Annotated in this window: 108 protein-coding genes and 2 pseudogenes (1 of these 110 running past the window's edge); 58 read left to right on the top strand and 52 right to left on the bottom strand. The window is 41.2% G+C overall.

The genetic code is table 11. The features are described from left to right. Nucleotides 1–10: the end of a 2-phosphosulfolactate phosphatase gene (locus tag H6G92_RS16130; protein ID WP_242059158.1), read on the top strand. It extends 761 nt beyond the left edge of the window; the window shows 10 of its 771 coding nt (coding positions 762–771); its start codon lies off the left edge, out of view; it ends in the stop codon at nucleotides 8–10. Nucleotides 11–34: 24 nt separating this feature from the next. Here the strand turns inward: H6G92_RS16130 and galE are convergent, their stop codons facing one another. Further along, a complete protein-coding gene (gene galE / locus H6G92_RS16125; RefSeq protein WP_190894663.1) occupies nucleotides 35–1,048 on the bottom strand; it encodes a UDP-glucose 4-epimerase GalE in 1,014 nt (337 codons plus the stop codon). A 10-nt stretch (nucleotides 1,049–1,058) separates the two neighbouring features. Beyond that, nucleotides 1,059–2,471 carry a sugar transferase gene (locus H6G92_RS16120; protein ID WP_190894662.1) on the bottom strand — a complete coding sequence of 471 codons (1,413 nt, stop codon included), beginning with the start codon at nucleotides 2,469–2,471 and terminating at the stop codon, nucleotides 1,059–1,061. Between the two features lie 890 nt (nucleotides 2,472–3,361). Between H6G92_RS16120 and H6G92_RS16115 the strand changes: the two genes are divergently transcribed. The 7 genes from H6G92_RS16115 (at nucleotide 3,362) to H6G92_RS16085 (ending at nucleotide 12,576) form a co-directional block, all read left to right on the top strand. After that, a complete protein-coding gene (locus H6G92_RS16115; RefSeq protein WP_190894661.1) occupies nucleotides 3,362–5,572 on the top strand; it encodes a GumC family protein in 2,211 nt (736 codons plus the stop codon). Nucleotides 5,573–5,646: 74 nt separating this feature from the next. Continuing rightward, complete coding sequence (locus H6G92_RS16110; protein WP_190894660.1) at nucleotides 5,647–7,125, top strand: lipopolysaccharide biosynthesis protein; 1,479 nt, start codon at nucleotides 5,647–5,649, stop codon at nucleotides 7,123–7,125. A gap of 231 nt (nucleotides 7,126–7,356) precedes the next feature. Next, nucleotides 7,357–8,091 carry an FkbM family methyltransferase gene (locus H6G92_RS16105; protein ID WP_190894659.1) on the top strand — a complete coding sequence of 245 codons (735 nt, stop codon included), beginning with the start codon at nucleotides 7,357–7,359 and terminating at the stop codon, nucleotides 8,089–8,091. 57 nt (nucleotides 8,092–8,148) lie between these two features. After that, entirely contained in the window at nucleotides 8,149–9,252 is a 1,104-nt protein-coding gene (locus H6G92_RS16100; RefSeq protein ID WP_242059157.1) for a glycosyltransferase, read from the top strand. Nucleotides 9,253–9,273: 21 nt separating this feature from the next. Then, entirely contained in the window at nucleotides 9,274–10,590 is a 1,317-nt protein-coding gene (locus H6G92_RS16095) for an EpsG family protein (protein ID WP_190894658.1), read from the top strand. Nucleotides 10,591–10,616: 26 nt separating this feature from the next. Further along, the gene (locus tag H6G92_RS16090) at nucleotides 10,617–11,390 is read left to right on the top strand and encodes a glycosyltransferase (RefSeq protein WP_190894657.1); all 774 of its coding nucleotides are present in this window, start codon (nucleotides 10,617–10,619) and stop codon (nucleotides 11,388–11,390) included. Nucleotides 11,391–11,442: 52 nt separating this feature from the next. Beyond that, on the top strand, nucleotides 11,443–12,576 hold the full coding sequence (locus H6G92_RS16085; protein WP_190894656.1) for a glycosyltransferase family 2 protein: 1,134 nt from the start codon (nucleotides 11,443–11,445) through the stop codon (nucleotides 12,574–12,576). A gap of 159 nt (nucleotides 12,577–12,735) precedes the next feature. On the opposite strand, the gene H6G92_RS16080 is transcribed toward H6G92_RS16085, so the two are convergent. The 3 genes from H6G92_RS16080 to H6G92_RS16070 form a co-directional block, all read right to left on the bottom strand. Further along, nucleotides 12,736–13,797, bottom strand: a complete 1,062-nt coding sequence (locus tag H6G92_RS16080) for a glycoside hydrolase family 2 TIM barrel-domain containing protein (protein WP_190894655.1) — start codon at nucleotides 13,795–13,797, stop codon at nucleotides 12,736–12,738. Nucleotides 13,798–13,904: 107 nt separating this feature from the next. Further along, nucleotides 13,905–14,048 (bottom strand): hypothetical protein, encoded by a 144-nt coding sequence (locus H6G92_RS16075; RefSeq protein WP_190894654.1) that lies wholly within the window; start codon nucleotides 14,046–14,048, stop codon nucleotides 13,905–13,907. 255 nt (nucleotides 14,049–14,303) lie between these two features. After that, the gene (locus H6G92_RS16070; RefSeq protein WP_190894653.1) at nucleotides 14,304–14,834 is read right to left on the bottom strand and encodes a hypothetical protein; all 531 of its coding nucleotides are present in this window, start codon (nucleotides 14,832–14,834) and stop codon (nucleotides 14,304–14,306) included. Between the two features lie 538 nt (nucleotides 14,835–15,372). Between H6G92_RS16070 and H6G92_RS16065 the strand changes: the two are divergent. From H6G92_RS16065 to H6G92_RS16050, 4 genes and pseudogenes are all read left to right on the top strand, one after another. After that, nucleotides 15,373–18,663 (top strand): annotated as a pseudogene (locus H6G92_RS16065) (phycobilisome rod-core linker polypeptide); the annotation flags it as partial. Nucleotides 18,664–19,050: 387 nt separating this feature from the next. Continuing rightward, nucleotides 19,051–19,539, top strand: coding sequence for an allophycocyanin subunit alpha (gene apcA / locus H6G92_RS16060; RefSeq protein ID WP_094341663.1), 489 nt, complete (start codon nucleotides 19,051–19,053; stop codon nucleotides 19,537–19,539). A 65-nt stretch (nucleotides 19,540–19,604) separates the two neighbouring features. Then, on the top strand, nucleotides 19,605–20,093 hold the full coding sequence (gene apcB, locus H6G92_RS16055) for an allophycocyanin subunit beta (RefSeq protein WP_069068902.1): 489 nt from the start codon (nucleotides 19,605–19,607) through the stop codon (nucleotides 20,091–20,093). Between the two features lie 223 nt (nucleotides 20,094–20,316). Then, entirely contained in the window at nucleotides 20,317–20,523 is a 207-nt protein-coding gene (locus H6G92_RS16050; protein ID WP_190894651.1) for a phycobilisome linker polypeptide, read from the top strand. Between the two features lie 485 nt (nucleotides 20,524–21,008). Here the strand turns inward: H6G92_RS16050 and H6G92_RS16045 are convergent, their stop codons facing one another. After that, nucleotides 21,009–22,010, bottom strand: a complete 1,002-nt coding sequence (locus tag H6G92_RS16045; protein ID WP_190894650.1) for a hypothetical protein — start codon at nucleotides 22,008–22,010, stop codon at nucleotides 21,009–21,011. A 505-nt stretch (nucleotides 22,011–22,515) separates the two neighbouring features. Between H6G92_RS16045 and H6G92_RS16040 the strand changes: the two genes are divergently transcribed. From H6G92_RS16040 to H6G92_RS16020, 5 genes are all read left to right on the top strand, one after another. Then, entirely contained in the window at nucleotides 22,516–23,280 is a 765-nt protein-coding gene (locus tag H6G92_RS16040; protein WP_190894649.1) for a class I SAM-dependent methyltransferase, read from the top strand. Then, nucleotides 23,277–24,005: a TenA family transcriptional regulator gene (locus H6G92_RS16035; protein WP_190894648.1), complete on the top strand. Its 729-nt coding sequence runs from the start codon at nucleotides 23,277–23,279 to the stop codon at nucleotides 24,003–24,005. Before H6G92_RS16040 ends, H6G92_RS16035 begins: the two co-directional genes overlap by 4 nt. A 435-nt stretch (nucleotides 24,006–24,440) precedes the next feature. Further along, nucleotides 24,441–24,992: a heme NO-binding domain-containing protein gene (locus tag H6G92_RS16030; RefSeq protein ID WP_190894647.1), complete on the top strand. Its 552-nt coding sequence runs from the start codon at nucleotides 24,441–24,443 to the stop codon at nucleotides 24,990–24,992. Between the two features lie 10 nt (nucleotides 24,993–25,002). Further along, nucleotides 25,003–26,508 (top strand): sensor histidine kinase, encoded by a 1,506-nt coding sequence (locus tag H6G92_RS16025; RefSeq protein WP_190894646.1) that lies wholly within the window; start codon nucleotides 25,003–25,005, stop codon nucleotides 26,506–26,508. 348 nt (nucleotides 26,509–26,856) lie between these two features. After that, a complete protein-coding gene (locus H6G92_RS16020) occupies nucleotides 26,857–28,059 on the top strand; it encodes an FtsW/RodA/SpoVE family cell cycle protein (RefSeq protein ID WP_190894645.1) in 1,203 nt (400 codons plus the stop codon). A gap of 183 nt (nucleotides 28,060–28,242) precedes the next feature. On the opposite strand, the gene H6G92_RS16015 is transcribed toward H6G92_RS16020, so the two are convergent. Together H6G92_RS16015 and H6G92_RS16010 are read right to left on the bottom strand one after the other, a co-directional pair. Beyond that, nucleotides 28,243–30,552, bottom strand: a complete 2,310-nt coding sequence (locus H6G92_RS16015) for a COG1470 family protein (protein ID WP_190894644.1) — start codon at nucleotides 30,550–30,552, stop codon at nucleotides 28,243–28,245. A 13-nt stretch (nucleotides 30,553–30,565) separates the two neighbouring features. Continuing rightward, a complete protein-coding gene (locus H6G92_RS16010) occupies nucleotides 30,566–32,800 on the bottom strand; it encodes a hypothetical protein (protein WP_190894643.1) in 2,235 nt (744 codons plus the stop codon). A gap of 506 nt (nucleotides 32,801–33,306) precedes the next feature. On the opposite strand from H6G92_RS16010, the gene H6G92_RS16005 reads away from it, so the two are divergent. Next, complete coding sequence (locus H6G92_RS16005) at nucleotides 33,307–37,515, top strand: DUF4347 domain-containing protein (RefSeq protein ID WP_190894642.1); 4,209 nt, start codon at nucleotides 33,307–33,309, stop codon at nucleotides 37,513–37,515. 117 nt (nucleotides 37,516–37,632) lie between these two features. Here the strand turns inward: H6G92_RS16005 and rpiA are convergent, their stop codons facing one another. Next, nucleotides 37,633–38,343 (bottom strand): ribose-5-phosphate isomerase RpiA, encoded by a 711-nt coding sequence (gene rpiA / locus H6G92_RS16000; RefSeq protein ID WP_190894641.1) that lies wholly within the window; start codon nucleotides 38,341–38,343, stop codon nucleotides 37,633–37,635. A 261-nt stretch (nucleotides 38,344–38,604) separates the two neighbouring features. Between rpiA and H6G92_RS15995 the strand changes: the two genes are divergently transcribed. After that, nucleotides 38,605–39,285 (top strand): S-layer homology domain-containing protein, encoded by a 681-nt coding sequence (locus tag H6G92_RS15995; RefSeq protein WP_190894640.1) that lies wholly within the window; start codon nucleotides 38,605–38,607, stop codon nucleotides 39,283–39,285. 30 nt (nucleotides 39,286–39,315) lie between these two features. Here the strand turns inward: H6G92_RS15995 and H6G92_RS15990 are convergent, their stop codons facing one another. Then, entirely contained in the window at nucleotides 39,316–40,566 is a 1,251-nt protein-coding gene (locus tag H6G92_RS15990) for a hypothetical protein (RefSeq protein WP_190894639.1), read from the bottom strand. Between the two features lie 11 nt (nucleotides 40,567–40,577). On the opposite strand from H6G92_RS15990, the gene H6G92_RS39095 reads away from it, so the two are divergent. Both H6G92_RS39095 and H6G92_RS15985 read left to right on the top strand, forming a co-directional pair. Further along, the gene (locus H6G92_RS39095) at nucleotides 40,578–40,715 is read left to right on the top strand and encodes a hypothetical protein (protein WP_206758841.1); all 138 of its coding nucleotides are present in this window, start codon (nucleotides 40,578–40,580) and stop codon (nucleotides 40,713–40,715) included. A gap of 283 nt (nucleotides 40,716–40,998) precedes the next feature. Continuing rightward, the gene (locus tag H6G92_RS15985) at nucleotides 40,999–41,619 is read left to right on the top strand and encodes a CBS domain-containing protein (protein ID WP_190894638.1); all 621 of its coding nucleotides are present in this window, start codon (nucleotides 40,999–41,001) and stop codon (nucleotides 41,617–41,619) included. 83 nt (nucleotides 41,620–41,702) lie between these two features. Here the strand turns inward: H6G92_RS15985 and H6G92_RS15980 are convergent, their stop codons facing one another. The 7 genes from H6G92_RS15980 to H6G92_RS15950 all read right to left on the bottom strand — a co-directional run bounded on the left by H6G92_RS15980 (nucleotide 41,703) and on the right by H6G92_RS15950 (nucleotide 47,338). After that, the gene (locus H6G92_RS15980; RefSeq protein ID WP_190894637.1) at nucleotides 41,703–42,818 is read right to left on the bottom strand and encodes an LptF/LptG family permease; all 1,116 of its coding nucleotides are present in this window, start codon (nucleotides 42,816–42,818) and stop codon (nucleotides 41,703–41,705) included. A gap of 221 nt (nucleotides 42,819–43,039) precedes the next feature. Further along, nucleotides 43,040–43,768, bottom strand: coding sequence for an LPS export ABC transporter ATP-binding protein (lptB, locus tag H6G92_RS15975; RefSeq protein WP_190894636.1), 729 nt, complete (start codon nucleotides 43,766–43,768; stop codon nucleotides 43,040–43,042). A gap of 30 nt (nucleotides 43,769–43,798) precedes the next feature. Further along, a complete protein-coding gene (locus H6G92_RS15970; RefSeq protein ID WP_190894635.1) occupies nucleotides 43,799–44,296 on the bottom strand; it encodes an LptA/OstA family protein in 498 nt (165 codons plus the stop codon). Nucleotides 44,297–44,529: 233 nt separating this feature from the next. After that, on the bottom strand, nucleotides 44,530–44,922 hold the full coding sequence (locus H6G92_RS15965) for a DUF309 domain-containing protein (RefSeq protein ID WP_190894634.1): 393 nt from the start codon (nucleotides 44,920–44,922) through the stop codon (nucleotides 44,530–44,532). Further along, nucleotides 44,919–45,284: a ferredoxin thioredoxin reductase catalytic beta subunit gene (locus tag H6G92_RS15960; RefSeq protein WP_190894689.1), complete on the bottom strand. Its 366-nt coding sequence runs from the start codon at nucleotides 45,282–45,284 to the stop codon at nucleotides 44,919–44,921. The genes H6G92_RS15965 and H6G92_RS15960 overlap by 4 nt, the downstream gene beginning before the upstream one ends. 207 nt (nucleotides 45,285–45,491) lie before the next feature. After that, the gene (locus H6G92_RS15955) at nucleotides 45,492–46,673 is read right to left on the bottom strand and encodes a DUF58 domain-containing protein (protein WP_190894633.1); all 1,182 of its coding nucleotides are present in this window, start codon (nucleotides 46,671–46,673) and stop codon (nucleotides 45,492–45,494) included. 77 nt (nucleotides 46,674–46,750) lie between these two features. Beyond that, nucleotides 46,751–47,338 carry a Uma2 family endonuclease gene (locus H6G92_RS15950; protein ID WP_190894632.1) on the bottom strand — a complete coding sequence of 196 codons (588 nt, stop codon included), beginning with the start codon at nucleotides 47,336–47,338 and terminating at the stop codon, nucleotides 46,751–46,753. Between the two features lie 123 nt (nucleotides 47,339–47,461). Between H6G92_RS15950 and H6G92_RS40315 the strand changes: the two genes are divergently transcribed. Genes H6G92_RS40315 through H6G92_RS15935 form a run of 4 tightly spaced genes read left to right on the top strand, consistent with a single transcriptional unit; the run spans nucleotide 47,462 to nucleotide 48,635 of the window. Further along, entirely contained in the window at nucleotides 47,462–47,740 is a 279-nt protein-coding gene (locus H6G92_RS40315) for a DUF29 domain-containing protein (protein ID WP_277926747.1), read from the top strand. Beyond that, nucleotides 47,716–47,922 (top strand): DUF29 family protein, encoded by a 207-nt coding sequence (locus H6G92_RS40310; RefSeq protein ID WP_313889972.1) that lies wholly within the window; start codon nucleotides 47,716–47,718, stop codon nucleotides 47,920–47,922. Before H6G92_RS40315 ends, H6G92_RS40310 begins: the two co-directional genes overlap by 25 nt. A gap of 51 nt (nucleotides 47,923–47,973) precedes the next feature. Then, nucleotides 47,974–48,267 carry a DUF433 domain-containing protein gene (locus H6G92_RS15940; RefSeq protein WP_190894631.1) on the top strand — a complete coding sequence of 98 codons (294 nt, stop codon included), beginning with the start codon at nucleotides 47,974–47,976 and terminating at the stop codon, nucleotides 48,265–48,267. Then, the gene (locus H6G92_RS15935) at nucleotides 48,264–48,635 is read left to right on the top strand and encodes a DUF5615 family PIN-like protein (RefSeq protein WP_190894630.1); all 372 of its coding nucleotides are present in this window, start codon (nucleotides 48,264–48,266) and stop codon (nucleotides 48,633–48,635) included. The genes H6G92_RS15940 and H6G92_RS15935 overlap by 4 nt, the downstream gene beginning before the upstream one ends. Nucleotides 48,636–48,946: 311 nt before the next feature. Here H6G92_RS15935 and H6G92_RS15930 read toward each other — a convergent pair whose 3' ends face one another. The 9 genes and pseudogenes from H6G92_RS15930 to typA all read right to left on the bottom strand — a co-directional run bounded on the left by H6G92_RS15930 (nucleotide 48,947) and on the right by typA (nucleotide 54,600). After that, nucleotides 48,947–49,231, bottom strand: a complete 285-nt coding sequence (locus H6G92_RS15930) for a hypothetical protein (protein WP_190894629.1) — start codon at nucleotides 49,229–49,231, stop codon at nucleotides 48,947–48,949. Between the two features lie 84 nt (nucleotides 49,232–49,315). Next, nucleotides 49,316–49,390: pseudogene (locus H6G92_RS40860) on the bottom strand (BrnT family toxin); the annotation flags it as partial. A gap of 298 nt (nucleotides 49,391–49,688) precedes the next feature. Beyond that, a complete protein-coding gene (locus H6G92_RS15920; protein ID WP_190894628.1) occupies nucleotides 49,689–50,099 on the bottom strand; it encodes a type II toxin-antitoxin system VapC family toxin in 411 nt (136 codons plus the stop codon). After that, nucleotides 50,096–50,356 carry a DUF2281 domain-containing protein gene (locus tag H6G92_RS15915; RefSeq protein ID WP_190894627.1) on the bottom strand — a complete coding sequence of 87 codons (261 nt, stop codon included), beginning with the start codon at nucleotides 50,354–50,356 and terminating at the stop codon, nucleotides 50,096–50,098. Before H6G92_RS15915 ends, H6G92_RS15920 begins: the two co-directional genes overlap by 4 nt. Before the next feature lie 272 nt (nucleotides 50,357–50,628). Then, on the bottom strand, nucleotides 50,629–51,138 hold the full coding sequence (locus H6G92_RS15910) for a hypothetical protein (RefSeq protein WP_190894626.1): 510 nt from the start codon (nucleotides 51,136–51,138) through the stop codon (nucleotides 50,629–50,631). A gap of 39 nt (nucleotides 51,139–51,177) precedes the next feature. After that, complete coding sequence (locus H6G92_RS15905; RefSeq protein WP_190894625.1) at nucleotides 51,178–51,681, bottom strand: hypothetical protein; 504 nt, start codon at nucleotides 51,679–51,681, stop codon at nucleotides 51,178–51,180. A 36-nt stretch (nucleotides 51,682–51,717) separates the two neighbouring features. Continuing rightward, nucleotides 51,718–52,152 carry a hypothetical protein gene (locus tag H6G92_RS15900; protein WP_190894624.1) on the bottom strand — a complete coding sequence of 145 codons (435 nt, stop codon included), beginning with the start codon at nucleotides 52,150–52,152 and terminating at the stop codon, nucleotides 51,718–51,720. 29 nt (nucleotides 52,153–52,181) lie between these two features. Continuing rightward, complete coding sequence (locus H6G92_RS15895) at nucleotides 52,182–52,544, bottom strand: hypothetical protein (RefSeq protein ID WP_190894623.1); 363 nt, start codon at nucleotides 52,542–52,544, stop codon at nucleotides 52,182–52,184. 265 nt (nucleotides 52,545–52,809) lie between these two features. Next, nucleotides 52,810–54,600 carry a translational GTPase TypA gene (gene typA / locus H6G92_RS15890; RefSeq protein ID WP_190894622.1) on the bottom strand — a complete coding sequence of 597 codons (1,791 nt, stop codon included), beginning with the start codon at nucleotides 54,598–54,600 and terminating at the stop codon, nucleotides 52,810–52,812. A gap of 659 nt (nucleotides 54,601–55,259) precedes the next feature. Between typA and H6G92_RS15885 the strand changes: the two genes are divergently transcribed. The 3 genes from H6G92_RS15885 to H6G92_RS15875 all read left to right on the top strand — a co-directional run bounded on the left by H6G92_RS15885 (nucleotide 55,260) and on the right by H6G92_RS15875 (nucleotide 59,492). Further along, complete coding sequence (locus tag H6G92_RS15885) at nucleotides 55,260–56,633, top strand: serine/threonine-protein kinase (RefSeq protein WP_190894621.1); 1,374 nt, start codon at nucleotides 55,260–55,262, stop codon at nucleotides 56,631–56,633. A 72-nt stretch (nucleotides 56,634–56,705) separates the two neighbouring features. Further along, nucleotides 56,706–58,166 (top strand): ABC transporter substrate-binding protein, encoded by a 1,461-nt coding sequence (locus tag H6G92_RS15880; protein ID WP_190894620.1) that lies wholly within the window; start codon nucleotides 56,706–56,708, stop codon nucleotides 58,164–58,166. A 273-nt stretch (nucleotides 58,167–58,439) separates the two neighbouring features. Then, the gene (locus tag H6G92_RS15875; RefSeq protein WP_190894619.1) at nucleotides 58,440–59,492 is read left to right on the top strand and encodes a hemerythrin domain-containing protein; all 1,053 of its coding nucleotides are present in this window, start codon (nucleotides 58,440–58,442) and stop codon (nucleotides 59,490–59,492) included. A gap of 81 nt (nucleotides 59,493–59,573) precedes the next feature. Here the strand turns inward: H6G92_RS15875 and H6G92_RS15870 are convergent, their stop codons facing one another. The 8 genes from H6G92_RS15870 to H6G92_RS15835 all read right to left on the bottom strand — a co-directional run bounded on the left by H6G92_RS15870 (nucleotide 59,574) and on the right by H6G92_RS15835 (nucleotide 67,153). After that, on the bottom strand, nucleotides 59,574–60,758 hold the full coding sequence (locus H6G92_RS15870) for a M20 family metallopeptidase (protein WP_190894618.1): 1,185 nt from the start codon (nucleotides 60,756–60,758) through the stop codon (nucleotides 59,574–59,576). 175 nt (nucleotides 60,759–60,933) lie between these two features. After that, complete coding sequence (locus tag H6G92_RS15865; protein WP_190894688.1) at nucleotides 60,934–61,497, bottom strand: pentapeptide repeat-containing protein; 564 nt, start codon at nucleotides 61,495–61,497, stop codon at nucleotides 60,934–60,936. 310 nt (nucleotides 61,498–61,807) lie between these two features. Continuing rightward, a complete protein-coding gene (locus H6G92_RS15860; protein ID WP_190894617.1) occupies nucleotides 61,808–63,568 on the bottom strand; it encodes a protein kinase domain-containing protein in 1,761 nt (586 codons plus the stop codon). A 125-nt stretch (nucleotides 63,569–63,693) separates the two neighbouring features. Beyond that, entirely contained in the window at nucleotides 63,694–63,882 is a 189-nt protein-coding gene (rpsU, locus tag H6G92_RS15855; protein ID WP_012407716.1) for a 30S ribosomal protein S21, read from the bottom strand. A gap of 238 nt (nucleotides 63,883–64,120) precedes the next feature. Further along, a complete protein-coding gene (locus tag H6G92_RS15850; RefSeq protein ID WP_190894616.1) occupies nucleotides 64,121–64,441 on the bottom strand; it encodes an RNA recognition motif domain-containing protein in 321 nt (106 codons plus the stop codon). Between the two features lie 635 nt (nucleotides 64,442–65,076). Beyond that, nucleotides 65,077–66,702 carry a tetratricopeptide repeat protein gene (locus H6G92_RS15845; protein WP_190894615.1) on the bottom strand — a complete coding sequence of 542 codons (1,626 nt, stop codon included), beginning with the start codon at nucleotides 66,700–66,702 and terminating at the stop codon, nucleotides 65,077–65,079. Nucleotides 66,703–66,708: 6 nt separating this feature from the next. Then, the gene (locus tag H6G92_RS15840; protein WP_190894687.1) at nucleotides 66,709–66,933 is read right to left on the bottom strand and encodes a hypothetical protein; all 225 of its coding nucleotides are present in this window, start codon (nucleotides 66,931–66,933) and stop codon (nucleotides 66,709–66,711) included. 70 nt (nucleotides 66,934–67,003) lie between these two features. Continuing rightward, entirely contained in the window at nucleotides 67,004–67,153 is a 150-nt protein-coding gene (locus H6G92_RS15835; RefSeq protein WP_190894614.1) for a hypothetical protein, read from the bottom strand. Nucleotides 67,154–67,877: 724 nt separating this feature from the next. Between H6G92_RS15835 and H6G92_RS15830 the strand changes: the two genes are divergently transcribed. Together H6G92_RS15830 and psb35 are read left to right on the top strand one after the other, a co-directional pair. After that, complete coding sequence (locus H6G92_RS15830; RefSeq protein ID WP_190894613.1) at nucleotides 67,878–68,060, top strand: CsbD family protein; 183 nt, start codon at nucleotides 67,878–67,880, stop codon at nucleotides 68,058–68,060. A gap of 170 nt (nucleotides 68,061–68,230) precedes the next feature. Next, on the top strand, nucleotides 68,231–68,440 hold the full coding sequence (psb35, locus tag H6G92_RS15825; RefSeq protein ID WP_190894612.1) for a photosystem II assembly protein Psb35: 210 nt from the start codon (nucleotides 68,231–68,233) through the stop codon (nucleotides 68,438–68,440). Between the two features lie 98 nt (nucleotides 68,441–68,538). Here the strand turns inward: psb35 and H6G92_RS15820 are convergent, their stop codons facing one another. Further along, nucleotides 68,539–69,627, bottom strand: a complete 1,089-nt coding sequence (locus H6G92_RS15820) for a hybrid sensor histidine kinase/response regulator (protein WP_190894611.1) — start codon at nucleotides 69,625–69,627, stop codon at nucleotides 68,539–68,541. A 583-nt stretch (nucleotides 69,628–70,210) separates the two neighbouring features. Here H6G92_RS15820 and H6G92_RS15815 point away from each other — a divergent pair. The 5 genes from H6G92_RS15815 (at nucleotide 70,211) to H6G92_RS15795 (ending at nucleotide 76,810) form a co-directional block, all read left to right on the top strand. After that, nucleotides 70,211–70,930: a response regulator gene (locus H6G92_RS15815; protein ID WP_190894610.1), complete on the top strand. Its 720-nt coding sequence runs from the start codon at nucleotides 70,211–70,213 to the stop codon at nucleotides 70,928–70,930. 179 nt (nucleotides 70,931–71,109) lie between these two features. Next, nucleotides 71,110–72,798: an NAD(P)H-quinone oxidoreductase subunit 4 gene (locus tag H6G92_RS15810; RefSeq protein ID WP_190894609.1), complete on the top strand. Its 1,689-nt coding sequence runs from the start codon at nucleotides 71,110–71,112 to the stop codon at nucleotides 72,796–72,798. 299 nt (nucleotides 72,799–73,097) lie between these two features. Continuing rightward, nucleotides 73,098–74,012, top strand: a complete 915-nt coding sequence (gene thrB / locus H6G92_RS15805; protein ID WP_190894608.1) for a homoserine kinase — start codon at nucleotides 73,098–73,100, stop codon at nucleotides 74,010–74,012. 42 nt (nucleotides 74,013–74,054) lie between these two features. After that, nucleotides 74,055–74,564 carry a hypothetical protein gene (locus H6G92_RS15800; protein WP_190894607.1) on the top strand — a complete coding sequence of 170 codons (510 nt, stop codon included), beginning with the start codon at nucleotides 74,055–74,057 and terminating at the stop codon, nucleotides 74,562–74,564. Between the two features lie 632 nt (nucleotides 74,565–75,196). After that, entirely contained in the window at nucleotides 75,197–76,810 is a 1,614-nt protein-coding gene (locus tag H6G92_RS15795) for an NAD(P)H-quinone oxidoreductase subunit 4 (protein ID WP_190894606.1), read from the top strand. Nucleotides 76,811–76,921: 111 nt separating this feature from the next. On the opposite strand, the gene H6G92_RS15790 is transcribed toward H6G92_RS15795, so the two are convergent. The 3 genes from H6G92_RS15790 to H6G92_RS15780 form a co-directional block, all read right to left on the bottom strand. Next, complete coding sequence (locus H6G92_RS15790) at nucleotides 76,922–77,482, bottom strand: antibiotic biosynthesis monooxygenase (protein WP_190894686.1); 561 nt, start codon at nucleotides 77,480–77,482, stop codon at nucleotides 76,922–76,924. A gap of 70 nt (nucleotides 77,483–77,552) precedes the next feature. Next, on the bottom strand, nucleotides 77,553–78,491 hold the full coding sequence (locus tag H6G92_RS15785) for an SMP-30/gluconolactonase/LRE family protein (protein WP_190894605.1): 939 nt from the start codon (nucleotides 78,489–78,491) through the stop codon (nucleotides 77,553–77,555). A gap of 6 nt (nucleotides 78,492–78,497) precedes the next feature. Then, nucleotides 78,498–79,244 carry an SDR family oxidoreductase gene (locus H6G92_RS15780; RefSeq protein ID WP_190894604.1) on the bottom strand — a complete coding sequence of 249 codons (747 nt, stop codon included), beginning with the start codon at nucleotides 79,242–79,244 and terminating at the stop codon, nucleotides 78,498–78,500. A 262-nt stretch (nucleotides 79,245–79,506) separates the two neighbouring features. On the opposite strand from H6G92_RS15780, the gene H6G92_RS15775 reads away from it, so the two are divergent. The 3 genes from H6G92_RS15775 to H6G92_RS15765 are packed head-to-tail and all read left to right on the top strand — an operon-like array spanning nucleotide 79,507 to nucleotide 80,898. Next, the gene (locus H6G92_RS15775) at nucleotides 79,507–80,112 is read left to right on the top strand and encodes a Uma2 family endonuclease (RefSeq protein ID WP_190894603.1); all 606 of its coding nucleotides are present in this window, start codon (nucleotides 79,507–79,509) and stop codon (nucleotides 80,110–80,112) included. A gap of 46 nt (nucleotides 80,113–80,158) precedes the next feature. After that, complete coding sequence (locus H6G92_RS15770) at nucleotides 80,159–80,575, top strand: XisH family protein (protein WP_190894602.1); 417 nt, start codon at nucleotides 80,159–80,161, stop codon at nucleotides 80,573–80,575. Next, entirely contained in the window at nucleotides 80,563–80,898 is a 336-nt protein-coding gene (locus H6G92_RS15765; RefSeq protein ID WP_190894601.1) for a XisI protein, read from the top strand. The genes H6G92_RS15770 and H6G92_RS15765 overlap by 13 nt, the downstream gene beginning before the upstream one ends. Before the next feature lie 311 nt (nucleotides 80,899–81,209). Here the strand turns inward: H6G92_RS15765 and H6G92_RS39485 are convergent, their stop codons facing one another. Together H6G92_RS39485 and H6G92_RS15755 are read right to left on the bottom strand one after the other, a co-directional pair. Beyond that, nucleotides 81,210–81,473: an HNH endonuclease gene (locus tag H6G92_RS39485; RefSeq protein WP_313889970.1), complete on the bottom strand. Its 264-nt coding sequence runs from the start codon at nucleotides 81,471–81,473 to the stop codon at nucleotides 81,210–81,212. Between the two features lie 20 nt (nucleotides 81,474–81,493). Then, nucleotides 81,494–81,880: a hypothetical protein gene (locus H6G92_RS15755; RefSeq protein ID WP_190894600.1), complete on the bottom strand. Its 387-nt coding sequence runs from the start codon at nucleotides 81,878–81,880 to the stop codon at nucleotides 81,494–81,496. Between the two features lie 240 nt (nucleotides 81,881–82,120). On the opposite strand from H6G92_RS15755, the gene H6G92_RS15750 reads away from it, so the two are divergent. Further along, nucleotides 82,121–84,664 carry a DEAD/DEAH box helicase family protein gene (locus H6G92_RS15750; protein WP_199344842.1) on the top strand — a complete coding sequence of 848 codons (2,544 nt, stop codon included), beginning with the start codon at nucleotides 82,121–82,123 and terminating at the stop codon, nucleotides 84,662–84,664. Between the two features lie 151 nt (nucleotides 84,665–84,815). On the opposite strand, the gene H6G92_RS15745 is transcribed toward H6G92_RS15750, so the two are convergent. From H6G92_RS15745 to H6G92_RS15735, 3 genes are all read right to left on the bottom strand, one after another. Continuing rightward, complete coding sequence (locus tag H6G92_RS15745) at nucleotides 84,816–85,166, bottom strand: DUF1257 domain-containing protein (protein ID WP_012407317.1); 351 nt, start codon at nucleotides 85,164–85,166, stop codon at nucleotides 84,816–84,818. Between the two features lie 139 nt (nucleotides 85,167–85,305). Next, nucleotides 85,306–86,817, bottom strand: coding sequence for a stress-responsive protein Ycf46 (gene ycf46, locus H6G92_RS15740; RefSeq protein WP_190894599.1), 1,512 nt, complete (start codon nucleotides 86,815–86,817; stop codon nucleotides 85,306–85,308). A 96-nt stretch (nucleotides 86,818–86,913) separates the two neighbouring features. Continuing rightward, nucleotides 86,914–87,267 carry a hypothetical protein gene (locus H6G92_RS15735; RefSeq protein WP_190894598.1) on the bottom strand — a complete coding sequence of 118 codons (354 nt, stop codon included), beginning with the start codon at nucleotides 87,265–87,267 and terminating at the stop codon, nucleotides 86,914–86,916. Nucleotides 87,268–87,746: 479 nt separating this feature from the next. Between H6G92_RS15735 and H6G92_RS15730 the strand changes: the two genes are divergently transcribed. The 5 genes from H6G92_RS15730 to H6G92_RS15710 all read left to right on the top strand — a co-directional run bounded on the left by H6G92_RS15730 (nucleotide 87,747) and on the right by H6G92_RS15710 (nucleotide 93,804). Beyond that, nucleotides 87,747–88,277, top strand: a complete 531-nt coding sequence (locus H6G92_RS15730) for a hypothetical protein (RefSeq protein WP_190894597.1) — start codon at nucleotides 87,747–87,749, stop codon at nucleotides 88,275–88,277. Nucleotides 88,278–88,447: 170 nt separating this feature from the next. Beyond that, nucleotides 88,448–89,602, top strand: a complete 1,155-nt coding sequence (locus tag H6G92_RS15725) for an NAD-dependent epimerase/dehydratase family protein (protein ID WP_190894684.1) — start codon at nucleotides 88,448–88,450, stop codon at nucleotides 89,600–89,602. A gap of 67 nt (nucleotides 89,603–89,669) precedes the next feature. After that, the gene (locus H6G92_RS15720) at nucleotides 89,670–89,843 is read left to right on the top strand and encodes a hypothetical protein (RefSeq protein WP_190894596.1); all 174 of its coding nucleotides are present in this window, start codon (nucleotides 89,670–89,672) and stop codon (nucleotides 89,841–89,843) included. Nucleotides 89,844–89,877: 34 nt separating this feature from the next. Continuing rightward, nucleotides 89,878–91,008 (top strand): glycosyltransferase family 4 protein, encoded by a 1,131-nt coding sequence (locus H6G92_RS15715; protein WP_190894595.1) that lies wholly within the window; start codon nucleotides 89,878–89,880, stop codon nucleotides 91,006–91,008. Nucleotides 91,009–91,206: 198 nt separating this feature from the next. Further along, nucleotides 91,207–93,804 carry a GAF domain-containing protein gene (locus H6G92_RS15710; protein ID WP_190894594.1) on the top strand — a complete coding sequence of 866 codons (2,598 nt, stop codon included), beginning with the start codon at nucleotides 91,207–91,209 and terminating at the stop codon, nucleotides 93,802–93,804. A 53-nt stretch (nucleotides 93,805–93,857) separates the two neighbouring features. Here H6G92_RS15710 and H6G92_RS15705 read toward each other — a convergent pair whose 3' ends face one another. Further along, the gene (locus H6G92_RS15705) at nucleotides 93,858–94,133 is read right to left on the bottom strand and encodes a DUF7219 family protein (protein WP_190894593.1); all 276 of its coding nucleotides are present in this window, start codon (nucleotides 94,131–94,133) and stop codon (nucleotides 93,858–93,860) included. 670 nt (nucleotides 94,134–94,803) lie between these two features. Between H6G92_RS15705 and purC the strand changes: the two genes are divergently transcribed. From purC to H6G92_RS15670, 7 genes are all read left to right on the top strand, one after another. Beyond that, entirely contained in the window at nucleotides 94,804–95,541 is a 738-nt protein-coding gene (purC, locus tag H6G92_RS15700) for a phosphoribosylaminoimidazolesuccinocarboxamide synthase (RefSeq protein WP_190894592.1), read from the top strand. A 176-nt stretch (nucleotides 95,542–95,717) separates the two neighbouring features. Next, on the top strand, nucleotides 95,718–98,201 hold the full coding sequence (locus H6G92_RS15695) for a BamA/TamA family outer membrane protein (protein WP_190894591.1): 2,484 nt from the start codon (nucleotides 95,718–95,720) through the stop codon (nucleotides 98,199–98,201). A gap of 204 nt (nucleotides 98,202–98,405) precedes the next feature. Beyond that, on the top strand, nucleotides 98,406–99,254 hold the full coding sequence (lpxC, locus tag H6G92_RS15690) for a UDP-3-O-acyl-N-acetylglucosamine deacetylase (protein WP_190894590.1): 849 nt from the start codon (nucleotides 98,406–98,408) through the stop codon (nucleotides 99,252–99,254). A 99-nt stretch (nucleotides 99,255–99,353) separates the two neighbouring features. Further along, complete coding sequence (gene fabZ, locus H6G92_RS15685) at nucleotides 99,354–99,878, top strand: 3-hydroxyacyl-ACP dehydratase FabZ (protein WP_190894589.1); 525 nt, start codon at nucleotides 99,354–99,356, stop codon at nucleotides 99,876–99,878. Nucleotides 99,879–100,181: 303 nt separating this feature from the next. Further along, nucleotides 100,182–101,000 carry an acyl-ACP--UDP-N-acetylglucosamine O-acyltransferase gene (gene lpxA, locus H6G92_RS15680; RefSeq protein WP_190894588.1) on the top strand — a complete coding sequence of 273 codons (819 nt, stop codon included), beginning with the start codon at nucleotides 100,182–100,184 and terminating at the stop codon, nucleotides 100,998–101,000. Between the two features lie 135 nt (nucleotides 101,001–101,135). Then, entirely contained in the window at nucleotides 101,136–102,302 is a 1,167-nt protein-coding gene (gene lpxB, locus H6G92_RS15675; RefSeq protein WP_190894587.1) for a lipid-A-disaccharide synthase, read from the top strand. Between the two features lie 147 nt (nucleotides 102,303–102,449). Next, nucleotides 102,450–103,703, top strand: a complete 1,254-nt coding sequence (locus tag H6G92_RS15670; RefSeq protein WP_242059156.1) for a DNA cytosine methyltransferase — start codon at nucleotides 102,450–102,452, stop codon at nucleotides 103,701–103,703. A gap of 34 nt (nucleotides 103,704–103,737) precedes the next feature. Here H6G92_RS15670 and H6G92_RS15665 read toward each other — a convergent pair whose 3' ends face one another. The 7 genes from H6G92_RS15665 to H6G92_RS15640 all read right to left on the bottom strand — a co-directional run bounded on the left by H6G92_RS15665 (nucleotide 103,738) and on the right by H6G92_RS15640 (nucleotide 107,449). Further along, entirely contained in the window at nucleotides 103,738–104,703 is a 966-nt protein-coding gene (locus tag H6G92_RS15665; RefSeq protein ID WP_190894585.1) for an aldo/keto reductase, read from the bottom strand. Nucleotides 104,704–104,745: 42 nt separating this feature from the next. Continuing rightward, on the bottom strand, nucleotides 104,746–105,192 hold the full coding sequence (locus H6G92_RS15660) for a type II toxin-antitoxin system VapC family toxin (protein WP_190894584.1): 447 nt from the start codon (nucleotides 105,190–105,192) through the stop codon (nucleotides 104,746–104,748). Next, complete coding sequence (locus tag H6G92_RS15655) at nucleotides 105,180–105,413, bottom strand: hypothetical protein (protein ID WP_190894583.1); 234 nt, start codon at nucleotides 105,411–105,413, stop codon at nucleotides 105,180–105,182. The genes H6G92_RS15660 and H6G92_RS15655 overlap by 13 nt, the downstream gene beginning before the upstream one ends. Further along, on the bottom strand, nucleotides 105,406–105,627 hold the full coding sequence (locus H6G92_RS15650; protein WP_190894582.1) for a type II toxin-antitoxin system HicB family antitoxin: 222 nt from the start codon (nucleotides 105,625–105,627) through the stop codon (nucleotides 105,406–105,408). Before H6G92_RS15650 ends, H6G92_RS15655 begins: the two co-directional genes overlap by 8 nt. Nucleotides 105,628–105,727: 100 nt before the next feature. Further along, nucleotides 105,728–106,615: a DUF4429 domain-containing protein gene (locus H6G92_RS15645; RefSeq protein ID WP_190894581.1), complete on the bottom strand. Its 888-nt coding sequence runs from the start codon at nucleotides 106,613–106,615 to the stop codon at nucleotides 105,728–105,730. Then, nucleotides 106,615–106,743, bottom strand: a complete 129-nt coding sequence (locus H6G92_RS40305) for a hypothetical protein (RefSeq protein WP_277926746.1) — start codon at nucleotides 106,741–106,743, stop codon at nucleotides 106,615–106,617. The genes H6G92_RS15645 and H6G92_RS40305 overlap by 1 nt, the downstream gene beginning before the upstream one ends. 184 nt (nucleotides 106,744–106,927) lie before the next feature. Continuing rightward, on the bottom strand, nucleotides 106,928–107,449 hold the full coding sequence (locus tag H6G92_RS15640) for a hypothetical protein (protein WP_190894580.1): 522 nt from the start codon (nucleotides 107,447–107,449) through the stop codon (nucleotides 106,928–106,930). A 243-nt stretch (nucleotides 107,450–107,692) separates the two neighbouring features. Here H6G92_RS15640 and nfi point away from each other — a divergent pair, with 243 nt between their 5' ends. The 3 genes from nfi to H6G92_RS15625 all read left to right on the top strand — a co-directional run bounded on the left by nfi (nucleotide 107,693) and on the right by H6G92_RS15625 (nucleotide 111,057). Next, nucleotides 107,693–108,358, top strand: coding sequence for a deoxyribonuclease V (gene nfi / locus H6G92_RS15635; protein WP_190894579.1), 666 nt, complete (start codon nucleotides 107,693–107,695; stop codon nucleotides 108,356–108,358). 107 nt (nucleotides 108,359–108,465) lie between these two features. Then, nucleotides 108,466–109,017: an FHA domain-containing protein gene (locus H6G92_RS15630; protein WP_190894578.1), complete on the top strand. Its 552-nt coding sequence runs from the start codon at nucleotides 108,466–108,468 to the stop codon at nucleotides 109,015–109,017. Nucleotides 109,018–109,098: 81 nt separating this feature from the next. Beyond that, entirely contained in the window at nucleotides 109,099–111,057 is a 1,959-nt protein-coding gene (locus H6G92_RS15625) for an FHA domain-containing protein (protein ID WP_190894577.1), read from the top strand. Here H6G92_RS15625 and H6G92_RS15620 read toward each other — a convergent pair. Beyond that, nucleotides 111,017–111,268 carry a hypothetical protein gene (locus H6G92_RS15620; RefSeq protein WP_190894576.1) on the bottom strand — a complete coding sequence of 84 codons (252 nt, stop codon included), beginning with the start codon at nucleotides 111,266–111,268 and terminating at the stop codon, nucleotides 111,017–111,019. The genes H6G92_RS15625 and H6G92_RS15620 overlap by 41 nt on opposite strands. Nucleotides 111,269–111,322: 54 nt before the next feature. Between H6G92_RS15620 and H6G92_RS15615 the strand changes: the two genes are divergently transcribed. The 4 genes from H6G92_RS15615 to H6G92_RS15600 all read left to right on the top strand — a co-directional run. Then, the gene (locus H6G92_RS15615) at nucleotides 111,323–111,577 is read left to right on the top strand and encodes a UPF0175 family protein (protein WP_190894575.1); all 255 of its coding nucleotides are present in this window, start codon (nucleotides 111,323–111,325) and stop codon (nucleotides 111,575–111,577) included. Next, the gene (locus H6G92_RS15610) at nucleotides 111,555–112,001 is read left to right on the top strand and encodes a DUF3368 domain-containing protein (RefSeq protein WP_242059155.1); all 447 of its coding nucleotides are present in this window, start codon (nucleotides 111,555–111,557) and stop codon (nucleotides 111,999–112,001) included. Before H6G92_RS15615 ends, H6G92_RS15610 begins: the two co-directional genes overlap by 23 nt. 367 nt (nucleotides 112,002–112,368) lie before the next feature. Continuing rightward, on the top strand, nucleotides 112,369–114,261 hold the full coding sequence (locus H6G92_RS15605) for a tetratricopeptide repeat protein (protein WP_190894574.1): 1,893 nt from the start codon (nucleotides 112,369–112,371) through the stop codon (nucleotides 114,259–114,261). Nucleotides 114,262–114,663: 402 nt separating this feature from the next. Further along, the coding region (locus tag H6G92_RS15600) for an RNA-guided endonuclease InsQ/TnpB family protein (RefSeq protein ID WP_190894573.1) at nucleotides 114,664–115,343 on the top strand (680 nt) is incomplete at its 3' end.

Below are 115,343 nucleotides of genomic sequence, written 5' to 3'. Positions count from 1 at the left end.
ACAAGGTTAATTAGCTGTCAGAGTTTTAATTTAATTATGCATACGCCATAAGATGCCTTTGCTTTGCCAAGTTACTCTTCTGTTTTTCCCAAGTAATAGTTGTGTCAATAATCTCGTCTAAATCATTGTGTTTTGGTTGCCAACCCAAAACCCTACGGATTTTATCAGCACAAGCTGCAACACAGGCAGGATCGCCCGGACGACGTGGTGCGGCAATAACGGGAAAATCTACACCAGAAATAGCCTTGACTCTTTCAATAACTTGCCGCACGCTGTATCCTTGCCCATAACCGCAATTGAAAATTTGGCTTTCACCTCTTTTTTCTAAATAATCCAAAGCATCTAAATGAGCAGTCGCCAAATCCTCGACGTGGATATAGTCTCGGATTGCAGTTCCATCGGGGGTAGGAAAATCAGTACCAAAAATTCGTACTTCTGGCTTGCGCTTGAGTGCCGCATCACAAGCAGCCCGAATTAAGTGAGTGGCATTCGGAGACATTTGCCCCAATAGTCCACGTGGTTCGGAACCTGCTACATTAAAGTAACGTAGAATTACGTAGCGCATTGAAGATGCTGCTGCATAGTCCTGAATCAGCCATTCACTCATCAACTTGGAACGTCCGTAAGGATTAATCGGCTGTGTAGGGTTCAACTCAGTAACAGGATTTTCTTCTACTTCCCCATAGACTGCGGCTGTGCTGGAAAAAATGAACTTGTTAACACCCATAACGCTACAGCAACGCAGCAAATTTAAAGTGTTGCGGGTGTTGTTTGCGTAGTAATCGAGGGGATGAGCTACTGATTCTGGAACAATCAGACTAGCGGCAAAGTGTAAGACTGCGCTGAATTCATGCTGGGCAAAAATTTGATAAAGATGCCCGGTGTCTACTAAATCGCCAATAATTAGTTTCCCGTGTAGTACGGATGCTGGTGAACTTGTAGAGCAGTTGTCATAGACTACGACATCATAACCAGCTTCCCCTAGTTGACGAACTACATGGGAACCAATGTAACCAGCACCGCCAGTTACCAATATTTTCTTCTTCATTTCTTTTTCCTTATCTACCTTTACCTAACAAAACAACTCGAATGGTTTTGAAGGCGATCGCTAAATCCAACCAAATGGAATAATTTTTGATGTAATACAGATCATAAGAAAGCTTTTCGTAAGCATCTTCGATAGATGCTCCATAGGGATACATAACCTGTGCCCAGCCTGTAATTCCTGGTTTTACCAGATAGCGTATTTCATAGTAGGGAATCGCTTCTTTAAGTTTGACATCAAATTCTGGCCGTTCTGGACGCGGGCCAATCAGACTCATTTCACCCTGTAAGACGTTCCAGATTTGGGGTAATTCATCAATACGCAACAAACGTAGCCAGTATCCGATTCTGGTGATCCGTGGATCGCGTTGACTTGCCCATTGCGCCCCCGACTTTTCTGCATCTTGATACATGGAGCGAAATTTATAAACTCTAAATGCTTTACCGTACAACCCACTTCGCTGCTGACTGTACAATACTGGACCAGGGCTATCTAATCTAATTAGTAATGCAACCAACAACAGAAGTGGTGCAACTAATACTAGTAAAAAGAGAATCAATATGAGATCGATAACTCGCTTCAGTTTCATACTGAAGTAACCAGGCATTAGGTTAAAACCATCGCTAAAAGCCAACCATTTATCTTGTAGCAGCGATGAAGGAAGTTTATACCAAAATGTTTGGTAAACATCCGGCAATGTGTAAACCGGAATGCCTCGCAACCGCATTTGCATTAACTGTTGTGCTTGAGATTTGGAAAAATTTATCTGGGCTGTAACTATAACCCCAGACCAGGATTTTTGACTCCATTGCGACAAATCGCTCAGATTTCCCTGATAACTCAGATTGCTTTTAGGTAAGTCTATGGTTGTTTGATTTTCTTCTGCTAGAACAGTCAACTTTCCTAAAGGATTAAGTACCAGCAATTTCTGTGCAAATTTAATGGCATTATCCTCTGCTCCTAGTATCAACCAACGACTTTTCAGGGCGTGCGATCGCACCCATTTCACTGCTACCACGCGCAATATTACTGACCAGATAGTAAAAATTCCCAAGCTAGGTAAGAAGACACTCCGCCACGATACCGGGTTATGTTGGGCAATACCTGACAAGTAAATTAGGGCAGAAACGAAAAATGCGATCGCAATGTTACAAACAATAATTCGAGCAGGCGCTCTTAAACCTGCAATTTGCCGATCTGGATGGTACGCATCTGCTAAATAAAACGTTGCAAGTGTCATGCACACAAATCCGTAAGGCAATGGATTAAGCCAATTTAGGGGTTGATCTAAACGCAACCATTGTGCGATCGCTAAACAAATGAGCAACCCAAAAATATCCCCTAACAAGAGCAATATTGGTAGGCTGCGGACTATGTTTGGCAACCTAGTATTGGCAGGAGAACTGACATAACTTGTAAGAGTCATTGATTTTTCTGATTCTTCAGTATCCTGGTATTTATTTGTTTGTTAAAGTCAGCAAAAGACTTAATGATGTTAGTATAAAAATTAGCTCTTTTATTTAAAAACTTACATAGGTAAAAAACTTTTGTAATGCTCTGTTTTTCAAAAGAATTGGGTATTGAATATTATGGACTTGAAGTGCAGTTGTCAGTGGGCTTACGTGGCATGTATGTAATACATACATCTTACTAAGGTTATCTGTCCAAGTTTTATATTTGCATGATGCTATGAATATAGTCAATATAAACTTGAAATTTAATTAACATAATTTTACTTAATAATACCTATTGACATATAGATGTAATTTTGGTAGAAACTGTTCAGTATAGTAAAATACTGTTAATAAAGCAGTATAAAATATTGTAAATATTAAAGATATAGTAATCTAATATTCCCTTTTTGCAAGAGTTTACGTTTTTATCAAGGCGTGATTACTAGTTAAGTCAATAACAGCAGAGCAAGCAAAATCCTTACGTAGTAATACTCGATCAATGAAAATTTTTAAACCATATATAATAACATAGTGATTGCTTAATTTAGTTTATGTAGTTTTATATACTAGTACTAAGGTTATATAAAGGTTAAAGTTTTATTTAATTTAAATACTTGTCAAAGTAATATAAAATCTCAGAGAAATGTGGATAAAAAATACCTTGACATTTCGATAATATTTCTGGGATAAAAGTAAAAAGATGTATAGAAAGGAAAGTAATCCAAAAATTACAGAAATACAGACACTTTCTATACAAACATTTTCTAAGTAATTATATTTAAGTATATCCAAACAACTATTTTGGGCTACCAAAATTTTGAAGCAAAATTAGTAAGTATTTCAGATATTCGCAATATATTCCATGCCCTCTAACCAAGAAGACCAATCCCTAGATTTGCAACAATACTCGCTGATTCTGAAAAGGCGTTGGCTAGTCATAGCTGCGGTGACTGCCTCTGTTTTTGGACTGTCAGCTTTAATTGCCATCAGACAAAAACCAATCTATGAAGCAGAAGGTAAGTTGCTCTTCAGTAAAACTGACCGCGTTTCTTCGCTAACCAGTCCCTCGGCACAAGTTGGAGAGTTGAGCAGTGTGACTCAACTCAGCAGCCCTTTGGATACAGAAGCAGAGGTAATTCGTTCTAACCCGATAGTTGAAAAAACTATCACTAGTCTCAACTTGGTAGGTAAGCAAGGAATACCCTTAGAAATAGATGAGTTTCTCAAAAAAATCAAAATTAAGAGTGTCCGGGGTACAGATATTTTGGCGATTTCCTACAGCAGTAGCAATCCCAAAGAAGCCGCAGATGTTGTGAATTTGCTGATGAGATATTACCTGGAGAACAATATTCGCATTAACCAAACCCAAGCGACAGTGGCACAGAAGTTTTTGACTAAGCAATTGCCTGAAGTTGAAGCAAGGGTAGTCAAATCAGAGGCAGCTTTGCGTCGGTTTAAAGAAGAAAATCGGGTAATTGCCTTAGACCAAGAAGCAACAAAAGGAGTGGACAGACTCGCGGATTTATCAGACCAGATTACCCAAGCTCAGGCAAATTTAACGGATGCTGAGACTCGCTCACAACTTCTGCAACGTCAATTGAGATTGAATTCCCAGCAGGCTGTGGATATGGGGAATTTAAGTCAATCAAAAGCTGTGCAGGAGGTATTAACAGAATATCAGCAGGTGCAAAATCAGTTAGCAGTAGAACAGACTCGCTATACAGACAAACATCCTGCGATCGCTAATTTATTAGCAAAAGAAGCAGCCCTGAAAAAGCAGCTAGAGATTCGAATTGTTGAGAATGCAGGCAGAGAAAAATCTGTACCAGCGCAGAATTTAGGGATGGGAGAACTCAAGCAGACCCTACTGGCCCAACTGGTACAGTCGGATGTAGAACGGTCAGCATTAGCTAACCGAGTTACAGTTTTGCAGAATGCATACGCACTTTCCCAAAGACGATTGAGTGTCTTACCCCAACTGCAAGAAAAACAGCAGCAGCTAGAGCGACAGTTGCAAGTAGCGAGGTCTACCTATGAAGAACTGCTGAAGCGATCGCAAGAAGTCGAAGTAGTAGTAAATCAGAATGTCGGTAATGCCAGGGTAGTATCTGCGGCTTTACTTCCTAAAAAAGCTATTTCTCCCAAAATTGCTCTTTACCTGGCGCTGGGTGGATTTGTGGGAATTTTGCTGGGTGTAGGGTTAGCTCTGATGTTAGAAGCTATGGATCAATCTCTCAAAACTCTTGAGCAAGCCCAGCAGTTATTAGGTTATCCTTTACTCGGTACGATTCCTCACTTGGGTCAAAAAGCTAAAAATGGTGGAGAAGCTTTAGTAGAACTGCCAGTGAGAGATAATCCATATTCGGGAGCAAGTTCAGCCTTTGAGATGCTTCAGACAAACCTGGATTTTACCATCTCTGATAAACCACTAAAAGTAATTGCCGTAGTTAGTTCAACTCCAGGTGAAGGTAGATCATTTGTGGCTGCAAATTTGGCAGTAGCTAAAGCACACATGGGACGCAGAATCCTATTAGTAGATGCGGATATGCGTCACTCCTGCCAACAGGAAATCTGGAAATTATCTAACCCAGTCGGACTAAGTAATGTTTTAGTTGGTCAAGCGGAGTTTCGCAACACCGCCCAAGAAGTATTAGTTAACTTGGATCTATTAACGGCTGGGACAATTCCGCCCAACCCCGCAGCATTGCTAGATTCACAGCGCATGGCTTTGTTAATTCAAGAGGCAGCCAAAGACTATGATTGTGTCATTATTGATACTCCTGCCTTGAGTTTGTTTGGTGATGCACTGATGCTGGGCAAGATGGCAGATGGGATATTGCTGGTTGTACGTCCTGGAGTGCTTGATTGTGCTGTTGCTAAGAGTACGAAGATGATGCTTGAGCAAGCGCGATCGCGTGTTTTGGGAATGGTGATGAATGGAGTTACTGCTGATAACGGTTTTATTTACTACAACCAGAAGAGTTATTACGACAAAAATAGCAGCGATGCCTACGGCGGCAAGCTACGGAATGGTAAGGGTGAACTGAAGTTTCCCAATATACGCATTTCCTAATCCCTTGATAGCGATTTAACTTAACTATTTTAGTATTTTTGCGGTAATGCTTGTATTAAAAGAGAATATTTTTGGTGAAAAATAGCTTACTTAAGAACGGTTTTTACAACTCAATAACAGGATTAATCAAAATAGGGCTAGGCATACTAATTATTCCTATACTAATTCGCCTGTTGGGAATTGAAGAGTATGGACTATGGACTCTAGCTTCTGCTGTGGTGGTAATGGTTACTTTAGCTGAAGCGGGTCTTTCTACAGCCACAACTGTATTTGTTTCTCAAGACTTAGGAAAGAAAGATATTGATGGACTATCGCAAACCTTGACTGTCACTATTGGGGCAATGCTAATATTGGCAACTTTAGCAGTAGTTGCTCTTTGGATGGGTGCTGAACCGATTATGAATTTATTTCCTAAATTGGGTCAGTTACAACAGTTAAAAGTTATACAGGCTATCAAAATTGGTGGGTTAGTAGTAGCGGCGCGATTGTTGCAACAAATTTTGATTGGTGTCGAACAAGCCCATCAGCGCTATGACTTAATGAATGTGCTGAATACAATACAGTCTGTGCTACTAAATGTCGGAATGTTGATTGTAGTTTGGCTAGGAGGTCGCACAGTTGAGTTAATGCAGTGGCAGGCTGGAGTCGGTGTAGTGACTTTGGTCAGTCATATCTGGGTAGTGCGATCGTTACTCCAAAATATGAACCTGCGTCTGAGTTGGAATCAAAACAAAGCAGTAGCAGTAGGAGGCTACAGCTTAATGATGTGGTTAAACACATTGGGAAGTATGCTTTTTAGTCGAGGCGATCGGCTGATTGTCGGTAGCTTGTTAGGTACGCAGGCGCTTGGAGTTTATGCAAGTATTACTGATATCACCGCACAAATCAATTCATTTTCTGCATTACCTGTACAGCCTTTGCTTCCCACTTTAAGCAATCTAATTGGACAGCAAAACATTAATCAGCGTCAACTAGAACAGCAACTTAAACAAGCTACACAAATCAATGGATTAGTTGCTTTGGGAATGGGAGCAACTCTCATAACACTTTCTCCATTAATTCTCAAACTATTATTTTCTGAGCAAACTGCAAGTCAATGCTTAATGATCTTCTGTATTGCAACAGCAATTTACGCACTTTATTCATGTCATGCAGTCGGCTACTATTCTTTGTTAGGGACAAATGCAGTTAAGACTTGTGCATTAATTCAGCTACTAAGCAGTTTTTCATCACTAGGATTAATTGCCATTGGCGCTTATAATTTTGGCTTAACAGGAGCAATTATAGGTAATCTTGGATATCTTACAACCTCTATAGTAACTGTATTTGGAATGAAACGTTTATCTGTTTCTTATACTCTCTGGTTCAAATGGTTATGTTTTCCATTGATTTGGTTTTTTATAGTTGTGCTGTTGAATTTTAAGCTTCAAGATGACTATATAATAAGGTGTATTATATTTTCGATACAAACAACTATTCTATTGATATGGTTCGCTATAAGTAATGACTACAATTTTTCAGTCATCAAAAAATATATTGCTGCTAAAAAATAAGTTTGAAGGCTATAGCTTTCAAATAATTGTTAAGTTAAAATGAATTAATTGTTGTATTTATTTATATACTAATTCGTAGATACAACAATACTAATCTACAAGAGTATGTTCTTAGAAAATCTTTCATTATCAAAAGTAATTTCTAGCTATCAATGGACAGTTTTAGTTGTAGATAATAACTCTATAAATGTTTAAATACTACACATTTTAATAAGGGATAGGTAAATTTGGATGGTATCTGTTATTAAAGAAAATATACAACTTCTAGCAAATAAAGTTTTAAAACCTTTTAACTTACGACTTGCTAGACTTGCTCAGGGAGTAGGTATGGACTTATGTCTGAAGGGTCTTGCTCAACGTGGCTATAGCCCTCAAGTAGTCCTAGATATTGGAGCGGCACAAGGTTCTTGGACAAAGTTAGCAATGCAAAGTTGGCCAGATGCTGGATATTTTATGATCGAGCCTCTTGAAGAGCGATTACCACCTTTAAAGGTCTTGACCAATCAACATAGTAATACCAAGTTTATTTTGGCTGCAGCTGGTTCCGAGCCTGGTACGTTACAGATAGGTGTGACTCAAGATTTGGATAGTAGTAGTTTGATGTATTCTGGTACTGCCTCTCGTGAAGTACCAATTGTATCTATAGATAATCTGTTTGAGCAAGGAGTTATTAAACAACCACATTTTATAAAAATTGACGTTCAAGGTTATGAATTAAATGTTTTATCAGGAGCGAAAAAAGTCCTAAAATCTTCAGACTTTATTTTACTAGAACTGCAATTTTTTCGATTTTCATCAGAGATGATTCTATTGCATGAATCAATAGCATGGATGAATGAACAAAATTTTCAACCCTATGAAATTGTCAATGTTCTGCGTAGACCATTGGATAATGCAATGGGACAATGTGATATTTTATTCATTCGTAAAGATAACTGGCTTTTAAAAAGCCAGAACTGGTCTTGATACTTATTTGAAAATGCTTATTTTATAATTATAGGAATCCTAAATCATACTTGAATCTTGCTAGTTATACTGAAAAAGAAACCTTTGTATGACAAGTTATTATGCAATTATGTTTTTCAAAAATCAAATATGATCCCTATATCTTGTTCAGTTCCTTGCTTGTGGAGTATTTTACTTATGGATATTGTAATTTGTACTTATAACAACGCAGCTTTACTAGATCGTGTTCTCACAGCAATTTCATTACAGAAAGGTTCTAAAATTTATAATTCGTCAGTTTTAGTTGTAGATAATAACTGTACAGACGAAACTGCCGATATTGTTAACAAGCACATTAATTCACGATTAATCCCTAACTTGCGTAGGATAGTAGAGCAAAAACAAGGATTAACTCACGCCCGTTTATGTGGAATTAAAAATACAACTAGTGAATGGCTCGCTTTTGTTGATGATGATTGCCTTTTATCAGAAAACTGGATAGATAAAGCAATACAATTTGCTGCATCTCATCCAAATTGTGGTGCTTTTGGTGGCAAAGTAGTTCTCAATTGGGAAATAACTCCTTCCCCCATCCTTGTCAAACATTCAGGTAAATATGCTGCCTATGAGCGCGGCGAAACTTCAAAACAATTAAATCGGAGTAATTACCAGATTCCAGGTGCAGGTTTAGTTCTTCGTAGAACTGCCCTTGAGAAAAGTGGCTGGTTAGATAAACAATTACTCAACGATAGAGAAGGAAAAAAGCTAAGTGCAGGAGGAGATTCTGAGATAGTTTTACGAATTCTGAACGCAGGTTATCAACTTTGGTATACGCCTGATTGTGTGCTGCATCATTTTATCCCCACAAAGCGCATATCGGAAACTTATCTTTTTAACTTAATGTATGGTTTTGGTGCCGCAGCTCCTTACATTGCTGCTATGCGTTGGAACCGTTCTTATTATATTTGGTTGCTTGTATCTATTCTCAGAATTTTCAAAGGATTTTTGCAAGTAATTGCTTGCTACGTTAAAGCTTCAATTAATCCGAATAATAAAGCAGAAGCATTGATCATGTGGAATTGGACTAAAGGTCAAATTCATAGTTTATTTACTATTATCAGGATGGGTAGAGAAGAACATATAATCTGGTTAAGTTTATTTCAAAAAACTTTGATTACCTAAATATATAATTAGAGTTAGAGAATGAATTTTAATTTATCAAATGTCCAAACCAACTATCAAAAGTATATTTTGCTATTTTTTGGAATAATTATATGGCTAAACATTCCGATAATTGGAGTTTTACCACTAGTTTTATTTGTATTTCTCAATAGAAACTCAAAATCTTATAGCCTAGACAGCTTACTCAATAATTCTATACTTCTGCTAGTTGCAGTTACCGTCACTCTTTTCTGTTGTCTTATAGATATTCAAGCTGATACTGAGCAATATTTAATAGCATATCGAGATTGTAATGGTGATAATCCTATAGAATGTTTTCAATCAGACATTTTTCCATTTGAACCAGGTTTTTATTTCCTCGCTTCTATATTATTTATTATTTGTAATGGTTCGGATCTTGGCTTTCTATTATTTTGGTCTTTTATTATTAATTTTCTGACATTTTTTGTAATCTGTAAGGGGTTTTCAAAAAAATATTATGCTTTACTGATATTTTTTGTTTTACTAAATCCGGCATTTTATCTTCAAGCATTTATAATGCGCCAATTCATGTCAAGTGCTTTTTTTTTGTGTGCATTAGTTTCTAAAAAAAATAAGGTAACTTGTATATTATTCCTGCTTTTAAGTATTTTAAATCATTACTCTATACTCCTTTATTTACCTATAATAATCATGCAATTCGTTGATGTAAATAGCTTATTAAAATATAAATATTTTAATAAAATCATTACTTTACTTAAATATACCAGTATTAGTTTATTTGTATTTGGATTAATATATTCTGTGAATCAAGCTACTATCGCATCTCTCTTTGATAGAATTAGTAGTATTCCCCAACTTAGTTTCTTAGCTGCTAAAAGTTCATTTTTTGTAAAAAATCAATTGGCGAGTATAGGTTTCCTGGCTCATTTAGTGCTTGTAGCCTTTCTTGGTTATTTTTATATAAATTTATCACGAGATAATTACATTGAGACAAGTTTAAATTCTTGCCTTACTTCAGAAGAAGAACATTTAGACCGAAGTATGTTATGTCTTTATGTATTGCAGTCAATTTTATTTTTATTTACGCGCAATCTTGATTACCTCCCTTTGAGATTGAGTCTTATACTTCTATCATTTTTAGGAATTTTCTTCTATTTGCCTTTAGAAAGAAGGAGTAACCTTAAACCACCAATAAAATTTTGGTCTATGGTTATTTTAGTTACCTTATTGTTTAGTTACTTTATTTATTTTTTACAAGCTAATTCTGGTAAAAATGTTACATTTAATTATTTAGAAGGCCGTCTGTTTACATCATCTATTGTAGATTATATTGATTTGGCTATTTCTCGGTGGTAAATAAATCCCTACAAGTTTAAAAATTCATGAATAACCTAATTCAAGTTGATGTAATTACTCTGACAAAAAATTCTTCCAATTGTATACTTAAAACTTTAGATAGTGTTAGTATGCAAGATTATAAATATATAAATCACATTATTATTGATGGACATTCAACAGACGGAACAGTTTCTTTTATCAATCAATATAATCATAAAAAAATAATAACTATATTTCAGCAAAATGGTACTGGAATTGCTAATGCTTTTAATGCAGGATTAACGAAGTCATCAGGTAATTTATTGATTTTTTTAAATTCTGGAGATACTTTAGTTAATGAAGCAGTAATTACTAAAATTGTAGATTCTTATATAAAACAAAAGTGGCTTTGGGCATTTGGAGAAACTATATCTTTGAGCCGGAAGCAATACTTAAAAAGACATATTAAGCAGTACAGTCAGTGGAATCAAAACTTATTCTTGTCTCGCAATCCTATCTGTCATCAGTCTACTATTTTCTCACAAAAACTTCTCCAGAAAGTCGGCTTATATGATGAGCGGCTAACTTTAGAAATGGATTATGATTTTAATATTAGAGCCTCCTTGATTGCTCAACCACACCTGCTCTATTTTCCAATTTCTTACTATGATACGACAGGTGTATCTTCTATAAAAGTCTTTAAACATTATAAGATACATAGAGAGTTACGTAAGAAATACTTTACACTATCTCCTATTAATAGCTTCAAAACTGATAGTTTGTGCTTTTTAAAAGCATGTATGCGCTTTCTGATGATCCCGATTAAAATATTCTTGTAACTTAAATTGTTATTCCTCCAAAATAAATTCAATATCATAGCTAAATGTAAATATGTTAGTCGAACCCAAAGTCAAGACTTTTCCTTCTGTAACTGTAGCCATACCTACCTATAACGAGGTAAATTATATAGAAAACTTGGTTTTAGGGTTTTTAGGAACAAATTATCCTAACCTAATTGAGATATTTGTAGCTGATGGTGGCAGCAATGATGGCACTCAAGAAATAGTCAAAAAACTCTCAGATAAAGACGCACGAGTTAAATTAATACACAATCCTGATAAAATTCAATCGGCTGGTCTTAATTTAATTTTGTCTGAATGTATAGGTGATATTTTTATTAGAATTGATGCTCATTCAGATTATGCACCTGACTATATTGAAAGATGTATAGAGGCTTTGCTAGAATCAAAAGCTAGCAATGTTGGTGGAGCGCAGCGTTTTGTTGCACGAACTTCCTTCCAAGCTGGTGTTTCCCTTGCATCCAAAAGTTTTCTTGGTAATGGTGGAGCTAAATATAGAAATCCGAACTATACAGGCTATGCGGATACAGTTTATTTAGGGTGTTTCTGGAAAAAGAGTTTGCTAGAGATACAAAGCTATAATATTAAAGTAAATTCTAATGAAGATGCTGAATTTAACTTGAGATTAATAAAGGTATTTGACACAACACAAATTACTAATCAAGATGCTGAATTAAATCAAAGATTAATTTCTCAAAATAAACAAGCAATATATATTAACTCCAAAATTCGTGCCTGGTACTATCCTCGAAAAAACTGGAAGTCTTTGTTTATTCAATATTTTAAATATGGCAGAGGTCGCTATTTAACGAGTACAAAACACCAAATCCAATCACAGTTGAGGGGTTTGATACCTTTTGTATTTATATCTACTGTCATTTTACTGCTGATTGTTGATTTACTATTTCCCAAGCTAGGTTTACCTGTAGAAATATTAATTACAATAAGTTTATTTTTGCCTTTTTTAGAGAGTTTACGAGTTAATTTGGTATATTGGAAAAGCTTTCCTTCGGAAATTTGGAGAGGTGATGAAGATAAAATACCATCATTTTTTAGTCGTTGGTTTTTTTGTGGTACTACTTTATTAAGTATGCCGATTGCTCATTTTACTGGATATGCATATCAATTATTTCGGCACAGAATTATGAGAGTAAAAGCTTGGTAAATTAATATATTTATCGATTAATTAATATGCAAAACAAGTAAGCGTAGCGTAAGTAAGTTGGCACAATAAAACCAAACTATAGGAAGAAAGCTAAACAGAACTAAAACAGCTTTTTCTCATACCTTATCCCAACTATAATTATTTTTATCAAATCATGTTTTACATTCCAATTTGATATAACCCAACTTCGTAAGCTTTTAAAAGAGTACTAAAACCTCCCTCAGCAATTAGTTTTGTAATAGGCTTTTGATTAAAAGTAACTACTTTGCCAGCTAATTTTTGAGGAAGTTTTACAGTGAAATTGCTCTGAGTATTATTGTGATTAACGACTATCATCACAAAATTTTTAGTATTAGGAATAGAGAATAATTTAACTTCTATGTTTGAGTGATTTACTTGTACTGGATTATTTGAATCTTCCCCTCTAACGATTGCAGGAATGTAATTTCGAAATTCCTGAATAGTAGGATACAAAACTGACTTATTCCAGAAATGTGAAGAACGGTAGTGCGTCCAAAATAGCAGTCCGTCAGCCCCTGCAAGGACTGATAAATAAAACATATAGCGAAATTCTGCCTTTGTTGGTAGTCGTTTTTTGAACTGATTACTGCTATAAGCCTGTAGTACGTTCCAAAATTTTTTATTTTTAACATCAGCTAGAGAAATGACTTTATAGATTGCCTTGCGGTAAGATAATACCCATTCAAATTCTGGAACTCCCTCCTCGCAAGGATAACGATCCCACATCAGTATATCCATTGCATCGGCGTAAGATTCAATTTTTTTTATGCCAGCAAAAACTAAAGCAACTGGCTTAGTTTTATCTTCTTCTTTAATAGCTTGGTATACCTTTTTTAATAAATCTGGAGAGAGTGGTGTAGGTTTTTTAATCTCTGGTTCATCATAAAGATACCAACCATAAACGGAAGGATGGTTTTTATAAGTACGAATAAAATTTTTTACTCCTAAGATATTTTCTGATTCAACTAGGGGACGATAAATCTCTAATAAAACTTTTACTCCTGCTTTCTTAGAAGTATCCAGAAATGCTTGAATTTTTCCCTTGTTTGCTTCTCCTACATAAGGTATTAATAGATCAATTCCTTTAGAAGATACTTGAGTTGAAACATCAATATTGTAAACGTGGTCATACCAGCCTAAGAAGAAGGGTAAATTTCGTTTCCGATGAACTGTTAAATATTTGGTAGTATTGAAACTCAAAAGTATGCTGCTAGTACTAGCTACTATGAAGCTAGGAATCAAGGCTATAAATTTACGTCGCGTTATGATCATCAAATATCAAGTTTTCGAAAAATTTAGGAACAAAGCTAGAGACATTGCGCCAAAGCATCAAAATGCTTTGGCGTTGGAGATTCAGCAAAAAGTCGAGCTTCTGCTTCTGGTGATAGTTTCTCTACGCGCGGCGTATCGTAGAGAGCGCTTGGGGCGTTACCAAGTTTCCTTTGTGGCATGAAAATCCCCTATCGTGCGTGCTGGCTCACTAGTTCCACAGAATTTATGGCTTTATTCTGGCGACTAACGCCTTTGTTCTTTGTTCATAAAATCAAAAAAAATGGAAAAGTCCTGTCAGCAAAAACCACCTTAAGCCAACAGAAGGTATTAATATTTTATATATGGAATGGTGAGCAAGATTGCGGCAATTGTGAGTTTAACCAATGGGCTACAGTTTTGAACTGGCAATCATCAATTCAAAGCTCTGAGGTTAATCAAATGTCACATTCATGGGTTTGGCAATATTTGGTTTTATTGATTGTATCTTGTAAATTTCTCAAGGGAATTATCTGAAAATTAGTTCCATCTTGAACCACCGCAGTTATGTAGGCAAACTTTTTTCCACGGTAAAATTGGTCGCGACCAATTTTTGTAACATACTGGGACTGCTTGAAGTCATTGGCAATGTTTAAATTGTAAATATTTTCTAGTAGTTTGACTCCTTTGGTATTTTTTGTGGTGAATTTGATGCTTGAGTCACCACTCACAGTTATTCCTTCTTTGATCACTGTTCCATTTTCTTGCGTGACCTCAGCATAAAAGTATAAATTTCTTTTTGTACCCTCATAGCCGTGGGCTTCGCTGTTGTATCTCAAAGTTGGTAGTTGTGATCGCGTTTTTGCCCACTTAACAACGGTGCTAATGTTTTGCTCTGGAAGCGCATTTGCAGGAGTGATAGCTAAAAGAACTGCGATCGCAGACAGAGTAGCATTGAATAAATAGTTAAATTTAGAACTTTTCTGCATAGTATTTTCCGGTTAAAGATACTGGTAGCGAATACCTAAAACACCACAATTTAAAAACTATTTCCAGCGTGGCGTTATTTGTCAATACCCATTTGGTGGTAGCAAAAACAACTTAACATTGACTAATGACTACTGTCCACTGAGATTGCTAAAGGCAATTTGGTTTCAACTAAAATTTTGTATAAGTTGTAATAATCGTAGAGTGGACACTGCCACAAACATCACAATAAGGGTTTTCAGCATCAGTAGACCATGCTTACCCTATTACTTAGTTACAAAACTTAGATTTTGTCTCAGCCAAACAAGAGTATGTACTTTTAAGACTGGATGTATCTAAGCTACAGGTTCTACACACTTCTTAATAAACCAGCCTTGAGAACGCAAAACGTTCTAATCTAAAAGCTAACTGGGTTAATTTACTGGCAGTTTTGCAGGCAGTACTCTCAAGCTCATAAAGCACAGACGCACCGATGTGTCAAGCCTCAAAGCGACCCAGACTTAACACATAAATGATTATGATGGGAGTTTTACAAATCCGATGAGTGTTAAGGCAAGTGGTGGAAGCTCAGTTGCGCGTCCGCAACTATATCAAACCCTAGCTGTAGCGACAATTACCCAAGCCGAGCAGCAAGACCGCTTTTTGGGAAGTGGTGAGTTAAATGAACTGGCAAGCTATTTTGCATCTGGTGCAAAGCGTCTAGAAATTTCCCAGACGCTGACGGATAATGCCGAGATTATTGTATCTCGCGCTGCCAACCGGATTTTTGTCGGTGGTTCGCCAATGGCTTTTTTAGAAAAGCCCAGAGAAGCAGAACTAGTAACTGCTGGTGGTGGTGGTGCTAATGTTCAACAAGGGATGCAACTGGGAACTGTAACCTACGTTGAAAGTCGTGGTGGGTTCCTAGAAAATTTACGCTCAATATTTAACTCATCCCCCAGTGGCCCGACACCTCCAGGTTTCAGACCAATTAATATTGCTCGATATGGCCCAAGCAACATGGCCAAGAGCTTGCGGGATTTATCCTGGTTCTTGCGCTACGCTACTTATGCGATCGTTGCTGGCGACCCCAACATCATAGCGGTGAACACACGGGGTCTGCGGGAAATAATTGAAAATGCCTGCTCTGGTGAAGCAACGCTAGTAGCTTTGCAAGAAATCAAAGCCGGGTCGCTTTCCTTTTTCCGCAAGGATGCTGAGGCTACAGAAATTGTGTCTCAGTACATGGATGTTTTGCTAACAGAATTCAAAGCAGCCACACCTTCAAATAAAGTCCGCCAACGCCCCTCAAGCGACCAGCAAGGGTTGCAACTGCCACAAATTTACTTTAATGCGGCAGAACGGCGTCCCAAGTTTGTGATGAAAACTGGGTTGTCAAGTAGCGAAAAAAATGAGGTAATCAAGGCTGCATATCGGCAAATTTTTGAGCGCGACATTACCCGTGCTTATAGCTTGTCCATATCTGACCTAGAATCCAAGGTGAAAAATGGCGACATCTCCGTGAAAGAGTTTGTCCGTCGTCTAGCTAAATCTCCCCTTTACCAAAAACAGTTTTACCAGCCTTTTATTAACAGCCGAGTCATTGAACTGGCTTTCCGTCACATTCTAGGACGAGGCCCAAGTAGCCGTGAAGAAGTACAAAAATACTTCTCAATTATTTCTAACGGTGGTCTGCCAGCCTTAGTAGATGCCTTAGTAGATTCTGCTGAATACGGCGACTATTTTGGCGAAGAAACAGTACCCTATCTGCGGGGCCTGGGACAAGAAGCACAAGAATGTCGCAATTGGGGGCCGCAGCAAGACCTGTTTAACTACAGTGCACCTTTCCGCAAGATACCTCAGTTTATTACCACATTTGCTGCTTACGAACAACCACTACCAGACCAACATCCTTATGGTTCTGGTAATGACCCCTTGGAAATTCAATTTGGGGCGATTTTCCCGAAAGAAACTCGCAACCCCAGCACCCGTCCGGCTCCTTTTGGCAAGGATACCAAGCGCATCCTAATTCACCAAGGGGCAGGGATTAATAACCAAAATAGTAATCCCAAAGCGCGGGGTGAAGCTCCTGGGACTCTTGGACCTAAGGTGTTCAAGTTAGATCAGCTGCCTGGTACTATTGGTAGAAAAGCTGCCAAAGGTTCTAGTGTCAGATTCTCCGAAAGCTCTACGCAAGCTGTGATTAGAGCCGCTTACCTGCAAGTTTTCGGTCGTGAACTCTACGAAGGTCAGCGCCCAAAGGTATTAGAAATCAAGCTGGAAAACGGCGACATCTCTGTGCGGGAGTTTATCCGTGCTTTGGCTAAGTCGGATGTATTCCGCAATCTGTACTGGTCATCGCTCTATGTTTGTAAAGCGATCGAGTATATTCACCGCCGCTTGTTGGGTCGTCCGACCTATGGTCGTCAAGAAATCAACAAGTACTTTGACATTGCTGCGAAGCAAGGCTTTTACGCGGTGGTTGATGCCATTATTAACAGCGTAGAATACACCGAAGCATTTGGTGAAGATACAATTCCTTATGAACGGTATCTGACTCCTGGTGGTGTATCAGGGCGACAATTGCGCGTTGGTACTATTCGTGAAGATGTTGCGGCGAAAGTTCAGAAGGAAGTAACACCAAGTTTTGTGACATTGGGTACAGTCACAGAAAAACGGTCAGAACCAGATATTCAGTTCCGCATTAACCAAGGTGTCAGCAAGCAACGCGAACAAACCAAAATCTTTAAACTGGTGGCTAATACCAGTGACAAAGTTGCAGTCCAAACTTTGATTAGTGCTGCATATCGTCAGATTTTTGAGCGCGATATTGCTCCCTACATCGCCAAAAACGAATTTACGGCGTGGGAAAGCAAGTTAGGGAATGGGGAAATCAGTGTGAAGGAGTTTATTGAAGGTTTGGGTTACTCTAACCTCTACCTGAAAGAATTCTACACACCCTACCCCAACACCAAGGTGATTGAGTTAGGAACCAAACACTTCTTGGGACGTGCGCCACTAGACCAAGCAGAAATCCGCAAGTATAACCAGATTTTGGCTACTCAAGGTATTCGTGCCTTTATCGGTGCATTGGTAGATAGTGTGGAATATAACCAAGTGTTTGGTGAAGATACGGTGCCTTACCGTCGCTTCCCAACTTTACCTGCGGCAAACTTCCCGAATACAGAGAAGCTGTACAACCAGCTTACCAAGCAAAATGATGACGTAGTTGTGCCTAGCTTTAAGCCAGTGCAACCGCGTGTAGGAGTTAGTAACGATACGCCGCTTTTAACGCAGGCGATCGCAAATTCAGCGCAAACAAATGGTATAAACCAGAGCAAGCCCTCCTTTGCTGAACTGGGTCGTTCCTACAACGACGTTACCGGACAAACTGTGGAATTGGGTGTGCGTAAACATGCACGCATTTACCGTCTAACGGAAAGCACCAACCAAGCCGAAATACAACAGGCAATCAACGCCATTTACCGCCAAGTGTTGGATGTATTTAGCGGTGAAGTACCTGATAATTTCCGCCGTCCTGACCTAGACAGCAAACTCCAGAATGGTGAAATTTCCGTGCGGGAGTTTGTGCGTGAACTAGCCAGTTCCCAAATTTATCGCCAGCGCTTCTTGTCACCTTATCCTCATGCCAAGGTCATTGAGTTCCTCTTCCGTCACCTGTTGGGGCGTACACCCGCAGATCAGGAAGAAATTCGCCAGTATCACAAGCTGCTAGCTGATAGTGGTTTGTCGGCTGCTGTAGAAGCAATAGTCGAAAGCCCAGAATATAGCCGCTACTTTGGTGAAGATGTTGTGCCTTACAACCGCTTCCCATCTCTGCCAGTAGGTAACTAACTCGGCAGTGTTCAGGCGACTGAAGAGAAATTAGGGATTAGGGAATAGGGAATAAATTATTTCCTGTCCCCTGTCCCCTTCGTAACCTTTCGTAATATCGCTCTCAGATTGCAGCTAAAACAGGTAATTCTGAAAAGGAATATTACAAAGTGTTAAGAGCAGTCATAAATGCTCAACAGAATGCCGGAAAATGTTTTGCGGAAGGTAACTGAGTTTAAAAGCTTGCGTACTTGTGTGGACTCAAGAAAACTCGTAATTTATTAGCCGTAACAGTTATGAAACTGTTGTGTCTAAAAGGACGAGAAAATAAACTCAGTGAACCAACTTTAAAGTCGCACCAGTTTAATCAAATCCTGGTTTCATTCGTATTGGAGGAATCCATTAATGAGTATTGTCACGAAAGCTATCGTGAATGCTGATGCAGAAGCCCGCTATCTCAGCCCTGGCGAGTTAGATCGGATCAAATCCTTCGTTGCAAGTGGTGAGCGCCGTGTGCGGATTGCTCAAATTTTGTCAGAAAATCGCGAACGGCTCGTTAAGCAAGCTGGCGATCAACTGTTCCAAAAGCGTCCTGATGTTGTGTCTCCTGGTGGTAACGCTTACGGTCAAGAATTGACTGCTACTTGTCTGCGTGACCTAGATTACTACCTCCGCCTCGTTACCTACGGTATCGTTGCTGGTGATGTTACCCCCATCGAAGAAATTGGTGTTATCGGTGCCCGTGAACTGTACAAGTCCTTGGGAACTCCTATCGATGGCGTCGCTGAAGGTATCCGTGGGCTGAAGAATGTAGCTGGTACATTGCTGTCTGGTGATGACGCTAGTGAAGCTGGTAGCTACTTCGACTACCTAGTTGGTGCTCTTCTAGGATAGGGTAAAGCTGTTTACTCACTGAAACAGAAGTATTGCAATACGGTTGGAAATAAGGAATTAACAACATGGCTCAAGACGCAATTACCGCTGTCATTAACTCCGCAGACGTTCAAGGTAAATACCTAGACTCTTCTGCTTTAGAGAAGCTAAAAGGCTACTTCGCCACTGGCGAACTGCGAGTACGTGCTGCTAGCACCATCAGCGCTAATGCTGCTGCGATCGTTAAAGAAGCTGTAGCAAAATCTTTGCTGTACTCTGACATCACCCGTCCAGGTGGTAACATGTACACCACCCGTCGCTATGCTGCTTGCATCCGTGATTTGGACTACTACCTCCGCTATGCCACCTACGCTATGTTAGCTGGCGATCCTTCCATTTTGGATGAGCGTGTATTAAATGGCTTGAAGGAAACCTACAACTCTTTAGGAGTTCCCGTTGGTGCTACTGTTCAAGCTATCCAAGCAATCAAGGAAGTAACCGCTAGCTTGGTTGGTTCTGATGCTGGTAAGGAAATGGGTGTTTACTTAGACTATATCTCTTCTGGCTTAAGCTAAGAACTAGTTTGCGCTTAAGAATTTAGGTGCGGCTTTATTAAGGTCTGGAAATCAACCGTGAGTGCTAGAACGTTATATTGCTTATCTTGGTAAATTATCAGCGATGAGTGTTGGTGGTCTAGTATTGATGTTTGATTTCCAGCCTTGGAATGATTAAAAGATTTGCACTCAAGATTTTGAGATAAAAAAAGTTTTCACAAAGTTTACAGGAGATTTTCAAAACATGGCCCGTTTTTTTAAAATTACTGCTCTAGTTCCTAGCCAAACCCGAATTCGTACCCAACGTGAACTGCAAAATACTTACTTCACTAAGTTAGTTCCCTATGAAAACTGGTTCCGCGAACAGCAACGCATTCAAAAAGCAGGCGGTAAAATCATCAAAGTAGAACTGGCAACTGGCAAGCAAGGTGCTAATGCTGGCTTGTCGTAATTCTGTAAATAGAACATTATTTTAGGGAATTGGTGAGAGGTCAGCAAAGACCTCTTTTTTGTTGATAATTGATACTACAAACAATCTGTTAATTAAGCATATAATTAGCTGCTACACAAACAAAGTATACCTGCGTGAACTTAATAAAATAACCTGCTTAGGCGGGTTTAGTCTATGTAGCAGCGATTTCTAATCGCCAGGGCTGAATAAAATTTAACTTTTATATTTGATGTTTAATCTACGTATTTTTTCACGATTCAATTCGGATTGCTGATTTTGAGTCCTGCATTTTGTACCTCACGTGCAAACTACTGTAATTGCAAAATATGCAATTGACTCAGATAGAAATAAGGTACTCTTAATCAAGCTTGTTAGCTTTTTTAAAGTACTTGTCCCACTCAGCATCTAGGTCTATGGGTGATAAAGATTAATAAAGAGGTCTGGTATTAGACCTCTTTTTTTTTTGTTGCTTGTATTCCTAAAAGTTAAAAGTTGAACATTTCTACAATGCGATACCCACGAGTATATAGGGGAACTGGAGCGCCAGAATTCTGTTTTTTCCTTGCTTGTTCAGAAGTTTCATCAAATACAATTAGTGTTTCTTTCCCAACTTTCAGCCAGTCTTCATAGGGCACACTCATATCTTCTTCAATACCAGCAATATTAGATGCTACCATTGCCCGGTAAGCTTCATTAAATTTTCTACGAAACCGAAAATCTACTGAAATTCTCAGACCTTCAGTTTTCCTTCTTACTGTTTGATGCAATCCACGGGCATCATTAAAGTACATCGTTCCGTGTTGAAGTTGTGCTTCTGTGTAGGAGACAACCATTGGAATATTCCGACCTTCATCGAAGTCTGACATTACCTGCATAGACGGTAGTTCCATTTCGCGGGGCATTTCACCCGCTTCAATGGTTATATTATCGATGTCGCCAAACAGTGGTAGAACCACTACAGTAGCATCAGCAGCAACACCTGCCCAGACATCACTGTGGCATTTTGAGCTAGCGAAGGGTAAACCTAGCTTCTTTGCATCAGTTTTGCCGTAGACCATGCGGAGATTTACTGGTAAATCCACCGCATCAATTAGGTCATTTGCTCCTAGTTGGTAGAAAGCCTCAGCTACGCTTTTTTGAAAGAGGTTAAATGCCAAAGTATGTTCTCGCTTGGGCATCAAAAGACCAGTGCCAGTATAGTTCGACAAAGTATTTCTTGCTTCTATTAGCCGTTCAAGCATTTCAGCTTCTGAAAGAATGATAGGACTATTCAGACATGCTGAAATATAACCGGCAGCAGCAATTCGGATCTGCTGGAATAACTCAGGTTTTAATGTGTGTTCAAACAGTAGTCGGTACTGTCGCTTTGTAGCAATTTTATCAGCAAGCTCATCAAAGAGGCGATCGCCAAGCTCAGAAAATGCGATCGCACGTTCATATTCTAAGCTGCATACTGGTGATTCTGCTAATAGTTCTTTTAACATCATTTCTTCCAACGTTATTTTAAATTGGCTAAATAACTCATCTATCCAAAGCCATCTCGCTTTCAAAACGAATCTGGTTATTACAAATTAACAAGATTACTTTTTTTCTACTTCGTAAAATATACTGTTTTATTTATCTTACTTATCTTTATTAAAAAAGCTAATTTTAACTTTTTTAATAAAATATAGATGAAGTTGAAGTTTATAAACCAAACTAGCTATATGTGAAGTAACTATTAATTAAGTAAATAGTAAACTTTATGAAGTTAAATATAATTTATCTGTTTCTATTTAAAGAAACTAACAAGATGGTATTTTCAAGTTAATCATTTTTTTGAAAATGTTAGTTTTTAAATACAAAATCACCAAGCAAAATAAAATCAGTAAAATTAACATTATCAATAAAACATATTAATTGTTAAAACATATATATTCAGTAGTATTTCAGCTTTATCTGAATGAAATTGAGCAAGACAAACATAACTCAAATATAAATAAACACTTAAAAATGTCAAATCACAAAATCTCAACTCAAAAATTATATAACCACACAGCATCAGAGTGGATTAGAGGAGAACCTACTTCCCTATCAGACTTTACAGCACGCCCTTTTGTACTAGAGCTTTGTGAGCCTGTTGCTGGGGTGCGAGTACTCGATATAGGTTGTGGTGAAGGTTATTGCAGTCGAGAATTACGCCGACGTGGCGCTGCACAGGTGCATGGAATAGACCTTTCCCAAGGAATGATTGCAGCAGCAAACTTGCAAGAAGTAGAAAATGCGTTGGGTATTAGCTATGAAGTAGGATGTGCTACTAATCTCAAGCAGTTTGATGATGGCGAAATTGATCTAGTTGTTGCAGTTTTTCTATTTAACTATTTGACAATTGCTCAGACCCAAGAATGCATGACAGAAGTTGCACGCATTCTTCGTCCAGGCGGTCGATTTGTATTCAGCGTTCCCCATCCATCTTTTCCATATATGCGGGAAGCAGCATATCCGTTTTATTTTCAAGTTGAGGGTGCAGGCTATTTCAGCAAGCGAGATCAGCAGTTTCCTGGTCGGATTTGGAAACGAGACGGCTCTTGGCTAAATGTGCAATTGATTCACAAAACTCTTGAGGATTACTTTAATGCTCTTAAAATTGCTGGCTTCAATACGATGCCATTCTTACAAGAATTGCGTGTGACTCCAGAACATATCGCAATAGATGAATCATTTTTTAGCCCCTTAGTCGACCAACCACTCCATCTAGCCCTACAAATATCACGATGATACAGACATCTTCTTTAGTGACAGATTCCTTCCGTGACATAACGGTTAATCATCCTCTATGGAATCATGAGTTTCTCATCCGCTGTCGAACTGGAAATTTATTTTTACCAGACGTACAGGTACTAGCTGTTCAGATGTACAAATTCTCCAAAGAATTTAATCGTATCTTGGCTAGTATTTTGTCTTGCTGTCAAGATGAAAGTAGTCAGTTAGTCATCTTAGAAAATCTATTTGACGAAATGGGACAGGGAGATACAACTCAGTCCCACCCGGAATTATTTCGTAAATTTACCCGCGCACTTGGTATCCACGACGAAACTCTGACAGCACTGCCCACTGCACCTGAAACTCTCGCCCTTATTGAAACCTACTTGCGGATGCCACATAAGTACGGCTATTTAGCTGCACTGGGTGCTGTCTGTTATGCTTCCGAAGGGATTGTTAGCTCACTGTACACGCAGCTATATAAAGGAATTGTCGGCGCTACTCCCTTACCCAAAGAATCGCTGATCTTTTTTGAAGTCCATATTGATGTGGATGATAGTCATGCAGCAAAGCTAGCAGCAGTAATTGAACCTCGAATAACCATGAATGAAGAGGATATAAAGATCAAGCTGGCTATCGCAGAAGCTATGGATGCTCGTGTTCAATTTTTTAACGGAATTCAGCGTCAAATCTCTAAATATGGCTTTTATACTGATTCCTGGCTGCCTTTTGATGCATAAATACAGTAGTTTGTTAAGTTCAAATTGATGGGTAAGCAAGTTTGTAGTAAGAACTAAAGTGCTTACTACAAAACCTCCAAACTATAGGACTCATATTTAATTTTTGAAAAAACTCCGTACAACTCAAAATGCCTTATTGCTTTCTTACCTATTGCCTGTTAAGTCTAATAAGTTCAAAAATTAAAGCGGATTCCTATAGCTTGACAAGGTAGTGGGTAAAAGCAATAAGTGAAAATACGGTTACCACAACAAGGATTTGTAGCATTAAAATGTGAACAGTTTTCCCCTATTTTTTCGGCTTTTAAAGCTGTAATAAAACATTTCAAGGTTTGTCTACAAAAAATTGTGTCATTTAAATAACCCTTTTAAAGAATTAGTTGTCAAGTCTTGGGCAAATTCACAAAGCAAAATTAGGTGCAGCAAGAGGAGGCTTCCATGTACGGATTAGTGAACAAGGCGATTCAAGACATGGTGTGCAGTCGCTTTGGCGAAGAGACTTGGAAAGAAATTAAGCACAAAGCAGAGGTAGATGTAGATGTTTTCCTCAGTATGGAAGGCTATCCCGATGACATCACCCACAGGCTGGTAAAAGCTGCTAGTGTCGTTCTCGGTCTATCTCCCTCAGAGATTATGCAAGCTTTTGGCGAATTCTGGGTTCAGTACACAGCTCAAGAAGGCTATGGCGAAATGATGGATATGAGCGGAGATGCACTCCCTGAGTTTTTAGAAAATCTTGATAATCTTCATGCTCGTGTAGGAGTTAGTTTTCCTAAACTTCAGCCTCCATCATTTGAGTGTACTGATATGGAGGAAAATTCTTTGAGCCTACATTATCGCTCTGATAGAGAAGGGCTAACGCCAATGATTCTTGGACTAGTCAAGGGGTTGGGAACCAGGTTTGATACAGAAGTTCATATTACCCAGACCCAGAGTCGAGATGATGGTGCTGAACATGATGAATTTTTAGTGATTTATAAACCAAATTGAGTGAAGTAGCATGTCTCCTCCTCACCTGACGCTTTCACCAGAGTTACTGGCGAAAGCTTTTCCTTTCCATTTTGCCTTTAGCCGTAATCGGGAAATTGTACAAGCTGGTGATGTATTAGGGCGCATTAGTCCTGAACCATTAGTTGGTAAATTGATTGAGAAGCATTTCCAGATTAATCGCCCAAAAATTTTGGTCGATTTTGATGCTATTGGTAAACAGTCTCGTGCCCTGTTCATATTAGAGTTTATTCACAATGGAATGCAGCTCAAGGGCCAGATGATGTATCAACCAGAGCAGGAGGTAATATTTTTTTTAGGTTCTCCCTGGATTACAGATACGACTAGCTTGGCTCCACTGGGTATCAAACTCAAAGATTTTGCGATTCACGACCCAATTGTTGATTTCCTGTTTTTACTGCAAGCTCAGAACACCGCTTTAACTGATGCCAAAAAGTTGACAAGCGAACTAAAACAGCAAAGGGCACAACTACGGAGTGCGCTACAAATTAAGGAGAATTTAGCAGAAATTGCTGAGGCTCAGGCTAAAAAATTGGAAAAATCGCTTCGGGAACTACAGCAAACTCAAGCCCAATTAGTTCAGGCTGAGAAAATGTCCAGTTTAGGACAGTTGGTTGCGGGAGTTGCTCACGAAATTAACAACCCCGTTAACTTTATTTACGGGAATTTGAAATATGCAAAAGATTATACACAGTCCCTGCTAAAACTTGTGGTTCTTTACCAGCAGTTTTATGCCAATTCTGTGCCAGAAATTCAAGAATATATTAAGGAAATTGAGTTAGATTTTTTACTAGATGATTTACCCAAAATCCTAAATTCGATGCAAGTAGGAGCCGAACGGATCTCTGAAATTGTCTTGTCCCTGCGGAATTTCTCTCGTCTTGATGAAGCAGAGAAGAAAAGAGTTGATATTCACCAAGGGCTGGATAGTACTTTGCTGATTTTACAGAATCGGTTTAAGAATAGTGTTGATAATACTGGTATAAAATTAGTTAAAAATTATGGGAATTTGCCTTTAGTAGATTGCTACGCTGGTCAACTAAATCAAGTATTCATGAATATTATTAGTAATGCAATCGATGCGCTCGAAAACTATAACAGTAAACGCGCGATCGCAGAAATTCATGCTAATCCTAATACAATTACAATTACTACGGAAGTCATAGAAACTAACTGTGTGATCCGAATTGCTGATAATGGTTCAGGAATGACAGAAGCAGTTAAGGAGCGACTGTTTAATCCATTTTTCACAACTAAGCCTGTAGGTAAGGGTACAGGATTAGGCTTATCAATTAGCTATCAGATTGTAGTTGAAAAACATGGGGGAACACTAAGATGTGTATCAGAACCTGGACAAGGAACTGAGTTCTGGATTGAAATTCCCTTGTCTATGGACAGACAAGCAGTTAATTGTGTCAAATCGTTGAGTTTTATGAATTGTCAAAATTCAGCAATGCTTACAGTGGGTGATTGGGACTCAACACCTTCTGTGATCTAAGGAAGCCTTGGATTCATAGTTTTCTCTGAATTCTGAATTTTTCTATAAATTACTGTTTTTTTGTAAATCTGCTCATTGATTGCCGCATAGCGATACCTTTTCTAAGTTCCCTGTGGGATGCTACGCAAACGCGCAACGTGTCGCAGACAGATACTCTTGCTAGCTTGCTTCTCCGTAAAGGTACAGCGCACATAGCCAACGTAATTGGTCAGAAATTATTGAACTAGCAGTGTATTGAAGTTGACAACTCTAATATTTTTGGTTGTAAAGCCTACTTATAAGTTATAAGTTATGATTTATGAGTTTTATTGCTAACTCCTAATTCCTAACTTTTTACCTGTACTGATCGTGAATCTACGCCGCCTGATTCCAATTTTTGATAGTTCAGTCTCCAACTGGGCCTTAGAAGCGCGGTTGTTGCGCTGGTTAACGTTGATTTGGCTGTTTGTCGGCTTGATCATGCTATTTTCAGCATCCTATCCCGTTGCTGACTCCCGTCATGATGATGGGTTGTACTACTTTAAGCGTCAACTGCTTTGGGTCTTAGTTTCCTTAATCGGATTCAATATTATTGTTAATTTGCCATTGCAGAAAATTTTGAGACTATCTCATTGGTTTTTATTATTGTTTTTGACGTTAATTTTCATTACGCTGATCCCAGGATTGGGAAAGAAGGCTTTTGACGCAGCACGTTGGATAGCAATTGGACCAATTCCGATTCAACCTTCAGAATTAATTAAACCCTTTTTGGTGCTGCAAAGTGCGCGGCTTTTTGGTCAGTGGGAACGAATCAGTTGGCGGGTTCGCTTGGCTTGGTTGGGTATTTTCGGTTTAGTACTTTTAGGAATTATTGCCCAGCCTAACTTGAGTACAACAGCACTTTGCGGTATGACTATTTGGCTAATTGCTCTAGCAGCTGGATTACCTTACAAGTATCTGGGAGGAACAGCAATTGGTGGAGTGATGCTGGCAATACTAAGTATTAGTATTAAAGAGTATCAACGTAAACGGGTGATGTCATTCCTCAATCCGTGGGCGGATGCTACAGGAGATGGCTACCAGTTGGTGCAAAGTCTACTAGCGGTGGGTTCTGGTAGAACTTGGGGTTCTGGATTTGGGCTTTCTCAACAAAAACTATTTTATTTACCAATTCAGGATACAGATTTTATTTTTGCGGTGTTCGCTGAAGAGTTTGGCTTTATCGGCAGTATGGTGTTGTTGGCACTTTTAGCTACATTCGCCACTCTCGGATTAATTGTGGCGCTGAAGGCTAAAAATACAGTACATCGATTGGTAGCGATCGGTGTGACTATTTTGATGGTAGGACAATCATTGCTCCATGTAGGTGTTGCTACAGGTTCTCTACCGACTACTGGCTTACCTTTGCCCATGTTTAGTTATGGTGGTAATTCCATGATTGCCAGCTTGATAGCTGCTGGGTTGTTGATTCGGGTAGCACGCGAAAGTAGCGAAGCGGAGATAGTACCGTTGCGAAAACCCCTGTTTGAAAATGGGCGCAGACGCCGAGCTTTTCAGAAAAATAGGAATTGAGTTAGCAAAAGCTTTTTGCAGGAATTAAATAGATTATGAAAGACCTAAAACAAGCAATAATTAGCTACTCCAGCAGAGACTTCGAACACCGCAAAATTCGTATTCTCCGGTAGCAGAAGCTTACAAGATGATTTTAGAAGCAGTCTTCAACTTTAATCTCTGCATTTTACATCGCCCAAAAAGTTACCTCAGGGGTAAAGGAGTTTTAAATGAACTATTGCTAGGTGGCAGAGTAGGCACCATTGGGTTAATGCTAGGTATAGGAGTAGGCTCTACTTTTTTGAGCACTGTGATTGCAAATCCTCTTTGCTGGGGTTGTTGCTTACCAGATATATCATTCACTAGTAGTCCGATTTGAGACGGGAAGGCTTGATTTACTGGAAGCTTTATTGAGTCAACTGGTTTAACATCATTGCCGTATGGCAGAAGTTTGACCTGAATATTTTCTCCCTCTACTCTCCAACTCAGAGTAGCAGATTCTCCTTCGTTAAGAACTAGATTTGGTTGCTCACTACCGTTGATTCTAAAAGAGACAATCTTAAATGGTTTCGGTAATATTCCAATTTTTGATTCAGTCTTTTTAGAACTAATTTTCTCACTCCCGTTATTAGGAAAAGCTTTGATTTCAAATGCGAAGTTTCCCGCTTTATATGCTGGTAGAGGAATATTTGTACATCGCAGTTGTTGATTTTGTTGTGTACATAGCTTTTGAAGTTTAGGGTCGGCAAGATTACCTTGATTAAATTTATAAGTAATTGGTTCACCATATGATGTTCCATCATCTGCACTACCAGCAATTTGAACTTGCGCCAGCAATAGCGGCCGGGCAATTGTCCAACTTAAAAGAATATTTTGACCTTTTGTATACTGTGGTTTATCTGCTTGGAAACTAAGTACTTCAGCAATTTGTTTTTCAGCTATTTCTACTTGGGTTGTTTGGGTTGCTACTTGGTTTTTGGGAGAAAATAGTTGTATACCATTACGATAAAAGGCTTGTAACTCAAAAGTATAATTCCCTTTTGTTTTTACTCCAGTTTTAACATTGCTACAAATTAGCTCTTGTTTCTCTTGTACCTGACAAGGAGGTATTTCATTAGCACTTCCTTTACCCAGTGTTTCAGGAATGCCATTGCTAAAGTCATAGGTAATAGGCTGAATAGGTTGCGAACCTTTAGCCGTCAGAACCAATTTTTGCAATTGTTGATAATTGTGAATGTCCCACTTCAGAGCTACCTCATCCTCCTCTTCGGTAATTCGAGGGTTATTGGCACTAAAATTTTCTAATCTCAAAGGATCGGGGTTTAAAATTCGCCAAATGATGAATCCTATCCCTCCTAGTAACGCCAAAACTGCCAAAATTAATAGAATAAATTGCCACCAAGGACGGGGTTTCCATACCAAAGTTCCCTGAGGCAATGTGTTAGGTAAAGGTAAATTTTGTGGGTCTTTGATGTCGAGTTGAAAGTTGACCACTAGGCCTGCACCAAACCACGGTCGTCGCCACCAAGGTCTGGGTTTAACCGTCAAATTGGCCACAGCACTTCTATTAGGTAATAATCTTACTTCAGTAGGATCAAATTTATAACTATATAGTTCTTCTTCGTCTCGACTTTTTAAGCTTAATATCAGTTCACGGACAATATTTCCCTGGTTAGATAGTGATAATTCATACTTTCCAAGACTACGGCTCACTTGTCCCAAGATGGTATGAAGTTCTATATCTAGACGATAATTTGTCGGAATTTGGATATACACCAAATCCAGCAGTACTAAGTCTGGAGAGTTTTCCGAATACAAGCGGATTGTTGGAGAATAGCTTCCCGCAAGGGTATCTCCTGGTGGGTGAAATTTCAATAATATTTGACCTTGAGTACCAGGGTTGAGTTCTAGTGCAGTAACATCAGATACCAACCCTGTCCCCTCGTATCCAGTTGCCGGATAATTAATTGTAAACCAGTCATCGTCTAAATCTGGGCAACTCAAGCGGAACCTATCTACGAGATAAGAACGATTGTCAACTATTACCTCCACTTGCAGAGGTTCACCAGGATTGAAAATTAGTGGCTTGTTGGGGTTTGTGTTCGGTCTAATGGAAAATGTCGGGTCATTCACCCGAATTGCAGTCTGTTCTGTTAGCAGAACCTTAATTTGATTTGGGAAGGTTATGGGAGTATCTTGTGGATAATGTAGAGGGGAATCTACGACTAGTGTATAGTCATATGTTCCTGGGAGAGCATTTGTGGCGATTTGAAACTCAAATCTTACTTCGTCGCTATTCTGTTGGGGAGCTAATGCTAAACTTTCTCTAGGAGAACTAGACCAACCAGTTAAATTTTGAAATACTTCGTCAAAAACAAAATATAAGTCAATAACTGCACTCTGGTCTCCCTGATTAATCACAACAACATAGATTTCAATGGTATCTCCTGGCATTCCAAATTGAATTCCAGGTGGGTTGATAATAACTTGTAGTGGATTGAATTTAGCTTGCATCTTATCAACTCCCTTATTTGATGCGGTGTAGTTTGACTTGAAAATCTTCACTTCCACTCACAATCATGGTTCCTTGATTAGTTTTCAAGTCGATACTATTGATTTTTTTAGAGCTTTGGTAAATTGTTTTACCTTCCGCTGCCTTTGTTTTGTCGAGTTTATGTTCGGGGGTTAAGTACCAAACCATTACTCGTCCATCATCGCCACCACTTACTAAGAGGTTACCATCATCACTAAATGCCAGACTACGCACAGATGTTTTTGATGCTGACCAGCGGTCTAGTGGTGAACAATTGAGTTCATTTACTTTTTCCTGCGGATTCGGATTTTTGAGAGTTTGGCACTGATTCAAATTCCAAATCGTAATGAATCCCGCAGAATCGGAGGTTGCGAGAATTTTTTCTGCTGAGTTAGGAACAAAAGCCAATCCCCAAATATAGTCTTCACGCCCAACTCTTTCGTCTAGTTTTTCTAGATTTTGCACTGATAAACCTGGGAATTGTTTATCAGACTGAGTTGGATTCCACTGCCACAAGATGAAACGCTTAAAATTTCCTGAAATTACTAGAGTTTTTGCATCTGGACTGAGATTTAATGCCCGGACTTGGAAACCTGATAGTTTCAAGGTACTTTGGACATCGATAACTTGCGGTTCTGGCAGAAAATCGCTGTTAGGGGCTGGTCTTGACCACACTCTAACTTTACCACTGCCATAACCGCTGAATAAGTTAAGTGAGTTTGAGGTGAAAGCTAGGTCAAAAATGCGATCACCTTTTGCTTTTGGATCTTTAAGGTCTTGAAGTTGGCTAATCTTTGTACCTGAAGGGATATCTCTTAGTTCAATTACCCCATTATCTAAACCAACAGCAGCACGATCATTTTGTAACGGCATGAAGCGTAAAACTTGTACTGCATCATCGGTAATTGCCATCAAACCCTTAGGCTGTTGCGGTTTATCACATGCAACAGGCTGCCCAGCATATCTTACTGTATCGTCGGGGTTTAAGCTATCAGCACCGATTCTCCAAAGTCTTAAGGTGCAATCATCTGAGCCACTGACCACAGATAAACCAATGCCACTAAAACGTACTGAGTTGACAGAACGTGTATGCATTACACCTCTTGGTTGTAGTATTAATGCTAAGAGTGCTGCTAAAAGTGCGATCGCAGCCAACTGTAGCCATAAAGGTATAATTGGCAGAGTCTCCACTTCTAATGTCTGCGTGGCGGGGTCTGTACTCCCTAAACGTTGGTCGGATAATTCCGATTTGGCCTCTAATAATAGAGTTTTGCCGATTCCTACCCAAGGACGTTTTGCTTTAACATCAAGTATAACTTTACTTGTCTCTCCTAGATGGAGATTAGCAATTTCAGGAAGCTTTTTGAAACTACATTTTCGCCAGTCTCTACCCTGCACCTGCACATTAATTTGCTGGTTGAGGTTGCTAGCGTTTTTAAATAGTAATTCAAAGGAAGCTGTATCAGATTTCCAGTCAGGCAACCATGCCGATTTACTAGGAATTTTGAGGTTTTTTTGTGTGGTGGTAAAATCTACAAAACCCACTGGCAAAACTTCAATGTTGCCTTCAGCATTAGTTGGATAACCATTATTGCTAACAGCTTCAATAGTAAAAGGGTAATTTTGACTGGGTGCTTGCACTACAGAAGGCGGTTGGCATTGGAATGTGGCTTCTGCTAAACCACCTGGATCTAAAGATAATCGGCGTTCTGCACTACCAGTCAGCCAAGACGGATCAACGCCTGTAAAACGTAATACCACATCAGTTGGTTGTTGTCCCAAATTCCGCACCCGTACTGGTATATCTACAGAATTACGGGGATAAACTTGGAACTCTCGTACAGGCAATTCTACATTTAAATGCGTTGGTCTGTTGTCTCGCTCGATTTTTAGGCGTAGCACAAGTCTGCACTGTTGTGCTAATTGCGGTGAAAAAATCTTTACCATCAGGTTGACAGTACCGACAAATCCCGGAATGGGTGTATTGAATATAAAGACTTGAAATATGGTACTACTACCCGGTGGTTTAGCTGCTGCCACCTCTGGTTCGAGTCGATACCAACGATATCCTGTGTTCCGAGTTTCTCCTGCTGCGGCAATTTCTATCTGAAAATTGACAAAGCGATCGCTGTCATTATTGACAGTTACTTCAAAGGAGACAGGTGTATCACCTGGACGAAAAGTTAAGTTTTGAGTAGAAAGGCTGGCATTAATAACACTTTTTTCCATACTATTACTTGTAAAATTTTTTTATATTCTGCATGATTAGCACTATTAAAAAATTAATGTCAATGTCTGCGAAAACGTGACAATAGTTTTTTGTTTGAATATTGAAATGTATATATTATTCAATATTTTGTAATAAATTTGTCAATTTCTAAAAGTAATTTTCATAAAAGCTATATATTAAAATCCAAATTCATCAATTGAATATCTGGCGCGATTCTCAACAAAACTTGATAAACCAAGTTTATAGGCGAAGAATTGAGTTTTTGAGGTTGAATCAGCATAAAACCTTTAATACTCATTCTATATGTGAGTTTGAGAACACTGTAAAATTACATACTTTTATTGCTTTACAAAAGCGTCAACTTGCTAGATGATAGCAACGAAAGGGAAAATAATTAGTAAATATATATAGTATTTTTAGCTATCGGTAGTTGTGTGAAAATCCTGTAATTAAGCGGCTGAAGTCGGTTTGAGATTCCCTCATTACCTTAGCTCGAAGTAAAGAAATGGCAACACTACATACCTCACACTTCCAAGTAAATCTCGCAACTTCCACTTCCTATGTCCGTAATTTAGTCTTTATCGACATGGGGGTTGAAGACTATAGCGTTCTAGTCAATGGCGTGCTTGATAATACCCAATTGTTCGTACTTGATTCAACACAGAACGGAGTTGAACAAATTACAGCAATTCTGGAGAGTTGCGTAGACGCGCAGCAGCTTGTCGCTAAACATCGCACGGATTTGACTAATGTTCATATTGTGTGCCACGGTGCCCCAGGTTGCTTACAATTGGGCAACACCCATTTAGGACTCAATACCCTCGACAAATACAGCCAGCAACTCCAAAAATGGCAGAAGATATTTTCAGCCTCTGCCAAAAGCGATAACCCCTGGAACTTACTCATCTATGGTTGCAATGTAGCTTTGGGTGATGCGGGGGAAGAATTTGTACACAAACTGCACCAACTCACCGGAGCAAATATTGCCGCTTCCCGTCAGCCAATTGGCAATGCAGCATTAGGCGGCAACTGGGAGTTAGAAGTGCGCACCACTGAGATGGAAGTGAGTTTAGCATTTGCAGAAACGACGCGACAGGCTTACGCAGGGGTACTGGCTACGTTCACGGTCAATGATACCAAAGATGCAGATGATGGTGATCCGAACAACGGCATCACGACACTCCGGGAGGCAATTAACTTAGCCAATGCTACTGCTGGGAATGATGCGATCGCCTTTGGGGAAGTGTTTACTGATGCCACCCCAGATATTATCACCCTCACCTCTGGGCAACTGACGATTACCGATGATATCACCATCTTGGGGACTGGGGCATCTCAGCTGACAGTGAGTGGGAATAATGCCTCTACAATATTCGAGATATCGGGACTAGCGACAATTGTCACCATTGATAGTTTGGCGATCGCTAGCGGCAGTATTAAGGTTAATAGAAATTCCATCCTTAGCCTAGCTAACACCAGTGTATCTGGTAATACAGTAGAAAGTGGCATCTCTAACAGCGGCATTCTCAGTCTTGCTAACACCAGTGTCTTTGGCAATACGGAAGGCGGTATCTATAATGGTGGTACTCTCAGCCTAACTAACAGCAGTGTTTATGGCAATACCGGGGGAAAGAGCATTTTTAATGGCAATACTGCGGGAAGCGGCATTTTTAATGACGGTTCTCCTGGGAACACTGGTACTCTCAGCCTAATTAACAGCAGTGTCTCTGGCAATACGGCAAACTCCGGCGGTGGCATCTATAATCAAGGCGGCACTCTCAGCCTAACCAATAGCAGTATCTCTGGGAATACGGCAAACTTCGGTGGTGGCATTTTTAACGCAGGTGATGATTATTATGGTTCCGGATCAGCTATTCTAACTAATAGCACCATATCTGGTAATACAGCGTTAGAGGATGGCGGTGGCATATATAATGACAGAGCCTACGTAAGTGACAACAAGCTCACCCTAATTAGCACCACAATTAATAACAACACAGCTGACTTAGATGGTGATGGTACTGGCAATGGTGGCGGTGTTTTTAGTTACTTTGATTCCTCTGTTAACGTTCAGGTTAGTAACACCATCATTGCAGGCAACTTCGACAACTCCAACTCCGGTGATATACATCCCGATGTGAGGGGTGGACTGGTTGACTCCGGCAATAATTTGATTGGCAATAATACAGGTAGCATTGATTTTACCACCAGCGCCCTCGTCGGCACAAGTACTAGCCCCATTGACCCCAAACTCGAACTGCTGCAAAATAACGGTGGTGCAACTTTTACACATGCGTTACTTGCGGATAGCCCCGCTATTGATGCTGGAAATAATTCCCTAGTTCCTCCTGGTGTCACGACTGACCAACGCGGCGCTGGATTTGACCGGGTATTCAACGGTGTTGTTGATATTGGTGCTTACGAAGTTCAGCCCCCCATTACCCCGTTACCTGTTAATACTGACACAGTGGTGACTAATACCAGTGATTCTGGCTCAGGGTCATTGCGACAGGCTATTCTCAATGCCAATGCTACTGCTGGGGCGGATACCATTAGCTTTGCGGGCGTGTTCACCGATGCCACCCCAGATATCATCACCCTTACATCTGGGAAACTAACCATTACCGATGATGTAACCATTTTGGGGACTGGGGCATATAAGCTCATTGTGAGTGGGAATAATTCATCGGGCGTGTTCGAGATATCGCGTTCTGGGACAGATGCCAGCATTGATGGCTTGAAGATTGCTAATGCTAATGATCCCTTAGGCAGTATTTTGCTCAATAGCAATACCAGTCTCAGCTTGACTAACAGCAATGTCTCTGACAATACTGGCACCGTAGGCGGCATCTTTAACAAAGGCACCCTCAGCCTAACTAACACCACTGTCTCTGGTAATCGTGGGTCATCATTAGGCGGAGGCATCTTTAACAAAGGCAACCTTAGCCTAACTAACAGTACTGTCTCTAATAATTTTGCAGCCGTCCGTTTCTACCCTGCCTATGGTGGCGGCATATTCAACACAGGCAAACTCAGTTTAACTAACAGCACTGTCTCTAATAATAGTGCGTTCGCCGACGGTCTTGGTCGGGGAGGGCCTGACCCTTACCCATCCTATGGTGGTGGCATTTATAACTCAGGCACCGCCGATATAACGGGAAGCACTCTCTCTGATAATAGTGCGGCAGACGGCGGCGGCGTTTTCAACAATGGTACTTTTAGCCTGACTAACAGCACTGTCTCTGGTAATAGTACATACTACAACGGCGGCGGCATTTATAACAGCGGCACTCTCACCCTTACCAACGACACCATTACAGATAACATAGCAGAAGGCTTTTTCAGCGGTACAGGCGACGGTGGGGGCGTTTTCAATGACTCTGATGGGACTGTTCTTGTTGGGAACACCATCATTGCAGGCAATTTTGATATGAAACCTAACGGGTATTCTGAACCCTTTATCTTCAACCCTGACGTTTCCGGCAACTTTTCCGATGAAGGTAATAACCTAATAGGTGATAATACTGGCAGCACTGGCTTTACCGTCAGCACCCTCGTCGGCACCAGCACCAATCCTATTAACCCCAAACTCAGCCCACTGCAAAATAACGGCGGTGCAACCTTTACCCATGCTTTACGTGGGGATAGTCCTGCCATTAACGCTGGTAATAACTTGCTAGCTCAAGAAAATATTACCACTGATCAACGTGGCGCTGGATTTGACCGGATTCTTGATAATACAGTTGATATTGGTGCTTATGAAGTCCAGATACTGACAGGCGGTGGCGGTCAAAACCAATTTGTGATTCGTTTTGAGGGAACGCAGATAATCACCGATTTTGGTGGTGTGGGCAAAGTAATAAACCCGACAGCAGCAGTAATGGCCGAAGTTGATACTCTCAAATTTGAGGGTGCTGGCTTAACTGCTCGAAATCTGCTCCTCACCCAGAATGGTAGCAATTTGGTAGTCTCTTTTGAAAGCGTGGTCAACAGCCCAGAGATAATCCTGCAAAACTTTGCCCTAGAAAAACTGGAAAACCTCCGTAAATCTACTGGAGCAAACATAGATTTGGGTAATATCCTCTTTGACGGGCAATCCACTATTAGTGACAGCTATGATGTCTTCAATGCCAACTCCAGCCAAAGCACTATTTTCAATAAGAACACAGTCACCTTCCTCAATGACCTGAACAACAATATCAGTGGTTTTGACAACTCAAATGATGTGATTAATGGTCAAGGGGGTAATGACCAAATTGATGGCAAGAGTGGCAATGACTGGCTACGCGGTGGTGAAGGTAACGATACTCTGATTGGTGGTGCTGGTAATGACATTCTTGTTGGTGGTGAAGGTAACGATATTCTCGTTGGTGGTGTCGGCAACGATACTCTAATTGGTGGTGCTGGCAATGACATCCTCACTGGCGGTAGCGGGAATGAGCAGTATATCTACCAAGCCTTGAGCGACAAGGGTACTACTGGTGATACAATCACTGATTTTAATCAAAACCAGGATAAGTTAGTCCTAACTGACTTGTTCAAGAGTTTGGGCTATCGTCCTATCGATGTTTACTACCTACGATTTGTACAATCGGGTACTTCTACTGAAGTTCAGATTGAAGCTAATGATAATGGCTATGGTTGGAATACCTTAGCGACTTTGAATAATTTCACCGCTACTAATTTAGTAGTTGGTACTAACGTCATCGTCTAGCGCTCAGTACTAGTTTGTAGCGACTGTCTTAAAAGTAATCGAGGCACAAGCTTGGATATGTTGCTTAATTTTGGATTTTAGATTTCTGAGACATCTAAAATCCAAAATCTAGAACTCTTACAGTTGCCGCACTAATGGCTGACCATCTTTGACTTCACCAATCAAAACTAAATCGACACAGTTAACGAAAATACCATTTTCCAGAACGCCGGGAATGTTATTCAATGTCTTTTCTAGGCTGACTGGATCTTCAATAGAGTCAAATCTGACATCTAAAACAAAATTGCCTTGGTCGGTGATTACTGGGCCAGCTTTTTTAACACCCATGCGGAGTTCTGGTTTGCCACCAAGTTTTTTGATGGCATTGGTTACAGGAGTAATTGCCATTGGAATCACTTCTACGGGCACAGCGAAACTAGAACCTAAGCGGTCTACTAACTTACCACTATCTACCACAACGATAAACTGTTCTGCCAGGTAGTCTACAACTTTCTCGCGGGTATGTGCTGCACCACCGCCTTTAATCAAATTCTTCTGCGGATCGACTTCATCTGCGCCATCAATGGCAATATCGATGTGGTCAATTGCATCCAAGGTGGCGAGAGGGACACCATATTGCTTCGCCAGCACTTCTGACTGAAACGAGGTAGGTATACCAATAATATCTTGAAGTTCACCAGACTTGAGGCGATCGCCCAAAAACTGAATCGTATATGCTGTAGTTGACCCGGTACCCAACCCGACGATGGAACCAGATTTTACCAGGGCTGCGGCGGCTTTGCCAACTTCTTGCTTCATCAACTTTATGGGATCTGCTGCTGCGGTCATTGCCAAAACTCCTGAAAAACTGACTATAGTCCATAGTAGTGGGCAGATAACATCAAAAGATGAAAGGTAAAAAACAAGTTTTTGCTGATTTCTACTTCCTTGATGATGGCAACAAGCTAATACCCTACGTAGCTACGCAACATTGCCCAGCCTAAAATCGTCACTAACTGAGTTACAGGTTATTAAGAACACTAAATTTTGCGTTAACCTCAGTAACGTAGTTTTTTAAATTCACGTTAGCAGCTAAAAGTGGTTATGGTGATGCGTCAGCTTTCAATTACTCTATCTTTAGTAGCACTACTACAAAACTTACCAGCAATTGCTCAGACTCAAGCGCTAGAAACTACTTCTGGAGTTCCATCTGATTCTATTCAACAAGTAACTGCTGTCAAATGGATGACAAACTTTTCCGATGGCAAGTTTTATCCAGAAAGGTTACTGAGTAGGGCCGAATTAGCGTCAATTATGGTGAAAGCATTTGGGCTAAATAAAAGACAAGCTGTGAGCAAAGAAAATTTAGCTATTCCAGATGTTCCTCGTTCTCATTGGGCGTTTAATGATATACAGACAGTCTTGAAAACTGACATCATGAAAGGCTATCGGGGCAATGAATTCTTTCCTAACCAAAAGGTGACAAAGGCAGAAGCTCTTGCTATTTTCGCTCAGGCTTATGGTGTATTTCAGTTTCCCGATGAGGCTGTTAATGAGATTCTGGCTTCATATCCAGATGAAAAGTCTATCCCAAGTTGGGCTAGAAAAGCGATCGCTACAGTAGCCACTGAGGGATTTCTCAACACAGATGCTCAAGGTAATATTTCCCCATTAAAACCTGTAACCCGTGGGGATATGGCTTATGTATTGAGCAGATATTTGCAACGACAACAGCAACAACCCGAAACACCAGAAGTTCCGATTATTCCAAATAGCCCACAATCACCTTAGCTAGACTTTATCCAGTTAAGATGCTTAAAATCACCTTTGACCAGAATCTCTATACTTGTCTCGAATCTGGCGAAGATATAAGGAATTAGACTGTGTTGGTTGCTGTAACACATAATTATTAGATTGTGGTGGTTGCGTCGGTTGCTGCAACCCATAATTTCCATAAGTAGATTGTGGTGGTTGCATCGGTTGCTGCAACCCATAATTCCCATTTGCCGCAGGGTTTGTGGGTGTGACAACGCCTTGACTTTGACTAGAGTAAGGTGAAATATTACTTGGTGCGGCAGAGGTAGCTGGGGGTGTCACTGGTGCTAAATTAGGCACTACCTGACCGTTATTTAAATTGTTGTAGGGATTTTGCGGTAAGTTTGTACCTGTTGATGTATAACCTGTACCAGTAGTTAATCCATTACTAGGCAATACCTGACCGTTATTTAAATTACTGTAGGGATTTTGTGGCAAGTTCGTACCCGTTGATGTGTAGCCTGTCCCAGCAGTTAAGCCAGTACTTGGTAGAGAATTCTGACTGGGTAAACTGTTGATGGGTGACATTAGCGTTGCTCCTGGGTCAGAGACTTGGCCCAAGGCATTTGTCTGAGTTACAGTACCATTAAAGCTAGACAATTTCTGGTTTGTCGATTGGTTTAGCGCCGCTTGCAGAGGGCTGATAGACAGGGAATTTTGATTCTTATTGGTTTGATTAGTTAATCCAATACCCAGGTTAGAAGACGTTTGTTTCCCCCCTGTTGCTTCAGATGCCGCAGTTAAGGAATTGAAGCCTAGAAACTGGCTACTACTATCAACCGTCCCAGTCCGCAATAAATTTTCTGTTTGTACAACAAAGGGATTGTTGGCAGATGGGGAGGTATCGCCATTAACGCCTAAACCAGGATTTAATTTGGTATCAGTAGCAGACTTTTGTTTGTTAATTACATCCTTTAATAAGTTTTTGCTCTTTTCTGCTTCAGTATTTTCCTTGGGGGTATTTGCCGTTACTGAGAGGGTTGCTTGCTCAAAGTCATTAAATAAAACTGGTAGGTTATCAATATCTGCTGCAATGGCTTTGTTTTCTTCTGACAGCGAGGAATTAGCAGGCTTTTGTGAAGCAACTTGGCTTTTTTGCTTATAAACGAAAATATCTGGGTTTGACCAGTATTCCCAAGTTACTAGCCCGACTACAGATAAAAAAATTGCAGTGCCCCAAAAACCAGGTCGTCCTAGATTCCATAACCTGGCTTTGAGATAGCGTAAGTAGGCGGGAGGATAATGACGATTTGGCATGGGATTGGTAATTGAAATTTACTCGAAATCGGGAAAACTTGACGGAAGATGAAGGCGTTGCTATTCAATGCTTTTGCTTTCCTCAACAGGAAATATCTCATCTGAAGTTGGAATGCTGGTTTTATCCTAACTTCTCCATCAGTTATTAGTCATTACCAATAGACATGTAGTAGTCAAAAATTTACTTTTTAGTGGCTGGAGTCTATTTGGCAAGATTTTTTAGAAAGTTCTGGGAATTTATGGTTATTTTTTGGGTATCGGTCACATTGGATAACATCAGAACTTGACAATTGGTCTAATTTATTGTTGTAGCTGGACAAAAGTTCAACTTTTTTACTTTCTAGTTAGCAAACTAAACTGTGCGCTGCAATGATTCGATACGCCTCTGAGGTCACTGTGTTGCACCGTACTATTAACCAGGAGACTACAGCAATGATGAAAGCTGAAGATATCATGACCAAAGATGTAGTTACCATTCGCGGTTCGGCGACTGTTGCTGAAGCAGTGGGGCTGATGAAGGAAAAAAAACTGCGGGCGCTGGTTGTGGATCATCGCCATGAGAATGATGCTTATGGCATTGTCACAGAAACGGATATTGTCTATAAGGTAACAGCTTACGGTAAAGACCCAAAGCAAGTGAGGGTTTACGAAATTATGAGCAAGCCCTGCATTGTGGTCAATCCTGATTTGAGTGTGGAATATGTAGCGCGGTTATTTGCTAACACTGGTATTCATCGAGCGCCTGTAATTCAAGGGAAACTGTTGGGCATCATCTCGATTACCGACATTTTAACCAAAAGTGACTTTGTGGAAGCGCCAAAAGCTCTACTTCTGGAGGAGAGAATTCAAAAAGCCATTGAGCAGTCTCGGGCTATTTGCACCGAACAAGGTGCTTATTCTAAAGCTTGTGCAGCCGCTTGGGATGAGGTAGAAGAACTTCAAGCAGAAGCCGCTCATCAGAAAGCTGAGGGTATGGTATCAGCCAAAGTCTCTTTTGAAGAATATTGTAAGGAAAACCCAGATGCACCGGAATGTCGAAATTATCATCCGTAATTGAAGTGTGGGGATGAGGAGAGCAGGGGGCAGGGGAAGCAGGGGAAGCAAAAGTAATATTCTCCTCATCCCCCTTATCCCGCTCATCGTTTGGCAACTCGCATCAATAAAAATAGACCTATTCCCAAAAAAAGAAAGTTGGGCAACCAAGCCCCCATAAAGGGAGAGAGGACACCTGCTTGCGCGATCGCACCACTAATAAAGAAAATTAAGTAGTACGAAAAAATAACTACGACACTAATCCCAAAGCTGGTACCTCTCCCAGTTCGTTGGGGTATGCTTCCCATCGCTGCACCTACCAAGCCAAAAACTACACATACAAAAGGTAAGGATATCTTTTGTTGAATCCGCACTTGGAGTTTACGAATTTTTTGGCGATCGCCACCAAGATATTCCACTTCTAGTTGATCTAGCGCTTCAGAAATATTCATCTCACCATAGTCTCGGCTTTTTTCTGCCAGACTTAATGGCGTGCGCGGTAGTTGCAGTTGTTGGTGTTCAAATCTGACGATGTTGCGATAAGAGCGATCGGCAGCGACAAAATAGATAGTACCGTTGTAAAAATCCCAGACATTTTGAGAAGCATTCCACTGGGCAGATTCCGATACCACAATTTGATTCAGATTTTTTGTTGAGCGATCTATAATCGTCAAACCTGACATCCGCTTACCATCAAATTGGTCGGCGTAAAACAAGCGTGTCAATATCCTATTCTTAGAGCCATCTGGCTGTGTAACATCCTGGTATTCAGGATAGAAAATATTTTGCTGTTTAAAAGTTGGCTTATCTGATTTAAGGGCTTTGTCTAAAGTCATGGCCGCTTGGTAATTTGCTGCTGGTGCAATTTGTTCGTTAAACACAAATGTCATTCCTGTAACCACAAGACTCAACATCACAGCAGTTAGCACCATGCGATAGACGCTGACTCCACAACCACGTAGGGCAATTAATTCGCTTTCGCTAGAAAGACGACTGTAGGTCATCAAAGTAGCCAGCAGCGTAGACATGGGGAAGGCTAAAACGATAAAGTTGGGAAACTTTAACAAAAAAACTTGAATGGCGATGTCTATGGGTAGCCCAGATTCTACGATTTTTCTGACTAGATCAAAGACAGCATCAATAGTGACACCAATTGATGAAAAAGCTCCGACACCAAAGAAAAACGGCGCTACCAATTCGCTGGCAAGGTAGCGATCCATGATCGTAAAAGGTAGCAGCGAATGGAGGCTGTAGAAAGACGTAAGCTTCTTTGATATCATAAGCAACTTAAAAAGCTAAATATTGGCAACCCTGGCAAAGCAAAGTATATTTACTGCACTTAATATCAAAATTAAATTTTAAATTCCTGAAAATTAACTAATAAATTCATGTTTGAAAATTAAAAATAGCCTTTGAAATTATTAACTAAATAATTATTAATTTAGACTTGAAAATTATCCCCTAAATAATATTGCCGTACTAGGGGATTGCTGTAGAGTTCGTCAGCACCGCCAAAAGCAAGAATTTGTCCTTCGCGCATGATGTAGGCGCGATCGGTGATGGCGAGGGTTTCGCGGACATTATGATCTGTAATTAAGATTCCCATGCCGCGATCGCGTAGTTGTGCGACAATTTGCTGAATTTCTGAGACTGCGATCGGATCAACGCCAGCAAATGGTTCATCCAAAAGTAAAAATTTTGGCCCTTCTTGTCCAGCAGCTAAAGACCTGGCTAATTCCGTCCGTCGGCGCTCACCACCAGATAGTTGAATTCCTTTGCTATTGGCTAATTTTTCCAACCGAAACTCCCGCAGTAAAGTTGTGAGTCGTCTTGACCACTCCCATCGTGGCACATTCGTTTGCTCTAGCACCAACAGAATATTATCCTGTACCGAGAGTTGGCGAAAAATACTTGGTTCTTGTGCTAGATAGCCAATACCCAGTCGTGCTCTTTTGTGCATTGGCATTCCTGTAACGTCCAGATTACCCAGCCAGACTTTTCCTTGATTGGGTTTTTCTAAACCTGTGGCAATGTAAAAGGTCGTCGTTTTACCAGCCCCATTGGGGCCTAGTAAACCAACGACTTCGCCCTGAGCAACAGAAAGATTAACACGATTGACAATTACTCGCTTGCCGTAAGATTTGTGAATATTCTCTAAAACAATTTTCACGCTAGAGGCACCCTTTCTTAGTGGTAAATGCTAATTAGAAGGCTTCAAAGGTGGTGTCTTTGGGGCAGGTGCCGCAGTTTGTCCATTATTGTCTGATTCCTCGATCATGTAGATGGACTCTACCTGACGGTTGGATTGGGGTAAAGCAACAAATCGCCCTTCGTCAATTAAATAGGTTACCTTCTCTGCTCGGATACTGTTACCGCCCTGTTGCAAAATATAGACGTTGCCACTGAAATCAATTCGGCGTTCCTTACTAAAGTACTGTGCTTGGGCAGATGTTGCCTGAAGTTGACGAGAAGGATACAACATTTGCACGTTACCGCGAGCGGTAATTACTTGATTATTGGCATCATATTCTTGCACATCAGCGCGGATAGTGAGGGGTCGATTTCCTCCAGATGTTTGTGCAGTAGCGGTTTGCAGTTGAGTAGGGAAGACAAAAGCGCCCAAGAGTGCCGCTGGCAGCATTAAAGCTAATCCAAAGCGACGCATTTGGGATATGGGCAATTGATAGCAGGGCATCATAGCAATTAGGGATTTAGGATTTCAGTTTGCATTCTAATTATCTCAAGTACTTGATCCAGATATGAAATATACAATCTGGAGTGATTTCCGATAACTACTGGCTGAAATAGTGACGCTACCCCCAACCTCAAGGTTTCAGGAAATTGCCATCTCGATGAAAATGACGTAGGCACAATTCATGAATTGTGCCTACCAAGGATTTCGGGAAATGCATAATTAATTTCACCAAATGTCTAATCAGTAGTCAGCACAATTCTAGGCAAAGATAAAACTTGATTTTCACCCAGATCACCAGCGGCAATCAAGTCTTGCCCTATTTGTTGTAATCTCGTCAACAATGCTGCGCTCTGACTCAATAGCTCATCTACATCAATGCCACTGTAACTAGATGGGTAACGCCGCAAGCGATTGCCGCCTTCTCCGAGTAGAATTACTGCACCTCGCCAGTTTCGATTCTCTAAATGATACAGCGCCACAGAAATTTGGAGAATGCCTTGATAAAAGGTTTTTTCCGGTTCGCCAGCTTCAATCCACAAAGCCTCTAAAGTGTCATGACAGGCGTAGAACTGACCAGAATTGAACTGTTCTACGCCTTGCCAAAACTCTTGGGGGATGGTTTCGCTCATCCCATGCTGTCTCGTACTTCTTTAATTGTTTCGAGAGAGATTTCTTGCTGTTCTCCAGCAAACTCGTTGTCAGGGGTGAGGAACAACATACAATGGCACTCTTTGCGTTCTCTCATTGGCACACAGGGACAGTTCCAATAGGTGGCGTGAACTTCAGCCTCTTTGTCTTCGTAATGGCGACAGGGACATAAAGGCGCACCTAGTTCGTCTTTATGTTTGGCTAGTCCTTCAATCACAACTGCGGTAACAGAAGGTTCAGAACAGAAGTATGTTCCAGTCCGTTTGGCGTATTGCTCGGAAAAATGCCGCATTGCCTCTAGGCTTTTATCGCTGGATTTTGTGTTAAGTTCTGATGTGATCATGTCGCTCATAATTTAAATATTTCTTTGCATTGTACCTCAGCCTCACTAGGGGATTACTGGGTGTATATCCCCAACCTTACCTGCTCAAATTGTTTTACCTTTGCTCAAAAGCTGATATGTCCGGTGTGCTGGGATCAGACAAAATCTAAGAAATTGCAGAAGCTTAACTTGTCAGCAGTCTTTTGAAATTATAAAATTTGAATTGATTTATGAATGTAATGTTTTTTGTAGTTGGGGTTGCAGAGCGCGTAGGAGTAGCCCGTCGGAGACATCGCTTTGCAAAACTATACCAGGGTGTTCCCAATTGATTACCTCTGGTTCTACTGGTGAGGAGATATTTGGCCACAAAACCCAACGACTACCTTGAGGAAGAGTAGAAAGGCTCAGGGGGTTTTGAGTCAGCCAAATCAAGGGATAGCTTTTAGGAACTACTGAACTGGCATCTTCTAAGGCTGCGGTTGCTGCTAAGGTTTCTAAAACAAAGCGATCGCCTTTAATTAAATTTGTTGATGCTGTCCACAGTTGCACCTGTAATTGCTGTTGCTGTGCATAAAAGTACAGCGATGCTGCGGCAATTACTGCTTGTTCAAAGTTTTCTTCTTCCCAATTGCTAGCACTGTCAAGGGCAATAACTATTTCTTGTCCACCTGTAACCATTTCTAACTCCCGCACCCTTAATTCGCCATAGCGGGCGCTAGTTCGCCAGTGAATCAGACGGGTGGGATCTCCGATGCGGTAGGGACGGAGCGATCGCACCAGCCCGGTTGTCGCTGTCTGCAAGGGTCTACCACGAGGATCGCCCCTTTTGCTCTCTTCTTGCCCCATTTCGTCTATTAAGGGGCAGGTAGCCAAGGGTAACACTGTGGGATAGACGATCGCTGTGGCAGCACAATCACGCTGACGGCGACACCAGAACAATCCCAAAGGCGCACCAGAACCCAGTTCGACTGTATGCCAGCGATAAACGCCCCGGCGCTGAGTCGGGTGGTAATATACCCAACGGTAACTACCTTGGCTAGGAATTGTTTCGATTGCCTTTTGTACTGGTTTCCCTAAGACGAAGGGCAGTATATCTTCAACTTGCAATAAGCTTACAGGCTGTTGTGTCTGATTGCAGATTTCTAATTCCACAGTGAGATCGTCGCCAGCTGACACAGGTTGTATGGGACGGCGGGTGATAGATAGACCTGTGAGCGATCGCGGCGGTAAGATGGCTGCTACACCCAAAAGGGCAAAACTGATGCCGCTAATGGCGTATAGCCAACCAGCCATAGTATTGATACCTGCGCCAAAAAAACAAATAGCCGTTGCTGCTAGTACCCAACCGCCATAAGCAGGGGCACTGGCGCGGGTTTCTAACCAATTAGTGATGGGTTTGATAATTTTCATGTTTCTTTTTTAACCCAACACCACCTGAAATTCACAGTGTCTCAAGGGTTCGATTTTTTGATGATTGGGAGTTGCTGTCAAACCTTACGCTGTAACCAAGTAAAGACTTCATCAACGGAGAGCGTCAAATTCAAATCTTCTAACACTGGTAATATATCTTTTCCTGCTAACAAATCTGGTAAAGAATTAGGTTGATAAACTAAAATACAGCGTTCACTTTGATCAATCAACCATCCTAGCTGACTGCCATTTCTCAAACAGTGTAAAATATTGCCAGTTACTTTCGTTTGACTTTGAGCAGGGGAAAGAATTTCGATGATCCAAGGGGGCGCAAAATCAATCCCGCTGCTAATAATATCACCACTCTCATCCAGTGGTATTTGATTGGTAGAGATCACAACCACATCAGGAACTACTGAACGATTACCGCAGGTACAGCGTAATTCAGGAAAGGCTTCGTAGTTACTGCCCAACGCATCAATTACTGCAACTAAACGTTTTTGCAATAAACTGTGTTTAGCCCCTCCCATAGGTTTCTGAATTGCCTCTCCGTTAATATATTCCCAAGCAGGTGACTCTTCAATGTATGGAAGTTTTAAGAACTCTTCTAAAGTCGTGCTTTCTGTAACTGTAATTTTTCCTTGCGTCAACTCAATATTTTTCATAATCTGGAGTCACTTAAGAAGTGTATGCACAACTTAACAATTTCTCTGTATTTTAGTGATTTGCATCTATCAATTCATAATTGTATATGATTAGATTATGGAATGTAGGTAGAAGGTAAAAATATGACAATTACTACCAACTTAAAGCAACTCTATGAAACCGATGAGAATTTATGGTTAGAAAAAACTATTGAATTATTAAAACAAAAACAATTTAACAAAATTGATTTAGAACACCTAATTGAGGAATTAATCAGTTTGGGAAAAAGAGATTTAGCTAAAGCCAAAAGTCTATTAAGGCAAATCATTATTCATATATTATTACTCCAAAATTGGCAGGTGGAATATGAAAAAAACATCGTCATTGTATTTGAGAAATTAAAACCTTTAGATATGACTTAAATAATCATTTAACGACGAATTTAATAAACAAGTTACAGGATGATTTAGAGAATATTTATCAAAGTGCGGTTGATCTTGTGAAAATTAAAACCGATTTAACTATTTTTCTAGAAAAGTGCCCTTACACTCTTGTTCAATTACTAGATGACAATTTTTACCTTAAAGATATCAGTCTTATCTAATTTTTGTGAATAGACGTAGAAGATTCATTGATTTAGTTAGAGTGGAAAAACATGGTAGCAATAGTTGATATTGGAACCCTAATTGTGAGGACACCTCAAGTTGCTGGAGGTCGCCCTTGCATTGCTGGTACGCGCATGACGGTTCAAAACATTGTAATGGATTCTCAAGCAGGATTATCTCCTCAAGATATTGTTATAGAATATCCACATTTATCTCTAGCGCAAGTTTATGCGGCGCTTGCCTATTACTATGCTAATCAGGAGGCAATGGATAGAGAAATTGCTTTATATCAAGCAGAATGTAATGCGCTGGAAACGAAGTGGATGTCAGGTAATTGTGCATGAGTCAAATTCGCTTCTATTTAGATGAAGATGCCGGCAAGAGATCTCTAGCTAATGGCTTACGCAATGCTGGGATTGATGTAATGACAATGGCTGAGGCAGATAGATTAGCATCATCTGATGATAGCCAATTAATCTGGACAACGGAACAGAGGCGCGTTATTTATAGCTTCAATGTTGGTGATTTTTGTCGATTGCATAAAGCTTATCTCGAACAGCAACAAGAGCATTCAGGTATTGTACTTGCTGCGAAACAGAACTATGCAATTGGAGAACAGTTGCGAGGCTTGTTGAAGTTAGTAGAAAGTGTAGAAGCCGAAGATATGGCAAATCAATTAGTGTTTATAAGAAAATATATTGAAAATTTTTGACCTGCTAACTTTTAACTACATCGCACAGAATCATAGCTCTAGCCTTTGTTGGCGATACTTTTTGAATAGGAGTTGCTGATAGTTGCTGACTGATTCAGGTGGAGATACGTCTAGGAATCCACAGCCTCAAACCATTGTAACCATTTTTCTACAAGCGTTTCATTAGGCTGACTGTCAGCAAATTTAACTTGATGTTTGTGGATAACAAAATCAATGAAATCGGTCACTTCTTGCAAGAGTGGTTCGGAAAGTTGCTGCAATTTTGCGTTAGCGTTCGCGTAGCGTCTCGTAGAGAAGGCATCGCAATTGAACTATCTTTGAGAAATTTTGTTGAGGGCTTCACAGATAACCTCATCACTAACACCATGACGCTTTAAACTAGCAATCAGTGCTGAAACAGTATCACCCTCTAGTCGCTCTAGATCAGTTCTGAGTCCTTGTCCAATATAGGTACGAACTAACGGTTGATAGCCAGAAAATCCCAGTAATGGTGCTATTCTTTTCAAATCTTCAATGACATCTTCAGGAATGCGAATTGTGACTGTCGTCATTGGACGATTTTTATCGAGTCGCTTTTTCAGTGCTTCAGCTTTCATAATATTCTCGCTCCTTGCGTGTTGCGTTGTGCGTGCTGAAATGATCCGAATTATTTCGTTTTCACGTTCAATGTAGACGACATACAGAAGATTCCACCGTTTGTCTAAGCCAATAACAGCATCTCTTTGTTCATCATTGCGACTTGCATCAACAACCACTAAAAACGGATCGAAAAATGCCTATGTGGCTTGCTGAAATGTCACGCCATCATGATTGCTGGGATTTATCCAAGCTTTTTCTTCGTTCCAAACGAAAGTGACAACATTAAGCACGAAATACACATCCATACCTTACATAGTAGACATTGTGTATTTACGTTGTCAATACGTTTTATCAAACAGAGATATTTCCGTAAGGGCGATGTCTACGACGGGCTACGCCTACGTACAGTTAATTCAAAGGGGCATAGTGGCGTTGCTAAACCTCGTCTAAATCGTGATTTGGTTACTTATCGCTTCAGACTGAAATAATTTCAAAGGTGTCTTGATGACCAATTCGATAAAATAAGAAATCAGAATCGAGAGTGAGAATTTGACGATACCCTGTCTTTTCAGCCGTCAAAACCAACGTTGCATCTGCTAAATCCATTGGGCGATCGCGGTATTGTTCCATCAGCGCCAACAAACGGCTGTAATCACTTTCCTGAATCTCGTAAACGGTCAGCAATTTATCTAAAAGAAGCTGCCCCAACTGTTTTTGCATTTGCCACCCACCACGATGCAGGGCAAGATACATGGCTTCTGTCAGGCATGACCAGGTTGTGACGAGAGGCTTTGCCAAACGCATCACTGCGATTTTATAAGCATTGTGCTGAGGCTGAGTGGGATCAACTAAACACAATAAGACTCCTGCATCGCACAGGATCATAGCTCTAGCCCTTGTTGCTGATACTTGTTGAGTAGGAGTTGCTGATAGTTGCTGACTGGTTCAGGTGGAGATACCTCTAGGCAATCCACAGCCTCAAACCATTGTGACCATTTTTCCACAAGTGGTTCATCAGGCTGAGTGTCAGCAATTTTAACTTGATGTTTGTGGATCACAAAATCAATGAAATCGGTCACTTCTTGCAGGAGTGGTTCGGAAAGTTGCTGCAATTTTGCGATCGCAGTTTCACGAATAGTCATGATAATTGCCTTTTTCAGTCCTCTTCATTTTTACTCAAAAATTTGACTAAGGGCGATCGCTTTGTGTGAAAATATGCAAAGCAGGAATCGCACTCTAAATCTATGCTAGGGTTTGGCGATCGCAGTTTCACAAATACTGACAATAGTTGGCTTTTTCAGTCCTCTTTATTTTTAACATAATCCTGACAACATCTCGGTTGGCTAATCGTATAAAGCGTTTAGGGCGTTGGTATACCAAAGGACAAAATAACTTTTTATTCTTAATCTTGATATCAATTTCTTCGTTTTCGGAAAAACCAGAATAAGCATCCTAGAAGGAACATACCTAAGCCCGCAAAAAAGTACCCCAAGCAGTAACCACACTGAAAGTTTGGTGCGGCCATGAAAATTCCTGCTGCCATCAGAGCCAATCCTGCAATTATGAACAGGCTCGCTAATGATGTCCAAAGGACATTAGATGAACTATCAGGATTAGCTCTTTCGTATCTAGGCTGTGTTGGCAATGATGAAGTGGATTTGTTTGAGGCAGAATAGTCTTGCTGAGATTGAAACTTATGTTCGTGTCTTACTTGAGCAAGTTGCTGCTCAAATTGAGTAAGTTCTTGCTGAATGATACCAAGTTCCTGCTCAATACTTTTAATTTGACGGTCTAGTTTAAATTGATTTCCTGGATCTGTCTCAATCAGTTTAGCTTGACGAAGAGAAGTCAGCCGCTCGTGAACAACGTCCCACTCTTGCTGTTTGCTGTCATACATTGCTTGCAAACGTCGAACAGATGACATCAGATTTGCTCCATCAGCTACTTAGTTTACCTTGTATATTTACCAAAGATATATTCCGATCCCTCCAATGAGCAGTCCAAGCAAACCATATAAAGCTATTACTGGTATTGCATAGGGGGCGATAACCATCAAATAGATTGCAGAACCTATCAAGCCTATTCCAGCCATAATGAGGAACCCAGCAAGAATCCTGCGTTTAGATGATGTTGATGGCTTGGAAGCATAAGATGATTGATATGCTCCAATATCAGACCTTTCTCGTCTCTGTTGTTGAACAAAAGAAGTTTGTGTAACTTTTTCAGGCGTAGACTCATCTTTACTACTTCCTAACAGATCAAGTTGATGCTCAATTTGATTGAGTTCATCTTGAATAACTTTTAACTCTTGCTCAATTGCTTTGACTCGACGATCAAGCTTGAAATGGTTTTCAGGATCTGTTTCAATAGTTCTACTCTGACGGAGAGAATTCAAGCGTTCATGAACTGTTTCCCATTCTTGCTGTTTGCTTTCATATATAACCTGCAAACGTCGCGTAGATGACATTAATTCTTTCTCCGTCAGCTAAATTTCATGACCACCTTAACCTAGAAGTAGCTCAATTTGTTCAAGCTGCTCATCAATCTGATTGAGGTCTGTTTGAGCTTGTTCTCTTTGCTTCTCCAATTTCAATTTCGTTGAGGGATCAACTTCAACAGTAAGAGCCTGACGCAATCGACTGAGTTTTTCACTGGCAAGTTCATATTGCTGCTGCAATGAATCCCGTTCTTGCTCTAGCCTACGGCGCTTACGCTCAGGTAATCCATTAGTCATAGTCGTAGTATTTTTAACTTGATTATTCCCATCGATAATTCCGATTTGATCTGAAAACTCAACCGACTGCGTTTCAACAAGCAATCGATATAAGCCTATTCCTTGAGATTCTACATACTGTTGCTGCTCAACTTGTTTTTGAGCGATAAATTCTTGCTCAATAGAGTCTATATCTTCCTGCCTTAGCCCCAAAACTTCCCGCAAGTCTTCTAGCTCAGACCGTACATGATTACTCAGGGGATATTCATTTTCAACAGATCCCGCAAATGCCTGTCGATATCGCTGTAAACTGTTAGCTTCTTGCCGTTGGCTTCTACCGACAGTTCAATGGGTTTACGACCGAGGCGATCGCCCAGAAATCCCACCACCTTTTTCGCATTGGCTGTATTTACCTCAGCCATTAACATACCCACCAGAAACCCGCCTAATGCTTTGTTGCCTTCTGGTGGGCTGGGGTCAAGAACACGACCAACTGCATCTACCTCGTCACTTTGCTTCAGTTCAGTAATTAGCCGTTGAACCTGCTCGTCCTTTTCTTCCTCGTCCAAGTCAGGGTCGTTGAAGGCGATCGTAAACTTAATGCTATTTGCGGCCATACTGCACTAATTAGGGTTTGGTCAGTTTTATTATCTACTGACAATTATCACAGCTGTATCAGTAAAAACCTCATGCCTTAATTAACAGAACGAATAGTTAAATCTTCACAGAAGACATACTTGTCTTTTCGGTTACAACTCCGACAAACAACACTAGAGAGTTTTGAGGAATTTAGCAACTTAAAAAGACATGGACAAATATAACTAACAAAATAAAAAGCCCACTGATGTGGGCTTTCTAAATTAATCAATCAATAAACTTTACTTACCGTTTAGCCAACTTCTTCGACATCTTCCGTAGACGAATTGATTGGGGTGTAACTTCCACCAATTCATCGGGGCCAATGTATTCCAAAGCACGTTCTAGACTCATGTCTATTGGTGCTTGCAACTGAACCAATTCATCGCCACCAGCAGCGCGGTGGTTGGTTAACTGCTTGGTTTTACAGATATTCAATTCCAAATCTTGGGAACGATTGTGTTCTCCCACAATCATACCTCTGTAAACCTTTGTACCTGGAGTAATAAAGAATGCTCCTCTATCTTCGGCATTTCTCATGGCGTAGAAGGTAGAAACGCCTTCTTCAAAGGAGATTAAAACGCCTTTGTTACGGGCTTCAATATCACCACTGATTGGACGGTAGTCTAAGAAGCTGTGGTTCATGATGCCTTCGCCACGAGTCATCCGCATGAATTCACCCCGGAAACCAATCAATCCACGGGCGGGAATGACAAACTCTAACTGGGTGCGATCGCCACTACCTGGTTGCATATCTTGCATTTCGCCTTTGCGTTGTCCCAGGCGTTCAATACAGCTACCCACACCATCAGCAGGAATGTCTAACACCAAGAGTTCGTAAGGTTCACAAGGTTGACCGTTGATTTCGCGGTAAATTACCTGTGGCTGAGATACCTGAAACTCGAAGCCTTCCCGGCGCATGGTTTCAATTAAGATACCCAGGTGAAGTTCACCACGTCCAGAAACCAGGAATTTATCGGGAGAATCGGTTTCTTCGACCCGCAAAGCCACGTTGGTTTCTAGTTCGCGGAATAGGCGATCGCGTATTTGTCTTGATGTCACCAACTTGCCTTCTTGACCAGCAAAGGGCGAATCATTCACCCAGAAGGCCATTTGCAAGGTTGGTTCATCCACTTTAATTAGTGGTAAAGCTTGTGGTTCATTGGGGTCAGTAATCGTTTCTCCAATATAAGCATCCGCGAAACCAGCCACCGCGACGATATAACCTGCGGTTGCTTCTTCCATCTCTACGCGCTTCAGCCCGTCGAAGCCCATCAATTTGGTAATTTTGCCCTTGACTATAGTACCACTTTCTGTTACTAAAGCCGCTTGCTGTCCTGAGCGGATAGTACCGTTGTGAATTCTGCCAATCACAATCCGTCCCAGATATTCAGAATAATCTAGGGTTGTAACTTGCAATTGCAGAGGTTTATTGCTGTCGCCTACTGGTGGTGGAACGTGTTGCAGAATCGCGTTAAACAGGGGTTGCATATCTACCGATTCTGCTTCCAAGCTTTCCTTGGCGAAACCTGCCATACCGGAGGCAAACAGATAGGTAAAATCACACTGGTCTTCATCTGCCCCTAATTCCAAGAACAGATCCAATACTTTATCGACAGCAACGTGAGGGTCAGTTTTACCACGGTCGATTTTGTTGATAATAACAATGGGGCGCAGCCCTTTTTCTAAAGCTTTTTTGAGGACAAAGCGTGTTTGGGGCATGGGGCCTTCGTTGGCATCGACAATCAGAAGACATCCGTCAACCATGCCGAGTACACGTTCAACTTCGCCACCAAAGTCAGCGTGTCCAGGAGTATCAACAATATTAATTAGTGTTTCTTTGTAGCGAACTGCCGTATTTTTGGACAGGATAGTAATACCCCGTTCCCGTTCTAGGGCGTTGGAGTCCATAACGCAATCCGGAACGTCTTCGCCTTCGCGGAAAATGCCGGATTGTTTGAGGAGTGCGTCAACCAGAGTGGTTTTGCCGTGGTCAACGTGGGCGATAATGGCGACGTTGCGAATTGGGAGCGTCATAGAAGCTTTTGGTGAACTCTAGAGGGGGTTTTAAGATTTACATTTGAATGCTAGGCTGTTTTAACAGAATTGGGGATGATCAGCAAATTCTGTAAAGAACCTTTAACAATTCTAGCGTAATCGTCACAATTGCGGGGAGTTTTGTAAACCCCACAATGGATATGTGTGGTAATTACGGCGTTGGTGGGATAAAAAAAGCTTTTGTTACAAGCAGATGTGGCGTGAAGGGCGGTATCGCTTTTGGGAATTGCGGTTGATTAGTTGAGATGCTTTACTTTGGTGCTAAAGGCGATCGCACCCTTCCTTGCCTGAGATAAAAGTAACGTGATTTTGTGATTGCGATCGCAATGCCTTGTTTTACCTTAAAAGTCTGTAAATCCTAGTTTTATTGCTCGGCTGATTAGTATCAAGCTCGCTCATACTACTACAATTAAGTCTTTTCTGTTTGTAGCTTTTCCTAAGCCAAAAGATGGATGGGTTACAATAACTACTTTTACGTTTGTTAAGTTTGAGAAAAAAGCTTAAGGGTTAACCAAATGTCGGTTAAAATAATGCGATTGTACCTTACTTTATTGTTCATCTAGAGATGTTACAGTGCAACGTCTATACTGACATTTAAGGTATGTTTTCAAAACTAATAAAATGACAGCGATAATTATATGGTCTGCTGCCTAAATCCTAATTGCGACAATCCCCAAAACTCTGACGGGGCAAATTTATGCCTCAGTTGTGGTAAAGAGTTGGTATCGCTACTGAGAAATCGTTACCGCATAATAGCGCCATTAGGAAGAGGAGGATTTGCACACACATATATCGCAGAAGATATAGACAAGCTCAATGAACGATGTGTTGTCAAGCAGCTAGTTCTAAGCCAATTTTATGGTAATCACGGTAGTCAAGCACATAAAAAAGCGACTGAGTTATTTGAACGAGAAGCACAACGTCTAAAAGAGTTAGCAGAACATGTCCAAATTCCCAATTTGTATGCATATTTTAAAGAAGGTGAATATCTTTATTTAGTGCAACAGTTTATCGAAGGGCAAAATCTGTTGCAAGAGTTAAAACAACAGGGAGTTTTTGATGAAGCCAAAATTCGAGATTTTTTAGATGATTTATTATCTGTGCTGGTAGCTATACATCAACAGCAGGTAATTCACCGAGATATTAAACCAGAAAATATTATTCGCCGTCAGAGTGACGATAGGTTAGTGCTGATTGATTTTGGGGTAGCAAAACAAAAGACGGACACTATAAACACTACACTTGCTGGGACAATTATTGGTTCATTAGGTTATGCGCCGATTGAGCAAATGCAACTCGGTAAAGTTTTTCCTTCCAGTGATATGTACAGTTTAGGAATAACTTGCTTTCATCTACTAACTGATATTTCTCCTTCAAGTTTGTGGATTAAACAAGGCTATGCTTGGACTTCTAGTTGGCGACAGCATTTAACGCAAACCATAAGTCACGAATTAGAGATCATTCTTGATAAGCTCCTACAAGAAAATTATGAACAACGTTATCAATCTGCACAGGCTGTCTTAGAAGACTTAAATAATCTCCCAGAGCTAAGGTATACATTACCTCCTACAGCCATTCCACATACTCAATCATCGAGTTTGCAAGCACAAATTAAAAATCAATCAACTCCATATCTACCGCAGTTTTTTAATAATAAATTATTGTCTGGCTCAATAATTGCTGGCTCAGGTAGTTCGTTTTTAGCAATCGCACTTATAAGTTTTTTAGGAACTACTTGGATTAGCTCTGGGTTATGGTTGCTAATTTTAGTAGGGTTAGTCTTTATTCAATCTTGTCCACTTCTGGAAAAAACTTATTTAATTGTTATTGCTATAATAGCAAATCTACTCATTGTCTTTATTTTCAGGAATCTGCTAACCACTAATCTTCTCCAATTTGGTGTAAATGGACTACTTCTGGTAGGATTGCTAGTTATTCTTGCAGGGTTATTAACAATTATTATTGTAGGTATATCTGAAATAATAAACAAACTTCTTTCTAAATATTTTTGATTTTTTGCTCTTGCTCAATTTTTAGAAATCTCTTTATTTCAGATAAATTTTGTAGAGTTTGGTGAATTATTTATGACACATAAAAAAGAAAATTTAAGGCTGCTTATATCTCTGGGACTGGCTGGAGTAATGGTAGCAGCTATTTTATGGTTAATTAGCAAACTCTCTTCTACCATTATAGCACCATCAAACCCCATATCAACTTCATCTACATTGACAAATCAGTCATCATTAATGAATTTGGGTACAAAGATTTTGGTGAAAGTACAAACATATCCTGAAAAAATGGATGGGGTGAAAGCTTTTGATGAGAAAGATTTTAATACTGCTGTTAAAAAGTTTAATGCTTCTCTCAAAAATAATCCAAATGACCCGGAAACCTTAATTTATTTAAACAATGCCAAAATTGCACGAGATAATTCAGGAGCCATAAAAGTTGCTGTTATAGCTCCAATTAATTTTGATCCTAGTTTATCAGAAGAAATTTTGCGTGGTGTAGCTCAAGCTCAAAATGAAGTTAATAGCCAAGGAGGAATTGATGGTAAAAAATTGCAAGTTGTAATTGCAAGTGTTGATAATAGAGAAGATTCTGCACGGCTAGATAAAGAATTAGTTCAAGATAAAAGTCTTGTGGCCGCTGTGGGTGTTAGGCTTAACGCCGCAATTTATAATGAGAATCGCTTGGTGTTAGTCTTCCCAGTCGAGCGACCTAATCAAGCCTATAATGCAGAAAACTTAGAAAAAAATTCAGTAAATAGTCAGCTTAATACTTCCGCAAAAAACTATTTGTTTCATGTAAATCCGTTATATGAGAATTTAGTAGATACTCATTCTCGCTACATTGCTCGACAAGCAAGAAATGTTGCTATTTGTGGCGATTCTCCTACCTCAAGAAGTAATTCCACCTCATCATCAAATCAGATACTTGTAGAACAGTACACTCAAGCTATCAAAAAATATGGCAGCAACATTATTAATATACCTTGCAATTTGGCCGATAAGAATTTTGACCCTAAAGCTTTTGTGGATCAAGCCATAGAAACAGAAAATGCAAGTGGCTTTTTACTAATGCCCTCAATCAGAAATATATATTTTGCCACCAAAGTAGCACAAGAAGTCAAAGGCAGAAAACCACTGTTTGCTTCCGAAAGTATGTATAGTGCAACAACTTTACAAAATGGCAAGGATCTCGAAGGAATGGTATTACCTGTGTATTGGCATCGTGATGCTAATAAAGATAACCCCTTTGCAGAAAATGCCTTTCAGCTTTGGAATGCACAAGTAAATCAGAGAACAGCGGGAGCTTATGATGCACTCCAAGCAATTATTGCTGGCTTGAAGCAAGACAACACTCGCGAAGGATTACAAAAGGTACTGTCTAATCCCAATTTTTCAACTTCTGGAGCAACGGGAATAATTCAGTTTTCTCCCTCAGGTAAGCGTCAAGGAGAAGCAATGCTAGTCAAAATCGAGCGTTGTGAGTCTTGCTCTACTGGAACTGGTTACAATTTTGCCCTCTTAAATAAGAAGTAATTTTTTGACGCTAATTTCATTCCAAAGGTATAGATTGCTCCAAAATAGGTAATCTGTTCAATTTGTAATGTAATACTAAACTTGTTTATCTGAATTGCAACCATGAATTGAAGCGATCGCTTCAATTTATATTTCTATTCTACAAAGCTAAACTTCTGTTTTTCTACCCAGAGTTGTGAACGCGATCACTCAAAAGAAAGATGGAATATCCCTAACCTCTATGTCAAGGTTATATCAGTAAGAATTACGAATAGTTTGCCGAGGAGAACACGGATGGTAGCTACTTTAGATGATACGAAACGCAATGCTATTGCTGTAAAATTAGCAAGTCTTAAAGCACTCCAACAGTTGGTCATTGAAAATGAGCAATTGCTTTTGAGAGAAGGACTTGATGCCGAGATTGCTGATCGCATCCGAAATTTCCTCAATGATGACGAAAAAAATCTTGGCGTTTTAGAAACTGTAATTGGTCAGTATGGCATTCAGGCTGAACCCAAAAACACTGTTACACAATTCATTGAAAGAGCTCGCGAATTGTTCAAAGGTTCTGAGTTAAGCCTGTATGAAAAAGTATCGCAGCATGAATTGCTAAAACATCAGCTCGTAATGAGTGGTTTGATAGTTCACAAGGCTGCTCAAAAAGTTGGTGCTGATGTGATGCTAGCGATCGGGCCTTTGAATACCATTAACTTTGAGAACCGCGCTCACCAAGAACAACTCAAAGGCATTCTAGAAATTCTGGGTGTCCGTGAATTCACTGGACAAGATGCAGATCAAGGAATTTGGGCACGTGTTCAAGATGCTATGGCCGCAGTCAGTGGTGTAGTAGGTAGCGCTGTTACCCAAACCAGTGACAAAAAGGATATGAATATCCAGGATGTCATCCGCCTCGATCACAACAAGGTAAATACCCTATTTACTGAACTGCTACAAAGCGATAATCCACAGAAGATCCAAGAGTACTTCGGTCAAATCTACAAGGATCTAACTGCTCACGCTGAAGCTGAAGAGGAAGTAGTATATCCAAGAGTACGTCCTTTCTACGGTCAAGATAACACCCAAGAACTGTTTGACGAGCAAGCTGAGATGAAGCGGGTGTTAGAGCAAATTAAGGCTATCAGCCCTTCTTCATCTGAATTCAAAGATCAAGTTAGACAGCTCATGGAAGCTGTTGGCGACCACATTCGTCAAGAAGAAAGCACAATGTTTGCTGCCATTCGTAACAACTTGAGCAGCGATCAAAGTGAGCAACTGGCTACTGAATTCAAAGCCGCTAAGACCCGAATTCAAGAGAAATTAGGCGTTGTTAGTGAATCGAATGTGTAGGATGCTTTCGGACTTTCTATATCCGCTAAAAAAAGTTAGTTAAACAAAAACTCCCAGCACATCATGGCTGGGAGTTTTTGTTTAAAAATTTTGCTGACAGTATTTATAAGCGGCATAGGCCATAGTTACAACCCCGGTGATAATAGCAGATTCATCGACTTCAAATTGGGGATGGTGTAATGGGTGGTTAATGATTCTTTCTTTGTAACCTACACCCAAGCGAAACATGGAACCAGGGACGTGTTCCAAATACATAGAAAAATCTTCAGCACCAAGGGAAGGTTCCGGTAAGACTTGAACGCGATCGCTACTCCAAGCTTCTTCTGCGGCTGATTGCAACAATTGTGTTAAGGCGTAATCATTTTGAACGCTGGGTACGCCTTGGCGATAATTGACTTGATACTTTGCCCCGTAAGTATGGCAGACATTAGCTACAATATTTTCGATCCAGTTTGGGAGATGAGCACGGGTTTCGGGATGGAGCGATCGCACGGTTCCCAATAGCTGCACTTTATCCGCAATTACATTCGGCGCTCTGCCACCATTAATCTTCCCTATGCTCAATACTACAGGACGCAAGGGATTCTGCGTCCGGCTGATGGCTTGTTGCATTGCAGTAATCACTTGGCAAGCAATCCAAATTGCATCAATCGCCTCATGGGGACGCGCCCCATGCCCAGATTCTCCCATTATCAGAATCTCTAAATCATCAGCTGCGGCTGTCAAAGCCCCGTAACGCACGCCAATAGATCCTGCGGGTATGGAAGGGAAAACATGAACCCCTAATACAGCAGAGACGTTTTCCATCGCTCCATCTTTCACCATCCAGCTTGCCCCTTGAGCAATTTCCTCGGCTGGCTGAAATAAAAACCGCACTTTCCCACCCAACTCCTCTGCCACTTGGGACAGCACCATTGCCGTTCCTAACCCGACTGTGGTGTGGACATCGTGACCGCAAGCGTGCATAACACCCTCTGCACGGGAGGCATATTCCAAATTGGTACCCTCTTGAATTGGCAAGGCATCCATGTCGGTGCGAATTGCCAATAAACGGTCATTTTGGCTGGTGCCTTGCAATTCCCCAATTACGCCCGTTTTGCCAACTCCCTCTTGTACGTGCAGACCACTGGAAGACAAAACACCAGCTACAAAGGCTGCTGTTTGGTACTCCTGACCACTGAGTTCTGGGTGAGAGTGGATGTGGCGGCGAATTTCAATTAAGCGGGGCGCTAGTTTTGCTGCTAAGTCTTTAATGTGGGTAAGCATCAATTCAATTAATCTAGAGGCTTTTTTCCCATGATAAAGAACTGTTAACGAACAAAATGCTCTTTGCTACAGAATGGGTCAAGTAAGAGACAAAGGGACAGAGGGTAAGTAGAGGAACAGGGGAAAAGAATTAATAACTAACGCCCTATTATCCTGTTCCCAAATTTAAAACTGGTTATTTTGAATAGCAGGTTGTGCCTCGGGTATCTTCGGGTTTGAACTCGTTACATTCTCTGGGGTTTTGACGCTCTAACGACCAGCCATAGGGCTTGTCGGAGGTAACGACACCATTAGCCATAGTTGTTAATCGGAAGTTAGCCCCCCGAAAATTGGTAAACTGCAATTTGGCATCTTTTAAATTTGCTGCTTCCAAATTGGCGCTGATGAAACCGGCATAAGACAGATCGGCATTTTCCAGAGATGCTGATTTCAAATTTGCACCTGTTAAGGAAGCACCACTGAGATTGACCGAATTCAGAAGCGCACCTTCTAAATTTGCACCAGTAAGATCGGCATTCGTAAGATTAACTTGGGATAATGTAGCACCACTCAAGTCAGCCCCTCGCAAATTTGCTCCAGTTAGATTCAGTTGAGTTAGGTCAGCACCACTCAAATTACACCGGGGACAGGCACTTGTTGCCTTCAACTGATCCAAATCTAGTTGATTTAATGCAAGGCTCTGCTCTGCAAACCCAAAACAAGCTAACAGGGCGACGGTAGCGACAATCTTAAGTTTCATATTTTTTACAGATATCCACAAAAATGACAAGTGACGCATATTGCGTACTGTCATACTTACATATACCGCCTCCCTAAGGAACAACAGGGATGAAGCATTGATTAAGAAGCTGTAAAAATACTATAAATTCTAGTGGTAAGACTACTCAAACTGAAATATAGGCTATAGAATCGAGTCGTAAGCAACTATACCGAACCTTTTATAGACTACCACATATGTGATCCCCCTAGCTCGATGAAAAAGACGACTAGGGGGATCTTGTTTTTGGGCACTTGATTAATTCGTAATTCATTACGAATTACGAATTATTCTAACGCCACCCTAAAAGCCGCAATCCAGGGACAATTAGGTAATAACTCACTCCTAACCAGAAGCTGATAAAGAAGCCCACAGAACCAAAAAAAGCCAGAGGTAAATATAACTCTGACCAGGCTGGTTGACTAGAAAATTGGAAGATCGGAGGTGCTAACCTCAAAAGAATCAAAACTGCATAGGCGATCGCACTCCCAAAGGCAGCGAACACAGCGTAAACTATGTGATGGCTGCGAAGACCTAAACTCAGGGTGAGTAGGCAAACTGCGACTAAAATTACTGCCACTAAGCCCTCGCCACTATCTTTTGGGGTGATTAATTGCAAAATCAACCAACCGAAGCCATAGCTAATCACGCCCATCAGGGACGCTACTAAAAAGCGCCGCCGTTGACCAAAACACCCGGATACTGTCAGTCCCCATGCGGTTCCCCAGCCTGCTGCGACGAACACCAAAATATCTGTCCCGAAGACGGGTTGAGTATTTGGCACTAATTGGTTTAGCTGACTCCAAATAAATTCCACAACCTGACGACCTAAGCTGGTGCGATATGCCAAAATAAAACCTGCGATCGCACCAAAACAAGCGCCAATACAAGCCAGGATCATTGCCCAAATTGTCGCCAAACAAGCTTGGAAAATTTTGACGATTGCTTGAACGATAAAAATAACGGTTTTGCTTACAGCTTGGCTAAAGTTAGCTAAAGCTTGTTCAATAGCTTGTGTTAACTGTGTGAAACTTTGGGAAACTTGCGTTGAGGCTTGCTTAACTTTGTTTCGCAGTTGGGAAAACAACCCTGGCGGCGGTAATGGTTGAGAAATCTTCGCCAAACGTTTTTGAATCATAGCTGCATTTGCTGGACGCGATCGCACATCTTCCTGCACCATCTCATCCAGCAAATCGGCTAGTTGCGGGTTGACATTCACCGCAGTTCGCCAGCGCAATTTTCCAGTTTGCTGATCTTCCAACTCTAGCGGGTATTTACCTGTTAACAGTTCAATCACAGTTCGACCGAGGGCATAAAAATCGGCACTTGGCCCAACAATACCTCCAGTCACTTGTTCTGGTGGACTGTAGCCAGAAGAAAATAATCGGGTGGAACTAGACTGAGAACGTAGTTTAGAGGCAGTAAATTGTTTTGCCCCGCCAAAATCAATTAATACCAAGCGATCGCCCTCTCTTTGCCCTTGGGGTGGAGTTACAGATTGCAAAGAGTTGCCCAGCATTAAATTAGAAGGTTTGATATCCCGGTGAATAATCTGACGTTTATGTAATTCTTGTAAAATCTGTACAGCTTGGGCGAACCAGTTTAAAACCAAATCCTCTGGACAGCCTTGGGGAAACTTTTTTAATATCTCCTCTAAAGTCCGGCCATTGATTTTTTCCATTACCAGACAAGGCAGTTGGTGTGGTTTGGGGTTAAACAGGTTTACGTGAAAATATCCATCGGCATCAACTGTGGGGACACCCGGATGCTGCAAGCTAGATAAAACCGCCGCCTCTTGGGTAAACAATTCTAGTGCCTTTGGTGAATCTTCTACCAACACTTTCAACACTTTCTCTGTTTGAGTTTTTTCATCCCAAACCGTGTAAATTTGAGCAAATCCTCCCGACCCCAAAGGCTGAAGTGGAACATAGCGGTCTAACAACTCTAGCGGTGCGCCACAGCTGTTGCAAAATTTGTTTCCCCAAGGCTGAGGATAAGGACGTTGACAATCAGGATTTATGCAGTGAACCGCACTCTGAGTGATGTGGGACACAACCGCTACAATACAAAGGCTGACTTGATTTTAGCGTTTCTTTAGGTTTCCTGATTTTTAAAATAGGCAAAAGAAAAACCCTCATAAAATTTATGAGGGCATTAGTTTATATCTATGTCAGTCCTTTAATTACGAAAACTTCTCTTACTCTGCCTGTGCTTGGCGACTTCTTTGCGCTTGCGTTTTTCTAAAGGCGTTTCAAAATGACGGTGCTTTCTCATGTCTGGAAAAATTCCAGCCTTAGAAACTTCTCGCTTAAATCGTCGTAAGGCTGACTCAATGTGTTCATTGTCACCTACAATTACTTGGGTCATTATATCTCCTACTAAGTTGACTTCATCAATGGCTATGCAGGCATTCAGGAGTACTGTACATGGATAGCGGGGTGGTAGCTCGTGCTGAGTAACAATCCCCTAGATTTATCTATGGGGGATTGAAATAACGACAAGCATTCGTTTCTGGGCACTCAGCACTGCTTCGGTAACATTACAAAAAAAAGACAGACTCCTTGTCTGACCTTAAGACTCTAGGTAAATTTTTTTGTTTCCAAGGTTAGTAGCGATTGCGACCACCGCCGCCGCCGCTGTATCCACCTCTACCACCACCAAATGAACCTCTATCACCTCTGTCTTCCTTGGGTTTAGCCTTATTGACTTTCAGGTCACGGCCCATCCACTCAGCACCATCGAGAGCTTCAATGGCAGCTGCTTCTTCAGCTTCAGTTCCCATTTCCACAAAAGCAAAGCCTCGTGGACGACCTGTTTCACGGTCAGTAGGTACTTGAACTCGCTTTACAGTACCATATTCTGCAAAAATACCACTTAAATCCTCTTGTGTAACATCATAAGAGAGGTTACCTACATAAATTGACATCGATTCTCTCCAAAATCATCACTGTGTAGAGATTTTAATTTCTCTGAGAAGTCTGTAAATACTAAAAGGAAAAAGCCTTTCAATACTAAAACCAAAGACATCACTGAATTAACTCTCCTAATCATAGGATGACATATGAGTCAACTCTCTGCATCTAGTAGGTAGTTAACCAGTGATGCGATCGCACTTAAGCGATCGGCAGCCCCCATCTACCTTAAGTACAACCCGCCGGAAAAAAGGGTTGGAAATGGAAGAAGATAAATTCTGTAGGGTGATATAGGAAATCAGACATACAGGGGCGCATCTTTGAATATCCGAATTGAACGTTTGACTGCATTAACCATGAAGCATTACTCCAAAATTTTAATATGAAAGGCAAAGTCAGGCAACAAATAACAATTCAAAATTCAAAATTTTACCCTTACAGGGATCTTGCTACGCGTAACGTCTCTGAAAGAGAAGCTCTGACCATATTGCACCGCTTCTGTCTTGTTCACCAAGGCGGCGGTAAGCCCATTTCTTCAAGAGGGATAGCCGCCCCGCCGCCGTTAACTGTTGACTGTTGACTGTTGACGGTTAACAGTCAACAGTCTTTCGTGTTATCCCATCCCCTTTTATGGGTGGGATGAGCTTAATTACATTTTGGCTATGTCAAGTTCCGTATCAGCCCCTTTCCAAGCTGTTTCCAGTTCGGCTTTGACAAGTTGAGCAGCCTGATCTTTGCCCTGTGCTTGCAAACTTGCCTGCAAGCCAAATAGAGAACGCCCATTATGGGGATATTTTTTTAGATCAGCACGAAAGACTTTCTCAGCCTCTTTATAGTCACCTTTAGCCAAAAGTACGCTGCCCAAAGATTCCCGCGTGGGAAAGTACCAGTCTGGTGGTTCCACGTAATTGAGGGCATCCTCTGCTGCCACTGCTTTTTCTAGCAATTGAATGGCAGATTCATAATCATGCTTTTCTTTAGCAATTTTGGCATCTAGAACTTTTGAGGCAATGTCTAAAATGCTACTGGCAGGACTGAATCCAATGGTTGCTTGGGTAGAAATTACCTGTTTGGCGGCGAGTAATGCCCGACTTTCACTTGCTGCATCTTCAAGTTTGCCTGTGGCAGACATCGCCATGCCGCGAGCAAAATGCCAAAGTGCTTTAGTAGTGGGCAACTTAGCATCGGGAGCAGGAGTTTTTAAGATGGCATCCCAGTTATTAAAGCGTGTCTGAATCAGCATTTTGCTGCCCAGAAATCCTTCAAGCATTGGTGCATACGGGTCAATGGCAGTAGCATTTGCGACTAACTTCTCTGCGGATTTGAGAGCATCTTCATATCTTCCTGCCATGCTGCTAGCCACCATGAGAAAATGTACATTGTGGTTGTAGTACATCATGGGGTAAGTGCCCTGGACTTGATATTTGTTGATGTAAATATCATCTTGAGCGATCGCCTGTTCGTTTGCCCGCATTGCCCCTTCATAATCTCCCACGCGAAAATAAATATGAGAAGGCATATGTACCAAGTGTCCCGCTGCTGGTGCTAGGATTCCTAGTCGTTTGGCACTTACAAGGGCTTTTTCAGGGGAAGGCGAGGCTTCCACTGCATGGATATAGTAATGATTAGCTCCCGTATGATTCGGGTTTCGTTTGAGAACTGATTCCAAAATGGCCACAATTTCTTCTGTATCTGGCTGTGGCTTGCCATCTTTAGTCCAGTGTTGCCAAGGATGCAGATCCATCAAGCTTTCAGCGTAAAGCGTCGCCACATCCAAATCATCAGGATAGCGCTTGACTAGTTTTGCCATTGCTTTCGCGTAGTCCACCGCTAGTTGATACAAGTCTGCATCAGGATCTTGGGAGTAACGTTTTGCTAAGGCGGTAATGTAGTCTCGTTCTTGGGTAGATGCTTGGGCAGAAAGTGCTAAAGCCTGCTGTACCGCTTGATAAGCAGCTAATTCTCGGTTGGGGTCTATTGCTGAGTTAATATTGGGGCCTAGAGCCAGAGCGATTCCCCAATATGCGATCGCCAAATGCGGATCGAGTTTGGCAGCATATTGAAAAGAACGCACCGCCTCATCATGATTGAAAGCGTAAATTAAATTTAATCCCTGATCGAAAAACTCTTGTGCTTGGGGATTAGCAGTAGAAACTGGATGGTGGATTGTGCCAAGTCCAGATATTAAGGTGTAGGGCTGTTGTACTTGAGCAATCGCCGCACTAGGAGCGATTAAAGAGAGTATAAGCACCCAAACTATACATAAGTACTTCATTGTCGTCTATATTTTTTTCTTAATATTCAAATGCCACAGTTTCTCTAAAGAGGCAACTTGTTGGCGAAGAACAGCAACACGCTGTTTCTTATAGATATTAAACCCTGCAAACCCAATCATTAAGATTGCTATAGAACATCCGATAAAAATGTTAACAGATGCATCAGTTTGCATCTTAGAGTCTACATATTGAGAGTTGGGAGTTGGTTGAGTAGTAAAATGCGATCGCATAAACACCTTCATAAATACTATAAGTAACAAGCTAGAAATAAACGAGGGTAATTGTTTCTACTTTCTCTGGTCAAAAATTAGTCACAAGTTCTACTAATAGAGCATGGTGCAAGGGACGCGCACTTGTTGGCACAGCCTCTCCAAGAGTTAAGGCTGTGCTATTAACCACCAAAGTTACGATGGTAGCAAGCCACCATACCTGTGGGTAATTTAAAGCCACCGCTTAGACTTCTCTATGCCTTCTTGCACTAGCTAAACTACTCTTCAGTGAAAACTTGAAAAATTATGTTTATTTCTGCCCAATATTTCTAACAAAGCCTTGTTCGGTAAGCTAAGAATACTGGAATATTTACTTAAATCTCAACTCTTCTTTGTGCCAGTTATTTCTAATTACTGCTTAAGTATTCAAATTCCAAAAAGTGACATATAACGGTTCTCAATTGCATAGAATACAGAGCATTGCTAGAGGCACAGCAATGCTGTGCTGCACCCAAAGAGAAGTTACATACAGCAATTTTCTTTTGCATCAAGTACAAAGCTAGGGGTTTAGAGGCAGAGAGACAGTTCTTGCTGGAGGTAGAAACTCCTAAAATTTGATTGTGAGTCCTACATTTTGTACTTCACTAACTTGTAAACTGCTGTATTTCCCATATCCAGCGGTAATAAGCCAAGTTGCGATTTATCATCATCGCTGTCTACCTGAAGTTGTAAATGATTTTGTCTCAAGATAGAGATACGTTTCTCTCTTGTGGATATTAATTGGATTCTCAAAGATGAATTTCACCTTTAAAGAACTATGTATAACGAATACAAATATTTGTCATAAAAACATCGTCAGATAGAAGAATTAAAACTTGTTTAAAAGTAATCTATAAACATTGCAGCGCTTTCTTAGGAAGCAACAAAAAACTAATCAAAAGTTAACATAAATAGGAACAAAACATATGAGTATCGAAGATAGAGCAAAAGCTTTTGCTAAAAACATCGAAGGAAAAGTACAAGAAACAGTTGGTGAAGTAACTGGCAATCCTAACGATAAAGCTGAAGGTAAAGCTAAACAAGCTGAAGCTCAAGTCCGTCATACTGCTGAAAATCTCAAAGATGAAGTTAAAAAGACTTTAGACTAAGCTGAACTTTATTTAGTTTATTCAGGAGGAAGGTGTAGGTAAAATAATTATTTACTGAACCTTCTCCTTTTCTAAAATCTGTTTTCTAACTTGGATTTTAGGCATTTTTACAATACTGTTTCCAAAATATTTTCTCAAACTCTCAGTGATTTTTTAAAAGGTCTCGAGCCATGATTAATCTTCTATTTACCTATCTTTTAACAGATATAAATTTGATATCACAAGATAATTCTGGTTATTCTATTGTGCTGACAGCGTTATTAGGATTAGGCTTTATCGTTGCTGTTACTATAGGGTCAACTGCCTGGTACAATTCCAAACGTCCTGTAGGTTGGGAAGATAAAGAACGTCCCGATATTGTTCCAGAAATTAATAAGTAAAAATATTATTGTCTGCCTCCTCCTATATTTTAGTGTTCACAAATTTTGCCTGTGAACACTATTTTATTTTTGATTGCAAAACATCCTTACTTTTAGTTTTAGCCAGATATAGGTAGATGTATGGTGAATGTACTACCATGTCCTGGTTCAGATGTTACATCGATTGTGCCTTGATGTGCTTCGATAATGCAGCGAGATAGATATAGGCCCAAACCACTACCAGAACGCTGGTGTTTACCTTGGCGAAATCGCTCGAATAATATTGCCTGATCTTGTTTAGAAATTCCTGGCCCCGTATCTTGGATATCAATAGTCACATCTGCCGGAGTGACATGGCTGTGAATATCTACAGAACCTTTATCTGTAAATTTGATCGCATTGCCGATGATATTTGTCAATACCCGCCGCAGTTCTACGCGATCGCCCATGACGGTGCTTGCAGTTTCACCTCTGTCAATATTTACAGTTAATCCTTTTTCTTCAGCTAAGGGAGTTAATTCCTGGGAAACTTCACTAACTAATTCCTGAATATTGCAGGGAGAAATTTTTAAGGTTTTACAGCCCGCTTCATGACGATAAACTTCTAGCAAGGTATTTACCATTTCCAGCAGGTCTTGATTACTGCCAATCATGGTATCAATTATTTCTTGCAATTGTGGCGAAACATCGCAAAACCTGCCTTCCAGCAATAATTTTAATACCCGGTTGGAGGCTACCAGTGGTATACGTAAATCGTGAGTAAAACGGGAGACAAAATCTGCCCGCAGGTTAGCCATCTGATCTCGTTCATCGATACTATGCTTGAGACGCAGGAGCGATCGCACTCGTGCATGTAGTTCATCAGGATCGAATGGTTTACGAATAAAGTCATCTGCACCAGCATCGAGTCCTTCCACAACGCTAGACTCATAGTGAGCCGTGAGCAGCAGAATGGGGATAAATGGCAACGCCGGATTCTGCCGGATGCGTCGAGTGAATTCATACCCATCTATCTCCGGCATCATCACATCTAAGAGAATTAAGTCTGGCGGTGACTCCTCAACCATAGCCAGAGCTATTTTGCTATCTTCCACTAAGCTAATTTCATAGTCCTTATCTTCTAGGACAGCTTCTAAGACTAGTAGATTGTCAAAAACATCATCGACAGCGAGAATTTTATCTTTTTTGACAGTTTTAGTTAAAGACATGGCTAAATAAAAAAAGAAGTGCTTGGCTATCCCTAGCAAATCTAGTAATAGCTTACTTCACTAGCGCTGAGATTATTAAGGATTCACATTTTCCTTTCAAGTTTCCTGAATTAAAATCTTACCTTTCTAAGTAAATATACCAAGAATAGTTTTAATACTTGTAATAATTTATTACTATTTTTGCAAGTATCATAGCCGTCCGATTATCCAACCAATATCTGTACCTTGGTGCTAGGGTGAGGTAGTTTAGCCCCTTTTATTTATGTACATCATCCTAGCTACTGTAAGGGTAACTATTTAATAGTCGCCGACTCTTGCTTGCTACAAGATTTTCAATGAAAAATTGTCTACCATAAAACATCATTATCAGGTTAATGTATAAAAATATTTTTTGATTAATTTATTCTTTCATATCGAAACTCTTGCTTTAGAAAAACTTACGAGATAAGGTTATTTATGTCTAATGATAGATGAAGTTCGGGGAACAATACCAACTGCATTGCTTTTTGTATAAGATCCCGAATAAAAGAACGAGATTATTTTAATCTGTACTTTAGATAGATAACAGTAAAGTTAAGCAACTATGAATGAAATCAAGATCCTTGTGATTGAAGATCACAACCTTACGAGAATTGGCTTACGGGCTGCTTTACAAACCCAGCCTGAGTTAAACATTGTTGGTGAAGCAGCCAATGCAGCCGATGGCATCAAGCTTCTGAAAACTCTCAAGCCTGATGTTGCTACTATTGACATTGGTTTGCCTGACATGGATGGTATTGAGCTAACACGCACATTTAGGCAATATCAAGCAGAGAACGAAGATTATACTACAAAGCTGCTAATTTTAACCATGCAGAATAGCGAACAGGCAGTTTTAGCAGCATTTGCAGCAGGTGCAGATTCTTATTGCATGAAGGATATCGAAACTGAGAGACTAGTTGAGGCTGTGCGAACCACCCATGCAGGTAGCTCATGGATCGATCCAGCGATCGCAGACCTTGTACTACAACAAATACGTCAAGATTTCCCCGATGGCAGCAGAGGGGCATCTGGAAAAAGAGTCTTGATTGAAGGTATTGACCCAGACACTGAGAAAAGTATAGTCACCTATCCTTTAACTCATAGGGAGATGGATGTTTTAGAGTTGATTGTCGCTGGCTGTGACAATGCAGAAATTGCTAAAAGGCTCTATTTAACAGTCGGTACTGTAAAAACTCATGTTCGAGGTATTCTCAATAAACTCTGTGTCGCTGACCGGACACAGGCTGCTGTTCGTGCTTTGCGGGCTGGATTAGTACCGTGAGCAACTAAAAATCTTTCTTCCCCAGTCCCCAGTCGCCATTTATTAAGTCGATTGTCTTTGAGTCAAAGCGGTTAACTGGGACAAATATTTATGGTTAACTGGGACAAATACTTATGAAGAAATTGTTACAAGGTTTAGTAGAATGACATCATCCCAAATAAGTATTTTTTCTCATATACATGATAGCGGATCAATTTCCCTGGCTTACCGCAATTGTCTTGCTGCCACTAGTTGCTTCCCTGCTCATCCCTGTGCTGCCTGATAAAGATGGCAAGCGCGTGCGGTGGTATGCACTGGGTGTAGGTATTGCAGACTTTGCCTTGATGTGCTACGCCTTTTGGAAGCATTACGATGCCAGCAATGCTAGTTTTCAAATGGTGGAAAGTTATGCCTGGATGCCTCAGTTGGGTCTGAACTGGGCGGTATCAGTCGATGGACTATCAGTACCACTTGTGCTGCTAGCAGGATTTGTCACCACACTCTCGATGTTTTCGGCTTGGCAAGTTGATCACCGCCCTCGCCTCTTCTATTTTTTGATGCTGGTGCTGTATTCTGCACAAGTAGGGGTGTTCGTTGCCAAAGACTTGCTGCTATTTTTCATTATGTGGGAAGTAGAGCTAATCCCCGTCTACCTACTAGTCTGCATTTGGGGTGGGCAAAGGCGTCGTTATGCGGCTACGAAATTCTTGTTGTATACCGCAGCAGCTTCTATATTTATCTTAGTGGCAGCCTTGGCAATGGGGCTACACGGCGGCGGTGATATGACATTTGATATAACCGCCCTCGCCAAGAAGGAATATCCCATTGGTTTACAACTGCTACTTTATGCAGGGTTGTTGATTGCATTTGGTGTCAAGCTTGCTGTTTTCCCGATGCATACCTGGTTGCCTGATGCCCACGGCGAAGCATCCTCTCCTGTATCAATGATTTTGGCTGGTGTATTGCTGAAGATGGGCGGATACGGACTAATTCGCCTGAATCTTGAGTTGCTCCCCGATGCACACATTTACTTTGCACCGGTTTTAGCCATTCTGGGTGTTGTCAATATTATTTATGGTGCATTGAACTCCTTTGCTCAGACTAATATGAAGCGGCGTTTGGCTTATTCGTCGATTTCTCATATGGGGTTTGTGCTGCTTGGAATTGCCTCCTTCACTGATTTGGGAATCAACGGCGCGATGTTGCAGATGATCTCGCATGGTTTGATTGCATCGGTGCTGTTCTTCTTAGCAGGTGTTACTTACGATCGCACCCACACAATGGTAATGAAAGATATGGGCGGTATTGGTCAAGCCATGCCCAAAGTCTTTGCCCTGTTTACAATCGGAGCAATGGCATCTCTGGCACTTCCCGGTATGAGTGGCTTTGCTGGCGAACTCTCAGTATTCGTTGGTATGACAAGCAGTGACGTTTACAGTTCGACTTTCTGCACCGTCACAGTTTTTCTCGCCGCAGTTGGAGTTATCCTCACACCTATCTATCTACTTTCCATGCTCCGAGAGGTATTTTATGGTAAAGGTGCAGCACTCCTATGCGACATTAATAATGCAGGTTCGGAAAATCAAGAAGATGAGGGAACAGTTTGTTTTGGTACAGACTGCCTCGTGCCAGAAGAAGCAGTCTACGACGATGCTAGACCACGTGAGGTGTTTATCGCTGCCTGTTTTCTGTTGATGATTATTGGTATTGGTTTCTATCCCAAGATGGCGATGCAGATGTACGACGTGAAGACTGTTGCAGTCAATGCTAATCTTCGCCAGTCTTATGCGATAATCTCACAAACAAATCCCCAAATCTATGCTAAGGGTTTCTTGGTTCCGCCAATTACCGAGGTTGAGGTAGCGCCCGTTTTAGGAACTCTGAAGTAAGCTTTTTGAAATATGTTTCTTCTGTGGAAAGAGCGATCGCTAACTTCGAGAACTTCTAAGTATATTTCAGAGGAAGAAGAGACTATTGATAGCCTATCCATAGTGATCGGCTATCAATCCCAAATTATTCTCAGGATGCCCAAGATGTTTTTTCTGGAAAAGGGCACGGTAGTGCCGTGCCCCTACGGGTGTACCTCACGTAAACGAGAACCGCTATACCACAACAGATAATTAGCATCACTAATAAACAAATTAACCCTTTACATGGGATGCTAGTTGATGATTAGTGAGTTTTATCAATGTCTGTTGTTTCTGGTGTCACTGTTACTGTTCCTGCCACAACTGCGAATTTGGGGCCTGGTTTTGATTGCATCGGTGCAGCATTAAAGCTGTACAACGAGTTCAAGTTCACTCGCCTAGAAGAGGGTGGGCTAACTATTCATGTCACTGGTACGGAAGCTGAACGAGTCCAAACCGATGAAAGTAATCTCCTCTATCAAGCGTTTGTCAAGTTCTATCAACATATAGAGCAGACACCGCCGACTGTGAAAATAGAGATTAAGTTAGGTGTGCCGTTGGCGAGAGGTTTGGGTAGTTCGGCGACTGCAATTGTTGGTGGGTTAGTTGCTGCTAATCAACTTGAGGGTACAACTCTTTCTCAGGCGCAGGTGATGGAGTTAGCGATCGCAATGGAAGGACATCCTGATAATGTAGTTCCAGCTTTGTTGGGAGGATGTCGTCTCGCTGCTACCAGTGGCGCCGCTTGGGAAATTTGTGATGTTCCCTGGCATAAAGATGTTGTACCAGTTGTAGCTATTCCTAATTTTGAACTTTCCACTTCAGAAGCGCGGGGTGTTCTCCCCACTGAGGTGAGTCGCGCTGACGCGATTTTCAATACAGCACATTTGGGGTTATTGTTGCGCGGCTTGGAAACTGGTAACGGACAATGGCTAAAGACAGCTTTACAAGATAAGTTGCATCAGCCCTATCGTAAAGCTTTGATTCCTGGTTATGATGCTCTTAACATTGCAGCTGTTAGTGCTGGTGCTTATGGTATGGTAATTAGTGGTGCGGGGCCGACACTGTTAGCTTTGGCAGATAAGTTACACTCAGAGGCTGTGGAGGCGGCGATGTTAGCTGCTTGGCAAGAAGAAGGAATTACAGCCGAGGTGCGATCGCTTTCTCTTGATACCCAAGGTGCAAAAAGCTTTTAAAAAATCAGATGACTATTTTACTCAGCACTTAAAACTCGATTTATGGAGCAAATTCAGGCTGAAATGGCGGCGCTTAACTCTCAAATTCAGATTCTTTTGGAAGAACGCGCTGCACTCACTATTAATAATGTAATCTCTGGCGAGAATGATTCACCCCAAGCAATGGTGGAAGCTTACCGCCGTCAAGCTAGGGAAAATGCCCAATTATCAGTTGAACTCCAAGGCATAGACGCGGCGATCACAGCCCTGGAAGGCCAGATAAAACAAAAACAAGGTAAATTAGTGCGATCGCAAGTTGCATCAAAAGAACTTATCCAACAGCAGCAGCTAGAAGAAGCCAAAGAAGTAGCACAGGTTCATGCTCAACGCATTAATCAACTAGCAAGTGAACTTGCGGCAGAAGTCCGTTTTCTTAAGGCTTGTGCCAATCAACTCAGTCCAATGTATTGGCAGATTTATTACAAGCCCTTCATTACTGGGTTCAAGACAATCTCCGTTCCTTATGTCCGCTCTGACGGGGAAGTGTGGACAATTGTCAACCGGATTGTTTAATGGTCAGCCCCAAGTACTTTTGACCTCACTTTCCTTCCTCTCTCCTAAAAGGCTACGGTGTACACACAAGTCGAAAAAAGCTTGATTTTTCATTGTTTCCTCGTTGATCTCGTTCCCATGCTCTGCATGGGAATGCCTGATTTAGAGGCTCTGCCTCCAGTCAGATATTGAGTCAGAGACTCAATGAATGCATTCCCAAGCGGAGCCTGGGAACGAGGAAAATCAAGGTTTTTAGGACTTGTATGTACACCATAGCTAACTTTTAGGAGAGAGGCTTTGAATCTTACTCCCCAACGCTAGCTCTTAAGGGGCTGGGGGTTAGGTCTATGACTCAACTTAGAAACGTAGACTAATATAGCCCTGACAATTGGGCTAGAAAATATAACGGTATTGTAACGGTGGCTTTGGCTGCCGTTTTTTGTTGACGTTGCAAAAGTTTACATTTAGAATGGAATCGGCAAAATCCGATAAGTATTTATTCTTATTTATCCTGATAATTTGGAATTTGATGAGTATATATTCTTATCTATGCCAAAAATTTAAGATTCTAGGGTTAAGGAATGTTTACAAAAGTATTGATTCCTTAATATAATGAAATTAAAAGCGAGAAGGCAAATTTATTGTCAGAAGTGATGAATGCTATTGAATTTCCCTGGCTAACAGCCATAATCCTCTTACCCTTGGTGGCTGCCTTAGCCATCCCCTTAATCCCAGACAAAGAAGGCAGAACTGTGCGGTGGTATGGTCTGGGAGTTGCGATCGCTGACTTTGCACTGATGATTTATGCCTTTTGGTATAACTACGATTTTCATAGTTCAACACTCCAACTTGTAGAAAACTATCCTTGGATACCGCAGTTAGGTTTGCATTGGGCTGTGGGGGTTGATGGTTTATCGATGCCCTTGCTGCTTCTAACAGGCTTAATAAATACCCTCGCAATATTCGCGGCTTGGAAAGTTACCACCAAGCCGCGATTATTTTATGGTCTGATGTTAGCGATGTACAGCGCCCAGCTTGGCGTATTCGTCGCCCAAGATTTGCTGCTGTTCTTCCTAATGTGGGAAATCGAATTAGTGCCGGTTTACCTGCTGATTTCCATCTGGGGAGGGCAAAACCGTCGTTATGCGGCTACCAAATTCATTCTTTACACCGCCGCTGCATCAATATTTATCTTGATTGCCGGTTTTGCAATGGCATTCTCTGGAGATACCGTTACCTTCGACATGGCGACTCTAGGAATGAAAGAATACCCCAAAACCTTGGAATTGTTGGTTTATGCAGGTTTCTTGATTGCCTTCGGTGTGAAGTTACCAATTTTCCCTTTACATACTTGGCTACCTGATGCCCACGGTGAAGCATCAGCACCCGGTTCAATGATTTTGGCTGGTGTGTTGTTAAAAATGGGTGGTTATGCTCTCATCCGCTTTAATGTGGAAATGTTGCCCAATGCCCATGTGACTTTTGCCCCAGTGCTGGCAATTTTGGGTGTGGTTAACATTGTCTACGGTGCTTGCTGTGCTTTTGCCCAAACCAATCTCAAACGCCGCTTGGCTTACTCTTCAATTGCCCACATGGGGTTTGTGCTGATTGGGATTGCCTCTTACACAGAACTGGGTATCAGCGGTGCAGTGTTACAGATGGTTTCCCACGGTTTGATTGCTGCTAGCTTGTTCTTTCTCTCTGGCGTCACTTACGATCGCACCCACACCTTGATGATGGATAAAATGGGCGGTATGGCCAAGGTAATGCCCAAAACCTTTGCTTTGTTTACCATTGGTTCAATGGCTTCTCTCGCTTTACCCGGAATGAGTGGTTTTGTGGGTGAGTTAATGGTATTTCTGGGTATCGCCACCAGTGACGTTTACAGTTCTAGCTTCAAAGTTGTAGTTGTGTTGCTGTCAGCCGTTGGCGTGATTTTGACACCAATTTATTTACTGTCGATGTTGCGTCAAGTGTTCTACGGTGAGCAAAGTGAAGAGTTGCACCTGGATGCTGTAATATCTGATGTCAAACCCCGCGAAATATTTATTACCGCTTGTTTGCTGCTGCCAATCATCGGTATCGGGTTTTATCCCAAACTGGCAACGCAGACTTATGACGTGAAGGCAGTAGAATTAGCCGCCCATGCTCGTGAAGTTCTACCAGTCGTTGCTCATCAGCAACCATCAAGTCTGTACTCGCGGATTTTCTCTGCACCAACATTGGCTACTTCTCAAGTTGAAAGTTCAATTAACATTTCTGAGTAAATTAACTTCCCATTAAGGGGTCTGCAAGTAAATTCTAAATTATTAGGGCAATAAAGGGGTAGTTAGATAACTACCCCTAACATTTTGGCTTTTTGGAGGGGCGTTCAGGTGCTAAACTTTTCGTAATTTAGGATATAGCCAAGAACTAAACAAACGGCTAACTCTAGGCATGACAACATAAGTTAATAGCAAAACCATAGTAATGGTAATGATCAACGAAATAATTAAGGGAGGTAAGCCGCGAAGCAGGGGCGTTATAAATGTATTCAACAAATTAATCAACACAAATACAGCTCCCCAAGTTAGCAATGCTGTTTTATAGCGCGGTGGAGTTTTCAGTGGTTGACCGGGAAGAGAAAACCAAGCTTCTAATCCACAGATTTGTTGAACATCAGGATCGGATTCCACCAAATGTTTACCTTGATTCAGCCAATATTCGCGATCGCGCGATGTCATCCACACCTTTAAATTTTCATAACCGTCAAACCGGAAGATAATCACGTATTCATTTCGCACTCCAAGTTGGGGACGAATCACGTTTGTTCCCAAATGACCTACATAGGTTCTGGCAACTCTGGTAATATCTTTTAACCAAGCCTCGTAAGCGCTTTCGCATCCTGGCTTTACAACTTGTGTAATGACCACGGTTACAAATTGCTCGTCCTGTTCCATCTCCATTAGTTATGTCACCATCAAGTTAATAGTTGTAAGTTTTTGCAACCGTAGCATGGTTGAGTCATTCTCAAATTAAGGAATACCCAGTTTTTCCAACTTCAAGCCGAACAACATTAGCAGGAACGACACCAGTAGGTGGAGGTAAAAACATTCCACCATTAGTTACAACATAAATCGCGGTGTTATCGCTCTCTGTTTGACCAAAAGCCACGGCTGTGCTACCAATTACACCTGACTCGGCTTGAGCAATGATAGTAGTAGTGCGATCGGGCGCAATTCGTACCACACTGTTGTAAATGTGCGTTGCTCCATAAAGGTTGCCTTCCACATCAAAGGCAAAGTCATCAATATTAGTTTGCTCAACAAAAATTTCCGGCTCACCTGGTTTATTAGCAGTATCAACAGGAATCCGCAACAGCAACATTTTTTCCGTATTTGAAACGTAGAGGAAATCACCAAAACGTTTCAAGCCATTTGCAGCCGGAAACACGCTCTCCGAATTGCTACGAGCAAGCATTGGATGTTCTAGCCATATTGATCCACTGGGTTGAGCAATATCAATCAGCCAGATTGCACCGCGAGAGGAATCTGCTGTCAAATACTGAGTGTCGCAAAGTGGCGTGATGCCATTGAGAAACATTGCGTCTGGCAGTGTCAGCAACGTTTCCACCGTGCCATCACTTTTAACTAGAGAAACCACTGGTATAGAATCACCATTCCATCCTGTTGCTACTAGATCGCCGTTCGCAGTGAAAGCAAGACCACTTACTTTGCCTTCAACAGTGGCATGAATTTGCTGATTGCCATCTGGGGTAATGCGAACAATCTCGCCGACCTCATGATTACTTACAAAAATTGTGCCATCTGACGCGTAGGCGTAGCCCGCCGTAGGCATCGCTAGATTTTCCAAAAAAGTATTAACAGGAAACGAGGCAATAACTTTAGCAGGTGCTAATTCAATCGGCTTATCTGCGTAAATAGACGGTAAATCTGCGGAATTTCCCATATTAACCTACCATTGTAATTCAATGGGGCCACCAAACTTTCGCATCTCTGCAAAAAACAGTCCTTGCGCTCCTCCATCGGGAAGTGTTGCCAAATAGACAGCAGTTTCGGCCCCTTCTTCTGCGGTGAATGGGGCATTATCTCCTCCCATATCTGTCTTCATCCAACCTGGAGAATAGGCATTTACGAGAATATTAGTACCTTGGAGTTCCTTGGCGAGAAGTACGGTTAGTCCATTCACTCCCACCTTTGAGAGTCGATAAGAAGGCGCTAAAGGGTAGTAATCAGTGGGAACTGATACCAGAGAAGCCATTTCCGTAGAGATATTGACAATGCGACCGTAGTTTTGCACCTTCATCAACGGAATTAATGCTTGAGAAATTCTGAGTACCGCTAGAACATTAGTTTCAAAGGTAGATCGCATCGTTTCCAGCTGCACAGTTAGTAAGCTGGACTCCTCCGGCTTAGTTGTGGGATTCACGCCTGCATTATTGACCAGAATATCTACCTTGCCGTAAGTTTCACGCAGCCATTCTGTAAACTGTTGCACACTTCCATCATTCGTGACATCCAGCGTGTGATAGTCAACATCAAGCCCTTCACTGGTAAGCTGCTGTTTAGCAGCAAGACCATCTGTTTCATTACGACTCGTCAGAATTACGCGGTTGCCAAATTGGGATAATTGACGAGAAATAGCATATCCTAGCCCTCGATTACTGCCTGTTACCACAGCAATCCTTTTTTGAGTCGTCATTTTTATGACCTTGAAACTGGTTTTGATTGTACTGTACTGAGATGCAATGAATTAAGCAAGTTGATTTAAGCAATGTATTCAATCAATGATCTGACTTACTTCAAACTCGAAGCTTGCCGTCCGCCTAAGCGTTGTTCTGACGCTGTAGGTCAGACATTGACAGAGATAGCCAATAATTCCAATCTTCATGAGTTAACCCTCATTTCACCGTAGATTGTGAAAAGATTATATTTAAAGCAGGTGAAGTAGCCACAAAGCAATTATGACCACCAACTTACCTGTAGCCACAGAAATTATACCAATGGTTTTGCAATTGCAACCTGCGATCGCACTAACCGAAGACCAGTTTTATGAGTTTTGTCAGCTAAACCGTGATTTTCGCATCGAACGCAATGCTGCTGGAGAATTAGTGATTATGCCCCCTACTGGTTCCGAAACTGATGAACGCAACTTTAACTTAGTTGGGCAGTTGTGGGTATGGACAAAGCAAGATGGTACAGGTGTAGGGTTTGGTTCCAGTGGTGGGTTTACTTTGCCGAATGGTGCAGTGCGATCGCCAGATGCAGCGTGGATAAAACGCGATCGCTGGGAGGCCATACCATCAGAACTGCGAAAAAAATTTGCACCGATTTGTCCTGAGTTTGTGATTGAATTGCGTTCTGAAACTGATAACTTACGAATTTTGCAAGACAAGATGCAAGAGTATATTGATAATGGGACACAACTTGGTTGGTTAATCGATAGAAAACAGCGCCGAGTTTTTATTTATCGTCCTAATATCGCAGTTGAGGTATTAGATAATCCTAAGACACTTTATGGTGAACCGTTGCTACCTGGGTTTGTTTTGGATTTAAGTCAGGTTTGGTAGGGAGTAAGCTAGTTTTATAGTACCGAAATCAAAATTCTAGGAATCTATGGCGGCGAAAGACATATTCCATGATGCAGTAAAACGCGCTTTAGAGAAAGAGGGTTGGCTCATCACTAATGACCCGCTTTTCCTGCGTTTTGGTGGTTTGGATATGTATATCGACCTTGGTGCAGAGAAAGTTTTAGCAGCTGAACGAAATCAAGAAAAAATTGCGGTTGAAGTTAAAAGCTTTGTTGCTCCATCTACTACAACTGAATTTAGTACTGCTTTAGGACAGTATCTCAAATATCAATTAGCACTTGAAGAAGAACAACCTGAGAGACTTCTATATTTAGCAGTTCCCTTAGACACCTATCGTTCTTTTTTTACCTTAGAACTGCCAGGCTTATTAATCCAACGTTACCAAGTTCGGCTGATTGTTTTCGACCCAGAAGAGGAGGCGATCGTAAAATGGCAAAAGTAGAACATTATCGTCAACTTATTCAAGAAATACTGCTAGCTTACAGCGAAATCAAAGCCAGCAACGAAGAAGTTGAAGCAGAAGTTATTTTTGATAGAGAACGCGATCGCTACCAAGTTGTTCATGCGGGGTGGTCAAATAAGCGCCGCGTATATGGCTGTGTTTTGCATTTAGATATTAAAAACGAAAAAATTTGGATTCAACACGATGGTACAGAAGGAGGTATTGCCAATGAACTTATTAGTCGAGGTATACCCAAAAAAGACATCGTTTTGGCTTTTCATTCCCCCTTTAAACGACAATTTACCGAGTTTGCTGTTGGTTAAGATGGCTGAAGGTTGAAAAGAACCCAATCACTCAGATAAATCGCGGTGCGTAGGCGTAGCCCGTCGTATACATCGCCATCACTGGGTTTATTTTAGATTTAAGTCAGGTTTGGTAAGAAATAAATTTAAGAATTTAATCCTGTTTAACAGTTAAAGAGCAGTAATTTTGCTCAAACTTCAGTTGGTGGATGCCAGCCAGCAGACACCCAAGCTTGCCTAACAGTTACAGCATAAGGATTATTCAGTTGCAAAGCTAATACAGTTGCACGGCCACAGGCAATCAAACCTGTAATTTGAGTACTGTTGTTTGCTCAAGCGAAATGACGTGACCATTTTTGTTGACGAGGGTTGAAGAGTTTGACTTTACGGTTTGTTATTGGATCTCTAGCATGGGTCTGAATACCTTTGTAGGCATTGCATAACCTACAAGCAAGCCACAGATTCTCCTCATCGTCAGTACCGCCTGCTGCTTTGGGAATGATATGTTCAATTTCTAAAATTCCCAAAACATACTTTTGGAGACTTAGGCAATAACCGCACTGGTTATTCGCCTGTATGCGTATCTGCGCGCGCACTTTTTCAGGATTCTGACTCACTAACTTAAAGGTTCAATCAACCCACGTTTTACAGCTTCGCTTAACGCAGTGGCTTTTCTTAAAAGTCCTTCTTGATAGACCTGCATCAAGGTTTGTAATTCTGAGCGATCGCTTTCAGTAAGAGTCCCTGATTGTTGGCGATCGAGCAGTTCGCTTAACCGGGCATCTTGTCCTGCTTCCATTTGCAGTTCGGTCAGCACTAGGACTTGTTCATCAGAAAGGACAGAGACAGGTTCAAGATCGCTAATGTCTCTACTAACGGGCGGAATTGAAAGTTGAATGGTATCTACTAAAATACTGGCAACATCACGATTTGCCAACCGGGCAAAGCGTTCTGCACGTTGGTAAATATCGTCTGGCAGGGTAATGATGATTTGGGTACTCATAGCTCTTATAAATACTCCTCTCTATTCTCACTTGCAATTAGTAATTATGTGTTTCAGGCTCACAAAAACTAAAAATGTAAGTTATGGGCACTGTGCAGAGAAAGGTTATTACTCAGGTTTGTTTTAGATTTAAGTCAGGTTTGGTAGAAAAAATTTAAAGGCATGAGAGTTTGAAGCATACATTATGGGCAAACTAACCTAGTGGTCAAATAGTCTCTATATCACTAGGAAAATACTATAATGCACCAACCCATCAATTACAAATCTATCAATCTTGATCAATTAAGAGATCAATCTGCTAACTACCACTCTAAAATACCCTTCCAGCATCAAATTGAGGCATTTGAAGCCCTGAGTAAAACATTTAAATTTGATAGTGAAAAACCAGGTAGTGGAATTTTAGTACTTCCTACAGGTGCTGGCAAGACATTTACGGCTGTCAGATGGTTATCTGACCATGTAATCCCTAAAAATATTAAAATTCTTTGGTTAGCTCCTTCATTTTACCTCTTGGATCAAGCATACGATACCTTTGAAAAAGGTGCTAAGGATATTCCAGAGCCAAAGAAAACGTTAAATATTCGGTGCGTTTCTAGTAATCCTTCTCATGCCAAAGCCCCATCTATACAACTGACTGATGATATTGTCATCATGACAATACAAACAGCGATCAATAATTTACATCCTGATGCTGTAGACACGATGGGTAATAAATTCGAGACAGCGTTCAGAAAATTTATTGATAGTTGTAGAGAAACAGGACTTTTTGTAGTAGTTGATGAAGCTCATCACTCACCAGCCTATGGTTGCAGAAACTTATTAATTGGTGAAAAAGATTCTGCTTTAGGACTTCGAGGTTTACTCCCAGGATTACATCTATTAGGGCTAACAGCTACACCAACTTATAATGATAAGGCTAGAAGGGGTTGGCTTTGGAAAATATTTGAGAATGAAATTATTTATGAAGCTAAAAAAGAAAGTTTAATATTACAAGGAGTTCTGGCTAGACCTAATTATATTGAAGTAGCAACGGGGAAAGAATTAGAAGTTGATGATAAATTATACGATCGGCTAGTTAAGCAACATCAAGACCTCCCAGAATCAATTATTGAAAAACTTGCAAGTGATAAACAGAGAAACAATTTTATAGTACATACTTATGTATCAAATAAAGATGCTTATGGTAAAACCATTATCTTTGCTGATCGTTGGTTTCAATGTGTTTATATAAAAGAAAAGCTTCTCGGGAAGGGTATTAAAGTAGACGCAATTTATTCACAGATAGATGCCGATCCCGGCTCTGCTGAAGCACGAAACAAACGTACTCAAAGTGATAATCAAAGGATTTTGGATGAATTTAAGAATGGTAAGCTTGATGTTTTAATCAATGTACGAATGTTAACAGAAGGAGCTGACGTTCCTAGCGTTCAAACTGTATTTATTACTCGTCAAACAACAAGCTCTATCTTGATGACTCAAATGATTGGTAGAGCATTACGGGGCGAAAAAGTAGGAGGTAGTGCTGAGGCGAATGTCGTTCTATTCTTCGATGACTGGAAACGTTTAGTTGATTGGGCTAACCCAAAAGATGGCGATACTATAGATAAACCAAAACTCTCTCTAAAAGGATATCATCCATTTGAATATATTTCTATTCGTCTAGTTGAAGAATTATCAAAGTCAATTGAGAGTAGTGGAGATTATCAAATAGTATTCTCAAAAATATGCCCTATTGGTTGGTATAAAACTGAAATTGTGTATGCTGACGCTGACAATAAACATGAATCAATGGAATCATTTACTGAATTTGTCATGGTATATGAACATACAAAATCAAAATTTGATTCATTTATTCTCTTTATTAGTTCTACAAACTTATTAGATGAATGGTCTAAAGAATATCTTGATGATAAATGGATGCAGTCTCAAGTCCAACAATGGATAAGTGACGGGTTTGAACGCAAAACTGACAATATTGGTGAAAAGCTTGATTCAGATTTAATTAAGATTGTTCGCCACATTGCTCAAAATCAATCTGTACCTATATACCATCCATTTGAGGAAAGAGAACTGTATGACTTAGATAAGATTGCTTATAAAGTAATTGATCTTCCATCTCGCTTAAAATACGAATATTTAAGCAAGGAGTTTTCTCAACCTGAAACATTGTGGAAAGTTTTTTACAAAAGCTTGATTCGATTTGAAACAGCCGTTGACGCAGCAATTAGAAACATTATTAATCCTAAGCCTGAAGGTGAAATTACTCCACTTGTGATTCTTACACCAGAAAGAGGAGTCAAAGAACTAAACGAAGTAGAAAAAGAAGAAGTTAAAAAACGAGACGGGTATGCTTGTCTCTGTTGTGGAGTCAATACCAAAGGTAAATTACAAATCGATCATATTAAACCGTTTTCTATGGGTGGTGAAACATCTAAAGAAAACTCACAAACTCTGTGTGTTACTTGCAATAGATGTAAAGGCCAGAATGAAATTGATTTTCGGTGTAATACAACAAAATTGATTAATCCAAAAAATCTTGATTTATCATTTACATCAGAAGGTGAAAAGGCTATAAAGGCTCTAACAAGAGTAGTTAACTTCTTTTACCATTGCAAAGCAGTTTCCAAAATTGATTGGGAGGTATATACTTACACTTACAACATATATTTGTACCCTAGTAACAATCCTGAATGGTTGCTTAAACATAAAGCAGAACTTCTTAAATTAATTAAAAATAAGCTTGGTTGTCATGCTGAATACATCAATGTTAGTACGATGAAATAAAATTACTAATTTGAAATTAGTTTGAAATTAGTATTGACTAGACTCATCAAAAATCGGGACTGAGAAATACATCTCAGTCCCGATAAAAAAGCGGGCTAACCGCTATTTATATGGTTAACCCGTGCAGCTTTGGGAACGCGCAGAGAAATTGTTATTGCAATACCAACTTCACATTGGCGTTTTGCAGACCGCGCTGTTTTACTTCAGCCAAAGTTTTGTTAACGGCATACTTTTGGTTGATTGAGTTAATCAACTCGGTTTGGTTGTGCTTCTTAGCAACGCCCCACAGGTCAGCGATTAGGTCAAAGGAACCATCGCTATTGCGAGACCAGCCGAGGTCATATTCGCCATCCAACATAGCAACGATGTCAGAACGGACACGCTGACCGTTATAACCACGGACATCAGCTTCAGTCTTTACGCTGATACCGAGGTCGCGCAAGGAAGCCTTGAGGATTTCGGCATCGGTGATTTTGGTACGCAGGGTGCTAAAGTGAGACATTTGGGTTTCCTCCAATGAGAAGATTGAGAAAAACGACAACGGTTTGTTTTGGGCGAAGCCGCGTTAGCAGGATGCGGCTTTTTTTTTAACTGCTAGCATTCAGAGCTAGCCTTTCCCCCTGGGATGGCAGAGGAAAGCTTTAGAACTCCATTCGCTGATATTCAGCTACGGAGGATGCTGCGGGGCGTGCACGCTGTCTGGCCCAATCTCTCAGAGCCGTTACTTGTTCTTGCATCGTTCGAGACAGCGGCAATGTTGCCTTCAGTGCAGCAATAATATCTAGTTGGGTGAACTCCCGATCTTGGGCAAAAGCTTCATACATTGCCGCAACGATCGCTTGCTCAACTTCTGCCCCAGAAAAGCCATCAGACATCTTGGCTAGTTGCTCAAGGTCAAATCGAGAGATGTCTTCACGGCGCTTGGTCAGGTGGATATTGAAAATATCCTGCCGTTCTTCTGGTGTTGGCAGATCCACAAAGAAAATTTCATCAAAGCGTCCTTTCCTCAGAAACTCGCCAGGTAAGCGTTCTACTCGATTGGCGGTTGCCATGACAAACACTGGAGATTTCTTATCTTGCATCCATGTGAGGAAAGAGCCGAAGATTCTACTTGAAGTCCCCCCATCAGAATCGGAGGAACCTCCACTACCAGCAAAAGATTTATCTAATTCATCGATAAACAAAATCGCTGGGGAAATAGATTCTGCTGTTTTCAGGGCGTTTCGCAAGTTTGCCTCACTTCGTCCCACCATTGAGCCGTCGTAGACTCGCCCCATATCTAACCGCAACAGTGGTAAACCCCACAGTCGGGAAGTAGTTTTGGCAATTAATGACTTACCACAACCGGGAACCCCTAGAATTAACATCCCCTTTGGTTGAGGCAAACCATATTCTCTCGCTCTTTCTGTAAAAGCGTTAGAACGTTGCTTGAGCCATCTTTTTAACTCTTCTAAGCCACCTACAGCATCAATGGTTTCATCTTCTTCAATGTATTCTAAGATTCCATTGCGCCGAATTAGTTGCTTTTTCTCAGATAAAACGATATCTACTTCATCTTCCGTCAAACGCCCTGTAGTTACCTGCGCCTTTCGGTAGACTTTCTCAGCTTCATCTTTAGTTAGACCTAAAGCTGCTCTCAGAAGCTTTTCTCTGGCTTCTGTTGTCAACCGCCGACCACGATTTTGGTCTACGTGCTGAGTTAGTACTTTATTCAACTCTGCCATATCTGGCAGTGTAAAGTCGATAACAACAACTTCTTTTTCTAACTCTATAGGTACTTGCTGCATCGGCGACATCAAAATGATGTTCTTTTGCGTACCTTTAAAGCTAGCGATCGCATCACGTAACGATCTGTTTGTTGCAGGCGCATCAATAAAGGGGTGTAAATCTTTAAGAATAAATATACTAGGTTCTTTCTGCCGGATTATCCACTCAATCGCCGCCTCTGGAGACACCGTATTATGTTGGGTGACATTCCGAGGTTGACCATACTCCACAATGCCGTGTGTTACTGTCCAAACAAATACTCGGCGCTGGGGCTTTAACAACTGGGCGATCGTGGAAACTGCTTGCTCAGCCCGCTCTTCCTCGGAGGTCACAAGGTAGATTAAAGGGTATTGAGCTTGAATTAGGATATTGAGCTCTTCTTTCATACATCGACCTACTTGAGACCTTATAGAGACAGTAGAGACATTGCTTCTGGTAAAGACAACCGAATTATGAATTATTTATTCATGATTCCTATTTATCTAGCAAGGAACTAACTCTTCCTCACCCTTGGGATTGGTTTCATCTTCATCCATTTCATCAATGGAAAGATGTTCTTGACCAACTACCCCTGGTTGATTGCCTAAAGTAACCAGTTCCCCATCACGTAAGACTAGCGAGCTATCACAAGTTGGGCATGAATAAACTCTATGAGTCCGCCCATAAGAAGAATCTTCTAACTCGTCAACTAATTCTGAATGGGACAGGTAAAAACCAAGGGCACGTTCGGCAAGTTCTGACATTGGCTCAGAATCTACTGCTGAACGAATCTTCAGTTTTCTGTGCAACTCTGGCGATAAATACAAAGTGACCTTTTGCTTAGTTTGCGTTTGCATATAACTCTTTAACGGTCTTACCCGGGTATGAATATCAAGGTATCGGTTCTTTTCTTGCTTGTCAAGACAGCAAAACGTTTTGACGCTAGTTTTGTTACATTTTTTTACATTAGAGGCGGAAATACAGTTGGGTATTGTCTTTTTACCAGGGCCAGCACTTTTGCCACATATCCTTAAAAGTCTTTTATCAAAGCTGTTTAAAAAACCAACAGGAATTAATAACTTGGGTGTGTGATCTTCTGGTTAAGGGAGCAGCTAAGATTTCTACCAGAACATGAATTAGCGATCGCTAATTTAATGATTGCCTGAGTTGGCTTATTTTTTCACTATTTGTAGCGTAAGCGGATTAAAGTTGAACACCTTTCCGGTTGTAAACAACTGATATCCACAAGAGATGCCAGCGAATGACACCAGCATAGAAAAAAGTGATACAGAGCCTTCTATAAAAATCAGTAACTTTGGCAAAATGTGTAATGTAAATGGCTACTGCTAATAAAACCTGTAGTTTGGGACGAAGAATTTATAGGTTTGCCGCCAGCGTTAGCGGAGTTATTGCGCTGTTAGTAATGCTGTGGGGTTGTACTGCAAATGATTTTAACGCCGGAGCGATCGCCTGGAAAACTTACAGTAACTCTCGTTACGGCTTTGAATTTCCATATCCAAGTAACTGGACTTCTTTAGCTGCCCCAGAAAATGATGATGGAATTGCGTTTATTTCACCACAGGATAACTCCGTGGAAATTCGGGGGTGGGCAAGTCAGCAGCCACCAAATTCGATTGTTACAGAACAAAAGTCTGCGAAAAAGATAAATTCCAACTTTCAGACCGCCCAAGGAGTATCTGGGGTAATGGTTGTAGAAGTTGATGAAGGAGTAGGTTCGATGACACTGACACTAATTCATAGTCAAGTAAAATACTACTGGCGGGGACGAAGCAAGAGCCAAGAATTTCAAAATTACTATCGTTTGTTTTATTACATTGCCGAGCAGTATCAGATTTCCAAGTTTTAAGGAATTGGGTATTGGGTATAATTATTTTCTTTGTCCCCCTTGTTCCCCTTGTCCTCCTTGTCTCCCCACTCCTTCCCCAGATGCCTAAATCCATATCTCTCTCAGAATGATGATTGAGAGGGTACAGAAACCTGATAGATTTAGCTATCAGCGAGTAAAAACTGGTGAAGATGAAAGTCCTGGTTATTGGTGGTGATGGATATTGCGGTTGGGCAACTGCTCTTTACCTTTCCAATCGAGGTTATGAAGTTGGAATTTTAGATAGTTTGGTGCGGCGGCACTGGGATAATGAACTAGGTGTCGAAACTCTCACTCCGATCGCACTAATTCAGCAACGTCTCCAGCGCTGGCAAGATTTGACGGGTAAATCTATCGATTTGTTCATCGGCGATATTACTAATTACGAATTTCTCCATAAAACATTACAGCAATTTCAGCCAAATGCTCTGGTGCATTTTGGTGAACAGCGTTCGGCCCCATTTTCCATGATTGACCGAGAACATGCAGTTGTTACCCAGGTCAATAATGTAGTTGGTACGTTGAACTTGCTGTACGCCATGCGGGAAGATTTCCCCGACTGTCATTTAGTGAAGCTGGGGACGATGGGTGAATACGGTACACCCAACATTGACATCGAAGAAGGGTATATCACCATTGAACACAATGGACGCAAAGATACCCTACCTTATCCCAAGCAGCCTGGGTCAATGTACCATTTAAGCAAAGTTCATGATAGTCATAACATCCACTTTGCTTGCCGGATTTGGGGATTGCGGGCAACGGATTTAAATCAGGGTGTAGTTTATGGCGTCTTAACCGAAGAAACGGGGATGGACGAACTATTGATTAATCGGCTTGATTACGATGGTGTGTTTGGTACTGCACTAAACCGCTTTTGTATTCAAGCAGCTATTGGACATCCCTTAACTGTCTACGGTAAAGGCGGACAAACTCGCGGATTTTTGGATATTCGGGATACAGTACGATGTGTGGAATTAGCGATCGCTAACCCTGCCGAAGCTGGTGAATTCCGCGTATTTAACCAATTTACCGAGCAATTCAGCGTCGGCGACTTGGCATTGATGGTGAAAAAAGCTGGTAACACTATGGGATTGAATGTAGAAATCAATCACCTAGATAATCCCAGAGTCGAGAAAGAAGAACATTACTTCAACGCTAAAAACACTAAATTGCTCGATTTAGGTTTAGAGCCACATTTGCTCTCTGATTCTTTGCTCGATTCTCTGTTAAACTTTGCGATCAAGTATCAGAAACGAGTTGATCACAAACAAATTCTGCCCAAAGTCTCTTGGCATAGAACTTAGGATAACTGGCTTAAAAATGGTCGTCATATTTTGGCACAATATGACGACTATTTAATTGTGATTTATCATGCATAAAGCGCTATTCAGTTTAAGATTACGTAATCAACTATTAGCTGCTTACATCGAGGACATCTCAGACTTTGGACAAAAGCAGGGGCAAAACATTAAGTCTGGCTGTGCAGAATTGATTACAGTGCAGGAGACAGTTTACTCTGTGTTTGTTAGCAAAATAGATTCTTAAGCTGAGATTATTTGCCTGTACTGAATAGTTTTATATGAGAATTGCTCTATTTACCGAAACCTTTTTACCCAAGGTTGACGGCATTGTAACGCGCCTGCGCCATACTGTTGACCATTTACAGCGTAATGGTAATCAAGTGCTGGTGATTGCGCCTGATGGAGGCATCACAGAACACAAAGGCGCTAAAGTTTATGGCGTTACTGGCTTTCCTCTGCCATTGTATCCAGAATTGAAAATGGCACTTCCCCGCCCAGCCATTGGGTACGCCTTAGAAGAGTTCAAGCCAGATGTTATCCATGTTGTGAATCCAGCAGTTTTAGGTTTGTCTGGGATATTTTATAGCAAAATCCTCAAAATACCCTTAGTAGCGTCTTACCATACGCATTTACCCCAATATCTCCAGCATTACGGCTTGGGGATGCTGGAAGGTTTTCTTTGGGAACTGCTGAAAGGCGCTCATAATCAAGCAGCTTTAAATCTGTGTACCTCGACAGCAATGGTGGAGGAACTGACAGCACATGGTATTGAACGTGTAGATTTATGGCAACGCGGGGTAGATACTGAGTTATTTCACCCCGATTTAGCTAGTGTAGAGATGCGATCGCGCCTATCAAAAAATCATCCAGAAAGTCCATTACTACTTTACGTGGGGCGGCTTTCCGCTGAAAAAGAAATTGAGCGCATCAAACCAATTTTAGAAGCAATTCCTGAAGCGCGGTTGGCATTGGTTGGGGATGGGCCCCACCGTCAAGCATTGCAAAAACACTTTGCTGGCACAAACACTTATTTTGTTGGATATCTCATGGGGCAAGAATTAGGTTCTGCCTTTGCGAGTGCTGATGCCTTTATCTTTCCTTCGCGTACAGAAACACTAGGCTTAGTACTACTAGAAGCAATGGCAGCTGGTTGTCCGGTAGTAGCAGCTCGTTCTGGGGGAATTCCTGATATTGTGACAGATGGTGTAAATGGATATCTTTTTGAGCCAACAGCAGATGTTCAAGGAGCGATCGCTGCTACTATTCGCCTCTTAGAACAAAAACAACAACGAGACATCATCCGTCAAAATGCTCGGCAGGAAGCAGAGAGTTGGGGTTGGCCATCTGCCACCAAACAGCTACAAGATTATTACCAAAAGGTGATATTTTCTCAACAGTTGACAAAATAGGGGAGTGGGGAATGGGTAGAGACGCGATTAATCGCGTCTATCGGGAGATGAGGGAGACAAGGGGGACAAAGAACATAACCATGCCCCATGCCCAAAATCTAAAATTCCCATGACTGAAAGAGACTCATGATATAAACCCATTTATTTATGGGGATTATTGATTTTGAATTTTGAATTTTGAATTCGGAGCGAAGCGACGTGACACTCCCCAATCCTGGCAGCGTCTTGGCTACATTAACTGAACTTACTCAAGTTAATCGTACTCACGCTCTACTGCGTCGTGTTAAAGACTTATCTGTTAATGAATTTGTTTGCTTATTGGACTTCATAACTGCTGAGTTCCAGCAATTTCTTAGAGCCATTGAACTGATTAATAATGAAGCTCTAGAAACTATGTTGGAGAAGGTGCTAGAAGCTATCACACTCAAAATTGGTCAAATCCTGCAAGCAGAACACACAGCTATTTTTTTAGTTGACTATGACAAAGGTCAACTGTGGTCTAAAGTTCCCCAGGATAATACCCAAAAATTCTTAGAAATTCGGACTCCTATTACAGTAGGTATTCCTGGTCATGTTGCTAGCACAGGTCAATATCTAAATATATCTGAAACTTATACTCATCCCTTATTTAGCCCAGAACTTGAAAACCAAATGGGCTACAAAATACATAATATTTTATGTATGCCTGTCATCAGTAGCAAAAACCAGACTGTCGCGGTAGTGCAACTGGCTAATAAAACCGGGAATGTTCCGTTTAATTCTGATGATGAAGAACGGTTTCGAGACTTCGCTGCTTCTATTGGTATTATTCTGGAAAGTTGCCAATCTTTTTATGTAGCAGCTCGCAATCAACGAGGCGCAACGGCTTTGTTGCGGGCAACTCAGACACTAGGGCAAAGTCTCGATTTAGAAGCAACTTTGCAGATAGTTATGGAGCAAGCTCGAATTTTAATGCAAGCAGACCGCAGCACACTGTTTTTATATCGTAAGGAGATGAGCGAACTCTGGACAAAAGTGGCAGCGGCGGCAGATGGCACAAACTTGATAGAAATTCGCATTCCCGTTAACCGTGGCATTGCTGGCTATGTGGCTTCCACAGGTGAAGCCTTAAATATTTCCGATGCCTATAAAGACCCCCGCTTTGACCCGACTACAGATAGAAAAACTGGGTATGTAACTCGCAATATCCTGTGTTTGCCAGTATTTAATTCTGCAAATGAATTAATTGGGGTCACACAATTAATTAATAAGCAACAAAACAGTTTTAGCGCTTCTGATGAAGAGTTTATGCGGGCTTTTAATATCCAGGCAGGAGTTGCTTTAGAAAATGCTCGCCTGTTTGAAAATGTGCTGTTAGAAAAACAGTATCAAAAAGACATTTTACAAAGTCTTTCAGATGCTGTGATTTCTACAGATATGGCAGGACGAATTGTCACGATTAATGATGCAGCCCTGGAGTTACTAGGTTGTCCTATAAAAGACGTTAATAGCAAGAACAACAAGCTTTTGTGGGAACAAAATTTGATTGGTCGCCTAGTTTGGGAAGTTGTGCCGATTGAAAATCTTCAAATGCGGTTAGAAGATAGTTTAAAAACTGGAGCTAAACATTATGTTCCAGAGCAAAGTTTGATAGTGGGAGTTTCTCAAGTTAAGAGTGAGGAGTTAGGAGTTAAAAGTGAGACTCAACAATCAAAATTTAGAAATCAAGATTCAATCTTAGCAGTGCGCGATCGCACTAATCCCAATGTTTTCATTCCCTGGAATCTACCCCTCACTCCTCAATCTGAGTTTCTCACCGCTGATGAGGTGCAAAAATTAGAACGCAGTACGAATCTCACTGTTAATCCCCTAACTAACCCAGAAGGCGGTGTCAGAGGTGGTTTAGTAGTGCTGGAAGACATCAGCCAGGAAAAACGGATGAAAACTACCATGTCCCGCTACCTAACGCCTCATGTAGCCGAACAAGTCATGGCTCTGGGGGAAGATGCTTTGATGGTGGGTGAGCGTAAGGAAGTAACTATCTTATTTTCTGATATCCGTGGCTACACAACACTTACAGAAAATCTCGGTGCAGCTGAAGTAGTATTGCTGCTCAATCAATATTTTGAAACAATGGTGGAGGCGGTTTTTAACTACGAGGGTACTCTCGATAAATTTATTGGTGATGCTTTAATGGCGGTGTTTGGAGCGCCGCTACCGCTGACAGAAAATCATGCTTGGAGGGCTGTGCAGTCAGCGTTAGATATGCGGCAACGCTTAGAGGAATTTAACCAGCGACGAATTATCCAGGCCCAGCCACAAATTCGTATTGGTATTGGGATTAGTTCTGGGGAAGTGGTTTCGGGTAATATTGGTTCCCGCAAAAGGATGGATTACACCGTAATTGGAGATGGCGTAAATTTGAGTTCGCGTTTGGAAACGGTAACTAAGGATTATGGTTGTGATATTCTCTTAAGTGAATTTACTTACCAGCTTTGCAGCGATCGCATTTGGGTGCGCCAGTTAGATAAAATCCGAGTCAAAGGGAAACACCAGGCAGTTAATATCTACGAGTTAATTGGCGATCGTAATACTCCTTTAGATGCCAAAACCCAAGAGTTTTTATTCCACTATCATACTGGACGCGCTGCTTATTTATCGCGCAACTTCTCACAAGCGATCGCCTGTTTTGAAGCGGCCAAATGCATCCAACCCCAAGACCAAGCTGTTGATATCCACCTAGAACGTGCGCGTAATTATCAACAAACGCCGCCCCCAGAATTGTGGGATGGTGTCTGGGCAATGCTTACTAAGTAGTTTTGAGTCAAAGAGTTAGGAGTTATCAGTCCCTGCATCTTTGCGTCTCCACTTTAACCTTGAACCTCCCCCTGGTCATCCTGAAATGGGTCTTCACCAATTTTTAGCTCTTTTTTTGAGCGCTTCAACTGTTTCCATAGATCCTTTATTTGTTCGTAAGCTTCACCTGGAGGTAGTTTTCCACCTGTTTCTAGGTTGCAAATGTAGCTTACTCGTTGGGCAAATTCCTGTAGATTTGCATTAAAAACCAAGTTTTCTGGCTTTACTTGACCGTAGTAGCGACCACGAGGATAGAGAAAATCATCCTTGTTCACTATTTTGTTCTCCAATTTATTCAACTCTCCTTCTGTTTGAATATCTGAAGCTGAATCACTAGCTAACCTAATCTTTCTTTTGTCAGACTGGGGAAATCAAATCATCCAACTCCTTTTCCAATTAGTGATGCAGGAATTGGTTGATTCAGATTTTGAGACTAGAAGATGAAGCTTGAAATACTTTTGTTGTAAATGTTACAAAACAAGTTTCTGTCAAAGTAACTCAAGAGAATATTTGATTGTCCTCCCGGTTGTTAATTTCTCTCATCTTAAGTTATGCACCTCAAATTGTAGTTAACTTCAGTCGAAACCCTGAATTAGAAGCTATTAAAACACACCCGTATATTTTTGTAATTGTTTTTGCAAAAATAATTACAACTTTTTGCAGGTGAAACTACCGAGGTCAACATACTATGCACCAAAGCCAATTGTCGTCTGTTAAAAGTTAGAGATTTAGTTGTGAATCTCTAGCAGCTTTCTACTGACGATTGACCCAGAAGAGTCAATAGAGAAAGGAGCGGGTTATTCTGAGGGAAAATCTTTCCTCTCTGCACCTCTGCCCAATTACCCGCGTCCTTAGACCCTCTTAAATAATCACCAATGGCTAATAGTTAATAACTAAAGATAAAATGGTGAAGCCTCAAAGGACAACTTTTGTCCATCGCCTAAAACTTTACCTGCCACCATGTCTGTTAATTCCAAGTTATACGAAGGCAAAGCAAAAATTCTCTATACAACGGACGATCCCGAAGTCTTGTTGGCCGATTTTAAAGACGATGCCACGGCGTTTAACGCCCAAAAGCGTGGCAGTATTCAAGGGAAAGGAAAAATTAATTGTAGCATTTCCAGCCAGCTTTTTAAACAGTTGGAGGCAAATGGTATAAAGACTCACTTTATTGACAGTCCTACCCCGAATCAGATGCGGGTTAAAGCAGTAAAGATTTTACCCTTAGAAGTAGTTATCAGAAATATAGCTGCTGGCAGTCTGTGTCAGCAAACAGGGTTACCAGTGGGTACAATTCTGAAACAGCCTTTGGTTGAGTTTTATTACAAAAACGATCAGTTAGGAGATCCTTTGTTGACACGCGATCGCCTTTACCTGCTAGAACTAGCTACTGCGGAACAAGTAGACGCAATTACTCATCTAGCATTGCAAATCAACGAATTTCTCAATAACTTTTGGCAGCGGTGCGGTATTACCCTAGTAGACTTCAAACTAGAGTTTGGTTTGGACTCACGACAGCAGTTGCTCTTGGCAGACGAAATTAGCCCCGACACGTGCCGTTTGTGGGATATCGCAGAAGAGGACTCAAATCGGCGGGTAATGGACAAAGATCGCTTTCGCCGAGACTTAGGAAATGTAGAGGATGCCTACCAGGAGGTTTTACAAAGAGTGCTAAAAGCAGTAGAAACTACAAGTTAAACAGGTAAAAACCAAAAGGTAAGAAGGAATTATATTTGCCTTTTGCCTTTTGCCTTTTGCCTTGTAAAGTAAAAAAGCAAAAGAAAAAAATTATGTTTTGAGTTTTACCTTTGGCATGAGGGCATTATTGCCTTGTGATGGTGTGTGTGTGGTCGTGAAGAGGAATCATAAGTAAAATGCGTTTATCTCCCGTATTGCTAGCAGTAGTAGCAATTGCAGCCCCTTTGGGCGGTTCATTGAGTGCAAATGCAGAAACCGCCAACAGTTCAAAACAGACAACAGAAGTTTTGACACTAGAAACTAATCAGCAGCCAGAAAAGGACACTGGTCAGGGTGACTCTAGTAAAATTATAGAATCTCGGACTAATTCCACAGGGGTTATGGAGGCGGATAAATCGCGCATTGTCGCAGTTTACCCTGCCAATCCAGCAGCGATGCCTGCGGCGGGCTACGCCTACGCGGCACCAGAAGTAATAGTGCCAATCTCCACAACGTCAACAACGGCACAAACCTCTCAAATAGATCCTAGCCCTACTCAACAGCCGTCTCCGTCTCCAGACATTCCACCGCCAGAAATTCAACAACCAACGCCTTCTCCAACTCTTGAGACTACTCCAGTCCCAGAAAATGTCAATCCACCAACAACGGAACCTTTATTACCTACAACTCCCGAACCATCTACCGCTCCTGATCTTCCATTGCCCGATGGTCAACAACGAACACCTGCCCCAAGCCCAGGCACTACTCCCAGTCCCCAGAATGTTAACCCGCCGACAACTCCGGGAGACACTCAACCCAACGCAGCCCCAGAAGCCAATGACCCCCGCGTACTGGTATCGGAAGTAGTAGTTAGATCGCAAGCTGGGCAACTACCACCAGAATTGGAAGACCAAGTTTACAGAGTAATTCGTACCCAACCAGGGCGAACGACAACCCGCAGCCAACTGCAAGAAGATATTAACGCCATCTTTGGTACTGGCTTCTTCTCCAATGTTCAAGCAGCGCCAGAAGATACCCCTTTGGGAGTGCGGGTGAGCTTTGTTGTACAGCCTAACCCCGTCCTGAGCAAAGTTGAAGTGCAAGCCAATCCTGGCACTGGTGTTGCCTCCGTACTCCCAGCTAATACAGTGGATGAAGTATTTCGGGAGCAGTATGGCAAAATCCTCAACTTGCGTGACTTACAAGAAGGCATCAAGCAGTTAAACAAACGGTATCAAGACCAAGGTTATGTGCTAGCTAACGTGATTGGAGCACCACAAGTCTCTGAAAACGGAGTTGTTACCTTACAAGTAGCAGAAGGTGTAGTAGAAAACATTAGAGTCCGATTCCGCAATAAAGATGGTCAAGAGACAGACGAGAAGGGACAACCGATTCGGGGACGCACACAGGATTACATCATTACACGAGAATTGGAGTTGAAGCCAGGACAAGTATTCAATCGCAACACAGTGCAAAAAGACCTACAGCGCGTGTATGGACTGGGACTGTTTGAAGATGTGAATGTGTCCCTTGACCCTGGTACTGACCCTAGCAAAGTGGATGTAGTAGTCAATGTAGCTGAACGCAGCAGTGGTTCTATTGCAGCTGGGGCAGGGATTAGTTCTGCTAGCGGACTTTTCGGAACAGTTAGCTATCAACAGCAAAACCTGAACGGTAGGAACCAAAAACTGGGAGCGGAAGTACAAGTGGGAGAACGGGAACTTCTGTTTGACGTGCGGTTTACAGACCCCTGGATTGCGGGAGATCCTTACCGGACTTCCTACACAACCAATCTTTTTCGCCGGAGTTCCATTTCGTTGATCTTTGATGGCAAAGATCAAGATATTAGGACATTTCAAGAGGGGCAAACAGATGAAGGCGATCGCCCCCGCATTCTCCGTCTAGGTGGCGGTGTCACCTTTACCCGTCCCCTTTCCGCTAATCCTTACCAAAGTTCAGTATGGACAGCCTCAGCCGGTTTCCAGTATCAAAGAGTTTCTGCCCGTGATGCCGATGGTAACCTCAGAAGAACAGGAGCGGTTTTTGACGATAATGGGAACCGCACCAGCGGCGAAATTCCACTTAGCTTCTCTGGTTCAGGTGAAGACGATTTAGTGCTATTGCAATTAGGTGCACAGCGCGATCTCCGTAATAACCCTTTGCAACCCACTAGCGGTTCTTATCTCCGCTTTGGTGTAGATCAGTCGGTGCCTATAGGACAAGGCAACATTTTACTTACCAGATTGCGGGGTAGCTACAGCCAATATTTACCCGTCCAATTGATTAGCCTCAGCAAAGGCGCACAAACCTTAGCATTTAATCTGCAAGCAGGAACCATCCTCGGTGACTTGCCTCCCTACGAAGCCTTTACCATTGGTGGTAGCAACTCCGTTCGCGGTTATGAAGAAGGAGCATTAGGTAGTGGACGCTCTTATGTGCAAGCATCAGTTGAGTATCGGTTCCCAGTTTTTTCAGTAGTCAGCGGCGCACTATTTTTTGATATTGGCAGTGACCTGGGAACTAGTACCCAGGCAGCTGAAGTGCTCAATAAGAACGGGAGTGGCTACGGCTATGGTCTCGGTGTTCGCGTCCAGTCTCCACTGGGGCCAATTCGTATTGACTACGGTATCAACGATGACGGTGATAGCCGGATTAATTTCGGTATTGGCGAAAGATTTTAATTTGTCATTAGTCATTAGTCATTGGTCATTGGTGAATAACAAAGGACTAATGACAATTCTCTTTTCCTAATTAGCTTGCTAATTTTTACATTTACCTCAATACTGTTCCGATAAAGGGTTTAATGACATTTTTAGGGGAATATCAGGGATTCTACCAAAACAGACGATGAACAATACTAAACGACATATATTGACTTTTCGGCTATGCAACAGCACACTATAGCAGCCGAAATCATCCAAGTAGGGGTGGGACTGCATAGCGGTGTGAGTACCCAGGTGCGGATACTACCAGCTGAGGCGGGAAGTGGACGCTACTTTGTGCGGGTGGATTTACCGGATTTGCCGATCATTCCAGCCCAAGTTGGGGCAGTTAGTCACACTGTTCTCTCAACTCAGTTGGGTAAGGCTGAGATATCTGTTCGCACAGTAGAGCATTTATTGGCAGCCCTTTCGGGTATGGGTGTGGATAATGCCCGGATTGAAATTGATGGTCCAGAAGTCCCACTTTTAGATGGTTCAGCAAGTGTCTGGACAGCCAATATTGCCCAAGTTGGCTTAGTATCACAACCCGTTAACAACCAAGCCCCCTTGGTTGTTATAGAACCAATATGGGTCTATCAAGGAGATGCATTTGTATGTGCCCTCCCAGCACCAGAAACCCGCTTTAGTTATGGTATTGATTTTGACATGCCCGCCATTGGTAATCAATGGCACAGTTGGTCACTAACCGCTGAAGTAGGAAAAGCTTCTGCTAGCTTTGCTGGGGAAATTGCTCCTGCCCGTACTTTTGGGTTATTGCATCAAATTGAACACTTACAAAAAACAGGGTTAATAAAAGGTGGCAGCTTAGATAATGCACTCGTTTGTGGGCCAGAAGGCTGGCTAAATCCACCATTGAGATTTGCAAATGAGCCAGTTCGTCATAAAATCTTGGATTTAGTAGGAGATTTAAGTTTACTAGGAACTTTTCCTCGTGCTCATTTCTTGGCGTATAAAGCTAGTCACAATTTACACATTCAACTAGCTCAAAGAATTTTAGATTTGGGATTTTAGATTTTGGATTAGAACTAAAGCTTAAAATCTAGGATTATCAAGGCTTTGGATATACGCCTGCCTATTTAACTTTAAAATGAAAAATCAACTACACGGCCAATGTCAATCCTCACTGAAGTGAATACCATCGATACAACTACATCTACCGAACCACAGGCTATAAATGAGACTACAATCAGTTCTGAGATTAAAACAACTTTCACATCTGAAGAAATTCAGAAATTGCTACCCCACCGCTACCCATTTTTACTTGTAGACAAAATAATTGACTACGTTCCAGGTGAAAAAGCTGTTGGTGTCAAAAATGTCACTATCAACGAACCCCATTTTCAGGGGCATTTCCCTGAACGCCCACTGATGCCAGGGGTGCTAATTGTCGAGGCAATGGCACAAGTTGGGGGCATTGTGCTAACTCAAATGTCTTCGGTAGAAGGCGGGCTGTTCGTCTTCGCTGGTATCGATAAAGTTCGCTTTCGCCGTCAGGTCGTACCGGGGGATCAACTAATCATGACAGTGGAACTGTTATGGGTAAAACAACGTCGTTTCGGTAAGATGCAAGGTCGTGCCGAAGTTGACGGTCAACTTGCTTGTGAAGGGGAATTAATGTTTTCCCTAGTTAACTAAAAGTTTGCTTTCGTGGTATGGCATAGCCGTGAAATGCCCATACTGAATCCTGAGAAGGATAACAGTTAAAAAAATCCACAACAGCATCTGATAATTTCTTGATTTTCGACGCCCTCTTTACGAAACGCACTCGCAAACACACTTAACTTGCTTTGCCCGACACTTTCGTTCACTGAAATACTTCACGCTCTACCAGTCGCCTCGATAGGACGGCAGTCTGTACAACTCTCTTAAGCAGAGTAACACCCTGCCTCAGAAACCTACCTGGCGCTGACTTATCAAGACAGTTCTGGAGATTCACCCTTGAAAACGCTAATTCATCCAACTGCTGTAATTCATCCAAAATCGGAACTCCACCATACAGTGCAAGTCGGTGCCTATGCTGTGATTGGAGCGCATGTCAAAGTGGGCCCTGAAACAATAATCGGCGCTCATGCAGTGCTAGAGGGGCCTTGTGAAATTGGGGCGCAAAATCAGATTTTTACAGGTGCAGCCATCGGCATGGAACCTCAGGATCTCAAGTTTGTAGGAGAACCAACCTGGGTCAAAATTGGTGATAATAACTTGATTCGTGAGTACGTTACTATTAACCGCGCTACCGGTGCTGGTGAAGCAACGGTGATTGGCGATGGTAACTTACTAATGGCTTATGTCCATGTAGCTCATAACTGTGTGATTGAAGACCAAGTAGTGATTGCTAACTCTGTAGCGTTGGCAGGTCATGTCCATATAGAATCACGCGCTAGGCTGAGTGGGGTTTTAGGTGTCCATCAATTTGTGCATATCGGTAGACACGCAATGGTGGGAGGTATGGCACGTATTGACCGAGATGTGGCTCCGTATATGCTCGTGGAGGGAAATCCAGCGCGGGTGCGAACCCTTAACCTTGTCGGACTCAAACGGTCTGGTATGGACTCAGCAGATTTGCAAACGCTGAAAAAAGCCTTCCGTATTCTCTACCGTTCTGATTTGTCCTTTAAGGATTCTTTGGAACAATTGGAAATGTTAGGGGATAGCGAAGACTTGCAACATCTACGCCGCTTCCTGCTACTTTCTCAGATGCCAGGAAGGCGTGGCTTGATTCCTGGTAAGGGGAAAAAGGGCGCGAGTGATGAATCGTGAGATGTGAATTAGTAGTTAGGAGTTATGAGTTATGAGTTAGGAGTTATCAATTGAATTTTTAACTCCTAACTCTTAACTACTCACTCCCAACTATTCATTCCTCACTCCTAATTTTTACTAATTACTAATTATCAAATGCGGATATTTATCAGCACTGGCGAAGTATCTGGCGATTTACAAGGATCGCTGCTAATTACAGCGCTGAAGCGTCAAGCTGTGGCAATTGGGTTGGACTTAGAGATTGTGGCGCTAGGTGGCGAAAAAATGGTAGAGGCTGGGGCAATTCTGCTGGGCAATACCAGTAGTATTGGCTCAATGGGTATTTTAGAAGGGCTACCTTATGTTTTACCAACTCTCCAGGTGCAACGACAAGCGATCGCTTCCCTAAAACAAAATCCACCAGATTTAGTGGTGCTGATCGATTATATGACTCCCAATCTGGAAATTGGGACTTATATGAAACGGCAGTTACCAGATGTACCTGTAGTGTATTACATTGCTCCCCAAGAGTGGGCTTGGTCATTAAGTTTGCGTAGAACTAACCGGATTGTTGGTTTTACAGACAAGCTGTTGGCAATTTTTCCACAGGAAGCCCGTTATTTCCGCGAGCAAGGGGCAAAAGTTAGTTGGGTAGGACATCCTTTGGTTGACCGAATGCAAGACGCTCCCAGTCGCCAAGCAGCCCGTGTAATGCTGGGGATTGCACCAGAACAAATTGCGATCGCACTCCTCCCCGCTTCTCGCCGCCAAGAACTAAAATATCTTTTACCAATTATTTTTCAAGCCGCCCAAACTATTCAAGCTAAATTACCTGAAGTTCATTTCTGGATACCCCTATCGCTGGAAGCCTATAGACAGCCAATTGAGGAGGCTATTGAGAGTTATGGTTTGCGGGCTACAGTCCTATCCGGTCAACAAAAGGAAGTTTTTGCTGCGGCTGATTTAGCCATTAGCAAATCTGGTACTGTCAACCTGGAGCTTGCTCTGTTGAATGTGCCGCAAGTTGTAGTTTACCGCCTGAGTCGCTTGACTGCTTGGATAGCTCGTAAAATCCTCAAAGGTTCTATAGCCTTTGCATCGCCACCCAATTTAGTAGTGATGAAGTCGATTGTGCCAGAATTTTTACAAGAGCAAGCCACACCAGAGAATATTATCCAAGCAGCGATGGAACTGCTACTCAATCCCAGTCGCAGAGAGCAAACTTTAGCAGATTATCAGGAAATGCGGCAAAGTTTAGGAGAAATTGGCGTGTGCGATCGCGCTGCTCAAGAAATTTTGCAAATGCGACAAAATAATTCGTAATTCGTAATTAAAAATAGAGAATCAATCAGTTTATTTATGAGTAAAATTAAGTGCGAACTACCTATTATCTGCCGAAACCCGTATTTATCTATAGGGTAATTACGAATTAGAAATTACGAATTAGATTGGGGTGTCATGGCTCATGAGATGAAAAAACAAAGAGCGATCGCAGTTGACTTATTCGCTGGCGCGGGCGGTATGACTCTTGGCTTTGAGCAAGCTGGTTTTGATGTGCTAGCGTCTGTGGAAATTGACCCCATCCACTGTGCAACACATGAGTTTAACTTCCCTTTTTGCTCAGTGTTATGTAAAAGTGTTGTGGATACAACCGGGGAAGAAATTAGGAATCGTTCTAAGATTGGCGATCGCGAAATTGATGTGGTAATTTGTGGCTCACCATGTCAAGGATTTTCCCTAATTGGTAAACGGGCTGTTGACGATCCTCGAAACTCTTTGGTATTTCACTTTCATCGACTGGTTTTTGAGCTAAAACCGAAATTCTTTGTGATGGAAAATGTCCGGGGGATAACGGTTGGTGAACATAAACAAATCCTCCAAACATTAATTAGCGAGTTTAGAATTCACGGCTATAACGTAGAAGAAAATTACCAAATTCTCAACGCTGCAAATTACGGAGTACCACAGTCACGTGAGAGATTATTTCTCATAGGTGCAAGGGAGGACGTAGAGTTACCACAATATCCTTTGCCGATTACTAAACAAGCATTACCAAATAATTTAAATTCTAAAAAAATATCTGATTTTCCATTGAGTCCTACAGTATTGGATGCAATTGGGGATTTACCTGAAATAGAAAAATATCCAGAGTTACTAACAAGAGATTGGGTTGTTGGAGAATACGAAAAGCCTAGTAACTATGCTCTTGTACTTCGCGGTATCAAATACCTAGACAATGATTATTCTTATAAACGAGAATATGATTTGCGAATACTTTCTTCAAGTTTAAGAACAAAACATTCTGCGGAAACTATTAAACGTTTTCAGGAGACTCAACAAGGCGAGAGAGAAAAAATTAGTCGTTTTTATAAGCTGCATCCTACTGGTGTCTGTAATACTTTAAGAGCCGGAACAGACAAGTATAGGGGTTCTTTCACATCTCCTAGACCGATTCATCCATCCACGCCGCGCTGTATCACTGTCAGGGAAGCGGCGAGATTGCATTCTTACCCAGATTGGTTTAGATTTCATGTAACCAAATGGCACGGATTTCGCCAAGTCGGTAACTCTGTACCACCGCTACTAGCAAAGGCTGTGGCGTCAGAAATTATTCGCAGTTTGAATATTTCGCCTTTTAAGCCGAGTTTCCGATACAAGTTGGGAGATGAGAAGCTATTACAATTTAATATGTCGCAAGCGGCACAATATTATCAGTGTGACTAGTAAGAATACACTTTGTAATATGTGCAAGGTTGGGCTAAGTCCAAGCACGGAAAAATGTACTATCTTCCCAGATATTAGCAGCCGCCAGTGCGATCGCTGTCAATTCTTGCTCTTTCAAGGGCACAAAAGCCCGTGCTATCTTGACATTATTCTCTAATTGTGTAACTGTCTCTGCCGCAATTACGCAACAATGAACTCCAGGCTGAGACATTGCGTAACCTAAAGCTTGCTCCATACCTGTCAACCCACCTGATTTAAACAGGCGACCATAAGCCGGGACTTTCATCGCAATCACACCAACATTTTTTTCTTGAGCAACTGGTAGAACCACCGGGATAAATGGACGTGGGTGGTGTTTGTCGGCAGCATTCACAGGAATCAGTGTAGTGTGGAAAGGATAGCGACGTAAGCCTTCGGCAATTACTTGAGGGTCGTGATGTCCGGTAATACCTGCGAACCGCACCAATTTTTGTTGTATGGCTTCTTCCAAAGCTTTAATTGCGCCAGATGGACTAAAGATGGTGTCGAGTTCTTCCGAAAAAGAGACGTGATGCAACTGCCACAAATCGAGATAATCTGTATTGAGACGTTTAAGCGATCGCTCCAATTCTCGCCATGCACCATCCCGATCTCTTTGATCAGTCTTGCTTGCTAGAAACACCTTTGAGCGATAGGGTGGTAGCACTTTGCCTAAATAATCTTCACTCGGCCCATAACTAGCTGCTGTATCAAAGTAGCGGATGCCAAGTTCTAGCGCTCTTTGAATAATTGCCACAGCATCACCCTCTTTTCCTTCCCAGGATAGCGGCGTTTGTCCTGCTCCTCCTAACCCGAAGATCGGGAGTTTTACTTCCGTGCGTCCGAGTAACCGTTCTGGCATAGCTGCTGGCGATGTTGCGATGTTGATAGCATTTTGCTGTAAGGCATTAGTTGCCACAATACCTCCAGTTACAGCAATACTAGTAATTAGGAAATTACGCCGCGTTTTTCCTTCTGTCATGATTGGCCTCGGGGGCGAAATTACTTTTATTATAAATTCTAGCTAGGGAGAAATAATCTCAGAAAGCAAAATTACTGATAGATTAGGAATACTACGAAAGCGCTGATCGTTGGTTAGAAAAGTAGAACATTGAGTCAACAGTGCTGTTGCTGCATGGATAGCATCTGGTAATTTGATGTTAATACTGGCACGAAGTTGAGCAGCTTCAATTAAAACCTGACGACTGACAGAAATAACTGTTAAATTCTGTGAATTTGTAATCAGTTGTTTGTAAGTTGTCTGTTGAGCTAAGTCCTGATTTTGGAAAGGTTTTACTAATACTTCAGCAAGTGATAATTCACTAGTTACTACACTCAGGTTGCCTCGATCAATACTTTGGAATAACTGAGTTAAATCTTGGACAAATACTGGATATCCTTCTAAAGCATAGATCCAAATATTGGTATCGAGGTATACTTTTGTGCCTTGAATAGCATCTAGAATTCCCATGCATCTCGTTCTTGGCGAATAAACTGATCCACTTCTTCTGGTGTAGCAAAACTGCCTCTAACAGATCCGATAAAGCTGCTTAGAGGCTTTTCAGAATGCTTTGCGGGTGACTCCAGAAGTACAATCACCTCTACAGTTGCACCTGCTGGAAGTTCTGGAGAAGAGATTTCTACTACGCCACCAGGTTTGACGATCGCCTGTTGCCTGAGTCCATTAAGCATGATAGTTTATCCTCGTTAGTGTCGAACATCCCATTTCATCAGGATCAATGTCAAGCAAAGGACATTCTTCTAGATATAGCCTTGTAGCTTCTTTAAGATTAGCAAGAGCTTCTTCAATTGTTTCACCTTGGTCAACTGTGCCGACTTCAGGACATTCAGCAGCATACATATCTTCTTCTTTGTGAAGAATGGCAGTTAATGTTTTAGTCTTCATAGGATTTTATTTTGATAGGGATAGTTGAGCGAGCGCACTCCTTTTTCTAGTTTAGCTTTGAGGTGCGATCGTATTTCCGAGAAATCGTATCAATTATTTCCTAATCAGGCTTAATCAAAGCCATACAGAGAAATACAAGGCTTATTATTAATAATACACTTCCAGACAAAGTGTTAAAAAAAGAACCTTGGGGTGTAAGTAAAACAAACACAAACAATATCAAACAAGCTCCAATCAGAAGTTTAACCATTGTTGTTAATGGCTTTTTTTTCTTCTTTGTTAAAACCGCTTCTCTTGAAGCTGTTAACTTCTCTGCTCCTTCCTTAATTCTTAATTCCTTAAGTTTTTTAAGCTCTAAAAATCTAAGTTTATCAAAATCAATTGGTTCAGCATCTATTACACTATTAACATATCTCTTTACTTCCTCAAATTCCAGTTGCTCAAACTCGTGAAATATAACAGTATTTTCATCTCTGACAGCTGCAAACACTCTGCCTTTTGATTCAATCCCACCCTGGATAGAAAACTGTAAGTATCCTTGTTGTGTCAAAGCATCAGCAGGCTTAAATTTCATAGCTGTAATTCGGCTGATAGGAATTTCTTTATCACCTTTAAGTCCTTGAGAAATGATTATACGGTTATAAGTTAATCGAATTTGACCATTAATGCCTTCAATTTCGTAATATATATTATTATCTTTTAGCTTTTCTGGCACAATTTTTGATGGCAAATTTCTATGATTAACTACAGGTGACTCTAGCTGTTGGTTATGGTCACTGGAGAAAATTAAATAAGTATTGATAGAAGACTGCGTTGAACTAGCATCTACTACTAACTCAAACTCTTGGTTCCAAGCTGGAAATTCTTCGCCTGTTTGTCGTCCGTAAACCTTCACTCTCTCAATAGATGCAGCACCTAAGCCAGTTATAACTTTGCGGACAAATGCAACCAAGGCTTGCTGATTTGGTGTTTGGGCGCATTCTAGCATTATCTGCAAGCATCCTTGAGTGCTACTTTCGCTGTAATACCCTTGGGTTGTAATTGACGGTTAATTAGAGATGCGATCGCTTGTGCATCTCCCTGTTTAGCAAGTTCTAAAAGATTCGGCTGTGTCATAACCAATAAATCCAAAAAACTGAGAAAATATCTTCTATCTCAGGTTTCCCTATTCATAGGCAAAATCAACATTTTCCAAATCTTTGAAGCCTTATATTGAAAATATACTTGGATTTATTATATTTATTGCAAAAATACCGCTTTTAGACTATTTTTTGTGTCTCTGCGTGAGCGCAATTAAATACTAGCGTTCTTTTGTAATCACGGAGCTACCATTGCTAATGCTTACTTTTTGAATAAAAACGTCGGTACAAGAGGATAAAATATCAGCGCTGATTTGATTAGCAATAAATTCAAAATCTTGGTTTGTTAATCCCTGTGCAGTATCACCACTTAAGTTAATACAAATGGTTAGAGTTTGAGGATTACTAGAAGACTGTTCATTATCTACTACTTCTATTTCAGCTTCTACTATGCCTAAATCAAACTCTTTACTCCAAGCTGGAAACTCCTTACCAGTTTGTTGTCCATAAACTTTCACTATTTCAACAGATGCAGCCCCTAAAGCTGTTAACCCTTTGCGTATAAATGGAACTAAAATTTGCTGATTTGGTACTTGGACAGATTCTAGCATTACCTCTAAACAAGCATCTTTAAAGGCAACTGTTGCAGTTATCCCTTTGGCGTGTAGGTGGCGGTTCATCAGAGATGCGATCGCTTCTGCATCTCCCTGTTTTGCAAGTTTTAGAATATTTGGCTGTGTCATAACCAGTAAAAGAAAAACTCTGGGAAAATAAACTTATATTCTCAGGATTCCCTCTTGACAGCCTGAAGTAACATTATGATGCAAGATATCAACTAAGCTGGGCTAAAATGTCTACTATAAAGATAGTCTTTCACGGACTTTTGCAAAAATTATATTTTCTCTGTCTTGAAATCAAAAACTAGTGTTTTTGTGCTTGCCAAATTAACAGGATTAATATTAATCAGTTTAATTCCAATTTGAAATATGAAGTTTTATCGAGATCATGCTTGGCCCTCGACGCTGGAAGAAGCCATAGTTATCCAAGAAAAGTTGCGAGATCAAGTAATTACTGAGGATCAATTGCAAGAACCTATCCAGTACGTCGCTGGAGTGGATATGGGTTTTGAAGCTGATGGAACTATTAGCCGTGCAGCTGTGGCAGTACTGAGTTTTCCTGATTTGCAAGTAATCGAGACAAGCCTAGCACACCGTCCTACGACCTTTCCTTATGTTCCTGGGTTCCTCTCATTTCGGGAAATTCCAGCCGTCCTCGATGCCCTGGAAAAGATTAAAACAATACCAGATATCATTCTGTGTGATGGTCAGGGAATTGCTCATCCCCGCAGATTAGGTATAGCTAGCCATTTAGGGTTACTTATAGATATGCCAACAATTGGTGTAGCTAAGTCTAGGTTGCTAGGTAAGCATGAGGAATTGGCAGAAACCAAAGGCAGCACGCAACCACTGATATATAACGGTGAAACCATTGGGGTGGTTTTGCGATCGCGCACAGGAGTAAAACCTCTGTACATCTCCAGTGGTCATCGAATTAGTTTACCGACAGCAATTGACTATGTATTGCGCTGCACGCCAAAATATCGGCTGCCAGAAACTACACGCATTGCTGATAAATTAGCGTCGGCGAAATAAAGCTTGTTGAAGTTTTTTCTAAATACTTGCTTGCGCCTACTCAATCATGTTAGGAATCGCACAGAAGGAAGTTGAAGTAGCTAAATACGATTTACGAAGTTAGAACAATGAACGCACTAACTTTACAGTGGCACGATGCAGGCCAAGATAAAACTCAGAACATTTACGAACAACAGCCAAGTCAAAATCATGGTACTGTCCGTATCGGTCGTGACCCCCTCCGGTGCGACATTGTTCTGAGTCACCCCACTGTCTCCGGTCTGCACGTTGAAATATTTTTTCATCACCAGCAACAGCGCTTTTATATCAGGAATTTGCGATCGCAAAATCCCCCCCTTATCGATGGACGGCAATTAGTCCAAGGTGAAATGCCTTTAACTCAGGGCACTAGTATCACTTTGGGACAAATAAAACTCAACGTTACTAGCGTTTCCACGGGTAGCATTCCAGCAACAATTTTGCTGCCACCCCATCCACCAGTAAATATCGGACATCACCACCATCCACCAATACCCCCCGCACCACTGCCCGGAGTTTATGGCTTAGAATGCCCCAAATGTCATAAAGTTTCCCCAGGAGAAAATCTACAAATTGGCTGTCATTGGTGTGGGACATCTTTAGCTGCGGCAGTAAGTGTGTTGGTAGCACCGAGTAGTTGAGAATGAGGGCAGGGGAAGCAGCGGAAGAATTCCTAACTCTTGACTAATGACCAATAACTAATGACCAATGACTAATGACCAATGACTAATGACTTACAAATCCAATTGAGTTGGGAAGAACCAGCAACGGGTGAACGGCGAGAACCAAGGTTGAATATGCCGATCGCTTTTGGTCGAGAATTCGCTCGCTTACCTGCTGACCTCAGGGGAGTGCGCGTTTCTAGGATGCTGCTTAACAGTAACGAAGTTTCTCGCTACCATGCCCTAATTGACTGGGAACAAGACCATCTGGTGGTGATTGACCAAGGCAGCGTTAACGGTGTATATGTCAACGGTCAACCACAAACGCGTAGTGTTCTGGCTAATGGCGATACGTTACAAATTGGCCCCTATGTGATCACAGTGACATTTGCTGTTAACGTATCCGCACCAGATACCAGCCCTCCTTCAACGATTCATTTCAACGCAAATACTAATCTTCCAGACCCCAGCTTGCCTGTAGTCCAGCCGCTAACGCCCGTGGCAAGTAATTTCCCGCCATTAGCGTTTCAGGCACAAAATGTCGCTGTGCAAGCACTTCATGCTACAGGATTACCAGTGGATGAATCTGATTATCTAGCGATTGGTGCGGGACTGGGTAGCTTCGTTTGGGTTGATTTGCTGCGAATTAGTGGTGTGCGTGCTGACAAAATTGTGGCTTTGGGATTAGAGGCAGAGCCTTATGCTCGTTATAAGCGCCTGTGTCTGAATTCACAAATTCCCTTATATGAAAGACTGCGTTCTAATTCTGACTCTTGTCCTGATAATATTTGGGGCTGGCCTAGTTATGCCTTGCGTGAGGCTTGGCACGATTGTAGCAAGGGACAGATGAAATCAGCATTCAGGTATTTGTGGCAAGTGTTTGCTGAACCAACATTTGCAGAAACTTATACTCCCCGTGCGGGTAATGTCTTTGATTCCATAGATAGGGAAGCGAAGCGTATTGCCTGGAATCAAATTTATCGCTATGGGCGAGTTAGGGGAATTCGCAAAACTGATGATGGCAGGTATTGTGTAGCCTATTCTCGTGCCCCTGGAAATTATGCTTTTTTAGTTAGTCGTTATTTACATTTAGCTACTGGATATCCAGCAATTCAGTTTCTTCCAGATTTGCAAGCTTATAGAGAAAAATATCAAGATTTTAAATCTGTAGTTAATGCTTATGAAGCCCATGATCATGTTTATGAGCAACTAGAGCAACATGGTGGGACAGTATTGATTCGTGGGCGGGGAATTGTGGCTTCGCGGATTATTCAACGCATTTACGAAGCTAGAAAGCGAAATCGGAATATTGCAGTTTTGCATTTAATGCGATCGCCTAAACCTCAAGGCAACAAATTTCAAAATACCCAGCGCCTAGTCAAAAATCATTACGAATTTCAACCCTTTAACTGGCCGAAAGCCTGTTGGGGCGGCGAACTCCGGGCAATGTTAGAAAAAGCCACCCCCGATGAACGCAAACGTTTATTAGCAGACTGGGGTGGAACTACCACCGCCGACCGCCACGACTGGCAGCAAATTACTGCCCAAGGGATAAGCGAAGGCTGGTATCAAATTACCTTTGGTGAGGTTCTGGATGTGGAACGAGATGCCCAAAACCGGACTATTACACATATCAGAGAACAAAGCTTTGGGGAAATGAAATTGCTAGCTGATTTTATTGTTGATGCTACTGGACTGGATGCCAAAGTAGATGCCAATCCTCTAATAGCGGATTTGGTGAAACATTACAATCTCCCAGTGAATCACTTGGGGAGATTGACTGTAGCGAACAATTTTGAATTAGTAGAAATGCGTAGTGGGAACGGTCAAATGTATGCTGCTGGAGCTATTACTTTAGGTGGCCCTTATGCCGCCGTTGATAGTTTTTTGGGCTTGCAATATGCTGCATTAGTCGCCGTTGATGGACTCGCCGCCATCCGTGCACCTGGAGTTCATCATTTGAATACTATAAGTTCTTTTAGGCAATGGTTGAAGTGGGTGTTAAATCAGTCACCTTAGCTTCAGATGACGGTTCAGAGAAATTATGCAAGATTTTTAAGATAAGCATATCGCTAGCGATCACCATCAATTGTAACTTCAAACAGCGATCGCTCCTTCTTCTCTCTTCCTTCTCTGCGAGACGCTGCGCGAATGCGTCCTTTGCGGTTCGATTCTCATGCTCATTAGCAAAGGGCGATCGCTCATACATCTCTAAATTAAACTGAAACATAGAGCGATCGCTTACTTATTTCAAATTCCAAACACCAAATTTGAGGATCTATTTATGCGAACAGTACCAATCCAATTACCAGAAACAGTATTTTCAGCACTTCGTAAAAATCCTGAAGAATTTATCCAAGAAATGCGAATTGCCGCAGCAGTTAAATGGTATGAATTAGGTGACATTTCACAAGCCAAAGCAGCAGAGATTGCTGGACTAACTCGTGCTGAATTTATTAATGCATTATTACGCTACAAAGTAGACTTTATGCAATATACTGCCCAAGAGTTAGCCCATGAACTGGCAAATGTCGATTAATTGTGTAGTTATTAACTCCTCGCCTTTGATTGTTCTTTTGAAAAGTCAGCAAGCAGAATTAATTCCACAATTATTCACAGAAATTTTAGTTCCATCAGGTGTTTTTGAAGAAGTCACAACAAAAGATGATGTTGCATCAACACAATTACCCAGTATTTCTTGGATACAACCAGTAGAAGTTAATGCTATTGCTCCTGAAGTAGCAGCTTGGGATTTAGGAAAGGGAGAATCACAAGTATTGAGTTTGGCACTAAAAAATTCCGACTGTGCCGTTATTGTTGACGATAGGGCAGCACGGCGTTGTGGTCAAGCTTTAGGTATTACTACTATCAGAACAGGAGGCTTGCTGATATTAGCAAAAAGACGTGGACTAATCCCAAGCATATCTCCTAAAATTCAAGCTTTGCGTGACGCTGGTTTGTAGTTATCCGATAGTTTGGTCAATTTACTCAAACAATAAGCATGGGAATAGCGAGCGCCATCAATTATAACTTCAAACTGCGATATCTTCTCTGCGTTCGCGCAGCGTGTCGCAGACAGACGCTACGCGAACGGTAAGCGTCTCATGCTAATACTTAAAAAAGTGCAACTCCGAATAGTCCGTCGTAGACATCGCATAGCCATTGTTGAGTACAAAACTCGAAATTTGAGGTTCAAAGGCTCAAATAACCATGCCTAATGGCAAGCTACTGCTTTTAAATGTTTTTATGTAAATGGTATTTCTACGCCAAAGAGGGGAGATTTCCAAATCGAGAGAAAGTAGAATTAAAAATAAAGTTCACAAGCTGTTTATGAAATGGGCTAATTTTCTAGCCAAAGAAGCTGCTAAGAATGGCTTATCTCTAGAGCAAACGGCAGCTTTTGCAAAGTATTTTAAGACTGAAAATTTAGGTAAAAGTGAAACTAAACTTGCCAGCGAATTAAACGTTGATGTTGCTGCTTTCAGAAAGTGGATTAGTGAGGTATATGACAAATTTGCCCAGAATTATCCTGAATTAGCAACTTCCAACAGTCAGGACAAACTAGAAAAGTTACGAGCTTACCTGAGTGCAAAATATAATAGCGAATTAGATGTCCTCAAACCATTGGCGGCGATGAAATTATTAAAATCGCTGGTGGGAAAGGAACGACTGCAACAAGAACCTTGGGTTGCGAGAAGAATTTGTGAATTTTTAGGATATTTACCTTTAGCGTTAGAGTTAGTGGGAAGATATCTGGATAAAATGCCAGAATTGTCTCTGAAAACACTGCTGAAGCGGCTAGAGAAGAAACGAGTGGAACATGAAACAGTAGTCAATGCTAACTCATTGATGCCTTGTGAATACGGTGTAGGTGAAGCTTTTGAATTAAATTGGGAACTGTTAGATGAAAATGCACAAAACTTTGGCTGTTTGCTAAGTTTGTGTGCCTTAGCTGACATTCCCTTATCTGTTGAGATAATACAAGATGACAAAAAACAAGAACTCAATAAGAAAGCTATAGCCGATTTACTGGAATTACATTTACTACAACAGAAAAGTAAAGAAACTTATCGTCTAAATCCATTGATTCGACAACTTTTCCAAATGAAGTTGGATAAATCAAGTGAGGCGGATAAAGCAAAAACTAACTTTGCAGTGATGATGTTAGAGGTAGCAAAGCTAATTCCGCAACAGCCTAATCCTGAAGATATTCTCCACCTCACTCCACATATTCCACATATTACAGAAGTTGCAACCCATCTATTCCAGTATCTCAGTGATGAAAATCGAATTATTCTGTTTACCAAATTGGCCTGGTTTTATCAAGCCCAAGGACTTTATCAGCAAGCAGAACCTTGGTTGCAGCAGTGTGTAAAACTGACTCAAAATCGTCTTGATTTAGAATATTCCTATGTGACTGCTAGTCTGAACAATTTAGCACGACTCTACGAATCTACAGGACGCTACAGCGAAGCTGAACCTTTGTATCAGCAAGCTTTAGAACTGAGTAAACGCCTGCTGGGGGAGAACCATCTTGATGTCGCTACTAGCCTGAATAATTTAGCACAACTTTACGATTCTATGAGACGTTACAGCGAAGCCGAACCGCTGTATCAACAAGCTTTAGAGTTGAGAAAACGGCTACTGGGAGAAGAACATCCCGATGTTGCCAATACCCTGAGCTATTTAGCATTACTCTACGAATCTACAGGACGCTATAGCGAAGCCGAACCTTTGTATAAGCAAGCTTTAGAACTGTGGAAACACCTAGTGGGAGAAGAACATCCCCATGTTGCCACTACCCTAAATAATTTAGCAGCATTGTACTGTTATACAGGACGCTACAGCAAAGCCGAACCCTTGCTTAAAAAAGCTTTAGAACTGAGAAAACGCTTGCTGGGAGACAACCATCTTGATGTCGCCACTAGCCTGAACAATTTAGCACAACTCTACGAATCTACAAGACGCTACAGCAAAGCCGAACCCTTGTACAAGCAAGCTTTAGAACTGAGTCAACGCCTGCTGGGAGACAACCATCCCGATGTTGCTATTGGCCTTAACAATCTCGCAGCACTCTACCGTCATACAAGACGCTATAGGAAAGCCAAACCCTTGTTTGAGCAAGCTTTGAAAATTTGTGAACAAACTTTAGGTGTCAGTCATCCTACTACTATGACGATTCGGGCAAATTACGCCAGCTTTTTAAGAGAAACATATCATTAACGATTGCCTCCGGCACGCTACGCGAACGCTGGGCATAATTCGTAATTCGTAATTCGTAATTAGTTAACTATTACGCCGTAAGTCCCCCACTGAATTTGGTACTCCGAATCAGTGGCGGGATATAAGGCGGTTGATAAGGATTGCATCTAATATTAATTTTTTGCATAGCAAAAAGAAATATTAGGGAGATCCAATAAATAAATCAGCCCAGCCGTATCAATAATATTTTTGGCAAAACCGAGAGATTTAGGCGCTTTCGCCTTGAGGGCGAAAGCGACGGCTGGGCTGATTTATTCAAGGCTTGTGCCTTAGATGTATGACGAATCAACAATTGTTTTGTTTGAGTGGTTTATCAGAATATGTATTTATGGTAAAATAAGCACATCAAGGAGGTGATGTTGAGTGTTACACAAGGTTGTACAAGTCCGTTTATATCCGTCACTGGAACAGCAAATTCAACTAGCTCAAGCTTTTGGCTGCGCTCGTTGGTGGTGGAACTATGCCCTAAATAAGTCAATTGAAACTTATAAGGAGACGGGGAAAGGACTTAGCCGTGCAGCGCTCAACGCATTTCTTCCTACACTCAAAAAGGCAGAAGAGACGGCGTGGTTGGCTGATTGTTATAGTCAAGTTTTACAGGCTACGACACTGAATCTAACTACAGCCTACAAAAACTATTTTGAGAAACGTGCTGGATTTCCTAAATTCAAGTCCAGGCACGGAAAACAGTCAATCCAGTATCCTCAAAACGTCAAAATTATAGATGGCAATGTCAAACTCCCCGGTAATATTGGGGCAATCAAAGCCAAAATACATAGACAGATTGAGGGGAAAATCAAAACTGTTACTGTGAGTAAAACGCCTTCTGGCAAATACCTTGCATCTATCCTGACTGAAATACAAGGTAAAAACCCTACTGTTTCAGAGGGCAAGATTTACGGTATTGACTTAGGAATAAAACACTTTGCTGTCGTAACCGATGGCAAGAAAATATCTTTTTACGACAATCCTAAACACCTTGCCAAACACGAGAAAAACCTCAAACGTAAGCAGAAAAAATTAGCACGTAAAGTTAAGGGGAG

This window comes from Nostoc foliaceum FACHB-393 (genome assembly GCF_014698505.1).
Taxonomy (GTDB): domain Bacteria; phylum Cyanobacteriota; class Cyanobacteriia; order Cyanobacteriales; family Nostocaceae; genus Nostoc; species Nostoc foliaceum_A.
Note: the sequence above shows the minus strand (reverse complement) of the source record. Positions and strands in the feature narration are given on the sequence as shown.

Bases quoted from the DNA above. Each gene is read 5' to 3' on its own strand.
- H6G92_RS15955 (WP_190894633.1), bottom strand. From the start codon at position 46,673: ATGAAAATTATCAAACCCATCACTAATTGGTTAGAAACCCGCGCCAGT.
- H6G92_RS16025 (WP_190894646.1), top strand. From the start codon at position 25,003: ATGTCTCCTCCTCACCTGACGCTTTCACCAGAGTTACTGGCGAAAGCT.
- H6G92_RS15720 (WP_190894596.1), top strand. From the start codon at position 89,670: ATGCATAAAGCGCTATTCAGTTTAAGATTACGTAATCAACTATTAGCT.
- H6G92_RS15920 (WP_190894628.1), bottom strand. From the start codon at position 50,099: ATGATCCTGTGCGATGCAGGAGTCTTATTGTGTTTAGTTGATCCCACT.
- H6G92_RS15915 (WP_190894627.1), bottom strand. From the start codon at position 50,356: ATGACTATTCGTGAAACTGCGATCGCAAAATTGCAGCAACTTTCCGAA.
- H6G92_RS15880 (WP_190894620.1), top strand. From the start codon at position 56,706: ATGACACATAAAAAAGAAAATTTAAGGCTGCTTATATCTCTGGGACTG.
- H6G92_RS40305 (WP_277926746.1), bottom strand. From the start codon at position 106,743: ATGACACAGCCGAATCTTTTAGAACTTGCTAAACAGGGAGATGCACAA.
- H6G92_RS15905 (WP_190894625.1), bottom strand. From the start codon at position 51,681: ATGTCATCTACGCGACGTTTGCAGGTTATATATGAAAGCAAACAGCAA.
- lpxC (WP_190894590.1), top strand. From the start codon at position 98,406: ATGCAACAGCACACTATAGCAGCCGAAATCATCCAAGTAGGGGTGGGA.
- ycf46 (WP_190894599.1), bottom strand. From the start codon at position 86,817: ATGAAAGAAGAGCTCAATATCCTAATTCAAGCTCAATACCCTTTAATC.
- H6G92_RS15660 (WP_190894584.1), bottom strand. From the start codon at position 105,192: ATGGGAATTCTAGATGCTATTCAAGGCACAAAAGTATACCTCGATACC.
- H6G92_RS15820 (WP_190894611.1), bottom strand. From the start codon at position 69,627: ATGTCTTTAACTAAAACTGTCAAAAAAGATAAAATTCTCGCTGTCGAT.
- H6G92_RS15980 (WP_190894637.1), bottom strand. From the start codon at position 42,818: ATGGATCGCTACCTTGCCAGCGAATTGGTAGCGCCGTTTTTCTTTGGT.
- H6G92_RS15845 (WP_190894615.1), bottom strand. From the start codon at position 66,702: ATGAAGTACTTATGTATAGTTTGGGTGCTTATACTCTCTTTAATCGCT.
- H6G92_RS15930 (WP_190894629.1), bottom strand. From the start codon at position 49,231: ATGAAAGCTGAAGCACTGAAAAAGCGACTCGATAAAAATCGTCCAATG.
- H6G92_RS15645 (WP_190894581.1), bottom strand. From the start codon at position 106,615: ATGCTAGAATGCGCCCAAACACCAAATCAGCAAGCCTTGGTTGCATTT.
- H6G92_RS16015 (WP_190894644.1), bottom strand. From the start codon at position 30,552: ATGCAAGCTAAATTCAATCCACTACAAGTTATTATCAACCCACCTGGA.
- H6G92_RS16050 (WP_190894651.1), top strand. From the start codon at position 20,317: ATGGCCCGTTTTTTTAAAATTACTGCTCTAGTTCCTAGCCAAACCCGA.
- H6G92_RS15830 (WP_190894613.1), top strand. From the start codon at position 67,878: ATGAGTATCGAAGATAGAGCAAAAGCTTTTGCTAAAAACATCGAAGGA.
- H6G92_RS15780 (WP_190894604.1), bottom strand. From the start codon at position 79,244: ATGACGACTCAAAAAAGGATTGCTGTGGTAACAGGCAGTAATCGAGGG.
- H6G92_RS15665 (WP_190894585.1), bottom strand. From the start codon at position 104,703: ATGACAGAAGGAAAAACGCGGCGTAATTTCCTAATTACTAGTATTGCT.
- H6G92_RS15775 (WP_190894603.1), top strand. From the start codon at position 79,507: ATGACCACCAACTTACCTGTAGCCACAGAAATTATACCAATGGTTTTG.
- H6G92_RS15810 (WP_190894609.1), top strand. From the start codon at position 71,110: ATGATAGCGGATCAATTTCCCTGGCTTACCGCAATTGTCTTGCTGCCA.
- H6G92_RS15670 (WP_242059156.1), top strand. From the start codon at position 102,450: ATGAAAAAACAAAGAGCGATCGCAGTTGACTTATTCGCTGGCGCGGGC.
- H6G92_RS15870 (WP_190894618.1), bottom strand. From the start codon at position 60,758: ATGCTTACCCACATTAAAGACTTAGCAGCAAAACTAGCGCCCCGCTTA.
- purC (WP_190894592.1), top strand. From the start codon at position 94,804: ATGTCTGTTAATTCCAAGTTATACGAAGGCAAAGCAAAAATTCTCTAT.
- H6G92_RS15875 (WP_190894619.1), top strand. From the start codon at position 58,440: ATGGTAGCTACTTTAGATGATACGAAACGCAATGCTATTGCTGTAAAA.
- H6G92_RS16005 (WP_190894642.1), top strand. From the start codon at position 33,307: ATGGCAACACTACATACCTCACACTTCCAAGTAAATCTCGCAACTTCC.
- H6G92_RS15840 (WP_190894687.1), bottom strand. From the start codon at position 66,933: ATGCGATCGCATTTTACTACTCAACCAACTCCCAACTCTCAATATGTA.
- H6G92_RS15610 (WP_242059155.1), top strand. From the start codon at position 111,555: ATGAACTGGCAAATGTCGATTAATTGTGTAGTTATTAACTCCTCGCCT.
- H6G92_RS15795 (WP_190894606.1), top strand. From the start codon at position 75,197: ATGAATGCTATTGAATTTCCCTGGCTAACAGCCATAATCCTCTTACCC.
- fabZ (WP_190894589.1), top strand. From the start codon at position 99,354: ATGTCAATCCTCACTGAAGTGAATACCATCGATACAACTACATCTACC.
- typA (WP_190894622.1), bottom strand. From the start codon at position 54,600: ATGACGCTCCCAATTCGCAACGTCGCCATTATCGCCCACGTTGACCAC.
- H6G92_RS16030 (WP_190894647.1), top strand. From the start codon at position 24,441: ATGTACGGATTAGTGAACAAGGCGATTCAAGACATGGTGTGCAGTCGC.
- H6G92_RS15815 (WP_190894610.1), top strand. From the start codon at position 70,211: ATGAATGAAATCAAGATCCTTGTGATTGAAGATCACAACCTTACGAGA.
- H6G92_RS15640 (WP_190894580.1), bottom strand. From the start codon at position 107,449: ATGACACAGCCAAATATTCTAAAACTTGCAAAACAGGGAGATGCAGAA.
- H6G92_RS15745 (WP_012407317.1), bottom strand. From the start codon at position 85,166: ATGTCTCACTTTAGCACCCTGCGTACCAAAATCACCGATGCCGAAATC.
- H6G92_RS15850 (WP_190894616.1), bottom strand. From the start codon at position 64,441: ATGTCAATTTATGTAGGTAACCTCTCTTATGATGTTACACAAGAGGAT.
- H6G92_RS15800 (WP_190894607.1), top strand. From the start codon at position 74,055: ATGGAGCAAATTCAGGCTGAAATGGCGGCGCTTAACTCTCAAATTCAG.
- psb35 (WP_190894612.1), top strand. From the start codon at position 68,231: ATGATTAATCTTCTATTTACCTATCTTTTAACAGATATAAATTTGATA.
- rpsU (WP_012407716.1), bottom strand. From the start codon at position 63,882: ATGACCCAAGTAATTGTAGGTGACAATGAACACATTGAGTCAGCCTTA.
- H6G92_RS16035 (WP_190894648.1), top strand. From the start codon at position 23,277: ATGATACAGACATCTTCTTTAGTGACAGATTCCTTCCGTGACATAACG.
- H6G92_RS16085 (WP_190894656.1), top strand. From the start codon at position 11,443: ATGTTAGTCGAACCCAAAGTCAAGACTTTTCCTTCTGTAACTGTAGCC.
- H6G92_RS15650 (WP_190894582.1), bottom strand. From the start codon at position 105,627: ATGAAGACTAAAACATTAACTGCCATTCTTCACAAAGAAGAAGATATG.
- H6G92_RS15655 (WP_190894583.1), bottom strand. From the start codon at position 105,413: ATGCTTAATGGACTCAGGCAACAGGCGATCGTCAAACCTGGTGGCGTA.
- H6G92_RS16075 (WP_190894654.1), bottom strand. From the start codon at position 14,048: ATGCCACAAAGGAAACTTGGTAACGCCCCAAGCGCTCTCTACGATACG.
- H6G92_RS16045 (WP_190894650.1), bottom strand. From the start codon at position 22,010: ATGATGTTAAAAGAACTATTAGCAGAATCACCAGTATGCAGCTTAGAA.
- H6G92_RS15715 (WP_190894595.1), top strand. From the start codon at position 89,878: ATGAGAATTGCTCTATTTACCGAAACCTTTTTACCCAAGGTTGACGGC.
- H6G92_RS15910 (WP_190894626.1), bottom strand. From the start codon at position 51,138: ATGTCATCTGTTCGACGTTTGCAAGCAATGTATGACAGCAAACAGCAA.
- rpiA (WP_190894641.1), bottom strand. From the start codon at position 38,343: ATGACCGCAGCAGCAGATCCCATAAAGTTGATGAAGCAAGAAGTTGGC.
- H6G92_RS15620 (WP_190894576.1), bottom strand. From the start codon at position 111,268: ATGTTTCAGTTTAATTTAGAGATGTATGAGCGATCGCCCTTTGCTAAT.
- H6G92_RS16105 (WP_190894659.1), top strand. From the start codon at position 7,357: ATGGTATCTGTTATTAAAGAAAATATACAACTTCTAGCAAATAAAGTT.
- H6G92_RS16010 (WP_190894643.1), bottom strand. From the start codon at position 32,800: ATGGAAAAAAGTGTTATTAATGCCAGCCTTTCTACTCAAAACTTAACT.
- galE (WP_190894663.1), bottom strand. From the start codon at position 1,048: ATGAAGAAGAAAATATTGGTAACTGGCGGTGCTGGTTACATTGGTTCC.
- thrB (WP_190894608.1), top strand. From the start codon at position 73,098: ATGTCTGTTGTTTCTGGTGTCACTGTTACTGTTCCTGCCACAACTGCG.
- apcB (WP_069068902.1), top strand. From the start codon at position 19,605: ATGGCTCAAGACGCAATTACCGCTGTCATTAACTCCGCAGACGTTCAA.
- H6G92_RS15965 (WP_190894634.1), bottom strand. From the start codon at position 44,922: ATGAGCGAAACCATCCCCCAAGAGTTTTGGCAAGGCGTAGAACAGTTC.
- H6G92_RS16115 (WP_190894661.1), top strand. From the start codon at position 3,362: ATGCCCTCTAACCAAGAAGACCAATCCCTAGATTTGCAACAATACTCG.
- H6G92_RS15990 (WP_190894639.1), bottom strand. From the start codon at position 40,566: ATGCCAAATCGTCATTATCCTCCCGCCTACTTACGCTATCTCAAAGCC.
- H6G92_RS15785 (WP_190894605.1), bottom strand. From the start codon at position 78,491: ATGGGAAATTCCGCAGATTTACCGTCTATTTACGCAGATAAGCCGATT.
- H6G92_RS15630 (WP_190894578.1), top strand. From the start codon at position 108,466: ATGAACGCACTAACTTTACAGTGGCACGATGCAGGCCAAGATAAAACT.
- H6G92_RS15940 (WP_190894631.1), top strand. From the start codon at position 47,974: ATGGTAGCAATAGTTGATATTGGAACCCTAATTGTGAGGACACCTCAA.
- H6G92_RS15735 (WP_190894598.1), bottom strand. From the start codon at position 87,267: ATGCAAACGCAAACTAAGCAAAAGGTCACTTTGTATTTATCGCCAGAG.
- H6G92_RS15755 (WP_190894600.1), bottom strand. From the start codon at position 81,880: ATGAGTACCCAAATCATCATTACCCTGCCAGACGATATTTACCAACGT.
- H6G92_RS15995 (WP_190894640.1), top strand. From the start codon at position 38,605: ATGCGTCAGCTTTCAATTACTCTATCTTTAGTAGCACTACTACAAAAC.
- H6G92_RS16120 (WP_190894662.1), bottom strand. From the start codon at position 2,471: ATGACTCTTACAAGTTATGTCAGTTCTCCTGCCAATACTAGGTTGCCA.
- H6G92_RS16040 (WP_190894649.1), top strand. From the start codon at position 22,516: ATGTCAAATCACAAAATCTCAACTCAAAAATTATATAACCACACAGCA.
- H6G92_RS16095 (WP_190894658.1), top strand. From the start codon at position 9,274: ATGAATTTTAATTTATCAAATGTCCAAACCAACTATCAAAAGTATATT.
- H6G92_RS15790 (WP_190894686.1), bottom strand. From the start codon at position 77,482: ATGGAACAGGACGAGCAATTTGTAACCGTGGTCATTACACAAGTTGTA.
- H6G92_RS16090 (WP_190894657.1), top strand. From the start codon at position 10,617: ATGAATAACCTAATTCAAGTTGATGTAATTACTCTGACAAAAAATTCT.
- H6G92_RS15725 (WP_190894684.1), top strand. From the start codon at position 88,448: ATGAAAGTCCTGGTTATTGGTGGTGATGGATATTGCGGTTGGGCAACT.
- H6G92_RS15985 (WP_190894638.1), top strand. From the start codon at position 40,999: ATGATGAAAGCTGAAGATATCATGACCAAAGATGTAGTTACCATTCGC.
- H6G92_RS16070 (WP_190894653.1), bottom strand. From the start codon at position 14,834: ATGCAGAAAAGTTCTAAATTTAACTATTTATTCAATGCTACTCTGTCT.
- H6G92_RS15960 (WP_190894689.1), bottom strand. From the start codon at position 45,284: ATGATCACATCAGAACTTAACACAAAATCCAGCGATAAAAGCCTAGAG.
- H6G92_RS15950 (WP_190894632.1), bottom strand. From the start codon at position 47,338: ATGAAAAATATTGAGTTGACGCAAGGAAAAATTACAGTTACAGAAAGC.
- H6G92_RS15615 (WP_190894575.1), top strand. From the start codon at position 111,323: ATGCGAACAGTACCAATCCAATTACCAGAAACAGTATTTTCAGCACTT.
- H6G92_RS15605 (WP_190894574.1), top strand. From the start codon at position 112,369: ATGAAATGGGCTAATTTTCTAGCCAAAGAAGCTGCTAAGAATGGCTTA.
- H6G92_RS15625 (WP_190894577.1), top strand. From the start codon at position 109,099: ATGACTAATGACTTACAAATCCAATTGAGTTGGGAAGAACCAGCAACG.
- H6G92_RS15970 (WP_190894635.1), bottom strand. From the start codon at position 44,296: ATGATGCCCTGCTATCAATTGCCCATATCCCAAATGCGTCGCTTTGGA.
- H6G92_RS15695 (WP_190894591.1), top strand. From the start codon at position 95,718: ATGCGTTTATCTCCCGTATTGCTAGCAGTAGTAGCAATTGCAGCCCCT.
- H6G92_RS15935 (WP_190894630.1), top strand. From the start codon at position 48,264: ATGAGTCAAATTCGCTTCTATTTAGATGAAGATGCCGGCAAGAGATCT.
- nfi (WP_190894579.1), top strand. From the start codon at position 107,693: ATGAAGTTTTATCGAGATCATGCTTGGCCCTCGACGCTGGAAGAAGCC.
- H6G92_RS15730 (WP_190894597.1), top strand. From the start codon at position 87,747: ATGGCTACTGCTAATAAAACCTGTAGTTTGGGACGAAGAATTTATAGG.
- H6G92_RS15750 (WP_199344842.1), top strand. From the start codon at position 82,121: ATGCACCAACCCATCAATTACAAATCTATCAATCTTGATCAATTAAGA.
- apcA (WP_094341663.1), top strand. From the start codon at position 19,051: ATGAGTATTGTCACGAAAGCTATCGTGAATGCTGATGCAGAAGCCCGC.
- lpxB (WP_190894587.1), top strand. From the start codon at position 101,136: ATGCGGATATTTATCAGCACTGGCGAAGTATCTGGCGATTTACAAGGA.
- H6G92_RS40315 (WP_277926747.1), top strand. From the start codon at position 47,462: ATGACAATTACTACCAACTTAAAGCAACTCTATGAAACCGATGAGAAT.
- H6G92_RS15865 (WP_190894688.1), bottom strand. From the start codon at position 61,497: ATGAAACTTAAGATTGTCGCTACCGTCGCCCTGTTAGCTTGTTTTGGG.
- H6G92_RS15885 (WP_190894621.1), top strand. From the start codon at position 55,260: ATGGTCTGCTGCCTAAATCCTAATTGCGACAATCCCCAAAACTCTGAC.
- H6G92_RS15765 (WP_190894601.1), top strand. From the start codon at position 80,563: ATGGCAAAAGTAGAACATTATCGTCAACTTATTCAAGAAATACTGCTA.
- H6G92_RS15770 (WP_190894602.1), top strand. From the start codon at position 80,159: ATGGCGGCGAAAGACATATTCCATGATGCAGTAAAACGCGCTTTAGAG.
- H6G92_RS15895 (WP_190894623.1), bottom strand. From the start codon at position 52,544: ATGGCCGCAAATAGCATTAAGTTTACGATCGCCTTCAACGACCCTGAC.